This is a genomic window from Novosphingobium sp., from assembly GCF_019748365.1.
Classification (GTDB): Bacteria; Pseudomonadota; Alphaproteobacteria; order Sphingomonadales; family Sphingomonadaceae; genus Novosphingobium.
In genome coordinates this window covers 1-113,095 of record NZ_JAIEPN010000035.1, presented here as the reverse complement: position 1 = coordinate 113,095, position 113,095 = coordinate 1, and the positions used below count along the sequence as shown (strand labels likewise).

Here is a 113,095-nt window from a genome sequence, read left to right as displayed (position 1 = left end):
GATCGGCAAGAACTGCGATCTCTACTTCCAGATGCTGCTGACGTGCGGACGCATCGGCGTGGTGATGGTGCCGATCGGGTGGCGGCTCGCCCCCGGCGAAATGGCCTATATCCTTGAGGATACGCGGGCCAAGCTGGTGTTCGCGGGCGCGGGGTTCGAGGCCGTGTCGCACGACCTCGCCGCCGCCGCGCCGCAGAAGCCCGCTGTGATCGAGGAGGGCGAGGCCCGCGCCGCGATTCCCACGTTCCCGGCCGACCCGCTTGTCGCCGCCGAACCGGAAGCGGCCTTCCTCCAGCTCTACACCTCCGGCACGACCGGCAGGCCCAAGGGTGCCGTCCTGTGCCAGCGCAATTTCATGGGCCTGCGTGCGCCGGCACTCGATGCCGGGCTGCCCTGGGCGGAATGGACGGAAGATGATGCCATTCTGGTATGCATGCCCTGCGCCCATATTGGCGGGACGGGCCTTGGCACCATGGCCTTCTGCGGCGGTGCGCGCGCGATCATCCAGGCCGAATTCACTGCCGAGGGCGCACTGACGGCGATCGGGCAGGGGATCACCCGCTTCTTCATCGTGCCCGCGGCGCTGCAGATGCTGATCCAGCATCCGCTCGCCAAATCGACCGATTTTTCCAAGCTGCGCTACGTGCTCTATGGCGCCGCCCCGATCCCGCTCGAACTGCTGCGCGAGGCGGTCACCACGATTCCCAATGCCGATTTCATGCAGATGTACGGGATGACCGAGACGACCGGCACCATCGCGGTGCTGCCGCCGTGGGATCACGATCTGGCGGGCAACGAGCGGATGCGCTCAGCGGGCAAGGCCTGCCCGGGGGTGGAAATCCGCATATGTGATGCCGCCGGAAATGAGGTGCCGCGCCGCACCGTCGGCGAGATCCAGATCCGCTCCCCCGCCAACATGCTGCATTACTGGCAGCTGCCCGAAGCGACCGCGAAGACGATGACCGCCGATGGCTGGATCTGCACCGGCGATGCCGCCTACATGGACGAGGACGGCTATGTCTTCATTCAGGACCGCATCAAGGACATGATCATTTCGGGCGGCGAGAACGTCTATCCTGCCGAGGTCGAAAGCGCGATCTATGGCCATCCGCAGGTTGCCGAAGTCGCGGTGATCGGCGTGCCCGATGCACGCTGGGGTGAGGCGGTCAAGGCTTGCGTCGTCCCGCGCGAGGGCTGCGAGGTGGACGAGGCCAGCGTCATCGCCTGGGCGCGCGAGCGGATCGCCGGGTTCAAGGTGCCCAAGTCGGTCGATGTGATCCCGGCGCTGCCGCGCAATCCTTCGGGCAAGATCCTGCGACGCAATCTGCGCGAGCCTTACTGGGAAGGCATGGACCGGCAGGTGAACTAGAGCTAGGCGGCCGGCGACCGCTCGCCGGCGCGGCTGCCGCGCACCTGCTCGCGCCAGGCGATGATCAGGCCTGCCGCGATGATCGCCGGGGCGCCGATCCATGTCTGCGCCCCGGGCACATGGGCGAAGAACAGCCAGCCCCACAGCGTCGCCCAGCCGAACTGCGAGTAATCCATCACGATCACGCTGGAAACACTGCCGTAGCGCAGGGCCGCCGTCATCAGCAGTTGGGCGGCAAGGCCGGTCGCGCCGATGCCGAGCAGCATGGCCCAGCCTGCAAGATCATGGTGCGGCACACCGATGCGCAGGAACACCAGAGCAAAGGCAGGTGTACAAAACGCCGAGAACCAGAACACCACGCTCACCGGCTCCTCTGTGCGGCCAAGATCGCGCAGCTGGATCGAGATGAGCGCGACCATGAAAGCCGCACCGATGCCGGTGGCAAGGCCAAGGAGCGGAATATGCGCGCGGTCCGGCCCCGCGATGATGACCACGCCGGCAAGGCCGAGGATGACTGCCGTCCAGCGCCACGGACCGACTTTCTCGCCCAGCAGCAAGACCGCAAGCAGCACCGCAAAAATGGGTGAGGTGAAGCCGAGTACGGTTGCTTCGGCCAGCGGAATGATCTGGACGACACCCAGCGTGAGGAACATGCCCAACCCGCCAATCAGCGCGCGGCGGGCGTGGATCCAGGGGCGTCTGGTAGCAAGGCGGCTGAGCTGACCGCGTGCTGCGAGCCAGCCGAACAGCGCAAGGCCGGGGAGGAGCTGGCGCCAGAACAGCGTTTCCGGCAGCCAGATTCCGTGTTCGCCGGTGAGCTTGACCAGCAGCAACATGACCGAGATGACCGCCATCGCCAGCAGGCGCAGGGCAAGCGCATAGATCGGACGTTGTGTGGGCGGCATGGCCCCGCCCATAAGGCAGGGGCCACGCGGATCAAGCAATTAGGTTAGAGGCAGGCTTCCAGATAGGCCTGGTCGAAGCCGAACATGCGCGCCTTTTCGAGCGTGTAGGGGCGCAGGCCCGAGGGGCGGAATTCGCCGATGATCTTGCCGTCCTCGTTCTCGTCGAGATACTCGAACTTGAACAGCTCCTGCGTCACGATCACATCGCCCTCCATCCCGATCACCTCGGTGATGTTGGTGGTGCGGCGCGAACCGTCGCGCAGGCGCTTCACCTGCACGATGAGGTCCACCGATTCCGCGATCTGGCGGCTGATGGCTTCCTTGGGGATCTTGATGTCGCCCATCAGGATCATGTTTTCCATACGGCCAAGGCATTCGCGCGGGCTGTTGGCGTGAAGCGTACACATCGAACCATCGTGACCGGTGTTCATGGCCGCCAGCAGGTCGAAGCACTCCGCGCCGCGAATTTCGCCCAGAATGATGCGGTCAGGACGCATACGCAGGGCGTTCTTCACAAGGTCGCCGATGGTGATCGCGCCCTGGCCTTCAAGGTTCGGCGGACGCGTTTCGAGCGGCAGCCAGTGCGGCTGCTGCAGGCGAAGTTCGGCGGCGTCTTCGATCGTCAGCACGCGCTCGCCCGGATCGATCATCTTCGAAAGGGCGTTGAGCATGGTCGTCTTACCCGAACCCGTACCGCCCGAGATGACGATGTTCATGCGGCAGGCGCCCGCGATCTTGAGCGCGGTGCACATCTTGTCCGACATCGAACCGAAATCGCGCAGCATGTCGAGCGTGATCGGCTTCTCGGAAAACTTACGAATCGAGATGGCGGTGCCGCGCAGGCTCAGCGGCGGCACGATGACGTTGACGCGGCTGCCGTCCTTGAGGCGGGCGTCGGCGAGCGGCGTGGTCTGGTCGACGCGGCGGCCGACCTGGTTCACGATGCGCTGGGCGATCTGGAACAAGTGGCTTTCATCGCGGAACCGGATCGGCGCAATGACCAGACGGCCCTTCTTTTCGATGTAGGTCTGCTCGGGGCCGTTGACCATGATATCGGAGATTTCAGGGTCGTTGAGCAGTTCCTCGAGCGGACCGAAACCGAGCAGTTCGTCGATCAGCACCTTTTCCAGCGCGAACTGTTCGCGCCGGTTGAGCGTGACCTTCAATTCGGCCAGCACTTCCATGATGATCGGGCGGAATTCCTCGGAAAGCTCTTCCTTGGTCAGCGTCGCCGCCGCTTCGGGATCGACGCGTTCGAGCAGGCGCGGGAGCACCTGTTCCTTGATCTTGTGAACTGAGGCTTCGAAGCCTTCCGCCTGATAGTTGGGTTCGTTGACCCCGTTGATGCGGTCGGCCAGACGCGTCATCGCATCCGACTTGTCCTTCGCGCCGTTATCAGCAGCATCCATGTTCGGCAGCGGTGGAAACTGTTCGCCCCCCATCGGCACCGGGATGGGTGCAGCCGAACCCTCGCCCGCTTTCATCGGACGTGCCACGCCGAACGACGGGCGCATGGCAGTGCTGCCCCCGCTGACTCCGGACTTGCGGCCAAATGCGCTCATGCAGATTTCCCTGTTCTCGTCACGGAAGGATTGCACCAGCAATGGTCAGCACGATCTTCCGATGCGTGGTGAATACCGCCGAAACCTTCAGGATTTCCTAAACACATCCCGATTTCGCACAGAGGCTGTTTCTGTCGTATCGGGGGATTGCCCATTCCGGCGCCCAATCGGCCGGAGAACCGGGCCTGGCCGGGTCCGCCACGGGAAGTTCAGGCCGTCCTCCCCGTTCCCGTAACGGCACAATCGCGCGTTGCTTCGGGATGAATCGTCTCACCCGGTGCCTTGTGCAAGCGGCCCGAGCTGGCTTGATCAGCGAATGGCGCTCAGCTTCCGACGAGGTGGTATTGCGCGCCGAGCGGCAGCCAGCCGAGCCAGCGCTCCAGCGGGCGCAGCACGGCGAGCGCCGGGGGGAAGAACAGGCAGAACTTGCTGCCCGTCCGCACAAAGCCGCCGGCCACCAGCCGCCGCCGCATCTCGCGCGCGCCGATCAGCACCGCATCCCGGTCGAATTCGCAGCGCGCGACGGCAAGCCGGGTGAGGGGGTTGAGCGGGTTGTGCTCGAACAGCACGAACATGCCATCGGGCCTCAGCACGCGGCGCAGTTCAGCCAGCAGCGCAACATGGTGCTCGGCCGGAATATGATGGAACACGCAGGCGGTGAAGATGCAGTCGAGGCTGGCGTCCGGCAGCGGAATCTTGAGCCCGTCATAGGCCAGGGTGCGCACATTCGGGATTGCCTGCGCGTCGACGAGATCGAGGCTGGCGCGCGAGACATCGAGTGCGATGATTTCCGCCTCGGGAAACGCTGCCTGCATGGGCACGAGCGCGTTGCCGATCCCGGCGCCGAAATCCATGATGGTCCGCGGGCTGCGGCCCTTCTCGCGCCAGAGCTGCTGGACGTATTCGATCTTGTAGCTGGCGAAATAATCCAGCGCGTCCTCCGAAACGCCCGTCGAATGGGCGTGCTGCGCGCGGTAATCTTGCGCGACCCGGTCGAACTCGGCGTCGGCCTGCAGCGGCATGGTTTCACCCATGAACTCGCTCCCTGATGCTATCGTGAAGCTGGTGCACCGCATGGCCGCGCGCGCCGCGCGACCCGTGCACTTCGTCGATGATATAGAGCGGGCGGCGCTTGGCTTCCATGTACATGCGGCCGAGATATTCGCCCATGATGCCGAGGATCATCAGCTGGGTGGAGCCAAGCACGAGGATGATCGCCAGCGTCGAGGTCCAGCCGCTGATCGCATGGCCGGTGATCCACGCGCCCAGCACGTAGGCCAGCATCAGCATCGCGCCGAGCCCGGCGCAGACACCCATCCACGAGGCGATCCGCAAGGGGGCGACCGAGAAGCTGGTGATCGCGTCGATCGCGAAGGAAATCATCTTGTGCAGCGGATACTTGGTCTCACCCGCAAAGCGCGCATCGCGGTCATAGGGCAGGGCGACCTGCTTGAAGCCGACCCAGCTGACCATGCCGCGCACGAAGCGGTAGCGCTCGGGCATGGCTTGCAGTACATTGAGCACACGGCGCGTCATCAGGCGGAAATCGCCCGTATCGCGGGGGATATCGACATCGACCATGCGGTCGAGCATGCGGTAGAATGCCGCGGCGGTGACGCGCTTGAACGCCGTCTCACCATCACGCTTGCGGCGCTGGCCGTAGACAACATCGTTGCCAGCGCGGATCAGTTCGAGCATCGGGCCGATCAGTTCGGGCGGATCCTGCAGGTCTGCGTCGAGAATGAAGATGAGTTCGCCCGCCGCCTGTGCGAGACCGGCTGTCAGCGCGAGCTGGTGCCCGTGGTTGCGCGCGAGATTGACGCAAAGCACGCGCGGATCGGCATCCGACAGCGCAACCATGCCCGCCCAGGTCGCATCGCGCGAGCCATCGTTGACAAGGACGATCTCGAAATCCTGCGCGAAGATGGGTTCGATCGCGGCCACCAGCCGCCGGTGCAGTTCCCGCAGCCCCTCGGCCTCGTTGTAGCAGGGCACGACAACGGAAAGCGCAGGGACCAGCGCAGGGGGAGGGGCTGACCCATGCAGCGCGGCCGCGGTATCCCGCCCGGGCTGATCCACCATCAATCTGTCTCCTGCAATGCGCCAGAGCTTACGCAAAGCTTGGTAAACAAGCTGTAAAGAAGCCTTAACGACCCTTTGATGCAACCCCATGGCACCGATTGTGGAACATGACCAGTATGGAGGGTTGCAGAAGGGCCTGACTCCCGCAATGAGGCGGGATGACGGAGGGGCCCTTGCGCAATCAGACAAGAGACGGACTGCTGCTGGCTCTGGGCGGGTTTGCGCTGCTTTCCACCGGCGATACGCTGGTCAAGTCGATGGCAGGGCTCTGGCCGGGTCCGGCCATTGCTGCGCTGCGCTACATCATCGGTACCATCGGCCTTGGCACGATCCTGCTCTGGCGCGAAGGCTGGGCGGGCTTTCGCATGGAGCGCCTTGGCTGGCATGCGGTGCGGGGGTTCGGCGTCGCGATTTCGGCGATATCGTTCTTCACTGCCGTGCAGATCATGCCGATTGCCGAGGCAACGGCAATCTCGTTTACGAGCCCGATGATGACAGCGCTGCTTGCCTCCGTGCTGATCGGCGAGCCGATGCGGCGTGAAACATGGGTCGCAAGCCTTGTGGCGTTTGCTGGCGTGCTTATCGTGCTAAGGCCCAATTTCGCGGTAATCGGGGTGGCCGCCATGCTGCCGGTCATTGCTGCGATAGGCATGTCGCTTCTGATTATTGGCAATCGCGCGGTGCTGGGGCGGGGTTCGGCGCTGTCGATGCAAGTGAATGTCGCGATTTTCGCCACGCTGTTCCTGCTCGGGTTCACGCTGATCGGCCATGTCAGCGGTTTTGCCGCCCTGCATGTCGGCACTCCGCCGTGGAGTGTGGTTGGAAAAAGCGCGATGATCGCGGTGACGGGCAGCACAGCTCATGCGTTGATGTACATGGCAACTTCGCGCGCTGGCGCTGCGACAGTGGCGCCGATGACCTATTTTCAGCTGATCATGGCCGGCTTTTATGGCTGGTTGCTGTTCCGCGAAACGCCTGATGCTACGGCCTTGCTGGGGGCGGCGATCATTGTCGGTGCCGGGTTCTATCTGTGGCGCGCGGGGCGGATCACCGACGAGCCGCAAGGCACCGAATAGCAATGCCTGAAGCCTGCTGGCTCTGCGACAGGCCGCTCGGGCGCAAGGTGGAATGGCACCATCCCGTGCCCAAGAGCCGGGGCGGGCGCGAGACGGTGGCGGTTCATCCGATCTGTCACCGCACGCTGCATGCGCAGTTCAGCAATGGCGAGCTGGCGCGGATCGGCGCCGATGTGGCGGCCTTGCGGGCGGATCCGGTGATTGCGAAGTTCGTTGGCTGGATCGCGAGCAAACCGCCCGACTTCCACGCACCGACAGCGCGGCGGCGTTAGAGCAGGTCGAGCAGCGGCTTGAGGCTGTCGAGCAGCACCGCCGGCCGGTCGCGCTCGGGCAGTTCGGCGCCTTTGGTCATGACGCCCGTCGCCATGCCCACTGACAGCGCGCCAACTGCGTTTGCCATGCGCATTTCGAGCGCCGGGTCATCGCCCACCACGACCATCTGCTTCGCCGCGCTGCGGGGCAGCCCCATCAGCAGCCGCGCCGTATCGAACGCGACGCGCGAGGGTTTGCCGAGAATGCGCGGACGCTTGCCGGTCATCGCCGTCAGCATGGCATTGATCGGATAGCTTGCGCCAATCGCGCGTCCAGCGGCGGTGGCGAAGAACGGGACGTTGCTGGCGGTGAGCAGCCTGGCGCCCTTCCACAAGGAATCGCAGGCGGCTTCCAGCGCCGGAAAATCGAACTCGCGGAACCAGCCGGTGTAGACCGCCTCGACGCCCTCTGCCGCCACGTCCGGTCCCACCACATCGAGCCCCGCATCATCGAGCGGCGCGCGGCAGCCCGCATTGCCCAGCACGCGCACTTTGCCCACGCCGGTGCGCTTGAGCCAGTCGGCGGTCGATGAGGAGGGCGTCAGCATCTGCCCGTCCTCAACCGCAAACCCAGCCTTGCGCAGCGACGCCGCATAAGCCGCGGGCGGCTTGGCCGTGCCATTGGTGAAGACGACATAGGGCGTGCCGCGCGCCTTCAGCGCGTCCAGCAGCCCGATGGCATGTGGGAGGGCATTGTGGCCTCCGCTCTGCGCATCGCCCAGGGCAATCGTGCCGTCCATGTCGAAGATGTAGCCGGCGGCGTCCTTCAGCCGTGCGGCATGCTCGGGGGAAATCGTCACAGGCTGGCTCCGGCGTGAAGGGCAAGGCGGAACGCACCGCGCTCGATGACAAGGTCGCGCGCGATTGGCTTTGCCGCCAGCTGGCGCAATAGCGCGATTACCGGCGCGGCCTCGGGCGTGTAGGTGGCGCGCGATGGCCCGGCGGCCAGCATCGCATCGACCTGCTCGGGCGGCATGACCGCGCGCAGCAGGAATTCCTCGTCGGGCATGGCATGGCCGAACTGGCGCCTGAGATCGCCGAGCGCGGGGAAAGTGGGCTCGTTCTCCAGTTCGCGCGCGCGGGGCCGGTCCATGATCGCCCCCAGCACGCCCTTGTCGATGGGCGAAGTCGGCTTGCCGAACTTGCCGAGGCAGTAGCGGATCACCTGATCGGAGACTTGCGCATAACGGCGATCCCCGATCACATTGAATAGCGCCTGGCTCATGACCATCTGCGGGAAGGGCGTGACCATAATCGGATAGCCGAGCTCGGCGCGGACCTGCTCGGTCTCGGCGATGACAGCGGGCAAGCGGTCGGAGAGGCCAAGTTCGGCAAGCTGGCGCGCGGTTGTCGTCATCACGCCGCCGGCGATCTGGTGGCGCAGGAAGCTTGCATCGAAGTTCTGCGGCTGTCCGAACGGCAGGTTTTCCGCAAGCGCCAGCCGGTTCCAGTAGGATGTCAGCTTCGCCAGCGCCGCGCGGTCGATCTCGACGGTATGGCCCGCTTCTTCGAGATTGGCGAGCATGCGGTTGGCCTCGGGCAGCGAAGACCCATCACCCGCCGCGCCGATGCCGACATGGATTGCCGAAATGCCCAGCCTCGCCGCCTCGAGGCTGGAGAGCATGCCCTGACCAATCGTGGTGTGGGCGTGGATCTCGAGCGGACGATTGCCGATCACAGCCTTCACCGCCGGCACCAGCGTACGCACCCGGTCGAGCGAGAGGAGGCCCGAGGGGTCCTTGATGTAGAAAAGGTCGATATCGGGGCTCTCGCCGACGGCGCGGGCGAAATCGGCATAGAACTGGTCGGTGTGGAACTCGGAGAGGGTGAAGGTGAGGGCGCACATCACTTCGGCGCTGCCTTCTTCCTTCACCAGGCGCGCCGCCTCGATCACCGCGGGCACTTCATGCATCGGATCGAGCAGCACGAAACGACCGACGCCGTTCACCTGAAGCGCGCGGTAGACGAGCCGCATGAACTCCGGGTCCGCCTGCTGCCAGGCGATGAAGCGCAGGCCGGTGGTGATGAACTGTAGCGGCGTGGTGGGCATCGCCGATGCCATGCGCCGCAGCCGTTCCCACGGATTGTTGCGGAAGTAGCGGACCGCGACGGCCATGTGGCTCGACGAGGTAAAGTCAATGGCGCGAAAGCCGCAGGCCTCGGTGAGCGCGGCGGCCTGCAGCATATGCGCAGTGTTGAGCCCGGTGGCGCCCCACAGGCTCTGGTTGCCATCGCGCATGGTCACGTCGACCAGCTTTAGCGTTGTCATGATGCGAGCCCCGTCAGGAAACCGGTGTCAACTCCGCCTGCGGCAAAGCGCGGATCGGCAGCGATGCGGGCGTGGAGCCCGGCGGTGGTCGGCACGCCTTCTATCCGGATGCTGGCAAGCGCCGACTGGAGGCGTGCGACGGCTTCCTCGCGGGTCGCGCCGTGGACAATCAGCTTGCCGAGCAGTGAATCGTAGAAAGGCGGGACTTCGCCGCCCGCCGCGATGTGAGTATCGACGCGAATGCCGCGGCCTGCGGGCCAGGCCGCGCGGGCCACGCGGCCGGGCGCGGGGCAGAAATCGGCGTCCGGGTCTTCGGCATTGATGCGCACTTCGATGGCATGGCCGACCGGGCGGACCATGGCCTGCGTGAGGGTAAGAGATTTGCCCGCCGCAACGAGCAATTGCTGCTCGACCAGATCGACCCCGGTAATTGCCTCGGTCACAGGATGCTCGACCTGAATGCGCGCATTGAGCTCGAGGAAGTAGAACGAGAAGTCGGTCGCATCGACAAGGAACTCGGCCGTTCCCGCACCGCGATAGCCGATATGCTGCGCGAGGCGGACCGCAGCATTCTCGATTCCCGCGCGAGCCTCTGCCGGCATGGCCGGGGCAGGGGCCTCCTCGACCAGCTTCTGGAACCTGCGCTGGATCGAGCAATCACGCGTGCCGAGGTGGATGGCGGCCTTGCCATCGCCGAGGAGCTGCACTTCGACATGCCGCCCCTTGGCGACGAAGCGCTCGACATAGACGGCGCTGTTGCCAAAGGCAGCCTGCGCCTCGGCCTGCGCCATATCGAGCACGGTATCGAGGTCCTCGGCGCGGTCGACCCGGCGCATGCCTTTGCCGCCGCCGCCTGCGACAGCTTTCAGCAGCAGCGGATAACCGATCTCGGCGGCGCGGGCATGGACCGCCCCGCGCGTTGCAGCTTCGCCGCCGGGGAGGACCGGCAAGCCCGCCTCAAGCGCCAGCGCGCGCGCGGCAAGCTTGTCACCCATGCCTTCGAGCGTCTTGATATCAGGGCCGACAAAGCGGATCCCCGCATCCGCCACAGCCCGTGCGAAGGCAGCATTTTCGGAAAGGAAGCCGTAGCCCGGATGCACCGCGTCGCACTTGGCCGAAACCATCGCCGCGACGACCTTGTCGATGTCGAGGTAGCTCTGCGAGGATGGCCCGGGGCCGAGCAGCACGGTCTCGTCGGCCATCAGCGCGGGTAGCGAGGCGGCATCGGCGCTGGAAACACCCAGCACGGTGGTGATCCCCATCGCCTTGGCCGTGCGGATCACTCGCAGCGCGATCTCGCCGCGATTGGCAATGAACAGTCGGCGGATCATGGTTCTGGCCTTTGCGCTCAGGCCAGCCGGATCAGGGGCTGGCCCTTGGCGACCATCGTCGCATTGGGCACGATCACTTCGGCTACCGTGCCGGCGCGCCCGGCGTGCACCGGGTTCATCAGCTTCATCGTCTCGACAATGCCGACGACCGTTTCCGGCCCGACTGCATCGCCCACCGCGACGAACGGCGGGGCACCGGGCTGCGGCGCGTGATAGAAGGTGCCGGGAAGTGGCGCAGCAATCGTATCGGGATCGGCCGCGTGCTCGGCCTCGGCGACTGCCGCTTCAGGACCGCTCCCCGCCCACTGCCATTCCTGAGTCAGGCCCGCTTCGGCCCCGTCGCCTCGTGCGAGCCGCAGGCGGAACCGCCTCGTCGAAAGGTCCAGCTCGCGATAGGGCGAGGCCTCGATGATCGCCGCGATTTCGGCGATATCCTCCGCGGTAAGGGGTAGGTCCTCGTTCATGCTCGGCCCTCATGCCCATTGGCCAGCATCTCGCGCGCGGCGGCGATGATCGCGTCGGAGAAGGCGGTCTCGTTGAAGTGGGCGTCGATTGCGGTCACCGGCACTTCTGCGGGCATCACGGCCCGCAGATACTCGGCAAAGGGCGGCGGCACGCTCGGGTCCATCAGGTGGCCGGCCGGGCTGTCGTGGTTGGAAAAGCCGTGGAGCGGGGTGAACACGCGCACCGGCCCCTTGGCGTCGCGCACATTGGCAGCGAGGTGATCGGCGAGCTTCTTGAGGTCCTCGAAGGTCGTGCGCACTGCGGTCAACTGCGGGTTGTGCTCGTGATACCGCCGTCCGGGGAACTGCACGCGCGCGACGTCGATCGGCCCGCCAATAATGAAGTCCGCATTGCCCGGCGCGAGGATCGTCGGAATGCCCTTGAGCAGCGCCGCGCGGCCCCGGTCCGGCCCGGTATCGGCGAGGCCGCCGAAGATGTGGTCAATGATCTCGGTCTGCGAAAGATCGAGCACCAGCGCGACATCCTTGCCTGCCGCAAGGCCATCGAGCGTCGGCCCGCCCGCGCCCGAGGAGTGGAACACCATGACCTCGCAGCCATCGTTTTCCAGCGCCTCGCGGATGCGCTTGACGCTCGCCTCGGTGGTGCCGAGCGTGGTGATCAGCACCAGCGGCCTTTCCGCCGCCGCCTTGGGATCATAGCCCCTGGCCATGCCGGCGACGGCGTTGGCGGCATTGCGGAACACATCGCGGCTGATCGAATTGAGCCCGGAAATGTCGGTCACCGCGTTCATCATCGCGATGTCCTGCACGCCCATATAGGGCTTGGTGAAACCGGAGGCCATCGTCGAGACGATCATGCGCGGCAGGCCATAAGGGAAGCTCTGCATGAGCGCGCCGGCGAGCGCCGAGCCCATCGAGCCGCCGACGGCGAGAATGCCGGAGATCGGATCCTTGGCGTTCCATGCGTGCGCCGCAGCGATCGAACCGCGGATCATCGCGTCCTGGCACTTGCCTTCATGGCCCAGCGCGCGGACGTCCTCGATGGTCATGCCGGCTGCTGCCGCCACGTCCTCGGGCGAAATCTCGGCCCCGCCGACGGTGCGACGTACGCTCGGATCGAGATGCACGACGCGCACGCCTGCCGCTTCCAGCACGGTGCGGACAAAGCGCGATTCCTCTTCCTTGGTATCCTGCGTCACGATGAGCATGACGCTCGGCAGCGATGTGTCGGCCATGGCTATCCCTTGTCTCCCTGCCCCAAGAGTGCGTCATCGCGGTTGACTTTGCACCACGGTATGCGAAGTGCGCGTTGCATATGGTGAAACACGCTGACGGAGCCGGTGGGCACCCGGCAGCGCAGAAAGCACCGGGAAGAGGCGATGCTGGAACGCAAGGTAAAGACAGTGCGCGCGCTTGAACGCGGGCTCGATGTGCTGATCGAAGTGCAGGCGCGCCGCGCTGCCAGCCTGCACGAACTCCATCAGGCGCTGAGGCTTCCCAAGGCGACTTTGCTGCGCATGCTGCTCACGCTCGGGCGTAAGGGGCTTATCTGGCAGCGGCTTGCCGATGGAGCCTATCTCCCGCATCTGGGCCCTGCGGCCCGCGGCACCGGCAACGCGGTCGAGCACATCGCCGAAATCGCCTCGCCCTACATGAAAGCGCTTTCCACCAAGGTGGCGTGGCCTTCGGTGCTGGGCGTCCCGCGCCTTGATCACATGGAGATTCTCGAGACCAACAGCCCGCTGTTCCGGCTCGATTCCGCCATTCTTGGTCCTGTCGGAGTGAAGCTTTCCTATATCCACACAGCCACCGGCCGTGCCTACCTCGCTGCCTGTGACGAGCAGGAGCGCGAGGCGATCATCGCACGGCTACGCCCCAAGGATGCCGCAGCGGGCAGCGAGGAAGACTTGCGCGCGATCCTCAAGGAAACCCGCGAACGCGGCTATGCCTTGCGCGAGCCGATGCACCCCTGGCCGGATCGTTCGAAGCAGCTTGTGCTGCGCGACGGGCGGCGCTCTATGGCGGTTGCGATCACGGCCAATGGCGCGCCGATTGCCACGATCAACCTGACCTGGCCGGCCAAGCGCGGGACGGATGAGGCGGTGATGCACCGCCATCTCGATGCGCTGCACCAGACAGCGCTGGCGATCGGACAGGCGGTTGCTGCGCAATCGGTCCATGCACCGATTGCGGGAAATGCCGCATGATCAGTCTTTTGCGCATCGCAGCCTGCAGCAATTGCACTATGTGAAATCAGTTTGTCTTGCTGATTAAATTGACAGCCGCCTGTGCGACTATCGCGCTCAGAACACGAGGGAGGCAAAAAGCATGCGGCAGTGGGTGATCCGGGCGGGCGCGACGTCGCTGGGCGACATGGCTCTGCGTGATGTGCCCGAGCCGCAGGCAGGCCCCGGTGAAGTTCTGGTGCGGGTGCGCGCCTGCTCGCTAAACTACCGCGACCAGATCATCCCGCTGGGCCTTTATATGGGCGGCGCCGTTGCAGTGGATACGGTCCCCTTGTCCGATGGCGCGGGTGAAGTCGTTGCAGTCGGGGCAGGGGTGACCTCGGTAAAGCCGGGCGACCGCGTCGCCGGAACTTTCTTCCAGAACTGGCTCGATGGCCCGCCGAACCCGGGCGCTGGCCCGGCACTCGGGGCGCCGCCTGCGACCGGCATGCTGCAGGACCTTGTCGTTCTGCCCGAACACGGCGTCGTGCCGCTGGCGGCAAGCCTCTCGTTCGAGGAAGCGGCCTGCCTGCCCTGCGCGGGTGTCACCGCATGGAACGCGTTGATGGAAGGGCCGCACCCGGTCCGTGCGGGCGAAAGTGTGCTGGTGCTCGGCACCGGCGGCGTTTCGCTGCTTGCGTTGCAGATCGCCAAGGCGGCCGGCGCGCAAGTGATTGCGACAAGCTCGTCCGATGAAAAGCTCGTCCGCGCCGCCGCGCTCGGCGCGGACAAGACGATCAACTACCGCGAAGTGCCGGCCTGGGGCACCGCTGCGGCTGATCTTTCCGGCGGCGGCGTTGACCATGTCGTCGAAGTCGGCGGTGCTGGCACGCTCAAGCAAAGCATCACCGCGGTCGGTTTCGGCGGCGAGATCGCGCTGATCGGCGTGCTGACCCGCGAGGGCGATACCAATCCCCATCCCCTGATGTTCAAGGGCGGCAGCATCCGCGGCATCTTCGTCGGCTCGCGCGGCATGGCGAGCCGGCTCAATGCCTTCATCGATACGCACGCCATCAAGCCGGTGATCGACCGCTCGTTCGGTATCGAACAGGCGCTGGAGGCCTATCGCTACCAGTCGTCCAGCGCGCTGTTCGGCAAGGTGGTGATTACGCTCTGACATTGGGGCCGAAAGGCCCGAACCATAATGGCCCAGCCGGACAAACGGCGGGCGCGAGGGAAGGGGTGGAGTGGGAATGGTGCAGGCTCTGGGCTTTGGACAGCGCATCGGGGGCGTGGTGCAGACCGCGTTCGTGGTGGCTGACATCCATGCCGCAATCACCCACTTCCAGCGCGACTGCGGGGCAGGGCCTTTCTTCCTGCTCGAGCACTTCCTGGGTGAGGGACAGGTCTATCGCGGCGCGCCGTCGCAGGCCGATGTCGCGATCGCGATGGGTTTTGCCGGGCACATGCAGATCGAACTGATCCAGCCGCTTGATGATCACCCGTCCGTCTACCGCGAAACCATCGAGGCGCGCGGCTACGGTTTCCACCACTTCGGCATTGCCTTCACCGATGTCGATGCGGCGCTTGCCGATTACCTTGATCGCGGCCACACCCTTGCTTTTCGCGCGCCGGTGCCCACCGGCGGCTCGGTCGCCTATCTCAAAAGCGCCGATCCCGCCGCGCCCGGTTTCCTTGAACTGATCCCCGCGACCGAGGGCATGAACACGCTGTTCACCGCGCAGTGGCAGGCCGCGCAGGATTGGGACGGCGAGACCGCGCCCGTGAGGCCGTTCCTGTGAGCGGCGCCCCGCACACGTCCAGCGTGGACGCCTCACAGCGCGCCAGCGGCGGCTATCAGGCTTGGGTTGTCGGGCTGCTCAGCCTAAACTTCGGGATCCTGTTCTTCGACCGCAACGCGCTCAATTTCCTCATGCCCTTTGTGCAGCCCGATCTGCAGCTCAGCAACACGCAGGTGGGCATGTTCAGCTCGGCGCTTTCGCTCACCTGGGCGCTGTCCGGCCTTGCGGTGGGGCGCATTTCGGACAAGCTCGGCTCGCGCAAACCCGTGGTCGTGGTCGCGACCATCGCGTTCTGCCTGTGCTCCTTCGCCTCGGGCCTTGCCTCCTCGTTCTTCATGCTGCTCGGTGCGCGCCTGCTGATGGGCGCGGCGGAGGGCGGTGTGATGCCGGTCAGCCATTCGATGATCGTCAGCGAAGTCGCACCCGAGCGGCGCGGCATGGCGATGGGCGTGGCGCAGAACCTCGGTTCGAACCTGCTCGGTTCTGGGCTTGCGCCGATTCTGCTGGTCCCGGTTGCTGCGGCTTATGGCTGGCGCGAGGGGTTCTATCTCGCCGCCGCGCCCGGCCTCCTCACCGCGCTGCTGATCTGGTTTACCTTGCGCGAACCGCCCGCCGAAGCGCACCATCTCGCGTTTGGCGAGAAGCCGACAGTACCGCTTTCCGAAGCCTTCCGCCACCGCAATGTCGTGCTCTGCGCGGTGATCTCGGTGCTGCTCGTCTCTTACCTTGTCGTCTGCTGGGCCTTCATGCCGCTCTATCTCACCAAGGAGCGCGGCTTCGCGCCCGAGACAATGGGCTGGCTGATGGCGACTCTCGGCCTTTCGGCGGGCCTCGGCAGCTTTGTCGTCCCGGCCATTTCCGATGCCATCGGGCGCCGCCCGGTGATGATCGGCTTCTCCTTTCTCGGCGTGATCCTGCCGCTCGGCGGGCTCTACTTCACCGGCTCGACCTGGGTGCTGGCGGCGATCTTCTTCTTCGGGTGGGGCCTCAATGGCCTGTTCCCGATGTTCATGGCGACGATCCCTTCGGAATCGGTCGTTCCGCGTCTCACCGCTACGCTCACCGGTGTGGTCATGGGCACCGGCGAGGTGCTGGGCGGCGTGCTCAGCCCCTTCCTTGCCGGGGCGCTGGCCGATGTCTACGGCCTCTCCGCTGCGCTGTGGCTCATGTTCGCGCTGTGCATTCTTGCCGGGTTCTGCGCGCTCGGCCTTGTCGAATCCGCCCCGCGCGTTGTCGCCCGCCGCGCGCCTCTTCCCGCCTGACCCTCACTGCCAAGGATGTGCCCGCCATGACCGCAGTGCAAAAGTTCGCCACCGATGGCATCTCACCGCCCGAACGTCTCGCGTTCTGGAACGCGCTGGTCGACAGCGTCTACAGCGGCACTTATGTGAAAAGCGCCAGCGAGGATTTCACCGGCGAGATGTGGACCTGGCAGGTCGGCGATCTGGCGATGATCCGCCCGCGCTCGACCGCCTCGTTCGTCGGCCGCGATCCGCGCTATACAGCGGACGAGCGGCTGATCCTTCATTTGCAATGCCGCGGCTCGAGCGTGCACCGCCAGAGCGGCACCGAAACCACGCTTGGTGCGGGCGATTTCATCATCGCTTCCCCGCACGAAGCCTATGCCATGGACCTTGCCGCGCACGAATTGCTGGTGGTCGAGTTTCCCCGCGCGCCCTTGGCCGAGCGGTTTCCCGGCCTTGATGATGCCTTGCGCATGCGGATGAGCGGTGCGACGCCGGGTGCACGCGTCTTCCACGATTTCCTGCTCTCGCTCTGGCGGCAGAGCCAGCAGGGGTTTGTCGATCCCGACTGGCAGGATGGGGTGAGCCAGGTGTTCTACGATCTCATTGCGCTCGCGATGCGCGGGGCGGCAAAGCCCGATGCCGCTTCGCCCGCCGCCGACAGTGCGCTGCGCCGCCGCGTTCTCGGGATCGTCGAGGCGCAGCTTGCCGATCCGGCGCTGCGCACGCTCAGCCTCGCGGCTGCCTGCGGCGCATCGGTGCGCACGATACAGAATCTGTTTGCCGGCATGGGTACGACACCCAGCGGCTATATTCTGGAGCGCCGGCTTGCCCGCGCTGCCGAGCGCCTTGGTGCAGCACCGGAGGCGAGCATAACCGAGGTGGCCTTCGAACTCGGCTTCAACGACAGCGCCTACTTTGCGCGGGCGTTTCGCCAGCGTTTTGGCGTTTCACCCCGTGAATGGCGACGGAATCAGGGCTGATTGCGCTTCAGTCCTGATGTGCCTGCGCTCCAGTCCAAGCCCATCGGTCCGAAGCCGAGTATGAATTCGAATGCGCATGTCCGACCGCCAGGGGGCGAAGCGGGCAGTGACATTTGGATAGGGAGAGCAACATGAGACTCGCATCGGTATCGCTTGCCGTGCTTGCGGCCACACTGGCCTCGCCGGCGCTGGCACAATCCGCACCGCAGGCCCAGGCTGAAGCCGCGCCCGAAGGCGGCATCGCCGAAATCGTCGTCACCGCGCAGAAGCGCTCGGAAAACGTCCAGGACGTGCCGATCTCGATCTCGGCCTTCACGGCGAGCGCGCTGCAGGAGCGTGCGGTGACCAGCGTCGCTTCGCTGTCGAACATCGCGCCCAACGTCACGCTTGATGCCGGCACGCCGTTCTCGGGCTCGTCGTCGGTGCTCTCGGCCTACATTCGCGGCATCGGCGCCAACGACTTTGCCTTCAACATCGATCCGGGCGTCGGCATCTATCTCGACGGCGTCTACCTCGCCCGCTCGGTCGGCGCGAACCAGGAACTGCCTGACGTGGAGCGCGTCGAGGTTCTCAAGGGTCCGCAGGGCACTCTCTTTGGCCGCAACACCATCGGCGGCGCGATCTCGATCGTCACCCATGATCCGGGCAACGAATTCCGCTTCCGCGGTGATGTGATGACCGGTAGCTACAAGCTGTTCTCGGCGCGCGGCACGGTTGATATGCCGCTGACGGACAGCCTGTCGTCCTCGCTCGCCTTCTCGGTCAAGACTCGTGACGGCTACCTCCACCGCCTGCCATTCCCGGGTGCGGAGAACTTTGCCTCTGATCCGATCACCAGGTTCAAGGCTGCCAGCTACAACAATATCGGGCTTGGCACCGAAGGTGGCGACAACAACTGGAACTTGCGCGGCAAGATCCGCTTCAACAACGGCGGCGCATTCCGCGCGGTGCTTTCGGGCGACTATTCGCGGGTCGATACCTCGCAGATCGCCAACAAGGTCATCTCGGTCTTCGCGCCGGTCTTTGCCGCGACTTACAACTGCGCGATTGCGGGCGTGATCGCAGCACCGGGTGACACGACCACTTGCGGAGGTGGTCCTCCCTCCTTCGCGCTGTTCGGCAATCGCGGTGGTCTTAACGGAATCAACGATTTGCCGTCGATCTTCGGCGTGAATGCCGATGCCGATCCGACCAACAACCGCCTGCCCTATGACAGCCGGTTCGTGACGAACAACATCGACACCAGCTACGCCAACGGCAACAACTACTCCAAGCTGAAGTCCGGCGGCGGCGCGCTGACGATGGAGTACGACATCGGCAATGCCACGGTGAAGTCGATCACCGCTTACCGCGAGCTCCACTGGAACACCGGTATGGACCTCGACAACTCGCCGCTGAACTTCCTCCACACCAGCTTCACCATGAACCAGAAGCAGTTCAGCCAGGAACTGCAGGTGGCCGGCAGCGCGCTGGAGAAGAAGCTCAATTACGTGTTCGGCGCCTACTACTTCACGGAATCGGGCGATCTGCACGATTACGTGACGTTCGCGGAAGGCCTGCTCCAGATCGACGGCCCGAACGACCTCAAGACGAAGAACTTCGCGTTCTACGGCCAGGTCGACTACAAGTTCACCGAGAAGTTCGGCATCACGCTGGGCGGCCGCTATACGCATGAAGACAAGGACTTCGAAGGCTTTCAGTCCGATCGCAACGGCCTGACCTACAAGATCCTCAACTTCCTCGGCGTTCCGGGCTGCGAGAACATCTCCACGATCTCGGCCGCGTGCCAGGCCGCTGGCGGGTTCCCCAATCCCGGTCAGCCGCTGCGCTATTACATCGCCGGAACGCAGAACAAGAAGTTCAACAACTTTGCACCCAAGGTCGGGCTCCAGTACCACCCGACCGACGACGTGATGGTCTATGGTAGCTGGTCGAAGGGCTACAAGACCGGTGGCTGGACCACCCGTCTGTCGAACCCGCTGCCGTTTGCTCCGGGCTTCGGGCCGGAAGAGGCGTCGACCTGGGAAATCGGCGTGAAGTCCGAACTGCTTGACCGGCACCTGCAGATCAACGCGGCGGCCTTCACCACCGACTATACCGGCATCCAGCTGAACTCGCAGAAGGGCATCTCGCCCACTGTGCAGAACACCGGTAATGCCCGCATCCGCGGCTTCGAGGTCGAAGTCGTGGCGGCGCCCGCGAAGGGCCTGACCTTCACCGGTTCGGTCGGCTACACCGATGCGAAGTACACCGTGATCTGCGGCGAGGGCGGCAATTTCCCGGCGTTCTGCGAAGGCAACAACTCGTTCGTCGCACCGACCCCGATCCAGGCCGGTGTGTTCAAGGGCGCTGCGCTGCCCAAGACGCCGAAGTTCAAGTGGAACTTCAGCCCGCGTTATGAGGCGGACCTTGGCAACCACGGCAGCCTGGTGTTCCTGGGTGACGTGACTCTCACCAGCAGCTTGTGGAACGACACCGAGCGGACATTCCTGCTGCAGCGTCCTCAGACCACCGTTGTCAATGCGAGCGTGACCTACCGTGATCCCAGCAACCACTGGGAGCTGACTGTGGGCGGCACCAACCTCACCAACGAGCGCTACCTGACCACCGGTCAGGCCCAGCTCGCCGGCGGCCAGATTTACGGCACCTACAGCCGTCCGGCCGAATGGTACGCAAGGCTCGGCGTGAAGTTCTAAAGGCCAAAATCGAGGAGGCGGGCGCTGCGAGGCGTCCGCCCCACTCACCTGAGGAGAGACAGACGTGCCTGAAACCGCGCATTCCGAATTCTGGAAAGGCATCAAGCCGGTCGAGAAGGTGTTCCGGGAGGGCGGTCTTCCCGAAGTCTACATGTCCAAGATTGCGGAAGGCGACGAACGCTACTGGGTGCCGATCAGCGAGACGGTGAGCTCCAAGCCCGTCTGGATCAGCCCGACCAAGAACATGTGGGCCGATGTGCTCATGTCGAAGTCGGCGGGCCTGGTGAACCGCCACTACCACCCGCATCCGATCTGGGCCTACACGATCAGCGGCAAGTGGGCCTATCTCGAGCACGAATGGACCGCGACCGCTGGCGACTTCATCTACGAAACGCCGGGCGAGAGCCACACGCTCGTCTGCTACGAACACGAAGACCCGATGAAGGTGTTCTTCGTTGTCTCCGGCCCGCTCATGTGGCTGGACGATGATGGCAACACCACCGGGCATTTCGATGTGTTTGACTACATCAAGAATGCGCGCGAGCATTACGACCGGGTCGGCATCGGCGCCGATTACGTCGATACGCTGATCCGCTGAAAGGAGCGCTTCTCATGAACGCGATGACTGCACCGCCTTCGAGCAAGAAGGAAATCGTCGATGTCGGTTTTGCCCACCGCGACCTCGTCGCGCGGCTGAGCCCGGGCGGTCGCTATATCGACGCCCAGACCGACGTCGACAGCCCCTGGGTGCCCTTCGGCGACAACGCGGCGATCAAGCACCTCGCCTTCGATGTACGGCAGGGCATCTTCTCCAACATCCTGTGGGTCAAGAGCCCCGGCACGATCGGCACGCACCTCCATCGCGGCACGATCGTAATGGTCTGCCTCGAAGGCAGCGTGCGCTATCTCGAATACGACTGGGTTGCATCGCCTGGCGGGCTGATCCTCGAAGTGCCTGGCGAAAGCCACACCCTCGTCACCGAGCACCCCGAAGGCGTGAAGCTGTTCGGGTGGATGCAGGGCCCGATCGAGTTCTTCGACGAGAACGGCAAGTACGTCGATACCTCGGACGTCTGGTGGTTCATCAACCACTACGAGACCTATTGCCGGGAAAACGACATTCCCATCAATCCCAAGCTCTATCTCTGAGAGGTCAGGCACAATGGCCACAATGACCGCGCCGCCTTCAGGCGCCTACAAGATCGTCGACGTTCCCGAGCTTTACGGCGCCCTGATCAAGTCCAAGGGCGTCGAAGGCACTTACGTCGGCGCTTCGGAAGCCGAGAGCCCGTGGGTGCCCTTCGGCGACAACGCCGCGATCCGGCACCTGGCGTTCGACGTGCGCGACAACGTCTACGTCAACATCCTGTGGATCAAGGGCCCGGGTGTCATCGGCACGCACAAGCACCGCGGGCGGGTCTGGGCGATCGGGCTCGAAGGCTCGTTCCGCTATCTGGAGTACGACTGGGTCTGCAAGCCGGGCGAGTTCATCACCGAAACGCCGGGCACCGCCCACACGCTTGTCACCGATGATCCAAACGGGATGAAGGCGCTGTTCCACATGCAGGGCGCCAACGAGTTCTTCGACGAGCACGGCAACCACGTCGAAACGCTCGATGTCTGGTGGTTCATGAACCACTACGAGACCTATTGCAGGGAGCACAACATCCCGATCAACAAGCAGCTCTATCTCTGAGGAGGGGCCGGCATGAACGCTGCTGGGGTCCCCAAACTCGGTCCTGAGCCACAGGGCACGTACTTGCGCAACACGTGGTATGTTGCAGGCTGGGCCTCAGATCTGGGCGAAGCTCCGCAGCAGCGGGTTTTCCTTGAGGAACCCGTCGCGCTGTTCCGCGACGGGGAGGGCAAGGCCAATGCCGTCACCGGGCGCTGCCCGCATCGCTGGGCGCCGCTGGGGAAGGGCAAGGTGGTGGAAGGCGCGCTCATGTGCCCCTACCACGGCCTGCGCTTCGACGGCACCGGGGCATGCGTCCACAACCCGCATCCCGGCGGCCAGCTCCCGGAAAACCGGCTGCACGTCTATCCGCTTGTCGAACGCCATGCCTTGCTGTGGATATGGATGGGCGATGCCGCACAGGCCGATCCCGCGCTGATCCCCGATTTCAGCTGGCTGTCTGATCCCAAGTGGGAAGCCGTGCGCGGCGCGACCGTCGCCGAGGGGCACTACGAGCTCTACAGCGACAATATCCTCGATCTCAGCCACGCCAACTTCGTCCACCCTGCACTGGTTGCCGCCGCCTTCACCGAGGGCGAGCGAAAGTTCTGGCAGGACGGCGAAACGGTGCACTCGGAATACATCCGCCTCGACGACACTCTCTCCGACGGCATCGGCGGGATGCTCGGGCGGGTCGGGGTGAAGCAGGATTTCTATGGCTGGGTCGTCTGGCACGCCCCCGCCGTGCTCTATTTCGACTTCCGTGCCGGGCCTCCGGGAACCTCGCGCGAGGATTGCACTTTGCTGCCCTCGCTCCACGCCTTCACGCCGGAAACGCCGGACACCACCCACTACTTCTGGGCCACCGCACGCGATTTCGCGCTGGGCGATGCGGAGTTCAGCGCCGGCATGCGCGGCGCGCTCGAATTCGCGTTCGAGCAGGAAGACATGCCGCTCATCCGCGACAGCCACCGCCTGATGCGCGGCGCTGACTTCTGGGAGCTGCGGCCCGTCATCCTGAACGGCGACGGCGGCGGCGTGCGCGCGCGCCGCATGCTGCAACGCCTGATTGATCGAGAACGACAACCGCAAGCCGCTGAATAAGGCCGCTGCGGAAGGAGAGGACAACAACGACAATGGCAATTCTGGACCGCTTTGACATCAAGGGCCGCAGTGCTCTGGTCACCGGCGCGGCCTCGGGCATCGGCCTCGCCTATGCCGAGGCGATGGCGGAAGCCGGGGCTGCCGTCACGCTTACCGATATCGACGGCGAAGGCGCCGAAAGGGAAGCCGCCCGTCTGCGCGAGGCGGGGCATGAAGCCCGCGCCGGCCGCCTTGATGTCTCCGATTTCGATGCCGTCGCCGCCGCATTCGACGCCCACGCCAAGGCCTATGGCGGGCTCGACATCGCCTTCGCGAATGCCGGCATCGATACCGGGGCGGGCTTCTGGAACCCGGGCGGCCACCGCAATCCCGATGGCCAGGTCGATACCTACGACCCGAAGCGCTGGGACAAGTCGATTTCGGTCAATCTCTCGGGCGTGTTCTACACCGTGAGCAACGCCGTGCGCGTGATGAAGCAGCCCGGCCGCGCCAATGGCCGCAGCGGCGGCTCGATCATCTGCACCGCTTCCAACGCAGGCCTCGTCACAGAACCCATCGTCGGCCTGCCCTACATGCCGGCCAAGGCGGGCGTGCTACACATGGTCCGCGCGCTTGGGCTCGAACTCGCCGAGTTCCGCATCCGCATCAATGCCATCGCGCCCGGGCCCTTCGTTACCAATATCGGCGGCGGATGGCTCAAGAAGGACCCTGTCGCGCGCAAGGCGTGGGATGCCATCGTGCCGCTCGGCGCGGTGGCGGAGACGGACCAACTCAAACCGCTGGCCTTGCTGCTGGCGTCGGATGCTTCCGATTACATGACCGGAAGCCATGTCGTGATCGATGGAGGCATGATGCTGGGGAAATTCCAATGAAGCGGGCCGCTCTTCTAGCCGCGGGCCTCGCGCTCGCCGGAACCGCGCAGGCGGCGCAGAAGCTGGGCGAAGTGCAGGCGCAGCGCAGCCCGGAACAGGTCTATTCGGCCGTCTGCGGCTATTGCCACGGCAAGAATGTCGGCCCGGTGATCCGCGGGCGCGCCCTTCCTGCCGAGGCGGTCGAGTATCAGGTCCGCCATGGCCTCAATGCGATGCCCGCCTTCCGTCCGACCGAAATCACCCCCGCCGAGCTGAAGGCGCTCGCTGTCTGGGTCCAGAACAGCGCTGCCGATCCCAAGGAGCATGGCCAATGACCGTCAGTCTCGACCGACGCTCGCTTCTCGGCGCAGGCGCCGCTTCGGCCGCCGCTGTGGGCCTCGGCACCGGTGCAAAGGCGAAGGCCGTCCTCGCGCCCGGCGTGAAGAAGGCCGACTTCAAGGGCGCCGTCGCCGCCATGCGCAAGGTCGTCGGCGATGAATGGGTCTTCGCCGATCCTGAAGCGGTTGCGCCGTGGAAGAAGTCCTACACGCCCGATCCTTACGGCAAGCACGTGCCCGTCGGCGCGGTCTGCCCCGAGAACGTCGAGCAGGTGCAGGCCATCGTGAAGATCGCCAACCAGTTCCGCCAGCCGATCTGGCCGGTCTCCACCGGCAAGAACATGGGCTATGGCCAGACGACCACCGCGATGCCGGGGCAGATGATCCTCGACCTCAAGCGCATGAACCGCATCATCTCGGTCGATCCCGAGCTCTGCACCGCGCTGGTCGAGCCCGGCGTCACCTACCGCCAGCTCAAGGACTATCTGGTCGAAAACAACCTGCCGCTGTGGATCGACGTACCCACCGTGGGCCCGGTGGTCGGCCCGGTCGGCAATACGCTCGATCGCGGTGTCGGCTATACGCCCTATGGCGAGCACTTTATGGTCCAGTGCGGCATGGAAGTCGTCCTTGCGGATGGCGAGATCCTGCGCACCGGCATGGGCTCGACGCGCAATCCGTCCGCCTGGCAGGCGTTCAAGTGGGGCTACGGGCCTTATCTCGATGGCCTGTTCACCCAGTCGAACTTCGGCGTGGTCACCAAGATGGGCATGTGGCTGATGCCCGCGCCGCCGGTCTACAAGCCCTTCGTCATCCGCCACAGGAAGATGGAGGACGTCGCCCGGATCGTCGAGGCGATGCGTCCGCTGCGCATTGCCAACATTGTCCCCAATGTCGTCCTGATGATGGGCGGTGCCTATCAGCTCGCCATGTTCAAGCGCCGCGGCGAGGTGTGGGACGGCGCAGGCCCGATCACGGATGAAGCAGTCTCCAAGGCAGCCACAGCCAACAACCTCGGCATGTGGAACACCTATATCGCGCTCTACGGCACGGAAGGGATGATCGCCGAAAGCGAGAAGATCATCCGCGCCGCCTTCGCCGCCATCGACGGAGAAGTCCTCACCGAAGCCGAAATGGGCGACAACCCGTGGTTCCACCACCACGCAACCCTCATGCAGGGCGGCCTCAATCTGGACGAGATCGGCCTCGCGCGCTGGCGCGGAAATGGCGGCGGCCTTGCATGGTTCGCCCCCGTCGCGCCCGCCAAGGGCAGCGAGACGCAAGGGCAGGTCGAGCTCGCCAAGCAGATCCTGGGCAAGCACGGGTTCGACTACACCGCCGCTTTCGCCATCGGCAGCCGCGAACTCCACCACATCATCGCGCTGCTCTACGACAAGTCCGATCCGGCGGAGGAAAAGCGCGCTGACGATTGTTACCGCGAACTCGTCACCGGCTTCGGTGAACGGGGCTGGGCCAGCTACCGCACCGGCGTCCACGCGATGGACCTTGTTGCGCAGCAATTCGGCGCCGTGAACCGCGCGTTCAACGCAAAGCTCAAGGACGCGCTCGACCCCAACCATATCCTCGCCCCCGGCAAATCAGGAATTGCATGATGATCAGGAAAACCCTTCTGGCGCTTGCCGCCGCGCTTCTCGCCACCACCGCCCACGCGCAGGAAAAGCCACTCACCGTCGAAACCTTGCGCACCAGCGGCGGCTCGCTGTTCGCCAATATCGCGCTGATCAAGGGCGAGAAGGACGCGGTCCTTGTCGACGCGCCGTTCACCCGCGCCGATGCTCACCGCGTCGTCGCCATGGTGCTCGATAGCGGCAAGCGCCTCACGACCATCTTCGTGACGCACGATCATCCCGATCATTTCTTCGCGATGGAAGTGCTGCAGGATGCGTTTCCCGATGCGAAAATCGTCGCGCACCCGGTGGTCGCTGCCGACATCTGGCGCTCGCTCCCGTTCAAGGTGAAGCGCTGGTATCCGGTGCTCGGCGTCAATTCGCCACGCCATCCCACCGCGCCCGCCGCGATGGAAGGCGACACGATCATGCTCGAGGGCAAGGAGCTCAAGGTCCTCGGCCCGGTGCAGGGCGACCATGTCCATGCCACCGCGCTCTGGGCACCCTCGATCAAGGCGCTCTTCCCCGGCGATCTCGTCTACAACCAGATGTTCCTGTGGATGGGCGAGCACGATGCTGCGGCCATCGCCGCGTGGGGCAAGGCGAATGACGGCTTTATCGCGCTGAAGCCCGAGATCGTCGTTGCGGGGCACAACAAGCCGGGCCTGCCCGACGATGCCTCCGGCCTCGAATTCACCCGGCGCTACATTGCCGAGTGGCCCAAGCTGGTGGCCGCCTCGAAGAACAGTGCCGAGCTCAGCGACAAGGTGAAGAAGGCCTTTCCGGACGCGGTCGACGTGCTCGGCGATTTCCTCCTCGGCAATTCCTCGCGCGTCGCCAAGGGGGAGCAGGCCGCATGGACCGAATGACTTTTGCGGATAAGGCCGTCCTCGTCACCGGCGGCGCCACCGGCATCGGCCGCGCAGCCTGTGTGGCGTTTGCTGGGGCGGGCGCGAAAGTGATCATCGGCGATATTGACCCACGCGCCGAAGAAACAGTCGCGATCATCAAGCAGGCTGGCGGGGAGGCTTCCTTCCAGCACGCCAACGTCACCGATGCCGCGGCAATGGACGCGCTCGTCGCAGCCTGCATCCAGCGCTACGGCCGGATGGACGCCGCCTTCAACAACGCCGGCGTCCTTCCGCCGCAGCGCCCCATCCATGAAGTGACGCCCGAGGAAATGAACCTCGCGATCGACGTCGACTTCAAGGGCGTGTTCTTCGCGATGCAGGCGGAAATCCGCCATTTCCTCAAAGTAGGCGGCGGGGCTATCGTCAACACCGCGTCCGTCGGTGCGCTGATCGCGGACCCCAACATGAGCGTCTACTGCGCGATGAAGCACGCCGTTTCCGGCCTCACCAAGGCGGCGGCAGTCGAGTATGCGCAGCAAAACATCCGCGTGAATGCCATCGCACCGGGCTTCGTGGTCACGCCCATGACGCAGCACTGGGCGGACGATCCGAATTTCCGTGCCGCCTTCTTCGCCGGCAATGTCAGCGGCCGCGCTGCGCAGCCCGAAGAGATTGCGGGCACCGTGCTGCACCTCTGCTCCGAAGCGGCCAGCTTCATCAATGGCGCCACCATCGCCATCGATGGCGGCCAGACAGCGCACTGAGGAGCAAAGTCCATGCGCGCCGCCGTCATGCAGGGCCTGCACAAGCCGCTCGCGGTTGAAACCGTGCCTGACCCGGTGCCCGGCGCGGGCGAAGTGGTGATACAGGTCGGCCGCTGCGGCATTTGCGGCTCGGACCTCCACATGACCGAGGACCCGGCTTACGGCCAGGGCGCGGGCTCGATCCTGGGGCACGAGTTTGCGGGCGAAGTCATCGAGCTTGGCAAGGGCGTCGAGGGCCTCGCCAAGGGCGATCTCGTCGCTGTCAGCCCGCTCAAGAGCTGCGGCGCCTGCCCGGCCTGCCTCGCCGGCAATGTCTCGTGGTGCGACAAGTTCGGGCTGCAAGGCGGCGGCTATGCCGAATATGCGCTCACGCATCCGAACCAATGCGTGAAGCTGCCGAAATCCGCCAGCCTCGCCGATGGCGCGATCATCGAACCGCTCGCGGTCGCGCTCCACGGTGTGGCGATGGCCGGCATGCGCATCGGCGACAAGGTGCTGATCCTCGGCGCGGGGCCGATCGGCCTTGCCACCGCCTTCTGGGCCCGCCGCATGGGGGCAGGGCGCGTTGTCGTGCAGGATGTCGCCACCTGGCAGCAGGACCGCGCGCTTGCTATGGGCGCGCATGATTTCATTGCGGACCGCACCGATCCCGTCGGCGCCTCCGAACGCGCCTTGGGCGGAAAAGCCGACATTGTATTCGAATGCGTGGGTGTCCCCGGCCTCATTGCACAAGGCGTCGAGCAGGTCCGCGCACGCGGCACTATTGTGCTGCTGGGCCTGTGCACCATGCCCGATACCTTCAACAGCTTCGCCATGCTCTCGAAGGAAGTGCGCCTCGTCACCTCGGCTTTCTTCACCACGCACGAGTACCAGGCCGCACTCGATGCGCTGGACCGGGGTGCAGCCGAACCGCGCCTCCTCGTCACCGAAACCATCCCGCTTGGCAGCACACCCACCGTGTTCGAAGCGCTCCGCCGCCGCACCGAGCAGTGCAAGGTGCTGATCGCGCCGGGCACCTGAGCAAGAGACAAAAGGAGAGGCCGATGAACATCGCGACGACCCTGCCGAGCAACGCCATCGAACGCGCGGTATTCGAATGCATGAACCCCACCGAGGCGCTGTATGGCGCCACGACGAACCCGCTGCACAAGGCGATCCTGCTCAACTTCTGGCGCCACGTGCACCTCGAAGGCGCGGGTCTCTATGACGATATCACCGCCAGCGACATGATGGTCGATCATCCGGTCTACCGGGTCACATGGGGCGCCAACCCTGCGGTGATCGAGGGCAAGGAAGGCGTGAAAGGCTTCTACAACAGCGTCGGGCAGGCCGTGCTCTGGCACTCCGACGACCGCCTCGCAGTGAACGACTGGGGGATCTGCGACGAGATCACCTTCCACCAGCTCGCCAAGGGCGCAGACCTTGCCGCCATGGGCTATGACGCGCCCAAGGCCGATGCGCTCTACCACGTCTCGAGCCGTCAGGCCTTTGTCTGGCCCTATGACGACAAGGCCCGCCTTGCCGGCGAACATCTCTACGAGGATCCGACCAGCGTGCGGATTGAGGAAGTTCCGGCGGATGAGGCGACGACGCCGGCCGCCATTCAGGCCATCCACAAGGCCAAGCTCACCGAACTCGAAGCCCGCTTCGGGCCGCGCTACTGGGTCTGGCAGGGCTGAGGGGAGGGCCATGCGCAGTTTCCACGAGAAGCGGGTCTTCGTCACCGGCGGCGCCAGCGGCATCGGGCTCGGCATCGTCAAGGCGCTGGCGAAACGCGGCGCCTTTGTCGTCATCGCCGACCTGAGGCCCGACCACATCGACCGCGCGCTCGTGGAAATCCGCGAGGCCGGTTTTGCCAGCAGCGTCGCCGCCCTCACGCTCGACGTGACCGACCGCGCCGCGTTCGCCGCCGTCGCGGAGCGCATGGATATCGAACTCGGCGGGATCGACATTCTCGTCAACAACGCCGGCGTCGGTGTCGAAGGACCGGTGCTCGAGGCAGGCTATTCCGATTGGGATTACGGGCTCGGCGTCAATCTCGGCGGCGTGATCAACGGCCTCCAGAGCTTCCTCCCGCGCATGATCGCGCACGGGCGCGGCGGGCATGTCGTCAACGTCTCCTCGCTGGCCGCAGCCGTGCGGATGCCGGCCAATTTCGCGATCTATGCGGCGGGCAAGGCCGCGGTGCTGAACTTGTCGGAAAACATGCGCGAGGAACTGGCGGGGAATGGCATCGGCATGTCCGTTCTGTGCCCCGCCTTCGTGCGCTCCAACATCCACGAAGCCGCGCTAAACCGCCCCGCCCATTTGCGCGAAGGCAGCGGTTTCCGGCAGAGCGAGGCGACATTGCTGGAGCGCCCGCCGGGCAACGACTGGATGGATCCCGAAACGGTGGGTGAGATTGTCACCGAAGGCATTCTCGCAAACCGGCTCTACATAGTCACCCACGGCGAATTCCGCGAGAAGATGCGCGAGCGCAATGATGCCTTGATGGACGCCGTGCCCGAGGCGGCCTTCCAGTATTAGGCCTGCTCTTCGCGCACGCGCAGCATGGCGAGCGCGGCGGCGGCCATGACAACGGCGCCCACCAGCATCGTCCACTTGGGCTCGGTCGGGAAGAAGCTGCGGATCACCCCGCCCATGATCGTCGCGACCATCAGCTGCGGCACGACAATGAAGATGTTGAACACGCCGATGTAGATGCCGAACTTGTGTGGCGGCAGCACGCGGGTCAGGATCACGTAGGGCATCGCGAGGATCGAGGCCCAGGCCACGCCGACAAGGACCATCGGCAGCAGCAGCAGCCACGGGTCGCGCAGCACAAGCAGCATCAGGAGGCCGCCGCCGCCGCCAAGCAGGCACAGCGCATGCGTGCGCGCATTGCCGATGCGCTTTGCCAGCACGGGGAGAAGGAACGCGGCGAGCGCTGCGACACCATTGTAGAACGCGAACATCACGCCGACCCAGTCCGCGCCCGCATTATAGGCCGCGCCGGTGGTGTCGTTCGCTCCGAAGGCGTACTTGGTGACGACCGGGGTCGCGTAGATCCACAGGATGAACAGTCCGGTCCAGGTGAAGAACTGCGCCACCGCCAGTTGCCGCATCTGCGCAGGCATCTGTGCAAGGTCGCTCATGATCTCCGCCAGCGCGCCCTTGGCTTTTGTCGCGCGCAGCACGATCTGCGCCGTGCCGAAGGCGACCAGCCCGCCGCCAAGCACATAGAGCTGCTTGTCGAGATCCAGCTCGCGCACAATCGTAAGCAGACCCGCGCCGATCAGCAGCCACATCGGCCCGCGCGGCGAATAGACCAGCGCCTGCCCAGGCTGCGCAGTGTGGACATGTTCGCCGTTGAACGCTGCCATTTCCTCGGGACTGTATTCGCGCACGCTGAAGGCGGTCCACGCCACCGCCAGCACCATCGCGGCAGCGCCGATGATGAAGCTGAGCCGCACGGAATCGGGGATGACGCCTTCAGGCGCCGTGTTCGCAATGCCGAAGTGCGTGAAAACCGCCGGCAGCAGGCTGCCGATCACCGCGCCCGCGCCGATGAACCAGGTCTGCAGCGCAAAACCTTGCGCGCGCTGGTCATCGGGCGTCATGTCGCCCACGAAGGCGCGGAACGGCTCCATCGCGATATTGAGCGAGGCATCGAGCAGCCACAGGAATGCGGCGGCCAGCAGCAGCACGCCCGCCTGCGGCAGGCCCAGTAGTGCCAGTGCCGAAAGCACCGCGCCCGCCACGAAGTAGGGCCGCCGCCGCCCGAACCGGCCCCAGGTGCGGTCCGAATAATGCCCGATCAGCGGCTGCACGATCAGCCCCGTCACCGGTCCGGCGATCCACAGGAAGGCAAGTTCGTCGACGCTGCTGCCGAGCGACTGGAAAATGCGGCTGATGTTGGCGTTCTGCAGCCCGAAGGCGAGCTGTATGCCGAAGAAGCCGAAGCTCACGTTCCACAGCCCCCAGAAGGTCTGTTGCGGTTTCTGGCGAGTGGTCACGCGGTTCGGCTCCCCCGATGCGCCCGGATTACCGGGGCATCTGCTTTGTTATCTCTGCCTTGTCCCTAGGCGAGCATGACCCTCTGGGCAGCAATGCATACGAATGTCATCCATATGCCTGCATTGATATGCAGCGCAGGATTATCCGCCGGTGCTGCCGCGCACGACGAGGCGGGTGGGCAGGAAGGGCGAGGGCGGCGGCTTGTCCTCGACTTGCGCCATGACCGTCTCGACCAGCGCCACACCGGCGTGGCGCATGTCCTGCATCACGGTGGTGAGCGGGGGCGACGTGAGGCTCGCCGCCGGAATATCGTCGAAACCGACCACCGCGACATCGCCGGGAACGCTGAGCCCTGCCTCGGCCAGCGCGCGCATCGCGCCGATGGCGATCAGGTCGCTGGCGGCAAAGACTGCATCGAACGGCTTGCCACTGGCGAGCAGCTTGCGCGCGGCCTGGTAGCCCAGTTCCTCCGAGGAAATGGCCGGTACGACAAGGTCCGGATCATGCGTCAGCCCCGCCGTTTCCACCGCGCGCAAAAGGCCTTCATAGCGGTTCTTGAACTCGGGATAATGGCTGTCCGCCTGCCCCAGAAACGCGATTTTCCGCCGCCCGCGCGCCAGCAGATGCTCACCCGCGAGCCGCCCCGCACCGAAATTGTCGGATCCGACCGTAGCGCCAATGGTGTCGGGCTCCACCGCGCCCCAGCGCACGAAATGCGCGCCGCTGCGCACCAATTGGCGCAGCCGGCTTTCGTAGAGCGTGTAATCGCCGTAGCCGAGCAGGATCAGCCCATCGGCCCGGTGGCTATCCTGATACCGCTTGTGCCAGTCATCATCGAGCCGCTGGAACGAAATGAGCAGATCAAGCCCTCGCGCCGCGCAGTGCCGCGTGATCGAGCCGAGCATTGCCAGAAAGAAGGGATTGATGCCGGATTCGTCAGGGGTCGGATCCTCAAAAAACAGCAGCGCCAGCGTGTTCGAGCGCTGCGAGCGCAGCGAGGATGCGTTCTTGTCGACCGTATAGCCCAGCTGCCTAGCAATCGCCTCGATCTTCTGCCGCGTGGCGAGGCTGACCGACTTGCTGCCGCGCAGCGCCCGGCTCACCGTCGGCTGCGAAACCCCCGCCAGATAGGCGATGTCGAAACTGGTCGGCTTGTTGGAAGGCCTGCGGCCCATCGCGTGCAACCTCCTCCACGCCGCCGCGGTTTTCCCCGCATGGTCGGCAGGTTGGTAGCTTACGCATGGAAATGCATGGATGCAATTGCCCCCTAGGACTCAGTGCCTTCGGCGAGTCCGGCAGGTCTGAAGCGTGGCGATTTGGCCTCATGGAGTGCGCTAACCCCGCGGAATCCCGATGGTATACGTATGCCATATTCGTGTCCGAGCAGGCCGGTTCTACCCAACACCTCGTACTGAATGCGAAAAAATCGCGTTCCGACAACGTAGAGGCCACGATCTGGCCGCATGGGGGAGATCTGATTTCCATGGCTAAGCACACCCTTTTTACGCTCGGCAGTTCGGCCATCGCGCTGACCGCTGCCGCTCTTGCTGCCGCGCCTGCTTTTGCGCAGACGACCGCCTCGCCGGCGCCTGAGGCCGACGCCAACGCCAACGCGATGGTCGATGAGACTCCGATGGTCGTCACTGGCTACCGCGGCTCGCTCAACGCTGCGGCCTCGATCAAGCGCGTCGCGCCGACCATCGTCGAGGCGCTTTCGTCCGAAGACATCGGCAAGCTGCCCGACGTGTCGATCGCGGACTCGCTGGCCCGTCTGCCCGGCGTCACCTCGCAGCGCCTCGAAGGCCGCGACCAGCGCCTCTCGATCCGCGGCCTTGGTCCCGACTTCGGCACCACCCTGCTGAACGGCCGCGAGCAGGTCACCGTCGGTGACAACCGCGGCGTCGAATACGACCAGTATCCGGCCGAATTCTTCAAGAACGTCGTTGTCTACAAGGCCCCGACGCCGTCACTGGTTGCCGCCGGTATCGCCGGCACGGTCGACCTGCGCATGCTTCGTCCGCTCTCGCAGAAGGACCGCATCGTCGCACTGCAGCTGCGCGGCCAGCTCAACGGGCAGAACAAGCTGAACCCCGACGGCACCCGCTATGGCTACCGCGCCACTGCGGCATACGTGGACAAGTTTGCCAACGACACCTTCGGCATCGCGATCGGTCTTTCGGCAACAAGCGCGCCGACCCAGATCGAGCGCTACAATGCCTGGGGCTTCCCGCGACAGAACCAGACCGGCGCGCAGATCCCGGTCCGGACCAGCGACAGCGATCTCATCCTCGGCGGTGCCAAGCCCTACGTGCAGTCGAACAAGCTGGAGCGTTACGGCGCGATCGTCACGCTGGAATATCAACCGAGCGACAACTTCCATTCGACGCTCGATGTGCTCTATTCGAAGTTCAAGGAAACCCAGCTCCTGCGCGGCATCGAGTTCCCGCTGGCGTGGGGTGACGGCGGCACCGTCGCGACCAATCTCCAGGCCAGCAACGGCCTTGTGACCAGCGCGACTTTCTCGGGCGTTCATGCCGTCCAGCGCAACGACCGCAACTTCCGCGATGCCGACAACTTCTCGGTGGGCTGGAACAACCAGATCAAGCTCAGCGACAAGATAAATCTCAACCTCGATGCGGCGTACAGCCTGGCCAAGCGCACCGACGATCTTCTCGAGACCTACACCGGCACCGGCTACGGCCTGAGCGGTGCAAGTGACACGGTCAACGTCTCGGCCAACCCGAACGGCACGTTCCGCATCGTGCCGACCTTGAACTATGCAGACAGCACACTGTTCGGCCTGACCGACCCGCGTGGCTGGGGCTACAACGGCACCCGCGCCGTCGTGCAGGCGGGCTTCCTCAACCGTCCGAAGTTCAAGGACGACCTCATCTCGCTGCGCGCCGACCTCGATGGTTCGATCGAAGGAGCTGGTCCGATCGCCGGTTGGCAGGTCGGCGGCAACTTCAGCCGCCGCAAGAAGGTCTCGGCATTCACCTCGTTCTTCCTGTGCCCCGATGGCGCCGGCAGCAACTGTTCGGTGGATAGCGGCACCCCGCAGTTCGCGCCGATCCCGCGGGAAGCCATCATCGGTACCGTGCCGCTTGCTTACCTCGGCGTGCCACAGATGCTGGCGCTCAACCCGCTCTATCTCGTCAACAATTCGCTGGCGTCGGTCTTCGACAACCGTCCGGAATCGCTGGTCCGTGACAACACCATTACCGAGAAGGTCTGGACCGCCTATGGCATGATTAAGCTGGACGGTGATGTCGGCGGAAAGAAGCTGACCGGGTCGGTCGGTGTTCAGGCCGTCTATACCGACCAGAGCTCGCGGGGCTCGATCTCGCGCTTCGACTCGGCTACCGGAAATGTGCTTGTGGTTCCGGCCGTTGGCGGCGCCAAGTTCTGGCGGGTGCTGCCCAGCGCGAACTTTGCGCTCGAGGTGGCCGATGCCACCTACGTCAAGCTGGCGGGGTCGCTCAGCATGGTCCGCCCGCGCCTTGATCAGGAGCGCGTGAACCAGGAACTGTCCTTCAACTTCCAGAACATCACGGCGAACGATCCGCTGCGGCCGTTCTTCCAGTCGCGGGGTGGCAACGCGGAGCTGCGTCCCTACCGCTCGGCCAACGTTGACCTGTCGATCGAGCACTATTTCCCCAAGGGCGGGTACGTTTCGGTCGCGGGCTACTACAAGCGCTTGACCGACTTCGTGAATCCGCAGCGGAACCTGCCGTTCGACTTTGCCATCGTCGCGGCTGCGCTGCCACCGGAGATCCGCAACCAGCTGGCCACCACGCAGGGTGTCGTCTCGCAGCCGCTGAACGACGGCAGGGGCTCGCTGAAGGGTGCTGAAATCACGGTCTCGCTGCCCTTCTCGTTGCTCACGCCCTCGCTTGACGGCTTCGGCTTCTACGGCAGCGGCTCGTACACCGACAGCACGATCCGGTTGGGCGATAACAGTGGCCCGATCACGCTGCCGGGCTTGTCGGACTGGGTTGGCAACGCCTCGCTCTACTATGAAAAGCATGGCGTCCAGCTGCGCGCTTCGTATCGCTATCGTGCGAAGTTCCTGGCGGAAGTCGCGGGTCTGTCGGCCAACCCGACCTACCGCACTGCGAAGGCTGAGGGCATTCTCGATGCACAGGTCGGTTATGAGTTCCAGCCCGGTACGAAGCTCGACGGTCTGGCCATCCTGTTCCAGGCGCGCAACCTCACCGATCGCCCGTTCATCACTTTCCAGAACGACGATCCGCGTCAGGTGATCGACTATCAGCGCTATGGCCGCGAATACTACGTGAGCGTCAGCTACAAGTTCTAATACCTATGCGGGGTTCGGGCGGATGGCTTGCTGCAAGTCCATCCGCCCGGTACCCTCCGCCGATGCCTGAAACCAACAAGACACCTTGGCTGGTTGCCCGCACTTCGGTCAGCCGCGCCCGCCGCGCCGCGTCTGCCTTCGCGGCGGACTGCCAAGCGGTGGCGAGATTCACCATCCGGACCGCCCCATCATTCGGACCACAGGGAGCCTGCGATGAGCAGCACTGAGACCAGCGGCAGCGCGAGTGACCCCGGTCCGGTGCGCATCGTCGTGGCTGGCGGCGGCACGGCCGGGTGGATGGTAGCGGCAGCCTTCGGGCACTTCCTTGATACCGGCTTCACCGTCACGCTAGTCGAATCCGAAGAGATCGGCACAGTCGGCGTTGGCGAAGCAACGATCCCCCAGATCCGCATGTTCAACCAGGCGCTCGGCCTCGATGAAGATGCCTTTATCCGCGCGACGCAGGCGACCTTCAAGCTGGCGATCGAGTTCGTTGGCTGGGGCGCACCGGGCGAGCGCTACATGCACGCCTTCGGCGATGTCGGCCGCGATCTCGGGCTTTGCGCCTTCCATCACTACTGGTCGCGCGGCCGCCGTCTCGGCATTGCCGGCCCGCATGGCGATTATGCCATCAACGAAGTCGCCGCGCGCGCGGGGCGCATGCATCGCGGGGGGCCGCTTACCAGCCGCAATGTCCCCGAAATGCCGCATGCCTTCCACTTCGATGCGGGGCTCTATGCCGCTTTCCTGCGCCAGTTCGCGGAAAGCCGGGGTGTCACGCGCCGCGAAGGCAGGATCGGCGAGGTCCGGCAGGATCCGCTCAACGGCGACATCACATCGCTTGTCCTCGCCTCTGGTGAAGAGATTTCCGGCGACCTCTTCATCGATTGCACCGGTTTCCGCGGCCTCCTCATCGGCGGCACCATGGGCGCGGGTTATGTCGACTGGACCAACTGGCTGCCCTGCGACCGCGCGCTGGCGGTGCCGAGCGGGCGGGTGGAAGACTTCACGCCTTATACCCGCGCCACCGCGCACGCGGCAGGTTGGCAATGGCGCATTCCGCTGCAGCATCGCACCGGCAACGGCCGCGTCTATTGCAGCGCTTTCACCTCGGACGACGAGGCGGCGGAGAGCCTGCTCGCGCATCTCGATGCGCCCGCGCTGGCCGATCCACGCCCCATCCGCTTCACCACCGGACGCCGCACCGAGGCGTGGCGCGGAAACGTGATCGCGGTCGGCCTTTCCAGCGGCTTCCTCGAACCGCTGGAATCGACCAGCATTCACCTCATCCAGTCGGCCATCTCGCGCATCCTCAAGTTCCTCCCCGGCAAGGACCAGACGCAGGTCGCGCGCGACGAGTACAACCGTCAGTTCACGTTCGAGATGGAGCGCATCCGCGATTTCATCGTGCTGCACTACCACGTGAACCAGCGGCCCGAACCGTTCTGGCAGGCGTGCCGCGAAATGCCGCTGCCCGACAGCCTCGCCGAGCGGATCGAGCTGTTCCGCGCCAATGGCCACATCTTCCGCCATGGCGACGAGCTGTTCGGCGAAGTGGGCTGGTTCCAGGTTATGGCCGGGCAGGGCATCGTGCCCGAACGCAGCCATGCGCTGGCAGACACGATCGACGAGGCCGACCTCACGTCCTACCTCGAAACGCTGAACGCGCTCTATACCCGCGAGGTTGCGCGCTATCCCGGTCACGCCGATTTCATCGCGCGCCACTGCGCCGCGCCGTCGCTCAACCTGGGCGCTGCTGCATGAAGCGCTCGGCCCGCCTTGCCGCGCTGGCTGCGCTGGCACTGGCGAGTGCGCCGGCCCGCGCCGAGGTGCCGATCGAGGCCATTCGCGCGCGTCCGGCAGCGGGCGAGGTGATCTATTTTCTGCTGCCCGACCGGTTCGAGAACGGCGATACCGCCAATGATCGCGGGGGCCTCAAGGGCGATCGGCTCAAGACCGGCTTCGACCCCGCCACCAAGAGCTTTTACCACGGCGGCGATCTCAAGGGGCTGCTCCAGCGGCTCGATTACATCAAGGGCCTCGGCGCGACCGCGGTCTGGGTCGGCCCGGTGTTCCAGAACAAGCCGGTGCAAGGCGGCCCCGGGCTGGAGAGCGCGGGCTACCACGGCTACTGGATCACCGATTTCACCCGCGTCGATCCGCACTTCGGCTCCAATGCCGATTTCAAGGCGCTGGTCGATGCCGCCCATGCGCGCGGGCTCAAGGTCTACATGGACATCATTGCCAACCACACGGCGGACGTGATCCAGTACCGGGAGCAGGGCGGTCCGGTCCCCTATGCCTATCGCTCCCGCGCGGACTACCCTTATGCGCGCAAGGGCGGCACGGGCGGTCCGGCGATCAATCCCGGTTTTGCCGGCGATGAGGACTCCTCGCCCGCCAACTTCGCCAAGCTCACCGATCCCACGTTCGCTTACACGCCCTTCGTCCCCGCTGGCGAAGAGCGCGTGAAAGTACCCGCTTGGCTCAACGATCCCGCGTTCTACCACAACCGCGGCAACACCACCTTTACCGGCGAAAGCAGCCGTTTCGGTGATTTCGTCGGTCTGGATGACCTGTTCACCGAACACCCGCGCGTGCGCGAGGGCATGATCGCTATCTACAAGCAATGGATCGAGGATTTCGGCATCGACGGCTACCGGATCGACACGGCGCGCCATGTCGATCCCGGCTTCTGGCAGGCGTTCATTCCGCCTATGCTTGAAGCCGCCAAAGCCAGGGGCATCCCGAACTTCACGATCTTCGGCGAAGTCGCGCGGGAAGAGCCGAGCAACGGTTTCATTGCGCAGTACACCCGGCGCGATGGCTATCCGGCGGTGCTCGATTTCGCGTTCCAAGCCTCGGTCCGCGCGGTGCTGGGGCAGGGCAAGGGCACCAGCATGCTGGCTGACCTGTTCGACGGCGACGTGCTCTACGAAGGCGGCGAGCAGGCCGCGCTGGCCATGCCGACGTTCCTCGGCAATCACGACATGGGCCGCTTCTCCTCGCTGATCCGCCATGATCGCCCCGGCATCGGCCAGGCTGAACTTGAGGCGCGCGTCCGGCTCGCCCATGTCATGCTGCTCACCTTGCGCGGCTCGCCGGTGATCTACTACGGCGACGAGCAGGGCTTCGTCGGCGATGGCAACGATACCGACGCGCGCGAGGACATGTTCCCCTCGCAAACGCCGAGCTACCTCGACAATCCCGTTCTCGAAGCGACCCGCCCGGCTGCTGCGGATCACTTCGATCCCGCGCACCCCTTCTACCGGCTGATCCGTGATCTTGCGGCCCTGCGCGCCGCGCATCCCGCGCTGGCACGCGGACGGCAGGTGGTGCGCGGCTATGCCGAAACGCCCGGTCTGTTCAGCGTCTCGCGCTTCGATCCGGAAACCGGCGCCGAGTATCTCATCGCTTTCAACACCTCCGATGCGCCGATCCATGCTGCAAGCCTGGTCGGTGCCTCGGCGGAAAAGCTTGAAACGCTGTTCGGCGCCTGCCCCGCGCGCATTGCCGCACCGGGCAGCGTCATGCTCGATCTCCCCGCGTTCGGCAGCGCGGTGTGCCGCCTTCTCCCTTCCTCCCCAGGGACCCAGACGACCCGATGACCAAAGCGACCGCCAAGGCCCACCCCGTACCCGCCGCCCAGGAACTCCCGTGGTGGCGCGGTGCGGCCATCTACCAGATCTATCCGCGCAGCTTCTGCGATGCGAACGGCGACGGGATCGGCGATCTGCCGGGGATCACCGCGCGGCTCGATCATGTCGCCGCGCTGGGTGTCGATGCGATCTGGGTTTCGCCCTTCTTCACTTCGCCGATGCGCGATTTCGGCTATGACGTGGCGGATTACTGCGATGTCGATCCGATCTTCGGCACGCTGGCAGACTTCGACAGGATGGTCGCCCGCGCGCATGAGCTCGGCCTCAAGGTAACGATCGATCAGGTCTATGCCCATACCTCGGACCAGCATCCGTGGTTCGAGGAAAGCCGCCAGAGCCGCGACAACCCGCGCGCCGACTGGTACGTCTGGGCCGATCCGCAGGAGGATGGCTCGCCGCCCAGCAACTGGCAGTCGGTCTTCGGCGGCCCGGCGTGGACGTGGGATGCGCGTCGCTGCCAGTATTACCTTCACAATTTCCTCAGCAGCCAGCCGCAGATCAACGCGCACAACCCGGCAGTGCAGGAAGCGCTGCTGGGCGTGATGCAGTTCTGGCTCGACCGCGGCGTCGACGGTTTCCGCATCGATGCGCTCAATTTCCTGATGCACGACCCGGGCCTGCGCAACAATCCGCCCGCGCCCTATGATGGCCGCCGCCGCACCCGGCCGTTCGACTACCAGCTCAAGATCTACAACCAGTCTCACCCCGGCATCGTGGGCTTCATCGAGCGGCTGCGCAGCCTGTGCGACCGCTACGGCGCGGTGTTCACGCTCGCCGAAGTCGGTGGCGATCTCGCCGAGACCGAGATGCAGGAATTCACTGCCGGGGATGACCGCCTCAACAGCGCCTACGGCTTCGACTTCCTCTATGCCGACCGCCTGACGCCTCAGCTCGTGGCAGATACGCAGGCCAAATGGCCCGATACGCCGGGCAAGGGCTGGCCAAGCTGGGCCTTCGAGAACCACGACGCCCCCCGCGCGCTCTCGCGTTGGTGCGCACCGCAGGATGTCGAGGCCTTCGGGCGGATGAAGGCCATGCTGCTTGCCGCGCTGCGCGGTAACATCATCATTTATCAAGGCGAGGAACTCGGCCTGACGCAGGTCGATATTCCCTTCGAGCAGATTCAGGATCCCGAGGCGATCGCCAACTGGCCCCTCACTCTCTCGCGCGATGGCGCGCGCACCCCGCTGCCATGGCAGGCACAAGACGAGCAGGGCGGCTTCACCACCGGCCAGCCGTGGCTGCCGCTGGGGGATGACAACCACACCCGCGCGGTCGACCGGCAAGAGGCCGATCCCGCCTCACTGCTGCATCTGACGCGCGCGCTGCTCGCGCTGCGCAAGGCAAGCCCCGCGCTGCGCACCGGCGATTTCACTCTGCTGCATGCGGCAGGAAACGTGCTCGCGTTCCGTCGCACCGCCGGAGCTTCGCGCGTGCTCGGTGTGTTCAACATGGGGCACCACGCCGCGCCGTGGCCTGCCGCCGCATCGCCTACGGGCCGTGTTCTCAGCGCCGTAAATGGCGCCGCCCCCGGCACCCTGCCGCCATTCGGCGCCCTGCTGATCGAGGAATGACCAGACCGATGTTCCATCTGACCCGCAAGGCCGCGCTTGCGGCACTGGCCGCTGCCACGCTGCTCCCGCTCACCGCAGAGGCGCAGAACGCGCCGCAGAAGGCCGTTGTCACCGCCGCCTCGCCCGATGGCAGCCTCGTCCTCACCGTCACCACCGACAGCGCAGATCGTCCGGTCTACTCGCTCTCGCGCAAGGGCAAGTTGCTGATAGGCGCCTCCAAGCTCGGCTTCACGCTGACCGACGGGCTCAATCTGGTGCGCGGCTTCCGCATCACCGGTTCCGAAACCGCGAGCGCCGACAGCACCTGGGAACAGCCCTGGGGCGAGCGGCGCTTCGTGCGCGATCATCACAACGAAGTGCTCGTCCGCTTCGAGCAGAACGCGGACTATGCTGGCCGCCGCATGAACGTGCGCTTCCGCCTGTTCGATAACGGCTTTGGCTTCCGCTACGAGCTGCCCGAACAACCCGGCATCAAGACGCTGAAGATCGGCGACGAATGGACCGAGTTCGATGTCGCGCAGCCGGGCACCGCGTTCTGGGTCGCGGGGCTCGAGTGGAACCGCGAGGAGCAGATCTACCAGCGCACGCCGATCGATGCCGTCGCCACCGCGCAGACCCCGATCACCATGCGCCTCGATGATGGCACGCACCTCGCGTTCCACGAAGCCGCGCTGGTCGATTATGCGGCGATGTACTTCAAGCGCGCCGAAGGCCGGCTGTTCCGCTCGACGCTCGCGCCTTCCTCGCGCGGCGCCGCGGTGATCCGCGATCTGCCGTTCAACACCCCCTGGCGCACGATCCGCATTGCCGACAACGCAGCGGGCCTTGTCGAGAACGACCTCGAACTCAATCTCAACGAGCCCAACAAGATCGGCGATGTCAGCTGGTTCAAGCCGATGAAGTACATCGGCATCTGGTGGGGCATGATCCGCGGCGACTGGACATGGGCGGAAGGTCCGCGCCACGGCGCCACGACCGCGCGCGCGAAGCAGTACATCGATTTCGCCGCGAAGAACGGCTTTGGCGGGCTGCTCGTCGAAGGCTGGGACAAGGGCTGGAACGGTGACTGGTTCGGCCACGGGCAGGACTTCAGCTTCACCGAAGCGGTGCCCGATTTCGACCTCAAGGCGGTCGCCGCTTATGCCGCGAAGAACAAGGTCCAGCTGATCGGCCACAACGAGACCGGCGGGAATATCGCCAACTACGAAGCCCAGCTCGAACCGGCGATGAAGCTCTACCAGTCGCTCGGCATGCATTCGGTCAAGACCGGCTACGTGGCGGATGCGGGCGGGATCATTGCCCCCGGCGACAAGCCCGGCGAAGTGCGCATGGAATGGCACGAAGGCCAGCGTACCGTGCAGCACCACCTGAAGGTCGTCGAAACCGCCGCGAAGTATCAGGTCGCCATTGATGCGCACGAACCGGTCAAGGATACGGGCCTTCGCCGCACATACCCCAACTGGATCGACCGCGAAGGCGCGCGCGGCATGGAATACAATGCCTGGGGCGAGTTCGCCAACGGGCCGGACCACGAGCCCACGCTGGTCTATACCCGCATGCTTTCGGGGCCGATGGACTTCACCCCCGGCATGCTCAGCCTCGAAGGCGCAAACCACGTGCCGCTCGCCTCGACGCTCGCCAAGCAGCTCGGCCTCTACCTCGCGATCTACTCGCCGATCCAGATGGCCTCGGACTTCATCGAGAGCCTCGCCGCGCATCCGAAGGAGCTGGAATTCATCCGCGCCGTCCCCGCCGACTGGTCGGAAAGCCATCTGATCGCGGGCGAAGTAGGCGATTACGCGATCTTCGCGCGCAAGGACCGCAACAGTGAGGACTGGTATGTCGGCGGCGTCAACGATGCCACCGCGCGTGATCTCACGCTTGCGATGGACTTCCTCGATGCGGGCAAGACTTATACCGCGACGATCTGGAAGGACGGGGAAGGGGCGACTTACGCAACCGATGCCCGCCACAGGATCGCCTATGCGACGATGACGGTGAAGAAGGGCGACAAGCTTCCGCTATGGCTCGCCCCCGGCGGCGGTGCGGCGATCCGGCTCCATCGGGGCAAGTGACCGTGCGGCGCTTCCTCCTCCTGCTTGCCGCGCTGCTCCTGCCTGGGCTCGCGGCGGCGCAAGAGGATACCGGGCGGCGCATCGAGTATACCGAAGTGCAGGCGGCGGGCCTCCCGCCCCAGCGCCTCACCATCTGGCTGCCGCCGGGCTATGACGCGTCCGCCAAGCGCTATCCCGTCCTCTACATGCACGACGGGCACAATCTGTTCGACCTGAAGAACAGCAATTTCAACAAGATCTGGGCCGCCGACAAGGCGATGCTCAAGGTCATGGCGCAGGGGATCGAGCCCCGCATCATCGTCGGCATCTGGGCCCCTGGCAAGGACCGCTTCCGCCAGTATCTCCCGCGACCGGCCTATGATGCGGCGCCGCCCGCGCTCAAGGCGAAGATGGACGAGATCGCGGGCGGCCCTGTGATCTCGGACGCTTATCTCGCCTGGCTGGCAGGGCCGCTCAAGAGCTGGGTCGATGCCTCCTTCCGCACGCGCCCGGGCCGTGATGATACCGCCATCGCCGGCTCCAGCATGGGCGGCCTGATGAGCTGCTACGCCATCACCGCGCGCCCGGATGTCTATGGGCAGGCCGCCTGCGCCAGCTCGCACTGGCCGGCCATCGGCCCCGATACGGTGAAGGGCTACAATCCCGATACGCTCGCGGTGTGGACCGGCTTCTTCGACCGCACGCTCGGTGCGCCTGCAGGTCGGCGCATCTGGATGGACCACGGCACCGCCACGCTCGATGCCTTCTACGCGCCGTATCAGGAACCGATCGACGCCGAGTTCGTCAGGCTGGGCTGGCGGCGCGGCAGCGATTTCGAGAGCCGCGTCTACCCGGGCGCCGAGCACGAGGAAAACGCCTGGGCCGCGCGCCTGCCGGAGATCTTCGCCTGGCTCTTTCGGCGCTGACGCTTGTCCATTCCAACTTGCATACTTATGCGTGCTGAAGCCCAAGGCATTCGGGTCTAGGGAGCCTTCGGGCGCTTTCGTGAAGCAGCCCGGATGAGGAGTTTGCCATAGATGGCCGCCACCAGCTGTTCCGCCCTGCTCCTGTTTGGCGCGACCGGTGATCTGTCGCGGCGCATGCTGCTGCCCTCGCTCTATGCGCTGCACGAAGACGGCCTGATCGATCCCACCTTGCGCATCGTCGGCACCGCGCGCTCGGTCCATGATGACGCCGAGTTCCGCGAGATGGCGCGCGCGGCGCTGCTGGAGTTCCTGCCCGCCGACCGCCGCGACGATACGCGGCTGGCCAGCTTCCTCGAGCGGCTCGAATACCAGACGCTCGATGCCTCGAAGCCCGAAGGCTTTGCCGGGCTTGCCGAGAAGCTCGGCGATACCTCGTGCGGCCTCTCGATCTTCCTTTCGACCGCGCCCGCGCTGTTCGAGCCGACCATCGAGGGCCTGCGCCTCGCCGGCCTCGCCCATGAAGGCGTGCGCATCGGCCTCGAAAAGCCGCTCGGCAATGATCTCGCCTCCAGCCGCCGCATCAACGACGCGGTGGCGGCCGGTTTCAGCGAGCGGCAGATCTTCCGCATCGATCACTACCTCGGCAAGGAAACCGTCCAGAACCTCCTCGCCCTGCGCTTTGCCAACATGATGTTCGAGCCGCTGTGGAACAGCGCCGGGATCGATCACGTGCAGATCACCGTCAGCGAAACCGTGGGCCTCGAAGGCCGCAAGGGCTTCTACGACGATACCGGCGCGCTGCGCGATATGGTGCAGAACCATATGCTCCAGCTCGTCGCGCTCACCGCGATGGAGCCCCCGGTCGAGTTCGACGCCACCTCGATCCGCGACGAGAAGGTCAAGGTCCTGCGCGCGCTCCGCCCGGTCAAGGCCGAGGAAATGGTGCGCGGGCAATATGGCGCGGGTGCGGTGGGCGGCAGTGCAGTCACGGGTTATCTCGACGATCTCGGCGGCGCGTCAGACACCGAGACCTATGTCGCGATCAAGGCGCATGTCGACAACTGGCGCTGGCAGGGCGTGCCGTTCTATCTGCGACACGGCAAGCGGCTCGCCGAGCGGCGCAGCGAGATTGTCGTCCAGTTCAAGGGCGTGCCGCACAACATCTTCTCGCAGCGCGGCGGCAAGCTGGCGGCCAATCGCCTCGTCATCCGCCTCCAGCCCGAGGAATACGTCCGCCTCCAGGTCATGGCCAAGGAGCCGGGGCTCGATCGCGGCGGCGTGGTGCTGCGCGAGGTCAATCTCGATCTCTCGCTCACCACTGCCTTTGCCAAGGCGCGCCGCCGCATTGCCTATGAACGCCTGCTGCTCGATCTGATCGAGGGCGAGCAGACGCTGTTCGTCCGGCGGGACGAGGTCGAGGCGCAGTGGACCTGGGTCGATGCGATCCGCCGCGTCTGGGCCGATACCAAGCTTGAAGTGAAGCCCTATCCCGCCGGCAGCTGGGGGCCGAATGCCGGCATTGCTCTCACCGAGCGCGACGGGCGTAGCTGGCATGACTGAGGTCAGCTGGGCCGATCCCGGCGATGCCGCCGCAGTCGCCGCGCATATCGCCCGCGTGCTCGCTAATCCCGGCCCGAAGCGGCTCGCCTTCACCGGCGGTTCCACTCCTCTCAAGGTCTTCGCGCTGCTGGCGGAGCAGGAGCTCGACTGGACCGGCGCCACGATTGCGCTCACCGATGATCGCCGCGTGCCCGATGATCACCCCGCCAGCAACTTCGGCAAGCTCCATGCCGCGCTCGCCGGAACCGGCGCGGTGTTCGAGCGTCTGGAAGAGGGCGCACCGGTTCAGCCCTTCGATCTCGTCTGGCTCGGCATGGGCGAGGACGGCCATGTCGCCTCGCTGTTCCCGCACATGCACGCGCTGGTCCGCCCGGGCCCGACCGTGATCGCCACCACCCCGATCCCGCTGCCGCCCGAAGCGCCGTTCGACCGGCTGACGCTCAACAAGCGGGCGCTGAAGGCGACGAGCGAGATCATCCTTGTCGTCACCGGCGCCTCCAAGAAGGCGCTGATCGAGAAGGTCCTCGCCGGGTCCGACGCCTATCCTGTCTCCGATTTCCTGCGCGGCTACGGACCGCCTGTCACGATTTACTGGAGCGCCTGATGCCTCTCAATCCCATCGTCGCCAAGGTCACCGACCGTATCATAGCCCGCAGCGCCGCGACGCGCGCCGCTTATCTCGACCTGATCGCCCGCGCCCGCGATGCCGGGGTCAACCGCGATGTGCTGTCGTGCGGCAATCTCGCGCATGGCTTCGCCGCGGCGGGTGACGACAAGATCGCGCTGCGCACCGGCAAGAGCACCAATATCGGCGTGATCACCGCCTACAACGACATGCTCTCGGCGCATCAGCCCTATGGCCGCTACCCGGAGCAGATCAAGGTCTTCGCCCGCGAGGTCGGCGCCACTGCGCAAGTCGCCGGCGGTGTGCCCGCGATGTGCGACGGGGTGACGCAGGGCCAGGCCTCGATGGAGCTGTCCCTCTTCAGCCGCGACAATATTGCGATGGGTACCGCGGTCGGCCTCAGCCACGGCATGTACGAGGCGGCGCTGCTGCTCGGCATCTGCGACAAGATCGTGCCCGGCCTCCTCATCGGTTCGCTGCGCTTCGGCCACCTGCCTACGATCCTCGTGCCTGCTGGGCAGATGCAGACGGGCCTTGCCAACAAGGAAAAGCAGCGCATCCGCCAGCTCTATGCCGAGGGCAAGGCGACGCGCGAGGAACTGCTCGAAAGCGAGAGCGCAAGCTACCACAGCGCCGGCACCTGCACGTTCTATGGCACCGCCAATTCCAATCAGATGATGATGGAAATGATGGGCCTCCACATGCCCGGCGCCAGCTTCGTCAATCCCGGCACCAAGCTGCGGCAGGAACTGACCCGCGCCGCCGTCCACCGCGTTTCCGAAATCACGTGGGATGGCGAAGACTACCGCCCGCTGGGCCACTGCGTCGATGAAAAGGCCATCGTCAATGCGATCGTCGGCCTGCTCGCCACGGGCGGCTCGACCAACCATGTGATCCATCTTCCCGCGATCGCCCGCGCCGCCGGTGTGCAGATCGACTGGGACGATATGGACGAGCTTTCCCGCGCCGTGCCGCTGATCGCGAGCATCTACCCCAATGGCTCGGGCGATGTGAACGGTTTCGCCGAAGCGGGCGGCATGCCCTACGTGATCCGCGAGCTGATCGAGAATGGCCTCGCCCACGGCGATATCCGCACCGTTTATGGCGCGTCGCTGCTCGAAGGCGCCCAACAGCCGGTGCTCGATGGCGATACGCTGCGCTGGGATCCGGCGCCTGCCGAAACCCTCAATCCTGCGATGCTGCGACCGGTGGCCGATCCGTTCCAGCCTGAAGGTGGGCTGCGGCTCGTTCATGGCAATCTCGGCCGCGGCACGATCAAGGTCAGTGCGGTAGACCGCACCCGCTGGACCATCGAGGCACCGTGCCGCGTGTTCTCCGATCAGAACGATGTGCTCAAGGCGTTCAAGGCGGGCGAACTTGAACGCGATGTCGTCGTGGTCGTGCGCTTCCAGGGCCCGGCGGCCAATGGCATGCCCGAACTGCACAAGCTCACCCCGTCGCTCGGCGTGCTGCAGGACCGGGGTTTCCGCGTCGCGCTCGTCACTGATGGCCGCATGTCGGGCGCTTCGGGCAAGGTTCCCGCCGCGATCCATGTTTCGCCCGAGGCCAAGAAAGGCGGCGCGCTCGCGCTTCTCAAGGATGGCGATCTGGTGCGCGTCTGCGCGGAGAGCGGCGAACTCGTGGCGCTGGTGGACGAAGCCGAATGGGCCGCCCGCCAGCCCGCCGAAGCACCGGAAGAGGCGATCGGCGTCGGCCGCGAGCTTTTCGCCATGATGCGACATTTTGCCGATCCCGCCGAACGTGGCGGTTCGGCCATGCTGGCGCTGGGCGGGCTTTGAGCGCAGGATAGGCGAACCGGCACGACAAGCCGGACGCGAAGAGGGGGGACGAAGAACATGCAACTGGTCGCGGTCGATATCGGCGGAACGCACGCCCGCTTTGCACTGGCCGAAGTCGAGGCCGGGCGCGTTGTCTCGCTGGGGGAGGCGGTCACGCTCAAGACCGCCGACCACCCCAGCTTCCAGCTGGCCTGGGAAGAGTTTGCGCGCATCTCCGGCGGCACGCTGCCGCCGGCTGTGGCGATTGCCGTTGCGGGGCCGGTCGGCGGGGAGATCATCCGCTTCACCAACAACCCGTGGATTATCCGCCCCGGGCTGATCCCCGAGAAGCTGAGCGCGCCGGACTATGTCGTTGTCAACGACTTTGCCGCCGTGGCGCATGCGGTCGCGCAGGCAGACGATGCGCACTTCCTCCATCTCTGCGGCCCCGAAGTGCCGCTGCCGGAAGAAGGCACGATCAGCGTCGTCGGACCCGGCACCGGGCTGGGGGTTGCGCAGCTCTGGCGCCAGCGCGGCACTTATCATGTCCAGCCCACCGAAGGCGGCCACATCGATTACGCCCCGCTCGACAAGATCGAGGATGCCATCCTCGCCCGGCTGCGCGGGCGTCACCGCCGCGTCTCGGCAGAGCGCGTCGTGGCCGGCCCCGGAATCGTCGATATCTACGAAACGCTGGCCAGCATTGAAGGCCGCGCGATCACTTCGCTGACCGACAAGGAACTCTGGGCGCTCGGCACCAGCGGGGAAGACAGCCTTGCCGCCGCCGCCGTGGACCGCTTCTGTCTCTCGCTCGGCAGCGTGGCGGGCGATCTGGCGCTGGCCCACGGCGCGGGCGCGCTGGTCATGGCGGGCGGGCTTGGCCTGCGCATCAAGGATACGCTGGTGCGCTCGGGCTTTGCCGAACGCTTCACCTCGAAGGGCCGGTTCGAAAGCCTGATGGCGGCCATGCCGGTCAAGCTCATCACCCATCCCCAGCCGGGCCTGTTCGGGGCGGCAGCGGCCTTCGCGCAGGCGCATTCCTGATACCTGGGCTGAACCTTGGCGCTTTTGTGAGGACCGGCTGAACCCGCTTGCCAAGCAGGCAAGGCTGGCTTAGCCATGCCCTTAACCGAGCGATTAAGGGAAAGAGCGATGTCCTACGAAACGATCCGCGTCGAAATGGTCGGCAATGTCCGCCGCATCGTGCTCAACCGTCCGGAACGGCTCAACGCCTGCCCGCCCAACATGGCGGTCGAGATCGGCGATGCGCTCTATGATCTCGAAGGTGCGCGCGCGGTCGTGATCACCGGCGAAGGCCGCGCCTTCTGCTCGGGCGCGGATCTTGCCGCGACCGGCAAGCGCAGCGTGGCAGGCGGTGCTGGCAGCTACAAGGCGCTGACTGAGCATTACAACCCGATGATCGCCAAGCTCTCGCGTCTTGGCGTGCCGCTGGTCACCGCGGTCAATGGCCCTGCCGCCGGCGTCGGCTGCTCTATCGCGCTGATGGGCGATTTCGTGCTCGCGGCAAAGAGCGCCTACTTCCTGCAGGCCTTCGTCAACATCGGCCTCGTGCCCGATGGCGGCGCCAGCTGGGTTCTGCCGCGCCTGATCGGCAAGTCGCGCGCGCTGCAGATGATGATGCTGGGCGAGCGTATTGGCGCCGAGAAGGCCGAGGAATGGGGCATGATCTACAAGGCGGTCGACGACGGTGCGCTGATGGACGAAGCCATGGCGCTGGCCGAACGCCTCGCCAACGGGCCGACCGTGGCGCTCGGCGTGATGCGCCAGAACGTCGCCCGCGCGCTTGAAACCGATCTCCCCGCCGCGCTACTGATCGAAGCGGAAGGCCAGTGGAAGGCCGGCGACAGCGCCGACGCTGCCGAGGGCATCCGCGCCTTCCTCGAAAAGCGGAAAGCAGACTTCAAGGGTCAGTAATGCATCTCGAACACGATCCTGCAGCCCCAGCGGCAGATCTCATCGGCTTTGACGATTTCCTCAAGGTCGATATCCGCATGGGCACGATCGTGAGCGCCGAACCCTATCCCGAAGCGCGCAAGCCCAGCCTCAAGCTGGCGATCGACTTCGGGGCGGGGATCGGGGTCAAACGTTCGAGCGCACAGATCGCCGCGCTCTACACGCCGGAGGAGCTGATTGGCCGACAGGTCGCGGCCGTGGTCAATTTCCCGCCGCGCCAGATCGGCAAGTTCATGTCCGAAGTCCTGACGGTCGGCTTCCCGGACGAGGAAGGCCGCGTGGTCCTCTTCGCGCTGGACGGCAAGGTGCCCAACGGCGCCCGGCTGTTTTAACCCAGATGCCCGGCCAGACCATCTGGACCATCGGCTATGAACAGGCGACCGTGGCCGGGCTGATGGCCGCCCTTTCGCGCGCCGGGGTGGAAGTCCTCGCCGATGTGCGCGCACTCCCGCTCTCGCGGCGACCGGGCTTTTCCAAGACCGCGCTGGCCGGGGCCGCGCACGAAGCCGGGATCGAATATCGCCATTTCAAGGCGCTGGGCACGCCTGCCAATGGCCGCGCGGCGGCACGGCGCGGCGATCACGCGGCGCTTTCCAGCATCTATGCCGCGCAGCTCGAACTGCCCGAGGCGATTGCAGCCGGTGCGGTGCTGGCCGAGCTGGCTTCCGAGCGCAAGGTTGCTCTGCTGTGCTACGAGCGCGCCGCCGCCGAATGCCACCGCACTTTGCTGCGCGAGGCGGTCCTGCCGGGGTTTGAAGCCGTCGATCTGCTGCCGGACGATCCGTCCTAGCCGCGCGCCAATTCCCCATCGAGAAACGCGGCGACGTCCGCCAGATCGACGTCCTTGGCGAGGAATGTCTGCCCGATCCCGCGCATCAGCAGGAAGGGCAGGGTGCCCGCGTCCATCTTCTTGTCGTGGAGCATATGCGCCTTGAGCCGCGCGCCATCACACGCAAGGCCCAGCGCGCCAAGCGATGACGGCAGGCCTGCTGCGCCGATGTGCGCTGCCACCCGCTGCGCATCCTGCCCGCTCATCAGCCCGATCCGCGCCGAATAGCGCGCCGCCAGCACCATGCCGAGCGCGACCCCCTCACCGTGGAGCAGCCGGTCCGAAAAGCCCGTCTCGGCCTCCAGCGCATGGCCGAAGGTATGGCCCAGATTGAGCAGCGCGCGCACGCCCAGCGTTTCCTTTTCGTCCGCCGCCACGATCCGCGCCTTGGCCGCAACGCTCTTGGCAATCGCATGCTCGCGCGCCCTGGCACCGCCTGCAAGCAGCGCCGGGCCATGCGCCTCGCACCAGTAGAAGAATTCGGCATCGTCGATCAGGCCGTATTTCACGACTTCGGCATAGCCCGCGCGCGTCTCTCGCAGCGGAAGTGTATCGAGCGCCAGCGGATCAGCCAGCACCAGCACCGGCTGATGGAATGCGCCAACGAGGTTCTTGCCCGCCGAGGTGTTGATCGCGGTCTTCCCGCCCACGCTCGAATCGACCTGCGCCAGCAAGGTCGTCGGCATCTGGATGAAACCGCAGCCGCGCTTGACCATCGATGCGGCAAAGCCCGTCAGGTCCCCGATCACTCCGCCGCCCAGCGCGATCACGCTGTCCTTGCGTTCCACGCCCTGCTCGAGCAGCCATTCGGCGGTGCGGGCGAGGAACTCCCAGCTCTTGGTGCTCTCGCCTGCGGGCAGCACCAGCCATTCACTGGCGATGCCGGCCGCAAGCAGCGAACCCGCCACAGTTTCGCGCCATGCCGCGGCCACGCGCTCGTCGGTCACGACCGCAACCTTGCCGCCGCGAATGAACGGCCGGCAATGGGTGCCCGCCGCCGCCAGCAATCCGGCTTCGATCCGCACCTCATAAGGCGCGCCGGCGATATTGACGGGGATCACAGCCATGCGTCGATTGCCTTCAGGATGGTGAGCGCGGTGGCCTGATGGGGCTGGTTGCCGCTCTTCACATGGATCGGCGCTTCGGCATAGGCGGGGCCGCGCTCGGCCTTGAGCTTTGCCAGAATCTCGCGCGGGTTGCCGTTCTTCAGCAGCGGGCGATTGCTCTTGCGCCCAACCCGCATCACCAGCGTGTCAAGGTCGCTGTCGAGCCACACCGCAATCGCGCGCTGCAGGATCAGCGCGCGTGTTTCGGGATCGACAAAGGCGCCGCCGCCCGTCGCCAGCACCCGGCGCACCGGGGCGCCGTCCTCGCCCACCAGCCGCGCGATCACCCGGCGTTCGCCGCTGCGGAAGTAGGGCTCGCCAAACTGCGCGAAGATCTCCGGGATGGACATCTGCGCCGCCTTTTCGATTTCCTCGTCGGCGTCGCAGAACGGCACGTTCAGCATGGTGGCGAGCTTGCGCCCCACTGTTGTCTTGCCCACGCCCATCATGCCGACCAGCACGATCGGCCGATCGATGCGGGCGGCCAGCCGCTGGACCGCGGCGGCTGAGAAGGCGGGGTCGTCGTGCTCCATTGCCGCGCCGCCTATAGTTGCGCTAGGGCCGAGCGCAAGGGTTGTGCAAGAGCTGCGGCGAAGCCCCGGAAGCGGGCGAGGTCAGCGGCCGCAGGAGCGTGTTTGGTGAAAGCTCGAATTCTGGCATTGGGCGGCCTCTTGGTGGTGGTGGCGATAGTGGCATTGGCATGGATCATGGGTGATACGCAGCCGACACGCTGGATCGAGACGCCTGTCGCGGCGCCGAGCGCGCAGGCCGCTTCATGAACCTGCGCCGCATTCGCCTTGCCGCGCTGAGCTGCGCCGCCATCGGTGCGCTATCGGCGCTGGCCGTAACCGCGCAGGAATCGCTGCTTCCACCGGGTTTTGACGACAAGCCGGCCGCTCCGGTCCGCAAGCCGCAGACGCCGCCACGACCTGGCGCCATCAGCGCGCCCGCACCGGCCCGTTCGGGCACGCCCGCCGTGGTCACCGTGCAGCGCCCGGCATCCTCGCCCACACCGCAGGCTGTTGCCGTGCCGACGGTCCAGCCGGTCCCCGGCAATCCCGCGCCAGCGGCCGCCGCGCCGGCCGCAGCCGCCGATGGGCTTGCCGATATCGATCCGGCGCTCGTCGACCAGTTGATCGCCAGTGCCAAGCCGCGGGCGGACATCCCGCCCCAGGCGCAGCGCAGCCTTTCGCGCGTCGGTTTCTTCGATCAGGCCGATGGCGGCTTCCCTGCGGTCTCCAGCCACTATCTGAACGGCCCCTTCGTCGCCGGGCTGCTCAGCAGGATGGGCGGCGATCTTGTCTCGCGCTGGGGCCACATCATGCTCCGCCGTGCCCTTGCCAGCCGTCTCGATACGCCCGTCGGCATGAACGGCGCGGACTGGGCGGCGCTGCGGGCGCAGGTGCTCCTCCGCATGGGAGAGGCCGACGCAGCGCGCGCCATGGTGCAGGAAGTCGACAGCGGCTTCTATACGAAGACGCTCGAGGACGCGGCGATGGGCAGCTTCCTCGCGACGGCCGATCCGGTCGGCCTCTGCCCGATCACTGCGCTTACCGCCGCTGGTCGGCCGGGGTGGGACTGGACGCTGACCCGCGCGATCTGCACCGCGTTCACCGGCGGGGAAGGCGCGCCCGCGCTCGCCGTGCTCGATAACGCCATGCGCAAGGGCGTCGCGCCCAAGATCGATATCCTCCTCGCCCAGAAGTTCGCGGGTGCCGCCAGCCAGGGCCACCGCGCGGTGAAGATCGAGTGGGCCGGGGTGGATGGCCTCACGCCGTGGCGCACGGGCCTCGCGCTCGCCACCGGCCTCGAACCGCCCGAAGCGCTGCGCAAGCAGGCGGGCGCCGCCTATGCCGTGCTGGCGGTGCGCGCGCCGATGCTCCCGCTCACCGCGCGCGCCGAAGCGGCCGATATCGCGGCCGAGCGCGGCATTCTCTCGTCCGCCGCGATGGTCGATCTCTACAGCGAGATCCACGCGCTGGACGAGCCCGATCGCACCTGGGGCCCGCTCGCCGATACGCTGCGCAGCGCCTATCTCGCTGCCGATGTGGCGGACCGGCTCTCGGCCATCCGCAGCCTGTGGGGCGATGCCAGCGATCCGGACCGCGCCTATTCGCGCCTTGTGCTAACCGCCTATGCCACCGCGCGCATTACGCCCGATGCCAATCTCTCGGGCGATGCCAAGGCGCTGATCGCCTCGATGCTCACCGCCGGGCTTGATCGCAATGCGGCGCGCTGGGCGAGCATGGTGCCTGCGGGCAGCGAGGCCTGGGGCCTGATCGCGCTCGCCGCACCCGCCAAGTCTGCCCCGATCAGCGCCGATACGCTCGGCACCTTCCAGTCGGGCGATACCAGCACCGGCGGCCTGCGCTCGCGCTTTCTCCTTGCGGGGCTGATGGGCCTCGGCCGGGTCGATCCCGCCACCGCGCGCCGCGTCGCGGGCGATCTCAAGCTGGACCTCGCACGCCAGACGCGCTGGACACAGGCCATCGATGCCGCAGCCGCATCGGAGAATCCCGTGCTGGTCGCCCTGCTCGCCGGGTTCGGCATGCAAGGCAGCGGGTGGGACAAGATGACCCCGCTGCACCTCTACCACATCGTCGCCGCGCTGCGCCGGGCCGGGCTTGAGGGCGAGGCGCGGATGATCGCGGCGGAGGCCGTGGCGCGGGTCTGACGGGGATGGCGCCGCGGGCCACCCCTGGCGATCCCATCGCCGCCTTCCTTGCGATGCTCGCCGCCGAACGGGGCGCCGCTGCCAACACGCTCGCCGCCTATGGACGCGACCTGCGCGCCGCGCGCAAGGAAATCGGCGATCTCGTCATGGCAGACAGCACAGCCATCGCCAGCCTCGCCGAAGCCTGGCGCGATCTTGCCCCCTCCAGCCTGGCGCGGAAATCCTCGGCGCTGCGCCAGTTCTACGGCTTCCTCGCGGACGAGGGCCTGCGCAGCGACGACCCCTCCGCTGCGCTGCCACGTCCGCGCATCCGCCGCCCGCTGCCGCGCCTGCTCGGCCACGCCGATATCGCTGCGCTGTTCACGCTGGCTGAGAGCGAGGCGGAGGCGGGGGAGGGCGCCCGGATGCTGGCCCTGCTCGAACTGCTCTATGGCTCGGGCCTGCGCGCCACCGAGCTTGTCTCGCTGCCGCTGGCAGCCGTCCCGCGCGATGCGCCTTTCCTGATGATTACGGGCAAGGGCGGCCAGCAGCGAATGGTCCCGGTCAGCCAGCGCGCAAGTGCCGCACTCGCCCGCTGGCTGACGCTGCGACCAAAGGGCGGGCGCTGGGTCTTTCCCAGCCCGCGTGGCGGCCACCTCACGCGCGTGCGCCTGTTCCAGCTCTTGCGCGATCTTGCGCTCCGTGCCGGGCTCGATCCTGAAAAGGTCAGCCCTCACGTGCTGCGCCATGCCTTTGCCACGCATCTGCTGGAAGGCGGCGCGGACTTGCGTGTGCTGCAGACCCTGCTCGGCCATGCCGATATCGCGACGACACAGATCTACACCCATGTCGATGCCGCCCGGCTCGTCGCGCTGGTCAACAGCCGCCATCCCCTTGGTCCAGGAATGCAAACGGCGCCGGCGCAAAACACGGCCGCAAAGGTTGACCCGGCGGCGAGCCAGCCTTAGCGCGGCGCAAATGATTTCCTATCTCGAATTCGAAAAGCCGATCGCCGCGCTCGAGGCGCGCATCGCCGAACTGCGCGAAACGGCGCAAACGGGCGCGCTCGACATCACCTCCGAGATTCGCCGCCTCGAAGCCAAGTCGGCCGAACTGCTCGCCAGCACGTACCGCTCGCTGACGCCCTGGCAGAAGACGCAGGTCGCGCGCCATCCTTCGCGCCCGCATTTCCGCGACTATGTCAGCAAGGCCTTCACCGATTTCATGCCCTTGGGCGGTGATCGCAAGTTCGGCGAGGATCATGCCATCGTCGGCGGCTTCGCCACGCTCGAAGGCCGCGCGGTCATGCTGATCGGCCACGAGAAGGGCCACGATACCCAGAGCCGCATTCGCCACAACTTCGGCATGGGCAAGCCCGAGGGCTACCGCAAGGCGATCCGCTTGATGGAAATGGCGAGCCGCTATGGCCTGCCGGTCGTCACGCTGGTCGATACTTCGGGCGCGTTCCCGGGGATCGAGGCCGAAGAGCGCGGCCAGGCAGAAGCCATTGCGCGCAGCACCGAAGCCTGCCTCGCGCTGGGCGTGCCGATGGTCGCCGCGATCGTGGGGGAGGGCGGCTCGGGCGGCGCGGTTGCGCTCGCCAGCGCCGAGCGTGTGCTGATGTTTGAACATGCCGTCTATTCGGTGATCTCGCCGGAAGGCTGCGCCTCGATCCTCTGGCGCACCGCCGAAAAGGCCCCCGAAGCCGCCGAGGCCATGCGCATGACCGCGCAGGACCTCCTCGCGCTCGGCGTGATCGACCGCATCGTGCCGGAGCCTGTGGGCGGCGCACACCGCGACGGCACCGGGGCTGCGGTGGCGCTTGGCAAGGCGATTGCCGAGGAACTCTCCGCGCTCGCCGGCAAGCCCGCCGATACCTTGCGCGCGCTTCGCGCTGAACGGTTCCTGCGCATCGGCAATTGAATAACAGGGACAGTCCCCTTTTATCTTTTTGATCTTAAAACGTTTCACGCGCCCAAGTGATGCTTCCAAAAATGGGGACTGTCCCCATTTTCGGAGAGCGACGTTGCCTGATCCGATCATCCGGGGTCAGAAGCCTCTGGTCTTGCCGGAGCAGGCAAGGCTAGGTTAGCCTGACGTCATCGCCGGATCGGGCAAGGCTCTGGCTGGCGCAGGGGAGAGACTATGACCATTCGCCCGTTTCGCGCGTTCCTGCTGGCTGCCGGGGCTGGCGGCCTCGTGCTTGCGGGGCCTGCGGTGCCGACCACAAGCGCCGGCGCGCAAGGCACTGTCGCCACGATCAGCGCGGCCGACAAGGCGCAGGGCGCCAAGGCTCATCCGCAACTCCTCGCCGAGTTCGGCGGCGGCTTGACCGGGCCGCAGGCGACCTATGTCGAAAGCGTCGGCAAGACGATTGCGCTCCAGTCCGGGCTCGGCAATGCGCGCAGCGACTTTACCGTGACGCTGCTCAATTCGCCCGTGAACAATGCCTTCGCCATTCCGGGAGGCTATGTCTACGTCACGCGCCAGCTTGTCGCGCTGATGAACAATGAGGCAGAGCTCGCCGGCGTGCTCGGCCACGAAGTCGGCCATGTCGCCGCGCGCCATTCGCAGAAGCGGCAGAGTGCGGCGACGCGCAACACGGTGCTTGGCGTGCTCGGCTCGGTGCTGGCGGGTGCAGTGCTCGGCAATTCGGCGCTCGGCCAGCTGGGGCAGAAGATCTTCTCCACCGGCAGCCAGCTGCTCACCTTGCGTTATTCGCGCGGGCAGGAGACCGAGGCCGATTCGCTAGGTGTCACCTATCTGAAGCGCGCCGGGTACGATCCGCGTGCCATGGGCACCGTGCTGCGCAGCCTTGCGCAACAGACCGCGCTCGATGCCCAGCTCACCGGAACCGCCGACAAAGTGCCGGAATGGGCGAGCACCCACCCCGATCCCGCCTCGCGCGTCACAGCGGCGCTCGCGCTGGCCGGCCCGAACGCGCGCGGCATGACCAACCGCGATCTCTTCCTCACCCGCGTCGACGGCATAACCTATGGCGATGATCCCAAGCAGGGCGTGGTCAGTGGGCGCAAGTTCGTCCACCCGGGCTTCCGCCTGAGCTTCCAGGCTCCGCAGGGCTTCTACCTCGTCAACGGCACGCGCTCGGTTTCGATCAGCGGCCAGTCGGGGAAAGGGGAGATGTCCACGGCGCCCTATTCGGGCAATCTCGATGCCTATGTCCGCGCCGTCTTCGCCGGCCTTTCCGATCAGCAGCGCATTGCGCCCGACGATGTCCGCACGACCACGGTCAACGGCATCCCGGCGGCCTATGGCATGACTCGCGTCAACACCAGCGACGGTGCGCGCGATGTCGTCGTCTTCGCCTATGCCTGGGGGGCAGGGCAGGCATTCCACTTTACCACGATCAGTGCGGCCGGCCAGGCCAGCACCTTCGATCCGATGTTTTCGTCGATGCGGCGCATCACCATTGGCGAGGCCGGTGCCGTGCGGGCACGGCGGCTGATGGTGGTGACTGTCAAGAAAGGCGACACCGTGCAGTCGCTCGCGCGGCGCATGGCCTACGACGACCGCCCGCTCGACCGGTTTCTCGTGCTCAATTCGATGTCTGCGCAAACCGCGCTCGTGCCGGGTTCGCGGGTCAAACTGATCGTCTATTGAGGGCCTGCGCCTGATCGGGGAGGCGCCCAGAGCAACAACCGGAATCAGGCGGCAGTCTGGCCGTTACCGGCTGCTGTTTCTGTGTTTTGACCGGCGTTCCCTGCCACACATACGAAAACGGGAGCGCAGCGAACCACGCTCCCGCATTCGACCGGGCAACCGGATTGGTAGAGTCCTTAGAACGGACCCTTGCCGTCTGCGGCGTTGTTCATCTTGGTGGAAACTTGCGTAAAGGTGTTCGAAAGCGAGTTGCCCAGCGCGCCCATGGCGGTGATCGCGGCAACCGCGATCAGGGCGGCAATCAGGCCGTATTCGATGGCCGTGGCGCCTTCTTCGTCCCGAAGAAGCGTCTTGAGAAGTGTCATACGAATGGTCCTCCACATAGCGACTGGCGCCGCTGTCCTGCTCTTTCGCTCCTGCGACCCCCCGGCCACACGAAATTGCCAGTGTCAAAATATCCGGCATTCCCTGCGAAATCGTAAAGACGCATTATCTTGAATTGTTGCTGGCTTTGCTGATGTCTGCGTCGGTCCGGGTAGGCGTTTCCCGTTAGGCAGAAGGCGATCATACGCCGGAAGGCCTACTTTTTGGCCTTCACCAGGTTTGTGTCGATCGTGTTGTACATGAAATGCAGCGAGTTCACGAATGCGTTCATGCCAATGAACATCGTCATTGCAATGACGCCGATGAGCAAGCCATACTCGATGGCGGTAGCACCGGTGTCATCCACCAGTGGCTTGCGGACATAGTCCCACATCAATCGGAGTTCCCCTGTCCGCGTCTTTACTGACTATAAGGCCAGCAGGGCTAACAATAGATAAACGGACTGCCTAAGTATGGAAACGAAGCCGACGCTGCTTGTCGTCGTGGCGCTGGCGCTTCTCGACACTTCCGATCGCGTGCTGATGCAGCGCCGACCCGAGACGCGGGCCCACGGCGGGCTCTGGGAGTTTCCCGGTGGAAAGGTCGAGCCGGGGGAGGGGCCTGCAGCTGCACTCGTCCGGGAGATTTCAGAGGAGCTGTCGGTCACCATACGGGCTGCGGATATGGTCCCACTGATGTTTGCCGCCAATCCTGAAGGCGAAGGTGCGCGCCCGCTGGTGCTTCTGCTCTACACCTGCCGATGCTGGGAAGGCACGCCCGTGCCCGAGCCGGGGAGCGAGCTGCAATGGCTGAACGCCGAGGCGCTGGTGGCACTACCGATGCCGCCGCTCGATGTGCCGCTGGCCGCCGCGTTGCAGCGCCATCTAAAAAACCTGCATTAGGGGTTGCCAAGCCCGGTAGGCGGCTATAGAGGCGCGCTTCCACGCACCCGTAGCTCAGCTGGATAGAGCATCAGACTACGAATCTGAGGGTCGGACGTTCGAATCGTTCCGGGTGCGCCATTTCCCCACATCGCTGGTTGTTGCGCTTCCTTGCTGCAGCTTGGTCGTGTGCGTAACCGCGCCGGCATACCCGTCGAATAGGTATACGAAAGCCGCGCGCGGGAAGCCTTGGCCGTTGCGGATTTCAGGCACTTGGTCCTATAGCGGCGCTTGTGGCGCTCCTCTGAGACGGGGTGCTGTCATGACATCTGCCCTCCCCAGGCTGCCAGACAAGGAACCACTGCATTGGCCCAGACAGCCAAGTCGCCCGCCAAGCCGCGCGTAACCAAAGCGGCAAAGTCGCCGGCCGCTCCGGCCACCGCTCCCGAGGATGAAGCTACCTTCGCACTGCGCAGCCTCCAGCAGGCCCACGCCAACAACAAGCGCTATGACGCGAGCGACGAGGAACTGCTTCACTTCTACGAGCAGATGGTGCTGATTCGCCGCTTCGAGGAGAAGGCTGGCCAGCTTTACGGCCTCGGCCTGATCGGCGGCTTCTGCCACCTCTACATCGGCCAGGAAGCGGTTGCCGTCGGGCTGCAGTCGGCGCTCAAGGAAGGCCACGACAGCGTCATCACCGGCTACCGCGATCACGGACACATGCTGGCCTACGGCATCGATCCCAAGGTGATCATGGCCGAGCTGACCGGGCGCGGCGCGGGCATCAGCCGCGGCAAGGGCGGCTCGATGCACATGTTCTCGACCGACCACAAGTTCTACGGCGGCCACGGCATCGTCGGCGCGCAAGTGCCGCTCGGTGCCGGGCTTGCCTTCGCGCACAAGTATCGCGGCGATGGCGGCGTGTGCATGGCCTATTTCGGTGACGGCGCGGCCAACCAGGGCCAGGTCTACGAAACCTTCAACATGGCCGCCCTGTGGCAGCTGCCCATCGTCTTCGTGGTCGAGAACAACGGCTACGCCATGGGCACCGCGGTCAAGCGCGGCTCGGCTGAAACGCATTTCCATCGCCGCGGCACGGGCTTCCGCATCCCCGGCATGGACGTCAACGGCATGGACGTGCTCGAAGTGCGGGCAGCTGCCGAAGTCGCGCTTGAATATGTCCGCGCCGGCAATGGCCCGGTGCTGATGGAGCTCAACACCTATCGCTACCGCGGCCACTCGATGTCCGACCCGGCCAAGTATCGCAGCCGCGAGGAAGTGCAGGAAATGCGCGACCACCACGATCCCATCGAAGGCGCCAAGCAGGATCTGCTGCGCCGGGGCGTGAGCGAGGATGCGATCAAGGCGATCGACAAGAAGATCCGTGCAATCGTCTCCGAAGCGGCCGATTTCGCCGAAAGCTCACCCGAACCGGCACCTGCCGAACTCTATACCGACGTGCTGGTGGGGACCTACTGACATGGCGATCGATCTGAAGATGCCCGCGCTTTCCCCGACGATGGAGGAAGGCACTCTCGCCAAGTGGCTGGTCAAGCCCGGCGATACCGTGAAGTCCGGCGACATTCTCGCCGAGATCGAGACCGACAAGGCCACGATGGAATTCGAGGCGGTCGACGAAGGCGTTATCGGCGCGCTGATGGTGGCCGAAGGCACCGAAGGCGTGAAAGTCGGCACGGTGATCGCCACGATCACCGGCGATGACGAACCTGCCGCGCCCGCACCCGCGGCCGTCGCTGCCCCGGCTCCGGCTCCCGCTCCGGTCATGGCCGCACCACCACCGGCGCCCGCGCCCGTCGCCGCTCCCGCTCCTGCGCCGGTTCCCGCCGGCACCACCATGACCCCCACCACGGTCCGCGAAGCCTTGCGCGATGCGATGGCCGAGGAAATGCGCGCTGACGACCGCGTCTTCGTGATGGGCGAGGAAGTCGCCGAATATCAGGGCGCCTACAAGGTCACGCAGGGTCTGCTCGAGGAATTCGGTCCGCGCCGCGTGATCGATACGCCGATCACTGAATACGGCTTTGCCGGCATCGGCACCGGCGCGGCCATGGGCGGTCTGCGTCCGATCATCGAGTTCATGACGTTCAACTTCGCCATGCAGGCGATCGACCACATCATCAATTCGGCGGCCAAGACCAACTATATGTCGGGCGGCCAGATGCGTTGCCCGATCGTGTTCCGCGGCCCCAACGGCGCAGCCGCGCGCGTCGGCGCGCAGCACAGCCAGAACTATGCGCCGTGGTACGCCTCGGTCCCCGGCCTTATCGTCATCGCACCTTATGATGCGGCCGACGCCAAGGGCCTCCTGAAGTCCGCAATCCGCAGCGAGGACCCGGTCGTCTTCCTCGAGAACGAACTGGTCTACGGCCGAAGCTTCGATGTGCCGGCGCTCGATGATTACACCGTGCCCATCGGCAAGGCGCGCACCATGCGTGCCGGGCGCGATGTCACCATCGTCAGCTATTCGATCGGCGTCGGCCTCGCACTCGAAGCCGCTGAAAAGCTCGCCGCCGAAGGCATCGAGGCCGAAGTGCTCGATCTGCGCACCCTGCGCCCGCTCGACAAGGCCGCCGTGCTCGAAAGCCTGTCGCGCACCAACCGCATGGTCGTGGTCGAGGAAGGCTTCCCGCTCTGTTCGATCGCCTCGGAGATCATCGGCATCGCGATGGAAGAAGGCTTCGATCACCTCGATGCCCCAGTCCTGCGCGTCTGCAATGAAGACGTCCCTCTGCCCTATGCCGCCAACCTCGAGAAGCTCGCGCTGGTCGATACGGCGCGCGTGATCGCGGCGGTTAAGAAGGTCTGCTACCGCTGATCTGATGGAGTCTGCTGCAGGCGATATCGAACTCAGCCCCCCTGAACGGCTCGCGGTGCTCTATGCACCGCGCCGCTATCAGGCGCTGTGGGAGGGCTTCCTTCTGCTCGACCGGCGGCTTGCCGATGCTGCGCGTGAGGGGCGCGATCCGCTGATGATCCAGCTGCGCCTCGCCTGGTGGCGCGACCGGTTCGATCAGTCTGTCGCCGAATGGCCGTTGGGTGAGCCGTTGCTGGCCTTGCTCCGCGCATGGGATGCCGAACGCGCGGCGCTGCGCGGGTTGGTCGATGGCTGGGAAGCCCGCATCGTCGGCGAAGATGGCGGCGCAGAGCTCGGCAAGGCACGTCTCGAGGCGGTCTGCGCCCTCGCGCGCCTCAGCGGCGTGCGCCCCGGCGAGAGCATCCGCCGCGCCGCGGCCGAATGGCTGGGGCTTGAACCCGCCGAGGGTCGCACACCTATTGTTCCGGGAACCCTGCGCCCGCTGGTGATCCTGCGCGGTATGGCCTTGCGCGAAGCGGCAAGCCGTCCGGGCGGCCCCTTGCGCGATTTCCTCGCCATTCTCCGCATCGGCCTGATCGGGCGCTGAATCTCTGACCAAAATGGCAGGACTTGCCCCTGCCGCATGGGCGCCTTGCAGCTTATCCTGAGGATTGTACCCCCAGGGGAGGCCCAGCAATGAACCGAATGCTCGTGGGCGCGCTTGGCGCGCTGCTGCTCATGGCCTCGGGCCTGTTCTGGTGGCAGGGCCGCGCGGCCGTCTCGCCCCCATCGGCGCCGACCCAACTCGCGCTTGCCTCGGCGGCTGCTGCCGAGGAGGCACTGCCCGATTCCGAAGCCGGCGATGCCATCGGCCCCGGCCTCCCCGAAGCCAATGAAGCCACGCGCGAGCAGAAGCGCTTCGACCGGCTCGACAAGAACCGCGATGGCAAGATCACCCGCACCGAAATGGTCAGCCCGCGCGTCAAGGATTTCCGCAAGCTCGATGTCGACGGCAACAACCTGCTGACGTTCGATGAATGGTCCGTCGCAACAGACAACCGCTTCAAGGCCGCGGACAAGAACGGCGACGGCAGCCTGAACCGCGGGGAGTTTGCGACGACAAAGCAGAAAAAGGCGAAGAAGCCTGCTTGCAAGTGTTGAAGTGGTTCACGCGGAGACGCAGAGGAAGCAGGGAGACGCAGAGAAGGAGAGAGTGAGGCGCCGCAGGCTTTCTGCAACCCGGTTCGCCCCCCGCCATAGATTGGTGAAAGAGAGCGGCTTCGCCGCAAACGCAACCGCTGTGCGCCTCTCTACTTTCTCCGCGTCTCTGCGTGACCCCTCCTTAGCTCACCAATGGCAGCCACCCCGCCAGATCAACCTTGGCCCGCGCCGTATAGGCTTCCTTGCGCTGCTTCTTCCTGATCGAGGGATCCGGCGGCGGGAACAGGCCGAAATTCACGTTCATCGGCTGATAGGTCTCGGCCTCGGCATCCCCGGTGATATGCGCCAGCAGCGCCCCCAGCGCGGACGTGCGCGGCGGCGGCGTCCAGTCGCGGCCGGTCAGCTGCGCTGCCGTCATCAAGCCTGCCAGCAGCCCCACCGCACCGCTTTCGACATAGCCCTCGCAGCCGGTGATCTGCCCGGCAAAGCGGATATGCGGCGCCGATTTCAGCCGCAGTTGCCGGTCCAGCAGTGTCGGCGAATTGAGGAAGGTGTTGCGGTGCAGCCCGCCCAATCGCGCGAACTCGGCCTGCTCCAGCCCCGGGATCGTGCGGAACACGCGCACCTGCTCGGCATGCTTCAGCTTGGTCTGGAAGCCGACCATGTTCCACAAGGTGCCGAGCTTGTTGTCCTGCCGTAATTGCACCACGGCGTAAGGCCAGCGACCGTTCGGATGCTCGGCCGTCGCCCAGTGCGGGTTGTCGAGCCCCACTGGCTTCATCGGCCCGAAGCGCAAGGTCTCCACCCCGCGCGCGGCCATGACCTCGATCGGCATGCAGCCATCGAAGTAGGGCGTGCTGGCCTCCCATTCCTTGAACTCGGTCTTCTCGCCCGCGAGCAGCTCCTCGCGGAAGGCGAAGTACTGGTCCTTCGTCATCGGACAATTGATGTAGTCGCGCCCGTCGCCGCCCATCGCGAGGCTGGCTTCCGCCCCCTTGTCCCAGCGCGAGGCCATCCAGGCGACGTCCATGTTGATGGACTCGCGGTAGACGATGGGGGCGATGGCATCGAAGAAGGCAAGGGCATCCGCGCCCGTCGCCGCGCCGATGCTGGTGGCGAGGGCAGGGGCGGTGAGCGGACCGGTCGCGACAATCGTCAGTCCATCGGTTGGCAGCACATCGACCCGCTCGCGCACGATCTCGAGCGTCGGCTGCGCACGCAGCATGGCCTCCACTTCCGCCGAAAACACATCGCGGTCGACCGCAAGTGCCGAGCCTGCCGGAACCCGCGCCTTGGCCGCCGCCGTCATCAGCAGGCTGTCGCACTGGCGCATCTCGTAGTGCAGCAGGCCGACCGCGTTCTTCTCGTCATCGTCCGAACGAAACGAGTTGGAACACACAAGCTCCGCCAGACCATCGCTGTTGTGCGCTGCCGTGCTGTCGCCGCCTCCGCGCATTTCCGAAAGCCGCACGCGGATGCCGCGCCGCGCCAGCTGCCACGCCGCCTCGCTTCCGGCCATGCCGCCGCCGATGATGTGAACCTGATGCGTCATGCAATGCGCATTGGCATTGCGCCCCGCCCCTCGCAAGCCCTAGGGACCGCAAGGGAAGGGGAGGCCATGCCGCAGCGCGCCTTGATCGAACAACGTCCGTGGCTGCTCGCCAGCCTCGTCGCAGGGATCAGCTACTGGTTCGTCGCGGGCAGCTGGATACCCGGCCTCTACCTCATCCTGTGGAAAGGGGCGGGGGTCGGCCTGCTTGCCGTCTACGCCTGGCGCCACCACCCGGTGGCGGACGCGCACCGCATCGCGCTCGTCATGGCGCTCGGCGCGCTGGGCGACATGATACTTGAAGTGGACTTTACCTTTGGGGCGTTGGCGTTCGTGCTTGGGCACCTCATGGCCATCGCGCTCTACCGCAAGCACCAGCGTCAGGTGATGCCCACGGCGGAGCGCGCTGTAACGGCAGCCCTGTTGCTTATCATTCCCTTTCTCAGTTTCGAGCTGACGCGGCGGCCGGAAGTCGCGCTCTATGCATTTGGCCTCGGCGGCATGGCGGCTGCCGCCTTCGCCAGCGACTTCCCGCGCCGGCGGGTTGCGCTGGGTGCCGCGATGTTTGCGCTATCCGACCTGCTGATCTTCGCGCGCATGGGGCCGCTGGCAGAGAGCGCAATCCCGCACCTGCTGGTCTGGCCGCTCTACTATTTCGGCCAGTTCCTCATCACTGTCGGCGTGATCGGCGCGCTGCGGCGCAGGGGGCAGTTCTTTGCACCCTAGCTTCGTCATTCCCGCGAAGGCGGGAATCCAGAGCGGCTAGCGCTGTGCTTTCGGGCCCTGGATTCCCGCCTTCGCGGGAATGACGAGGGTTGGTGCTTTCAGGGCAGGACGACCGCCCCGTCGCTCCCGCGCGCCAGCGGCCCATGCGCCGTCACCGCGCTCAGCGGCAGTGCTGCGTAGACATGCGGGAACAGCTGCCCCCCGCGCGAAGGCTCCCACTTCACCGCATCGCCCAGCGCCGCAAGGTCCACCGCCGCGACATGAAGATCGGTCTGCCCGGCAAAGTGCTTGTTTACGGTTTCGGTAACCTGCTCTGCGGTAGACAGATGAATGTAGCCATCCGCCAGATCGATCGGCGCACCGGCAAACACGCCGTCCCGCAGCAGAATGTCCATCTGCCCGGCGGTCAGGACCTTGTAGGCGACAACCTCAAGCTGGCTCACGCTTCAGCTTCCGCTTCTGGCTCGCCCTCTTCCTCGGCCAGACGCACGGCGCTCACCACCTGTTCGCCGCCTGAGACGTTGAACAGCCGCACCCCCGCCGAGCCGCGCCCGATCACGCGCAACGATTCAAGCGGCAGGCGGATCAGCTTGGCCTGATCGGTCACCAGCATCAGCTGATCGGCCTGGCTTGCCGGGAAGCTCGCCACCACCGGGCCATTGCGGGCGATGTTGTCGATATTGGTGATGCCCTGGCCGCCGCGCCCGGTCCGGCGATACTCGTAAGCCGAAGAGAGCTTGCCATAGCCATTGGCGCAGACCGTCAGGATGAACTGTTCGCGCGCCTGCAATTCGGCCATGCGCTCGGGCGCAATCGAAGGCTCGCCCTCCTTCTCGCCCTTCCACGGCGCGAAGCGGACGTATTCCTCGCGCTCCTCCGCGCTGGTGCCGACGCGGTGGAGGATCGAGAGCGAGATCACCTCGTCATCGCCCTTCAGCGTCATGCCGCGCACGCCGGTCGAAGTGCGGCTCGTGAATTCGCGCACTTCATCGCCGGCAAAGCGGATCGCCTTGCCGCTGCGCGTCGCCAGCAGCACATCATCGGTGGGATCGAGCAGCGCGACGCCGATCAGCCGGTCCTCGTCGCCTTCCTCGAAGCGCATGGCGAACTTGCCGTTCGAGGGGATGTTGGCAAAGGCATCCATCGCGTTGCGGCGCACGTTGCCCTTGGCGGTGGCAAACACCACCGAGAGCTTGCCCCATTCCGCCTCGTCCTCGGGCAGCGGCAGCACCGTGGCAATCGTCTCGCCCGCGTCCAGTGCGGGGAGCAGATTGACCATCGGCCGCCCGCGCGTCGTCGGCCCGCCTTCGGGCAGGCGCCAGACCTTCAGGCGATAGACCTTGCCTGCAGTCGAGAAGAACAGCACCGGCGTGTGAGTCGAAGTGACGAACATCGTCGCCACCGCATCCTCTTCCTTGGTCGCCATGCCGCTGCGGCCCTTGCCGCCCCGGTTCTGCGCGCGGAAAGTCGAAAGTGGAGTGCGCTTGATGTAGCCGTCGAGGGTGATCGTGACGACCATGTCCTCGCGCTCGATCAGGTCCTCGTCCTCGATCCCGTCGGCCGGCGCGGTGATCTCGCAGCGGCGCGGGGTGGCATAGGCATCGCGCACTGCGACCAGTTCCTCGCGCATTACCGCATAGAGCTTCTCGCGGTCGGCGAGGATCGCGAGGTACTCGGCAATCGCCTTCGACAGTACTTCGAGCTCGGCGCCGATCTCGTCGCGTCCCAGCGCGGTCAGGCGGTGAAGCCTGAGGTCGAGAATCGCGCGGACCTGCGTTTCGCTGAGGCGGTAGCTGCCGCTCTCGCCTTCCAGCGCCTCGTCCTCGATCGCCTCGACCAGACGGATATAGGGCGCGATGTCACCGATCGGCCATTCGCGCGCCATCAGCGTCTCGCGCGCCAGCGCTGGGTTGGCCGAGGCGCGGATAATGCGCACAACCTCGTCGAGATTGGAGACCGCGACGACGAGCCCGAGCAGGATATGCGCCCGGTCGCGCGCCTTGTTCAGCTCGAACTTGGTGCGGCGCTGGATCACTTCCTCGCGGAACTGGACGAAGGCCTCGATGATGTCGCGCAGCGTCAGGATTTCCGGCCGCCCGCCCCGGATCGCCAGCATGTTGGCCGGGAAGTTCGATTGCGCGGGCGTGTTGCGCCAGATCTGGTTGAGCACGACTTCGGGCGTCGCATCGCGCTTGAGGTCGATGACCACGCGCACGCCTTCGCGGTTCGATTCGTCGCGGATGTCCGAGATGCCCTCGATCCGCTTGTCCTTTGCGGCTTCGGCGATCTTCTCGACCAGGCTGTTCTTGCCGACCTGATAGGGGATCGAGGTGAGCACGATCGACTTGCGCCCGTCGCCGCGCCCGCCCTTGGTATCCTCGATCTCGTGCCGCGCGCGCATCACGATCGAGCCGCGGCCTTCGTGATAGGCCTTGCGCGCGCCGCTGGCGCCGAGGATCAGCGGCGCGGTCGGGAAATCGGGGGCTGGGATGATCTGGATCAGCTCGTCGATGGTGATTGCCGGGTTCGCCATATAGGCAAGGCAGCCGTCGATCACTTCGCCGAGGTTATGCGGCGGGATATTGGTCGCCATGCCGACCGCGATGCCGCCTGCGCCGTTGACGAGGAGGTTCGGGAACCGCGCCGGCAGCACTTGCGGCTCGTTTTCCGAGCCGTCGTAGTTGGGCTGGAAATCGACCGTATCCTTGTCGATATCCGCCATCAGCGCATCGGCCACCTTGGCTAGGCGCGCTTCGGTATAGCGCATCGAGGCCGGCGGATCGGGGTCCATCGAGCCGAAGTTGCCCTGGCCGTCGATCAGCGGCAGCCGCATCGACCAGTCTTGCGTCATGCGCGCCAGCGCGTCATAGATCGCGCTGTCGCCATGCGGGTGGTACTTGCCCATGCAATCGCCGACGATACGCGCCGATTTGCGATAAGCCTTGGTCGAAGTGAATCCGTTTTCGTGGCTGGTCCACAGGATGCGGCGGTGGACGGGCTTCAGGCCGTCGCGCACATCGGGCAGCGCTCGGCTCACGATCACGCTCATCGCGTAATCGAGGTAGCTCGTCTTCATTTCATCGACGATGTCGATCCGCTGGAACTCGTGGTCCGGCAGCGGGGCGGGTGGGTCGATCAGGCCAGTATCATCGCTCACGTCGGTGGCTTTTTCATTTGCTGTCAGGGAAGCTCAAGGCACTAGGCCAAAGCCCCGGCAAACACCAGAAAACCGCCCGGATCAGCGCGGCTTTTCCACACATGCGAACGCGGATGCTGATAATACCTGAACAATGAGACGAATTGGTATTCAATCCGGGTTCACCCGGTGGGTTCCAATGCAGCAAGGCGTTGCCAAGGCGGCGATTTGCCGCCAGAGGTTCGGCGCGGACGGAGTGAAAGACATGTCCATTCTGCCGATGTTTTGGGATACGGCCCGGGGCAGGAACGATCTGGGGACCGGTCCGGTCTGCCGGAGTGGGCCAGGAGGAGACGAAGTGATGCGGGGTAATGCAATGAAATTCATGACAGCGCGGGCCGCGCTCGCTGTGGCGCTGTCAACCGGTCTTGCCGCTGGCAGCGTGCTGCTCGGTGCCGCACCGGCTATCGCGAAGGAAAAGGAAGCCCCCAAGGGCGGCACCTATTCCAAGGAATTCATCGCCGTCGCCGGCCCTGTGCAGAAGCTGGTGCAGGACGCGCAGGCCGCCAAGGCCAAGGGCACGCCCGACGCGCAGATCAAGGCCACGCTGGGCGGTGCTGCCGAGGCAGTCGCAAAGGCTGAAGCCGCGGCCAAGACCGGGCAGGACAAGCTTGCCGCCGGCCAGTTCGCGGTTCAGCTCGGCGGCTTCCTTGAAGACAACGCGATGCGCTCGCGCGGCATCAAGAACATGATCGACAGCGGCCTGCTCGAGCCGGACAAGATCCCGACCTTCAACTTCTATCTGGGCAACTTCGCCTATTCGGCGAAGGACTTCCAGGGCGCGATCGAGCCGCTGACGAAGGCTATCCAGGGCAATGTCACGGAAGACGCCGCGGCTGAAATGCTCGCTGACTCCTACACGCAGCTTGGCAAGCCCGCAGAAGGTATCGCCGCGCTCAAGACGGCCTACGATGCCCGCAAGGCAGCAGGAGGCAACGTACCCGACAACTGGTACACGCGCGCCAAGATCATCGCTTACAAGGCGAAGCTCGGGCCGCAGGCGATCGAGTGGTCGACGCTCGAAGTCGCCGCGCAGCCGACCGCGCTCAACTGGCTCGGCGCTGGCCAGCTCGCGCGCGAGTTCGGCGGCTTCGGCAAGGAAGAGTCGCTCGATCTGGGCCGTCTGTTCCTGCGCAGCGGCGCGCTCGACAACGAGAAGCAGTATGTCGCGCGTGAATTCATCGAATACGTTCAGGCTGCGGACCCGCGCCGTCTGCCTGGCGAAACGGTGAAGATCATCGAGCTCGGCCTTTCAAAGGGTGCGCTCGATGCCAGCGACGTGTTTGTCAGCGACTCGCTCGCGCAGGCGAAGGGCCGTATCGCGGCGGACAAGGCCTCGCTCGTCGGCCTCGAAAAGGACGCCCGCGCTTCTGCCGATGGCAAGCTCGCGGTCGCGACGGCCGATGCCTATCTCTCCTATGACAACCCCGCCAAGGCCGAGGAACTCTACCAGCTCGCGCTGACCAAGGGCGGCACGTTCGACATGGACCGCGCCGAGACCCGCCTCGGCATCGCCCAGCTCGATCAGGACAAGTTCGACGCGGCGAAGGCCAGCTTTGCCAAGGTCGGCGGCGTGCGCGCTCCGCTGGCCAGGCTGTGGTCGGTCCTCGCAGACCAGAAGGCCAAGCCCTGATCGGCTGAGCGCCTCAAGGCAAACGGAAAGGGCGGCCTCGCGGGGCCGCCCTTTTTGTTTCCGGCGTTGAGCTGTGCTGCTCTGGTTCCCCGCCTTCGCGGGGATGACGAAGTCTTGAGCGGTTCACCTTCTTGCGTCGTCATTCCCGCGAAGGCGGGAATACAGAGCGGCTGAGGCCGATGCTCTGCGGCTATGATCTCACTGCACCTCGCTGAACTCGCCGGTTTCTTCGTCGAGGACATGCAGCACCCCGTCCGAGATCGCGAAGAACGCGCCGCGCAGCCGCAGTTCGCCGGCGGCTTCCTTGCGGCGCACGCAAGGGAAGGTGCGCAAGTTGGCAAGGCTGACCTTCACCCCGGCCTGCTCCATCGCGCGCTCGGCCAGGCGGCCGCTGGTGCCATGGGCATGGACGACGCCGTCGCGCGCCGGGCTGAGGAGGCCGATCCAGTCGTTGATGAAGCCGCCTTCGCCGGGCTCTGTGCCTTCCAGCTCCTGCGTCAGCGCCGCGCGGCAGCCACCGCACATGCCATGGCCGAGCACGACGATCTTGCGGACTTTGAGCACCTGGACCGCAAATTCGAGCGCTGCGGAAACACCGTGGTAGCCGGGCGAGGTCTCGAACGGCGGCACCAGCGCGGCCACATTGCGCACCACGAACATCTCGCCCGGGTCGGTATCGAAGATCTGCGCGGGATCGACGCGGCTGTCCGAACAGGCGATCACCATGACCGGCGGCTCTTGTCCCTCGCGCAACTGGTGCCAGCGCTCGAGCCGCGGGGTCCAGCCATTCGTGCGGAAGCGGCGATAGCCTTCGATGAGGTGATCGAGCTCTGGTGAGAAAGGTCTGGCCATAAGGGGTCTGTTGCAGCGTACGAATGCATCTTTCAAGTCATGCTTCATGCGCCTATCTGAACCGCCATGAACGATCAGACCCCGATTGCCGCGCCGGATCGCCCGGCGCGTGCTCGCAAGCCCGATTGGATCCGGGTCAAGGCACCCACCAGCAAGGGTTATGAGGAAACGCGCGGCCTCATGCGCAGCCTCGGGCTCAACACGGTGTGCGAGGAAGCGGCCTGCCCGAACATCGGCGAGTGCTGGACGAAGAAGCACGCGACCGTCATGATCCTCGGCGATGTCTGCACCCGCGCCTGCGCCTTCTGCAACGTCAAGACCGGCATGCCGCGCAAGGTCGATGCGAGCGAGCCGGGCCATGTCGCCGAAGCTGCCGCCAAGCTTGGGCTCGAACACATCGTGGTGACTTCGGTCGATCGCGATGACTTGCCCGATGGCGGCGCGAGCCAGTTTGTGAAGGTGATCGAGGCTTTGCGCGCCGCGACGCCGAAGACCACGATCGAGATCCTGACCCCGGATTTCCGCGGCAAGATGCGCAGCGCGGTCGAGGCGATCATGGCGGCGGGGCCCGACGTCTACAACCACAACCTTGAAACCGTGCCGCGGCTCTATCCCACCATCCGCCCCGGCGCGCGCTACTACGCCTCGCTGCGCCTGCTCGAAGAGGTCAAGCACCACGATCCGCGCGTCTTCACCAAGTCGGGCGTCATGCTCGGGCTCGGCGAGGAACGGCTCGAAGTGCATCAGGTGATGGACGACATGCGTTCGGCCGGCATCGATTTCCTCACCATGGGCCAGTACCTCCAGCCCACGCCCAAGCACGCGCCGGTGATCGATTTCGTGACGCCGCAGGCCTTTGCCGCCTATGGCGCGATCGCCCGCGCCAAGGGCTTCCTGCAGGTCGCGTCGAGCCCGCTGACCCGGTCGAGCTACCACGCCGGCGAAGATTTTGCCGAAATGCGCGCCGCCCGCGAAGCCCAACTGGCGAAGGCCGCCGCGAGGGGCTGATCCCATGCCGGTGATCAACCAGCAGCGGCGGCTCGCCTGGTCGGCCGAGGAGATGTTCGATCTCGTCGCCGACGTGAAGCGCTACCCGGAGTTCCTCCCCTGGGTCGTCGCGACGCGCATCAAGTCCGACAGCGAGACGGAGATGGTAGCCGACATGATGGTCGGTTTCAGCGCCCTGCGCGAAAAGTTCACCTCGCGCGTGCTGAAGGAACGCCCGAACCGCATCGCGGTCGAGTACCTCGACGGGCCCCTGAAGCGCCTTTCGAACACCTGGGAATTCCGCGCCGAGGAAGATGGCAGCTGCGTGATCGACTTCAACGTCGATTTCACCTTCCGCAGCGCGATTCTGGAAGCGCTGGCCGGCCAGTATCTCGACCGTGCCTTCCGCAAGATGGTCGCCGCCTTCGAAACGCGCGCGGAAAAGGTCTACGGCAGCAGAAGCTCAAGCGCGACCAGCGCCGCCTGAAGCCGCACTTCGGCGCGGGTTTTCGCGGTCTCGAACACCTTGAACTCGGCATTTACGGCCTCGGGATCCTCGCCGCGCTCGGCCTTGGCAAAGACGACCGTCCCCACCGGCTTCTGCTCGCTGCCGCCATCCGGCCCAGCGATCCCGGTGATTGCCACCGCAACCTGCGCTCTCGAATGCTTGAGCGCGCCTTGCGCCATTGACCAGGCCACCGCGACCGAAACCGCGCCGAAGGTATCGATCAGATCGGTCGAGACGCCCAGCATCTCGTGCTTGGCCTCGTTCGAATAAGTCACGAAACCGCGATCGACCACGGCGGATGATCCGGCGATCTCGGTCAGCGCTGCGGCAACGAGCCCGCCAGTGCAGCTTTCCGCCACCGCCACCATGCGGCCGGCCGCCTTGTTTTCGGCAATCACCCGCGCGGCGAGGGCGGTGAGTTCAGCGGGAAGCAGGGTGTCCATCGCTCAGGCCGCCGGGCAGATCGGCAGGTCGGACTTCTTGCTGGCACCCACCGCGCCGCGCACCTTGGGCTTGTCCGCCATCACGAGAACGAAGGTCACCAGTTCCGCCGTGTTTTCCGGGGGAAGGGGTGAGAGCAGCCTTGTCGCGCGCTCGATCGCCTTGCACTGGCCGGGCTTGATCCCCCTGGTCACGACGGCGGCGACCATGCCTTCCGCAAATGGCTGCAGCGCCTCGTCCGAAAGGCTCGAGACGATATCCTTGAGCTTGTCGTCATTGCCGCCGAGCTTGACCAGCGCCGCACGCGCTTCCGGCCAGGCCGCGCTCTTGCGCGCTGCATAGCGCTGCACCAGCGAGGAACCCTGCGTCGCGAAATAGCCCTGCGGCGAGAGCTGCGGACGGCAGGTCTTCATGGTGGAATCCATCACCACCGGCAGCGCATAGGTCACAAGGCTCGTTACCTCGCGCTCGCTCAGGCAGGCCGGTTCCTGCGCCGCGGCGAGTTCCGCTGCGCCGAGCGAGGTCAGCGCCGCGCCCCAGACCAAGTTCCGTACCAGCGACATGAACCGCAACTCCTTCAGCCGCGCGCGATGACAGTGGCCACCGCCTGCGCAGCAATCCCTTCGCCGCGACCGGTGAAGCCGAGCCGCTCGGTGGTTGTCGCCTTGACGCTCACCGCGGCGATGTCAATCGCCAGAATCGCCGCGAGCCGTGCCCGCATGGCTGCCTTGTGGGGGCCAATGCGCGGAGTCTCGCAGATGATCGTGACATCGACGTTGCCAATGGCATAACCCGCCGCGGCCACCAGTGTTCCTGCATGCGCGAGGAACCGGTCCGATGCGGCACCCCGCCACTGCGGGTCCGATGGCGGGAAGTGATCGCCGATATCACCCGCCGCCACCGCGCCCAGCAGCGCATCGACCAGCGCATGGATGGCGACGTCAGCGTCGGAGTGCCCGGCAAGGCCTTTGGAATGCTCGATTTTCATGCCGCATAGCCATAGTTCTTCGCCCTCGGCAAGGCGGTGAACGTCGTAGCCCATGCCGGTGCGCACGGCGGGGAGTGTCATGCCGTCATCCTTCAGATCTTCCGCAAAAGTGACTTTCTTGAGCCGCTCGTCGCCCGGAACGAGCGCGACAGCCAGCCTTGCCGCTTCGGCAACGGCAGCGTCATCGCCTGCATCCGCTGCGCCATCCCATACCCGGTGCGCGGCAAGGATCGCATCGAAGTGGAAGGCTTGCGGGGTCTGCACGCGGTAAAGCCCGTCGCGCTCGACAAAGGCGCCGCGCAGCCCCTCCGCCCCGCGCACCACGCTGTCCACCACCGGCAGCACCGGAATGGCACCGGGCCGGGCTTCGAGCGCGGTGACCAGCGCCGCAATAACCGCCTCGGGAAGATCGGGCCGTGCCGCATCGTGGATCAGCACATGATCGGGTACATCGCCTGCAAGTGCTTCCAAGCCGGCGCGCACCGATCCCTGGCGGCTCGCCGCGCCGTGGACGAAGAGCACGCCGGGCAGTCCGGCCAGTGCCTCCTTTGCGGTATCTTCCCAGTTTGCGGGGATCACTGCCACGATCGGCGAAACCCCGGCCCTGGCGAGCGCTTCCACCGAATGCCGCACCAGCGGCTTGCCCCGCCAAAGCGCAAACTGCTTGGGCACCGTTCCACCCGCACGCAGACCTTGCCCGGCGGCGACGACAACAGCGGCAACGGAAGCGGATGCAGGCAGGCTCATGCACCGCCCCTTACAGTCCTTGCCGCAAACCGCGCAATCGACTAAGCGCATGCCTCTTTTTTAGGCAGACCCTTATGAGCGAACTTCCCGCCCCGCCCGAGCTCAAGCCGATCATGGTCGGCCCAGTGCGCATTGCGCAGCCCGTCGTGCTGGCGCCGATGACGGGTGTCTCGGATCTGCCGTTCCGCACCATGGTCCGCCGGTTCGGCTCGGGCCTCAATGTGACGGAAATGATCGCCAGTCCCGCCGCGATCCGCGAAACGCGCCAGTCGATCCAGAAAGCGGCGTGGCACCCCACGGAAGAGCCGGTCTCGATGCAGCTCATGGGCAACGAGCCCGCGCAGATGGCCGAAGCGGCCCGCATCTCGGAAGACAAGGGCGCGGCAATCATCGACATCAACATGGGCTGCCCGGTGCGCAAGATCGTCAGCGGCGATTGCGGCTCGGCGCTGATGCGCGACATCCCGCTCGCCACCGCGCTGATCGCGGCGACGGTCAAGGCGGTCAAGGTGCCGGTCACCGTCAAGATGCGCATGGGCTGGTGTCATGACAGCCTCAACGCGCCCGAGCTTGCGCGCATCGCGCAGGATCTCGGCGCGCAGATGATCACCGTCCACGGCCGCACCCGCAACCAGATGTACAAAGGCAGCGCCGACTGGGCTTTTGTGCGGAAGGTGAAGGATGCGGTTTCGATCCCGGTCATCGTCAACGGCGATATCTGCGGGATCGAGGACGCCGCCGCTGCCATCGAGCAGAGCGGAGCGGACGGCCTGATGATCGGGCGCGGCGCCTATGGCAAACCGTGGCTGCTGGGGCAGGTCATGCACTGGCTCGATACCGGCGAATATCGCCCCGAACCCACCCTTGCCGAGCAATATGCCCTGATCACAGAGCATTATCATGCAATGCTCGAGCATTATGGCACCATCACCGGCGTCAACATGGCGCGCAAGCACTTGGGGTGGTACACCAAGGGCCTGGCCGGTTCGGCGGAGTTCCGCAACCGCGTGAACTTCATCGACGATCCCAAAGTCGTGCTTGCTTCACTTGCCGAGTTCTATGGCCGCGCGATGGCTGCCCCTGCCAGCCGCGCGGCGGCATGAGCGGTCCTGCCGACTGGCGCAAGGTTGGCGATAGCGCGCGACCTGATCCCAAGCGCATCGTTGCCAGTTTGCCGCTGGCGATATTCACACTGGCGCTCGACCTCACCATCGCCGCCGCCAATCCCGCAGCCGAACAGCTGGCCGGGCAAGGCGCCCGCAGGCTGGTCGGCAAGGCAGTGGAGGATGTCTTCGCCTTCGAGGAGCCGCTCATCCTGCGCCGTCTGGCCGAGGGTGAAGCGCAGCTTCTTGCGCGCGATTCGCTTGTCCGCATTCTCGGTGCGCCCGCGCGCCGGATCGACGTCATGACCTCTCCGGTCGCCTATTTCCCTGGGTGGCAGCTTCTCGCGCTCAGCGAGGGTGTCGGGGTCGAGGCGCTTTCGGGCGACGGCGGCGGAGCCGGGGCGGGGGAGGGCACACCGCTGCGCGCGCCCGAAGTCCTCGCGCATGAGATCAAGAACCCACTGGCGGGCATTCGCGGCGCGGCGCAGCTCCTGGGCCGCAAGCTGGGCGATACCGACCGGGCGCTCACCGAACTTATTACCGGTGAAGTCGACCGCATTGCCAAGCTGGTCGACCAGATGCAGTCGCTCTCCCGCCGTGGGCGCGAGCCCGGAACCGCCTGCAATCTGCACGAAGCCGTGCGCCGCGCGCAAGCGGTGGTGGCGGCGGGGCACGGCGGATTTGTGGTCGAGGAAGAGTTCGATCCCTCGCTGCCGCCGGTCATGGCCAATCCCGATGCGCTGGTGCAGGTCTTGCTCAACCTCTTCACCAATGCGCGAGAGGCCTGCGAAACCGCGCGCGAGCCCCGCATCGCCGTGCGCACCCGCTTTGCCAGCGGCATCCAGCTCCATGCCGGCCCCGGGGGCAAGCCGCTGCGCCTGCCAATCGAGCTGCGCGTCAGCGACAATGGCCCCGGCATCGATCCGGCCCTGCGCGATCACATTTTCGATCCTTTCGTGACCGGCAAGAAGAACGGGCAGGGCCTTGGCCTCGCGCTTGTCCAGAAGCTTGTGCGCGAAATGAACGGACGCGTGACGCACGACCGCGATGATTTGCGCGGATGGACGCATTTCCGCCTGCATCTGCCCGTGGCTGGAGCCGTGAAACCATGAAGCGCCGTATTCTTCTCGTGGAGGACGACGCCTCGATTGCGCTCGTCATCACGGCGGCGCTCGAGGCCGAAGGCTATGACGTCTCCCGCTGTGCCTCGATAGCCGATCGTGACCGGCTGCTGGCGGAGCGACAGTATGGCCTGATGCTCACCGACGTGGTGCTGACCGACGGCGATGGAATGGAAACCCTCGGGCGCGTGCGCGAGACGGCCCCGCACATGCCGGTGATCATCCTTTCGGCACAGAACACGCTCGATACGGCTGTCCGCGCGAGCGATACCGGCGCCTTCGAATACTTCCCCAAGCCCTTCGATCTCGATGAACTGGTCCGCACGGTGCGGCAGGCCATCGGTTCCAGCGAGAGCGCCGGCGCCGAGGAAATCGCCGAGGACGTTGCCCCCGGCTTGCCGCTGGTGGGCCGCAGCCTCGCCATGCAGACGGTCTACCGCATGATCACGCGCGTGCTGCGCAACGATTTGACCGTCCTCATCCTTGGCGAATCCGGCACGGGCAAGGAACTGGTGGCCGAGGCGATCCATCAGCTCGGCAAGCGCAATGCCGGGCCCTTCATTGCCGTCAATACCGCCGCCATCCCCAGCGATCTCATTGAAAGCGAACTGTTCGGGCACGAAAAGGGCGCCTTTACCGGCGCTGTCACACGCCGCATCGGCAAGTTCGAACAAGCACGCGGCGGTACGCTGTTTCTCGACGAAATAGGCGACATGCCGCTGGATGCGCAGACCCGGCTGCTGCGTGCGCTGCAATCGGGCCGCATCCGCCGTGTCGGCGGCACCGAGGAAATCACGCTCGACTGCCGCATCGTTGCAGCCACCAACCGCGACCTTGAACCGATGATCGCGGCCGGCACCTTCCGCGAGGATCTCTATTATCGCCTCGCCGTTGTGCCGATTTCGCTGCCCCCCTTGCGCGAGCGCGCCGATGATATCGAGGCGCTGGCCCGCCACTTCCTTGTCCGTGCAGCGGGGGAGGGCCTGCCGCGCCGCCAGTTGACTGCAGCCGGCGCAGCGCTGCTTGCGCGGCAGCCTTGGCGCGGCAATGTGCGCGAGCTGCGCAATTTCGTCTATCGCCTCGCGCTGCTCGCCCGCGATGAAGTGATCGATGCCGCCACCATTGAGCCGCTGCTGGCACAGGACCGCGCTCAGCCGCATCCCGGACTCGCGGCGCCGGTGCTGGCAGCCGATTTCGCCGAGGCGCTCTCCAATTGGCTCGCTCAGGAAGAACCGGGCGAGGGCGAACTCTACAGCGCCGCGCTTGCCGCATTCGAGCGCCCGCTGTTCCTTCATGCGCTGTCTGTCACCGGCGGCAACCAGCTGCGCGCCGCGCGCCTGCTCGGCATCAACCGCAACACGCTGCGCAAGCGCCTCTCCGAGTTGTCGATCCATCCTGAAGACGCGGCCACGCGCGGCTGAGCGGACTTGAGGGTGGCTGCGGCCTCGGACTGACGTCACGCCGCGGCGATATGCCGTCCGCCGTATGTAGTCTGCTTTTCGTCGAATCGACTTGCAATCCTGCAACAGCAGTGTTGTACATTCGCAACGATGGTTCAGAACGGCAAAGGCGGCATGCGGCGCTCACCGAGGTGGTATCGCCGCCTTCTGGTGGCGATGCGTCGCGCCAACGTTTTCCTGCTGCTCGAAATGACCGCGACCATGGCGCTCGCGCTGATGGTCACCGTCACCTGGATGGCGCTGTCCTCAAGCGGTAACGCCAATCAGCTGCTGCCTTCCCGGCTGACCGCCAGCCTGCTGATCGGGACGCTTGTCCCGGCCATGGCCCTGATCGTACTGATCGGCCGCCGCCTCGCGTTGCGCCGCGCGGCGCGCAGCGTGCTTGGCAGCAGCGGACGGCTCCATGTTCGGCTTGTCTGGCTGTTCTCGCTCATTGCGGCGATTCCAACGCTGCTCGTGGTGGTTTTTGCCTCGCTCCTGTTCCAGTCGGGCGTGGAGTTCTGGTTCTCCGACAACTCGCGCGGCATGCTGGAAAACGCCAACAGCCTCGCGCGGGGTTATTACGCCGACAAGCTGCGCGATGTTGGCAATGAAAGCGTCGCGATGGCGGGCGACCTGCGCGACTATCTGGGGCAGGCGCCGATCACCAGCCAGGAATTCGCCGAGGGCTATTCGTGGCAGGTGATCAATCGCAGGCTCAACGAATCTGCGATCATCGAGAAGGGCCCGGACGGGACCCTGCGCACTGCGGCCATCGTCGATCCGGCCAGAAACGAGCAGCGCGAGCGGATCACGCCTTCGGAACTCGCACGGATCGATGGGGGTGAGCCGGTCGTCGTCACCGCATCGGCGGCGCGGATCGAAGCAGTCACCCCGGTCGACCGTACCCGCGGCATCTATCTCTACGTCGCGCGCAATTCCGATGCGCTGGCGCTCAACCAGTGGCAGCGCGCGCAGAGCGTGCTCAAGGCCTACGATTTTCTTTCCCGCCGTGCCCGCGCGCTGCAACTGCGGTTCAACATCGCGCTGCTGGTAATCAGCCTTGCGCTGGTCGGGCTGGCCGTGTGGGTCGCGCTGCGTTTTGCCGACCGGCAGGTCGCGCCGCTGATCGAGCTTGTCTCGGCGGCGCGCAATGTCGGCAGCGGCAACTTCGAGATGCGCGTCCAGCCCGGCAACGGCACCGATGAAGTCGGCCTCCTCGCGCGGGCCTTCAACCGAATGACCGCGCAGCTGGAAACGCAGACCCTGGCCCTTGTCAGCGCCAATGCCCAGCTTGAAGTGCGCCGCGCCTTTATCGAAGCGGTGCTGGAATCCATCACCGCCGGCATTGTCTCGATCGACCGCGAAGGTGCGATCCGACTGATGAACAGCTCGGCGCAGGCGCTGCTGCAGCCGGCGCGCGAACATGAGGAAGTGCCCAATCCCGTCGGCGCGCCGCTGGCCGAAATCGCGCCGCAGCTGGCCCAGTTTGTCGCCGGCGGAGAGCCCAGCGGCATTGTCCACTATGCCAAGGGCGGTGATCTGCTCACGCTTGCGGTCAAGGTCACGGCAGACCGCAACGGCCACGTGATCACCTTCGAAGACATCACCCGCCAGCTGCTCGATCAGCGCCGCGCCGCCTGGTCCGACGTTGCCCGCCGTATCGCGCACGAAATCAAGAACCCGCTGACCCCGATCCAGCTTGCGACCGAGCGGCTCAAGCGCCGCTACCGCCGCCAGATCGAGACTGATCCGGAGCTTTTCGAGGAACTCACCGCCACGATCATCCGTCAGGTCGGCGATCTGCGTCAAATGGTCGACGAGTTCTCCTCGTTTGCCCGCCTGCCCAAGCCGGTGTTCCGCGCCGAGGATGCGAGCGACCTCGTCCGGCAGGCTCTGTTCCTGCAGGAAGTGGCGCACAGCGACATCACTTTCACCTTCGAGGGCGAGGCTCAAGTACCGGTCGAGGCGGATCGCCACCAGATCGGTCAGGCCATGACCAATGTGCTCAAGAATGCCATCGAGGCGATCGAGACGCGCGCCAAGGGTGAGGATATCGCCTATCGCGGGCGGATCGCGGTGAGCCTGACGGCCGACCGCCAAGCCGTTACCGTGACGATCGCTGACAACGGCGTCGGCCTCCCGGCCGAGCGCGACCGCATCCTCGAGCCCTACATGACAACGCGCGAGAAGGGCACCGGCCTCGGCCTCGCGATCGTAAACAAGATCGTTGAGGAGCATGGCGGCGCCATGGCCTTTGCGCCCAACGAAGCGGGCGGCACTTCGGTGATCATGCGCTTTGCCCGCAATCCCATCGCGGCAGAGGCTGTCTCTGATACGCCTGCCGCCCCTGCCACGCCCGTTCCCGCCAACCGCTAGACTAGACACCCAGGACCAACCGACCAATGGCACTCGATATCCTCATCGTGGACGACGAACGCGATATCCGCGAGCTTGTCGCCGGCGTGCTCAGCGACGAAGGCTACGGCTGCCGCACGGCAGCAGACAGCACCGCCGCGCTCGCTGCAGTGGACGAGCGGCGGCCCAGCCTCGTCCTGCTCGACGTCTGGCTCCACGGCAGCCCGATGGACGGCCTCGAAGTGCTCGACGAGATCAAGAAGCGCGAGCCGGAACTGCCGGTGATCATCTTCTCCGGCCATGGCAACATCGATACCGCGGTCTCGGCGATCGGGCGCGGGGCGATGGACTTCCTTGAGAAGCCTTTCGAGGCCGAGCGCCTTCTGCTCCTCGTCGAACGCGCCACCGCCACCGAACGCCTGCGCCGAGAGAACGCGCGGCTGCGGCAGGGCCTCTCGATGGCCGATGGCTTCACCGGCAATTCCAGCGCGATCAATGCCGTGCGCGCAACCTTGAAGCGTGTGGCCAACACCGGCAGCCGCCTGCTCATTACCGGTCCGGCGGGCTCCGGCAAGGAAGTCGCCGCGCGGCTGCTCCATTCGTGGAGCCCGCGCGCCGATCACGCTTTCGTCACCGTCAATTCCGCGCGCATCACCCCTGAACGCTTCGAGCAGGAGCTGTTCGGTGAGGAAATCGACGGCAAGCTGGTTCGGGCAGGGCTGCTCGAAATGGCGGATGGGGGAACGCTGTTCCTTGATGAAGTGGCCGAGATGCCCGCTTCCAGCCAGGCCCGCATTCTGCGCGTGCTCACTGAGCAATCGTTCGTGCGCGTCGGCGGCCACCGCCAGATCCGCGTCGATGTGCGCGTCGTCTCGTCCTCTTCGCGCCCGCTCGAAAAGGAAATCGCCGAGCGCCGCTTCCGCGAGGACTTGTACTACCGGCTCAACGTGGTTCCCGTCTCGATCCCGTCGCTGATCGAGCGGCGCGAGGACATCCCCGCGCTCGCTGACCATTTCTTCTCGCGCTACGCCAACGAGCAGGGCGTGCAGCCGCCGGCGATCTCGCCCGAGGCCATTGCCGCGATGCAGAGCTATGACTGGCCAGGCAATGTCCGCCAGCTGCGCAATGTGGTCGAGCGCACGATCATTCTCGCCCCGCGCGAGCGGCTGACTCGCATCGATGCCGACATGCTCCCGTCTGAAATCGTGACCACGCGCCTCGGCGGCGATTCGAGTACGTCAGCGCTGATGGGCGTGCCCCTTCGCGAAGCGCGCGAGAACTTCGAGCGTGAGTATCTCAAGGTCCAGATCCGCCGGTTCTCCGGGAATATCTCGAAAACTGCGAGCTTCATCGGCATGGAACGCTCGGCACTGCACCGCAAGCTCAAGCTCCTCGGGATGGCCGAGCGCCGTGAGGACGAAGAGCTCGATTGAGCCGCCGCTCATAAGGTCAGCAACGGCTCAACCCATTTTGCCCCTGTACGAAGCAGCAATCCCGACATAGGATTGTGGCTGCTGACCGGCTGTGGCGCCGCGCAAACCTTTGTCGAGATTCGGTTCAGACCGAGCTTCGAAGGGAGTGAGTGCGGGCCCTGCCAGATTGTGCCTTGTCGCCGCAGAGCGTTCGGGCACCAAAAAAACGAAAGGAAATACCATCATGACCGGCAGAACCCTATCCGCGCGTCCGCGCACCAAGGTTGAACCGACCCCGGCTCCCGAAGCCGCTGCCCCCGCGGTGGCGCTTGTTGCAGGGAAGGGCCAGAACCTTCAGGATGTCTTCCTCAACTTTCTGAGAAAGAACAAGATTCCCGTCACGATGTTCCTCGTGAAGGGTGTCAAGCTGCAGGGCATCGTGACCTGGTTCGACAACTTCTCCATTCTCCTGCGCCGCGATGGGCAGTCGCAGCTGGTCTATAAGCACGCCATCTCGACCATCATGCCCGGGCAGCAGCTCGCTGCGGCGCATTTCGCCCCCGGCAATGACGATTCCTCGAAGAAGCGCCTGCTGCAGGACGTGTTCCTCTCCAGCGTGCGCGATGCCGGGGTGCAGGTGACGATGTTCCTGGTGAACGGCGTCATGCTTCAGGGCCGGGTTGCGGCGTACGATCTGTTCTGCATGCTGCTCGAACGCGAGGGCTATGTGCAGCTCGCCTACAAGCACGCTGTCTCGACGATCCAGCCGGCCGGCCATGTCGACCTCTCTGGCGAGTGGGACGGCGAATCATCCTGAACCTTGAAACAGGCCGAACCGCATGAGCGGTTTTGAATTCGGCCGGGAAACCGAGCTTGTCGGGGAAGTGACACGCGGCGCCCGCGCCGTCGTTGTCCTTCCCGACTTGCGCCAGAAGGGCGGGCTCGATGCCGAGTCCCGTCTGGAAGAAGGGCAGGGGCTCGCCCGCGCGATCGGCATCGATGTCGTCGATGCCTTCGCGCTGCCGATCCGTGCCGTGCGGCCTGCCACGCTGTTTGGTGAAGGACAGGTCCAGAAGATCGCCGTCGCGATTGCCCAGTCGGATGCCGAACTCGTCATCATCGATGGCGCGCTTTCGGCGATCCAGCAGCGCAATCTCGAGGACAAGCTCGAACGCAAGGTTATCGACCGCACCGGGCTGATTCTCGAAATCTTCGGCGAGCGTGCCGCCACGGCGGAGGGTCGCCTCCAGGTCGAACTCGCCCACCTCGATTATCAGGCCGGCCGCCTCGTGCGCAGCTGGACTCACCTTGAACGCCAGCGCGGCGGCTTCGGCTTCCTCGGCGGTCCCGGCGAAACCCAGATCGAGGCTGACCGCCGCCTGATCCGTGGCCGCATGGCCCGCATCCGCCGCGAGCTCGAGCAAGTCCGCCGCACACGCACGCTCCACCGCGAACGCCGCCAGCGCGCGCCGTGGCCGGTCATTGCGCTTGTCGGCTATACCAACGCCGGCAAGTCCACTCTGTTCAATCGCATGACCGGAGCCGATGTCATGGCCGAGGACCTGCTCTTCGCCACGCTCGACCCCACGATGCGCGCCATCCGCCTGCCGGGGCTCGACAAGGCGATCCTGTCCGACACGGTCGGCTTCATTTCCGAGCTTCCCACGCAGCTCGTGGCCGCCTTCCGTGCCACGCTGGAGGAAGTGACCGCGGCTGACGTCATCGTGCACGTGCGCGATATCGCCAATCCCGCAACCTCGGCGCAGAAACTCGAAGTCGAGGAAATCCTCGCCGATCTCGGCGTGATCGGGGAGGAGGGCGCCTCGGTTCCGATCATCGAAGCGTGGAACAAGTGGGATCTGCTCACTGATGAAGACAGCGCCATGCGCCGCGATCTTATCACGGCGGGCGTGCCCGACCGGCAGGTCGTGCCGATCTCGGCACAGACGGGCGAGGGCGTCGACAAGCTCGTTGCGCTGCTGAGCGAGATGCTCACCGGCGGCGCACAAGTGCTTGAATTGTCAGTGCCAATGGCGGACGGACAGAAGCTCGCATGGCTCCACGCGCACGGCGAAGTCATGTCCGAAATGCAGATCGAGGATGAAAACGGCGCCCCGATGCAGCGCCTGACCGTGCGGCTTACACCGCGCGAACTGGGGCGTTTCGTCCAGCTTTGAGCGGTCAGCCTTCGGCAGCCTTGACCTGCTGCCACAGCGCTTCCTGTTCCTCCAGCGAAAGCGAAGGGAAAGCAGATCCCGCCAGCGCTTCCATCCCGCGGAACCGCCGCTCGAACTTGGCATTGCCGTGGCGGAGTGCATCTTCCGGTGCGATGCCATATCGGCGCACCAGATTGACCGCCGCGAAAAGCAGGTCGCCCGCTTCGTCGAGCCGCTCGGCTTCGCTTCCGGCATCCGCCAGTTCGTCCAGTTCTTCGATCACCTTTGCGCGCGGGCCTGCGGTGTCCGGCCAGTCGAAGCCAACGCGTGCCGCGCGCTTCTGCAGTTTCTCCGCCCGCATCAAGGCCGGCAGAGCGAGTGCCACGCCATCAAGCGCACTCGTCGCGCCCTTGGCCGCGCGCTCGGCGGCCTTCTGGGCCTCCCAGCGGACTTCACGCGATTGGCCCTGATTGGCCGCATCGCCGAAGATGTGGGGGTGCCGCTCGGTCATCTTGTCCGAAATGGCGTGAGCGACGGCATCGAAGTCGAACGCGCCCAGTTCTTCGGCCATGCGGCTATGGAACACGACCTGAAGCAGCAGATCGCCGAGTTCCTCGCGCAGCGCGGAGAGATCATCGCGCTCGATCGCATCGGCCACTTCGTACGCTTCTTCGATCGTGTAAGGCGCGATCGTCCGAAAGCTTTGCGCAACGTCCCATTCGCAGCCCGTCTCGGGATCGCGCAGCCGCGCCATGATTCCCAGAAGCCTTGCAATTCCGGGAGCCGTGGCTGTTTCCGTAGCGGGGGAGACCTCGGGAGTGACGCTCATAAGGACCGATCCTTGAGTTTGATAATATTTATTATGTTAAATGGAGCCAAAGCCACTCATTGCCGAAACCCAGCAAACGCCAGTGCTGCGGCAAGGATGATCACCACCCAGGCCCCTGCCATCATCATGCCCGACGAAAGCTTGAGGCCGCGCAGCCGCCCGTTGGCAAGGACAAGCACCAGCGCCGCCACGATCCCGATCAGCGCGACGAACTTGTCCGGCGTCACAGTTCGATTTCCATCCCGTCATAGCCGGGTTCGACATGCCCCGGCGTCTCGTCGCACAGCGTCCGGTAATCCATGCTCTTGTCGAGATGCGTCAGCACCGCGCGCTCCGCCCGGCAGGCCTCGATCAGTTCAAGCGACATCGCAAGATGCGCATGGGTCGGATGCGGCTGCCGCCGCAGGGCATCGACCACCAGCACATCGACCCGATCAAACAGCGCCACCATCTCGCCGGTAATCGCACTGAAGTCCGTCGCGTAACCGATTGACTTACCGCCCTGATCGAAGCGGAACGCGGTGGTCTGCGCGGGGCCATGCGGCATCTGGCAATGAGTCACGCCGATTCCAGCCACCATGCGGACGCGATCGAGATTGTCGAGGTTGCAGATCGTCGGATAGCCAAATTGCCCGGCGAAGACATAGCCGAAACGCTGCCGCAACCGGCGAACCGTCTCATCTGCCGCATAGCCAGGTATCGGCGCGCCACGGCCCATGCGCAAAGGCCGCAGATCATCGATTCCATGCGTGTGGTCGGCATGGTCGTGCGTCCAGACCACGCCGTCGATCCGCGCAATGCCCGTCGCGAGCAGCTGGTGGCGCAAGTCCGTCGGCGTATCGACAAGGACCCGTCCGCCATCGGCGCCTTCCACCACAATCGCCACCCGCGTGCGCCGGTTGCGCGGCTCCTCCGGGTCGCAATCGCCCCAGTCGTTGCCGATGCGCGGCACCCCGGTCGAAGTGCCGGAGCCCAGTACGACAAGCTTCATGCCGGCGCCTTGGTGAACAGGCGAAAGAAATTTGCTCCGGTCTGGTCCGCAAGTGCTTCAGGCGAGGTTCCCCGCAGCGCCGCCACGAAGGCGCAAGTATCGGCAACAAAGCCCGGCTCGCAGACCTTGCCCCGATGCGGCACCGGCGCAAGGAACGGCGCGTCGGTCTCGACCAGCAGCCGCTCATCGGGAACTTCGGCAACAAAGGCCTGCAAGTTCTTGGCGTTCTTGAAGGTCACGATCCCCGAGATCGAAATGGTCAGGCCCAGATCAAGCACCGCGCGGCCAAACTCTGCGCTGGCCGTGAAGCAATGGATCAGCGCGGGAAACACGCCCTTCGCCATTTCCTCGGTGAGGATCCGCAGCGTGTCGTCTTCGGCATCGCGGGTGTGAATGACGATCGGCAGGCCGGTTTCGCGGGCAACACCGATGTGCACCCGGAACAGGTCCTGCTGCACCTGCCGGTCCGAATGATCGTAGTAGTAATCAAGCCCAGTTTCGCCGATGGCGATCACCTTGGGATCGGCCGTTGCCGCGAGCAGCGCCTCGGCCCCCAGATCGGCATGGGCATCGGCCTCGTGCGGATGGATGCCGATGCTCGCCCACACATCGCTCTCGCGCTGCGCTGTCGCCAGCACGGCATCCCATTCGCTCTGCCGTGTCGAGATATTGAGGAAGCCCTGCACGCCGCGCGCCCGCGCGCGCGCCAGCACGTCGGCCTGTGTTTCGATCAGACCCTTGTAGTTGAGGTGGCAGTGCGAATCGATCAGCATCAGGCGGCGTCTTCCTCCGGCAGCTCCAGCCTTGGGAACGCCGGGCTCGGTGCCGCGAGCCGCTCGCCGGTGGCGACGCGCGCGAGGAACCAGTCGGCCTGCGTCAGCGCGGTGATCCCGCGCTCGCCCGCCGGAATTCCCAGCTGATCCAGCACCTTGTCCGCCGCTGTAGGCACGACCGGGTGGATCGCGATGGTGAGATCGCGGATCGCCATGAACAGCGTCATCAGCACGGCGCGCATGCGTTCGGGATCGCTCTTGCGCAGCGCCCAGGGCGCCTGCTCGTCGACATACTGGTTGCATGCAAACACCGCGCGCATCCACGCGTCGATCCCGGCCGAGAAATTGAGCGCAGCAAACTCGCGCGGCAGGTCGTCGTGGCAAGCCTCGAACACCGTGGCAAGCAGCCGGTCATCTGCCTCGGCACTCGCGAACTTGGCAATTTCGCCGTCCATGTTCTTGAAAATCATGGAAAGCGTGCGCTGCACCAGATTGCCGTAGCTGTTCGCCAATTCGGCGTTGCAGCGTGTCACGATGGCTTCGGGCGAATAGGAACCGTCCTGGCCGAACACCACGTCGCGCATCAGGAAATAACGCAGGGTGTCGACCCCGAATGTCTCGGCCAGCGCCAGCGGATCGGTCACGTTGCCGAGCGACTTCGACTCCTTCTGCCCGCGGTTCAGAAGGAAGCCATGGCCGAAGACCTGCTTTGGCACCGGCAGGCCGGCACTCATCAGGAAGGCTGGCCAATAGATCGTGTGGAAGCGCACGATGTCCTTACCGATCAGGTGCAGGTCAGCTGGCCAATACTCAGCATAATCCCCTGTTTCATCGGGAAAACCAAGGCCGGTGATATAGTTCGTCAGCGCATCGACCCACACGTACATCACGTGGTTGTCACTGCCTGGAACCTTGACGCCCCAGTCAAAGCTTGTGCGCGAAACCGAGAGATCGCGCAGGCCCTGCGAAACGAACGCGATCATCTCGTTGCGGCGGCTGTCGGGCTGAATGAACTGCGGATTGTCGCGGAACAGCGCGAGCAGTGGCTCCTGATACTTCGAGAGGCGGAAGAACCAGCTTTCCTCGACGGTCCATTCGACCGGAGTACCTTGCGGAGAGAGCTTCTCCCCCCCTTCCCCGTCGATCAGTTCGCTGGCGTCATAGTAGGCCTCGTCACGCACCGAGTACCAGCCCTCGTAACGGTCGAGATAGAGGTCGCCGTTCGCCTCCATCCGCCGCCACAATTCCTGCGTTGCTGCATGGTGGCGCGGTTCGGTGGTGCGGATGAAGACGTCATAATCGACATTCAGGGCATCAGCCATCGCAATGAAATGGCTCGTCATTTCATCCGCCAGTTGAGCCGGGGTCACGCCCAGCTCGCGCGCCTTCTGCGCCATCTTGAGCCCGTGCTCGTCGGTCCCGGTCTGGAAGCGCACATCGCGCCCCATCGCCTTGTGGAAGCGCGCAATCACGTCGGCGGCGATCGCCTCATAGGCGTGGCCGATATGCGGCTTCCCGTTGGGATAGCTGATGGCGGTCGTGATGTAATAGGGCTCGCCCATGGGCTGCGACTGTCCTTGGCTTTGGGAAGGCCGGCGGGGTCGGAATCCGTCAGGCCGCGTTCTCCCTAGTGCGCGCCACCGATGCCAGCAAGCCGCCGATTTCCAGAAGCAGCAGTGCAGGCTCGAAGTTGTAAGTGGGCGCCTGCGCGGCCAGCGTTGCCAGCGCGGCATGCGCCTCGACAATCCGCAGCCGCGCCGCATCGTCGCAGCGCGCCAAGGCGGCCACGAGTACGCGCCGGGCTGCCTCGATCGCGGCCAGCAAGCGCTCGCGATCCGGGCGCTGGCCAAGCGCGGCCGAAAGCTCTCCCCGCAGCGCAAGATCGGGATCGCCTTCGGTCGCGAGCCGGGTCATGATCTTCCACGCCGCGCCCAGTTCCATCTCGGCAAAGGCCAGCGCCGCCCCCGGTGCGCCGCTTCCGGCTGAAATGGCCGCCTCCAGCGCCGCGCCGCCCAGTTCCGGTGCGGCCTGAGTCAGCGCCCGCGCCATATCGTCCGGCTCCAGCGGTTGAAACCGCAGCACCGTGCAGCGCGATCGGACAGTGGGCAGAAGCCGCCCGATCTGGTGCGTCACCAGCAGGAAGAAGGTGCCAACAGGCGGCTCCTCCAGGCTTTTGAGCAGCGCGTTGACCGCCCCCTTCTCGAGATCGTCCGCCGCATCGATGATGACCGCTCGCCGCGTGCCCAGCGTGGGCCGGGTGACGAGGCGCCGCTGCACGCCGCGGATCTGGTCCACGCTGATGTTGCGCTTGCGAGTGTAAGCCTTGCCATCGTCACGCTTCCTGGCCTCGTCATCGTTGCTCGGCAGCGGTTCAAGTACGTGAATGTCGGGGTGCATCTCCGGCGCGGGCTGTGGCACGCCCGGTTCGGCGACGAGCTCCGCAGCTGCCGCCCGGGCAAAGCTGGCTTTCCCCAGCCCTTCTCGGCCCGCAAGAATCCAGCCATGATGCATGCGCTGCCCGGCCTGAGCCGCGCGCCAGACGGCCCAGGCCTCGTCGTGACCGATCAGGCGCACAGGCTGTCCACCGCCGCCAGCACACGCACATGCACGGCCTCTGGCGCGCCATTCGCCGCGATCACCGCAAACCGCTCGGGCTCCGCCTCGGCAAAGCGCCGGAAAGCGGCGGCGACCCGTGCATGATAGTCCGCGGCCCGCCCGCCGATCCGATCGAGCGCACCGGCATCGCGCTTTTCCACGCGCCTCGCCGCTTCAGCAGGATCGAGCGTCAGCAGCACCGTGCAGTCGGGCAGGAGCCCTGCGCTGCCGATCCGGTGCAGCGTCAGAATGTCCGCGTCTTCCAGCCCGCTGCCGCCGCCCTGATAGGCGCGGCTGCTGTCGAGGTACCGGTCGCACACCACCCAGGCACCGCGCGCCAGAGCCGGGCGGATCAGCCTTTCGACATGGTCTGCACGGGCGGCCGCGAAGAGCAGCGCTTCGGCGCGCGCGCCCCAGCCAAGGCCATCCTTGGCCAGCCCGTCCTTGTCGAGCAGCATCGCGCGGATCGCCTCGGCACCCGGGGTTCCGCCCGGCTCGCGTGTGGTGACGACTTCAAGCCCGCGCGCGCGCATGGCTTCGGCGAGCAGCCGGCTCTGGGTCGACTTGCCGACCCCCTCCCCGCCTTCGAAGACGACGAACTTTCCCGGCATATGGCCGCTCATTGCCCCAGCATCGCCAGCAGGCCATTACGCAGCCGCGCCAGTGCACCGGCTTCGGGCACCGCCTCCGCCGCCACCAGCGGCAACCGGGTCTCCCCATCGCCCGGTACCCGCACGACGAGGCTGGCGACTTCGTCGCCTTTCGCGATCGGCGCTCGCAGCGGCCCCTTGTAGCGCAAGCTGAGCGCATACCGGGCCTGTGCCCCGCGCGGCAATGTCAGCGCGAGCGGGTGCGGCGCCATCAGGCCGACACTGCGAGCCTCGCCGCCCTGCACTTTCGCCATGCCGATCCTGGCCCCTTGCGCGAAGAGCGGATGCTCCTCGAACGCGGCAAAGCCCCATTCGATGAAATCGCGCGATTCCCTCGCGCGCACCTTGCCGTTGTCGTAGCCGCCGACGACCATCATCAGCCGCCGCCCATTCCGGATCGCCGAGCCGACGAGGCCATAACCCGCCTCGTTGGTAAAGCCCGTCTTGACCCCGTCCGCGCCTTCGACATGGCCGTAAAGCGGGTTATGGTTGGGTTGCTCGATCCCGCGGAACGACATCCGCTCGTGCCCATAGAACCGGGCGTAGAGATCGGGGTGGCGCGTGATCAGCGCCGTGCTCAGCTTCGCCAGATCGGCTGCGGAGACATAGGTCTCTCCCTCGTCCATCCAGCCATTGGCGGTGTTGTAGTGCGTGTCCTTCAGCCCCAGCTTCCTGGCCTCGGCATTCATCATCTCGGTCCACGCGCCGACACTGCCGGCCGCACCTTCCGCGAGAACCACGCAGCCGTCATTGGCCGAAACCGTGACAATGCCCTCCAGCAGTTCGGCAACCGAGGTTTCACTGCCATCGGCGAGGAACATCGTGCTACCCACCCGGTGCCACTGCCTGAAGGCCTCGTGGCTCATCGTGAAGCGCTGATCGAGCTTAAGCTTGCCCGCCTTGATCAGCTCGAAGGCGACATAGCTGGTCATGATCTTGGTGAGCGAAGCTGGCACGAAGCGTCGGTGCGACTGGCGCTCGAACAGCACGCGCCCGCCATTGACGTCGATCAGCAGGGCAATCGGCGCGGAAATCTGAGGCATGGCGAGCGCAGCCTGCGGTGCCGGTTCCACCACCGGGGCCGCTGCGCGCACCGGCAAGGCAGCGAGCGCGGCGATCAGAACTGCGGTCAGGGTCCTCGATTGCAAGTGCGGGTCCTCAGCTTCTGCAGGACCGCAGCGGACGGGACTAGTCGCGCACGATCCGGGCACCCGCATAGCCCGCAGCGCGCGCCTTCGCCAGTCCGCGCTCCGCCTCATCCACGGCGGAAAACGGCCCGCTGCGCACGCGCCAGAGCGATCCGGCTTGCACCAGCGATCCGCCCGCCTTGCGTGCGGCGGCCTCGGCATTGGCGCGCTGCGAGAACGCGCCGATCTGCACGAAGAACCTGCCCGCGGCCACAGCCGGGCGCTTCGGCGCCTCTACCGGCGCGGCCGGCTTGGGAGCAGCAACAACTGCCTCTGGCTTGGAAGCAGGCTTGGGCACCGGCTTCGGGGCAGGCTTTTCCGGGGTTGCGGGGGCTTGGACCACGGGCTTGACCGGCGCCGCAGGCTTGCTCGGCGCCACAGGCTTGGTCGGCGCCGCCGGGTTTGGCGTGCCAGACCCGGCTACTTGCGCGGGGTGGATCGTCACCGGCAGTTCGCCCACCGGCGGCTCGAGGCCCAGCTTGCGCCGCAGCGCGGCGAGCAGGCCCTGCGGGGTATCCATGCGGGGCGGTACCGCCTGTCCTGAGCGCAGAAGCGCCCGCTCGGGCTCGGGCGGATTGACCCGCCGCACCCGCACCGGCGCCGAGGCATCGCCGGGCAGGCCCAGCTGCGCCCATGCCATTGGTGACAGCGCCAGCAGGCCATCGCCGCTCATCGGTCCGCGGCGGTCGATCCGCACGAGGATCGTCCGCCCGCTCGCCAGCGAGGTTACTTCAACATAGCTGGGGACCGGCAGCGTCCGGTGCGCGCCATTGATCCGCGCCGCTGCAGCTTCGTCTGCCCCCATCGGCACAGCCTTGCCCACGGCATCATAATTCAACGCATCCGACGGCGTGTAGGTCACGCCATCGATTACGAAGGGATCGCCGAGCGTTACCGGATAGTCGCCCGCCGGCCCCATGACATCGGGCGCCGCCGCTTTGCGCTCACGCGCCGCAGCGCTGCTGGTAAAGCCTGCGCCCAGCGCGAGCACCATGGCCAGCGCAAGCACGCCACTGTTCCTGTTAACGGGCAATTTCATCAGCCAGAAGTCCCACCGAGAGGGCGTAGAGATTCGAGCAGTTGTAATCGAGGATGACCCTATAATTTCCGGTTAGCAGATAGGCTGTCTGGCCGGGACCATCAGGTTCCAGCAGGCTCGCGAGCGTATCATCCGCCAGAGTGGGGGCTCGCGGCATGACGCCAAGCGCCTTCCATTCGCCCACAGTCTTCCACCGCGAATGCCGCGCAAAGACCTGCGGGCAGCGCGGGCTGGCCAGTGCCGTGCCGAGCGCCGGGCGATCGAGCGGCAAGGTCACGTCCGCCGCCACGCCCCACGGCTCCCCTGTCCGCCATCCGGCGTCACGGAAGTAGTTGGCGATCGAGGCCAGCGTATCGGGTTTGCTCGCCCAGATATCGGCAAACCCGTCACCATCGCCGTCACGGGCGACGCGCAGATAGACCGATGGCAGGAACTGCGGGTTGCCGAAAGCACCGGCCCAGCTGCCGACCAGCTTGGCGCGAGGCACCCCGCGATCGACCATCTTGAGTAGCGCGATGAATTCCTCGGCGAACAGCGCCCGCCGCCGTCCTTCATAGGCGAGCGTCGCCAGCGAGCGCGCCAGATCGAAATCGCCGGTGTAGGAGCCGTAGTTGGTTTCATGCCCCCAGATCGCCAGCACGATCTTGGCCGGGACGCCATAGCGCTGCTCGATCCCCGCGAGAGTCTCGGCCGAGGCGAGATACTGGCGCCGCCCTCCGGATATCCGCGCGGCATCGACATGTGCGCGGCGATACCCGGCAAAGGCCGGGATCGAGGAGGATGTGCCGGGCTGCGCACGGTCCAGCGCGATAACCCTGGGGTTCTCGGTAAGGCCGGCCATCACCGAGGCGATCGTCTCCTCGCGCACACCCTCGGCCCGCGCCTTGGCGGCGAGGTACTGGAGGTAGCCCTGAAAGCCTGCCGCCGCTTCATCGCCCTGCGCTCCGGCAGGCCCGGCCAGAAGCGAGAGCACCAGCGCAGCAAGCGCTGCCCGGATGAGGCCAAGCGTCTTGGGCGCACGGAAACAGTGGGGAACCTTCATCGCAGCGCGACAGTCGCACAGCGCGGCGGCGCTGGGAATCCCTCAATCGATGAAACGCGTGGGAAGCACCGCGAGCACTACGCGCGCAAAACCACTTTGCGAGCCATCATTGGCCCGCTATCGGCTCTCACGCGCGCTGGCGCTGCGGACAGGTGGCCGAGTGGTTTAAGGCAGCGGTCTTGAAAACCGCCGTGGGTGGAAGCTCACCGTGGGTTCGAATCCCACCCTGTCCGCCAATAATGCTTCCGTACAGAACCGAGAATGTCCAGACGGCCTCAGAAATCCAGCTTTCTCGCATCTTGCTCCTCTGCATAACTCCTCATGTGTTCCATCCGGACTCGCCTGTGTGTGGGTCTGGAAAGCCAAGCTCCGTGGGAGCGTTCAATGCAATCACGTGCACAAACTTGATGTGACTTGGTCGGACCTTCTACGGGAAGGGTCTGCCTTAGCAACGCCCGCGACCGCGAGGCGTGTTCGCCAGAGGGTTGTTGCGGTGCTCGATTGGGTATGTGCGAATGGTCTGGAGAAACAGAGGCTTGCTTGGTTTGGTCCCGGCTAGGTGTTCTGATGAACTGAATGTCAGAGTTTCGCATCGGCGCTTTTGGGTAGGCTGTAGGCGAATGTCTCATGCCAGTCCGGTTCCCTCATTTTCGTCAGAAGCCACTGCGCGGCGCGCCCCGGGGTGCGGCTGCGATCATGGATGACGGACACATCGATGGCGCCGAGCAGGACGTTCGCATCGCTCAAGGCAAGCTTGAACAGACGTCCCGCGGCGATGTGTTCGCGGACCAGATAGTGAGGCATGAAGCCCCATCCGAACCCGCCCAGCAGAAAGTCGAGACGCCGTCCGATATCGACGAAGCGCCATACAGTGGGGCTTACCACGTTGAAGTTCGGACCGGTCGATTCCAGCGGATCGGTCAGGACGAGTTGCACATGCTCGGCGAGATCCTCCGGCTCGAGCGGCGCCGCTTTGCCGGCTAAGGGATGCCCTTTCGCCGCGACCGGCACCATGTCGATAGAGCCAATCCGGAACGCTTGTACCGTTACTGGCGCGAAAGGGTTCAGGGCACAGATGCCGATGATGGCTGAACCTGACACGATGCGCCGTTCCGCAGCGCCGATCCCCTCGGTGTAGAGCGTGACCGCAATATCCGGGAAGGCTTGCCTCAATCCGGCCAGGAGATCGATCACCGCAGGCGTGGGCACGAAGGGATCGATGGCGATGGTCAGCTGCGGCTCGAGCCCGGCCGCCATCGCGCCAGCCATGCGTTCATAGGTATCGACCTGGGCAAGCACGCGCCGTGCCTGCTCGACCAGCACGCGGCCCTCTGCGGTCAGTTCAGGACGGCGACTGGAACGGTCAAACAGGGTAACGCCGTTTGCCTCCTCGAGATTGCGGACCGCGTGGCTGATGGCGGATTGCACCCGGCCAAGCCGGCGGCCGGCTGCCGAAAAGGACCCTTCATCGACAATGCTGGCGAGAATGCGCAGCTGATCGAGCGTAAGTTGGGTCAGCAAAACCATCTCCATAATCGATATTATTGATCGAAATTATATCAATTCTTGTCATGTCCAAGCGGCTCTATGTCAACCTGAAGAGCGCAGTCCGGGTTGCTGCGGTCAATCGGGAGAGATGTCGATGTTTGCAGTGACAGGTGCGACGGGGCAGTTGGGGCAGCAGGTGATCGCTCGGCTAGTCGAGAACGTTCCGCCCGAACAGATCGTGGCGATTGTGCGAGATCCCGCCAAGGCAGCGAGCTTGCTGCCTGCAGGGGTTATCATCCGGCAGGCAGCCTACGACGAGCCTGCGCAGCTTTCCGCCGCGCTGCAGGGCGTGACACGGCTGCTGCTGATTTCTTCGAGCGAGATCGGCCAGCGCGTGGCGCAGCACGGCAATGTGATTTCCGCAGCGGCTACGGCAGGCGTCGGGTTTCTGATCTACACCAGCCTGCTGCACGCAGATGGCAGCACGATCGGCCTTGCTGGCGAGCACCGGGCAACCGAAGCGCTGATTGCGCAATCGGGTCTGCCCCATGCGATCCTTCGCAATGGCTGGTACCTCGAAAACTACCTCGCCGGCGCAGGCCCGGCGCTGCAGCACGGCGCAATGATCGGCAGCGGCGGCGAAGGCCGCATTTCGGCGGCAACCCGCGATGATTATGCCGAAGCCGCCGCACGGCTCCTGAGCAATCCGCCGGCAGCGGGCAGCGTGCTGGAACTGGCTGGCGACGAAGCCTTCACCGAGGCGGAGTTTGCCGCTGCGCTGGCTGCAGCGGCAGGCAAGCCGGTTCACTACATGCCGCTGGACGAAGCTGCCCATGCCGGGGCGCTGCAAGGCGCGGGGCTGCCGCCGCCGGTTGCAGCGATGATCGCCAACAGCAGCGCAGCGGTAGCAGGCGGCGCGCTGTTCGATGACAGCCGCACTCTGAGCCAAGTGCTGGGCAGGCCCACCGCATCATGGCGCACGGTTGTCACCACTGCCTTCGCCGCCTGAAGCGATCCCTGAACCAGCGCCTGCCCGCGTGCAGGGAAAGACAATTGGAGATACCGATGTCCGCATTTCCGCAGACGCCGCATTTCACCGGCTTGAATCGACCACTGACCGAAGAATACGACCTCGATGATCTCGTCGTCGAGGGCACTATTCCCGCCGAGGTGGAAGGCACGTTCTTCCGCGCGGTGCCCAACCCCACATTTGCGCCGTTCATCGAGGACCCGGCCATTGCCTTGTCGCCCGACGGCATGGTCGCGGCGATCCGGTTTCGCAGCGGCAAAGTGAGCGCAGCGATCCGCTATGTCGATACACCGCGTCACCTCGCGGAAAAGGCTGCGGGCCGGGCGCTGTTCGGCAAGTACCGCAATCCCTATACCGACCAGCCCGAAGTGGCGGGGTATGACCGTGCGACAGTGAACACCACGCCGGTGTTCCATGGCGGTCGCCTGCTGATGACCAAGGAAGACAGCCTCGCCTATCAGGTCGATCCCGAAACGCTGGCAACGGTGGGCCGGTTCGATTTTGGCGGCAGGTTGAAATCCCAGACCTTCACGGCCCATACCCGGATCGACGGGAAGACGGGCGAAATGTTCTTCTTCGGTTATGAAGCGCAGGGGCTGGCCACGCGGGCGGTTTCGTATGGTTATGCCGACAAGGCGGGCAATCTCGTGCGCGAGCAGATGTTCGAGGCGCCTTATGCCGCGATGATGCACGATTTCACCGTGACCGAGAACTACGCGCTGTTCCCGGTCTACCCGACCAAGACCGATCTGGCGCGGCTCAAAGCGGGCGGCGATCACTGGATTCACGACCAGGAGGAGCACAGCTGGCTGGGCGTGATGCCGCGCTATGGCGATGTGAGCGAGATGAAGTGGTTCAAGGGCCCCAAGGGGGTCTATTCGTTCCACATGTTCGGCGCGTTCGAGGACGCTGACGGCAACCTTCACATGGATCAGTGCATCGGCAACTCGGCCCTCTTCTACTTCATCCGCGAGGCTTCGGGCATCTTCATGCACGACCGCGAAGTGGGTCATCGGGTCGAGCGCTGGACAGTGCGGTGGGAAGGCGCTGCTGAAGTGCAGACCACAGTAGCGGGGCCTCCGGGCGATTTCCCGGTCATTCCGGCGGCGCAACAGGGCTATGCCTATGATCACGCCTGGATGCTGACCTTCAATCCGCAGCGCGCGGTCCCGCCGGTGGTCGGCGGCGTAGGGAATGCCCTCTTCGATACGCTGCTCCGGATCGATTTCACCGGCAAGCCGCCGCAGGCCTTCACGCTGCCTCCCAATGGAGGCTTCAACGAACCTGTGCATGTGCCATCGCGCGAGCCGGGGCATGAGGGCTGGTTGCTGGCCGTGGCCGATTTCGAGCTTTCGCCGGATTCGTCGGAGCATGCCTGCCTGATCTTCAACGCCGGCGATCTGGCGGCAGGCCCAGTTGCCAAGGTCATCCTACCGCGCCGCCAGCGCCCGCAGATCCATGGCTGCTGGGTGAGCGCCGAGAAGCTGGCCACTGCAAAATGAACCCTGGGAGGACAGCATGACTACCACGACGACTACCGCCAGTGCGCGCACGAGCACCCGCGCCAACATTTCGCTGTGGGGCGCGCAACTCGCGCTGGCCGGGGTCTATGGCCTTGCCGGCTTCATGAAGCTGACACAGCCGATCGAGGCGCTGACGCAGATGATGGGTTGGCCGGGCTCAGCGCCGCTTCTGGCGCGGTTCATCGGTGCCGCAGAGCTCGCCGGAACCCTGGGTCTGATCCTGCCGATGCTGACCGGGATCAAGCCCCGCCTTACCGTGCTGGCCGCTGCAGGCCTTGCGACCATCCAGGTTCTGGCAATCCCCTTCCACCTCTATCGCGGCGAATTCGGCATCCTGCCGATCAACCTCGCGCTGCTGCTGCTCGCCGTTCTGGTCTATCGCGGCCGCCGTAACCTCTGACAGCGCGCGCGGAGGCGGCAGCGACAAGGTGGGCTTTGGTCCGATTTCCAAGACCCACCACCGAGTCTGGAAGGTGACTAGGATTGGTCATCTTTGGCCAACAGAAAGCTCTTCTGGAAAATTCGGCACTGCGATCGGTGGTTCAAAGGAAGCAGCGGCCTATTCACCGGCCTCTTTGCGTAACCGAGCAGAAATCAATCGCCTGATGATCGCCGGCCCCTTGTCCTGGGGGATGAAGCCGTAGTCGCGATCTGCCGCGGTCTGATCCAGGATGCGTTGCTGCCCCTCGATCATGGTGCGATCCTCTTCGAAGGCGGCCTGTGCCACTCTGAAGAACGCATCACTTTCCGCCTGCTCGGCGTGCGCGCGCGGTACCCCGGTCGCAAAATGATACCGGCTCCGTCCAGGTCCAATAGGCGTAATCGCCTGCTGCTCGACACGCACCCAAAGGGGGGGCTGGGTGGGACGGCCATTTCCGCACTGCTCCGCGGTTCCTGGCATGTACCCCTCAGAACGCATCAGAAAGATGCCCGGAAGCAGATAGCGGTAGCTGTTGAAATTTTCGAACTGCAGTCCCCCCACTTGGTCGATTTGCACTGGTGGAAGCCAGCGTTCGACAAGTATCCCGTCCGGCAAGGTGCGGACCGTTGGAAACGTCTTGGACCAGGCGTTGCCCGTCGCCGCACCAAGTGTGGTCTCGTGCACGTAGTCGACATGGGAAAGATCGCTGAGATTGTCATTGATCAGCTGATAATCGGCGTTGTAATCAAGCGATCCGCATTGCAGTGCGAAGTCCTCGGCTCCGTCGCCCCAGGCATCGGGTGCAAGGCCCGGGTCGGCCAGCGCCGGGTCACCCGGCCAGACCCATATCCAACCATCCTTCTCGCACGTCGGGAGAACGCGGACGTTCAGTGCGGGATAGTCCTGGTCGGATGGCGGAACATGCGTGCATTTGCCAGAGCCATCAAAGCGCAGGCCATGGTACATGCAGCGGATCTGGTCGCCTTCCACCCGGCCGAGCGAGAGCGGAGCAAAACGATGCGGGCAGCGGTCCTCCATCGCCTGAATTGCGCCTTCGGCGTTGCGCCACAGCACGATGGGCTCCCCAATGACGTTGCGCGCCACGGGCTTTTCCGGGGTGACCTCGCTTGACCAAGCTGCGACATACCAGATCTTTGATATATAGCTCATTCGGTCAATCCTTCCCTGATTAGCGCATAACTCATTGCGTCTCGGGCGTAGGCTTCGGCCTACAGACGGATCTCATCCCTGAAACCCTGGAGATCTCTGAACTTGAACAGGAAACCCTGACCTAATCGCCCGGCCCGCTCATGAAGTCGGTGCTGGATGTACGGGGTTTGGCAAGGTCACGCAGATATTCACTGCGCTCGGTGGCAAGAATGCGGGAGAAGCGCGGATGCGTCGAAATGACGAACTCATCGGCAGCAATCTTGTCGAGGATTCTGCGCGCAGCTTCGTCCGCCGGCATTCCGACGCTCTTCATCGCGCCTTGCAACATCTGGCGGTGCGCCTCTTCGGCTTCATTCGCCACGGCGATATCGGCGAAGATGCGGCTTTCCACGATGCCGGGGACCACCACCGAGACCTTGATCGGCCAATGGTACTCTTCCATTTCCAGGTAAAGGCACTCGCTGAGCGAGAGAACCGCGTGCTTGGTGGCGAAGTAAGGCCCGTTGTTGGGGGCCATGGAGAACGCAGCGAGCGAGGCAACGTTGCTGACATAGCCACCCTCGGGCCGGGCCGCCATGCGCGGAACGAAGGCGCGCACCCCGTTGATCACCCCGCGCAGGTTCACGTTGATCACGCGGTCCCATACCTCGTCCGGGGTATCGCAGATCGAACCCATCACCGTGAGCCCGGCACAGTTCACCAGCAAGCGCACGTGCCCGTAAGCCTCAAACGCTGCATCGGCGAGCGCGCGCACGGAAGCCGGGTCTGACACGTCGGTTTGCACGAAGAGCGCTTGTCCGCCCTTGGCACGAATGGCACCGGCGACCCGCTCTCCGCGATCGGGCGAGAGTTCTGCCACGACCACGGGCATCCCGAGAGCGCCCGTACGCATGGCGAGTGCTTCACCAATACCGCTCCCCGCCCCGGTGATTACGGCGGCGCCGCCGACAAAGGCCTGGGTGGGTGTCATGCGATTTCTCCCGGAGTGCTGCGTGTCATTTTCTAAGTGCCTCAAGCACTAGTCGGGCTACCTGCCTTGAAATGTCCTTATCTCTGATGACATCCCTGTTCGGCCCTGCATGCCATTTGCCTTGATCGAGTGAAGACGATGCCGCGATAAGCCGGTGGTATCGTCCGGCTGTGCGGACACGACCGCTCAGCCTTCGAATGCAGGGAGATTGGACAATGATGCCGGACGTGACCTCCATCCATGGAGCGTGTGATCCGCGCTATGCCAGCGTGCGCGAGCTCTTCGCCGAGCGGATCGCCAGTGGCGAAGACTTCGGCGGCTCACTGTGCGTGATCGAGGACGGGCAGACCGTGGTCGATCTCTGGGGCGGGCGCGCCAATCCCGAGGGCACGGCAGCATGGCAGGCCGATACGATCGTGAACTGCTGGTCGATCACCAAGACGATGTCGGCTCTGTGCGCCTTGCTGCTGATCGATCGCGGCCAGATCGACCCGGATGCCCCCGTCGCCCGGTACTGGCCGGCCTTTGCCGCTGGCGGCAAGGAGGGCGTGCTCGTTCGCCACATCCTTTCCCATGCCTCTGGGCTTCCGGGTTGGGATGGGCCGATCGACATGCTCGATATCTGCAACACACCGGCCTCGACCGAACGTCTTGCCGCGCAAGCTCCCTGGTGGGAGCCGGGCACGGCATCCGGCTACCATCTCCTGAGCTATGGCCATCTGATCGGCGGGATCGTCCGCGCGGTGACCGGAAAATCGCTGTCCGCCTTCTTCCGCGACGAACTGGCGGGGCCGCTGAGTGCCGATTTCCATATCGGGCTCCTGCCCCGGCACCATAACCGCGTTGCCGATATCATCCCCAGTGCGCCGCCGCCGATGCCGCCCGAAGGATCAATCGCCCTGCGCGCCTTCATGTCGCCCATCCCCATGGCGCACATCGTCAACTCGCTCGCGTGGCGCTGCGCCGAAGTGGGCGGCGCAAACGGGCACGGCAACGCGCGCGCAATCGCCCGCGTCCAGTCCATCCTCTCGCACAACGGCACGGTCGACGGGCAAGTCTTCCTGAAGCCTGAAACCATCGCCCGGGCCCTGACCGAGGAGCAGAACGGCATCGACCTCGTCATCGGTCAGCCGATTGCCTTTGGCCTGGGATATGGGCTTGGCGAAGCGGGGCATGTCCCCTTCATCCCGAAGCGCAAGATCGGCTTCTGGTCCGGCGCAGGCGGCGCGCTGGTCATCAACGATACCGAGCGCCGCACCACCTTCGCCTATGCCATGAACCGCATGGAAGATGGCGCCATGATCGGCAACGCAAACTCCATCGCCTACTACTCTGCCTTTGAAGCAGCCCAGTCAGCCCTGCACGCCGCCTGATCCCGGCCGCCTGATACCGATTGCCTCAAAGATCCCGAAAGAGACGAGCCATGAACGACACGATCCATCTTGACGCCGATGCAGTGCTGCGCCGCTTTGCCGAGGAGCGCGAGAAGCGGCTTCGTCCCGAAGGCTTCGGGCAATACCTTCGCCTGACCGAGGACATGGACCGCGATCCGTGGACGGTGCGGCAGGAGCGCCCCCCCGTTGCCGACCACGTCACGTTCACCTTCGTCGGCGGGGGATGGGCGGGCCTGCTGACCGGCGCAGAGCTGGCAAAGCGCGGCATTCACGATGTGCGCATCATCGACCGCGCCGGCGATTTCGGCGGCGTCTGGTATTGGAACCGTTACCCCGGCGTGATGTGCGACAGCCCTGCGGCCCTCTATCTGCCGCTGCTCGAAGAAACCGGCCACATGCCCAGCATGAAATACGCCTTTCAGCCGGAAATCCTCGAGCACTGCCAGCGCATCGGCCGTCACTTCGGGCTCTATGACAAGGCGCTGTTCCACACCTCGGTCGAGCGCGCCGAATGGGATGAGGCGGCACGCTTGTGGCGGATCACCACAGATCGGGGCGATTCCTTCACGTCGACCTATCTGAGCCTCGGCCTCGGGTTCTTCTCAACACCCAAGCTGCCCGGCATCCCCGGGATCGAAACCTTCAAGGGCAAGGCGTTCCACGCGGCCCGCTGGGATTATGCGTACACCGGCGGAAGCCCGGCCGACCCGCGGCTGGACAGGCTGACCGACAAGCGCGTTGCCGTGATCGGTACCGGCGCGACGGCGATCCAGTGCATCGGCCCGGTATCGGAGACCGCCAAAGAGCTCTATGTGTTCCAGCGCACCCCATCGGCTGTCTCGCCGCGCGGCAACGGACCGGTCGATGAGGCCTGGTTCCGGTCTATCGCGACCCCCGGTTGGCAGAAGCGCTACAACGACGCCTATGTGCGCGACTGGACCGGACTGTGGGGCCAGCCCTTCTCTCTCGAACCGTCGCTCGACCCGCTGGACGACGATTTCGCGAAGTTCGCTGCACGCTTGCGGTCGGTGATCCTCTCGGTGCCAGCCGAGATCCGCAATCCCGTGACGGTCAAGGCCGCGCTGGACAAAGCCTCCGTCGAAATCGTGTCGGAAGTGCACGAGTACATTCGCGGGATGGTGTCCGATCCCGACACGGCCGAAAAGCTGTTGCCGTGGTACCGGCCTCTCTGCAAGCGACCAACCTTCAACGATGACTATCTCCACGCCTACAACCGGCCCGGTACCCGGCTGGTCGATACCGATGGCAAGGGCGTCGAGGCCATTACCGAGACCGCGGTTATCGCCAACGGAACCGAGTATCCGGTCGACTGCATCATCTATGCCTCGGGATTCGAGTTTGCCAAGGACCCGCTTCGGGCGCTCAAGTTCGAGGTGCTCGGCGTAGGCGGTGTCGATCTGCGCTCGCGCTGGGCACAAGGCGTGCGCAGTCTCCATGGCCTGCACACACGCGGCTTCCCCAACATGTTCACGGTCCAGCTCGCCCAGGGGGCTGACTTTGCCGCCAATGTGCCGACCGGCTGGCAGGATGCCGGCGAGACGATCGCGCTGATCGTGGACCACATGCGCCAGCAGGGCCTGTCCCGCGTCGAAGTGGAGGAAGCCGACGAACTGGCCTGGAGCCAGCAGATTGCCGCCACGCCGCCGATGCCCGACACGCGCGACTGCACGCCCGGATTGCTGACCTTCGAAGGCGGCACCGACCCGCGCATTGCCTTGCTGTCCGGCGTTCCCGAAGGTCCGCGCGGGTTCTTCGCGATGATGGCCGGATGGAAATGGTCCGGCGACTTTGCGGGGCTCGAGTTCCAGCAATAGCAGCAACCTTTAACGGTTGCCGGCCATCTTCTGGGGCGATAGGTTCAAGGCCATTCATCGGTTTTGCGGATATGACGCGAAATGGCCATCAGATCCAAGAACCTGAACCTCATTCCGATCTTGCAAGCACTTTTGCAGGAGGAAAGCGTCGTGCGCGCGGCAGACAAGGTGGGCCTGTCACAACCGGCCATGAGTGGCGCGCTGGCGCGGTTGCGCGATCTGATGGCCGATCCCATTCTGGTCAGGGTGGGGCGTACCATGCGCCTCACCCCGCGTGCGGAGCGGATGCGCGGCAAGCTTGAGGAAGTCTGTGCGCAGATCGAATTGCTGTTCGAGCCGGAGATATTCGATCCGGCCAGCGCGACAAGGGTCTTCTACATCGCGGCACCGGACTATCTGGCCTATATCATCAGTCAGGCCCTCATGCCCTTCCTTGCCGAACATGCGCCGGGGATCAGGGTTGTCTTCACCGAAGTCCAGTTCGACCTTGATAGGGAGATGCGCGAGGGCAATGTCGATCTGGCGGTCTGCGCCAATTTCGGGCACTGGCCCGAACTCAGCCACGAGTTTCTGTTCAAGGACCGTATCGTCGTCGCCGTGGCAAACCAGCATCCGCTGGCCTCGCGCGCTTCTGCGACGACTGCGGACATCTTCCAGTACCCCAGCATTTCCTATTTCTACGACACCGCCCACATCCAGTTGCGCGAAGCCGAGTTCCATCCCACCGGACTGACCTCGCTCGATCACTCCACGTCCATCATCGCTAGCGACCAGTTCACCTCGGTGCTGGCAACGCTGCGCCCCCCGACAGTCTCCCGCTGCAATGCGGCCTTGGTGGAGCGACTGATCGCGGTACTACCGCTGACCATGCTGGAAATCGAAGACGAGATGACCGAGTTCGACACGGTCATGTTCTGGCCGGCGCAGACGGAAGGGTCGCTGGAGCACGAGTGGCTCAGGACCGCCATCCGGCAGTGTCTCACAAGGCCCCGGGAGACGGCCTGACCGGACACGGGAGCGCCGTGACCTGCGCCTGCATCAGCAAATGATCCGCCCCATCATTTCCTGCGAGCAGGACAAGCTGTACCTCTCATAGGCGCGCCTGCGGTAGGTCAGCACGGTCGTCGTACTGATGCTTAGATCAAGCGAGATAGCCTCGGACGTCATGCCGACCAGTGTTCTGGCACAGACTTGCCGCTCGCGCTGACTGAGCAGCGGGAACGCGCGGCCTAGGCGCTTCTCGACCCTGACAGGCAGCGGCAGGTGGCTTTCGTCGCCCAGCAACTGGACATGCTTGCGCAGCAGAGGAAGCGTCATCTCGGCGAGCGATGTCAGCCCCTCGAACGTCATGTTCGACGAATCCCTGCGGCGATAGAAATTGATCGCGTAGGCGCGGCCCTCGCGCGACCAGGCGCAGCATATCTTCTCGGTCAGACCCGGATGCTCGAAGCACTTGTGCCGATACCCGGAATGCTTGACTTCCGTGGCCGCAAAGCGCGCCGAGCGCAGGCCGCTCGACTTCCCGCGTGCCATCGACAAGGCCGGGTCCATCTCGAAGAAATTGGCAGCATAGGCTGCCGCGCGCTCCTTGGATGAGCCGGCCCGGCCCGACGAGGCAATCATGAACGGCTTTTCGCCTTCGTCGAACCAGTAAGCGAAGATCTCGGCGGCACCGCCTGCCTCGTCAGCAGCATCGAGGAGGATATCACCAAATGCACCTGTGCCGGTGGCATCAACCAGTTGCTCGTAGAGCGCAGATCGCACTGCCAAGATCGCTCTCCCCTGTCCTGTCCGGCATTTTTGCCGTCATGCATGCCCATCTCGCAACAACGATACTAGGCTCGGAATGGGAGGGTAGCTGCTGATACGGTGAGATCACCCCCCAGCAATGGGGGGTATAGTGCCGTGCGGAATGGGGCGGAAAACCCAGCAGCAATGTATCGCACGATCCTAACGCCCCGGTTCCATTTGGCGTGTCGTTTGAACTGACGACACGGTTGAAGGGATGCATTGGGCTAGACACGCGGCGGATTTGGCAGATCTGCTGCCGTTGATCGATGCTGGGGATACACAAGCGATGAGCGACAATTCCGCCGGGCATGCCCACTGGCGCACTCTCTACACCGGCCAACCCTGTGCCTCGGCAGAAACGCCCGAGCGCTCGATGCTGGACCTGTTCCGCAGCGCAGCCCGCCTTGCCCCGTCGAAACCGGCGGTACTCTACTTTGACGGCGCGCTGTCCTACGCAGAGCTCGACCACTTGAGCGATGCGCTCGCCCACCGTCTGGCAGCTCTGGGCTTTACGGCCGGGGACCGTCTCGGGCTCTACATGCAGAACATTCCGCAGTTTCTCATTGGCATTCTGGCTGCCTGGAAATGCGGCGGCATCGCAGTGCCCCTCAGCCCCTTGAACCGCGCCCATGAGCTTGGCCGCATCCTCCCCGACTGCCGCCCGGCAGTCCTTCTTTCGCAGGACGACCTGGCCGAGCATCTTGCAGCCGCGATTGCGGTGATCCCCGGCTATAGCCCCGCAGTGCTGACCACGTCCGCCTTGCGGTTGCAGGCCCGGTGTGACGAGCGGGTCCTGCCGAAATCGGCCACGGCCCATGCAGCGGCCGACATGTTCGACTTTCTCGCTCAGGGCACACCGGCCGCGCCAAGCAGCGCCAGCCCCGCGCCGCAGGCTCCGGCCTTCATCGTCTATACCTCGGGCACGACCGGCGAGCCCAAGGGCGCGATCATCACGCATGACAATGCGGCCTGGAACGCCGAAACGGTCCGGCACTGGTTCTCGCTTGCGCATGGGGATGGACCGGTTTTCGGCATGGCGCCGCTGTTCCACATCACGGGACTGATCGGCGGGATCGGACTTTCCTGGCAGCTGGCCGAACCGCTGATCCTCACCTATCGCTTCCGCCCGGACGTGGTGCTCGATGCTCTGCTCGAACACCGGCCCGGTTTCGTCGTCGGCGCCATCACCGCCTACATGGCGCTGATGAACAGCCCCGGCTCGACTCCGGACCATTATGCATCGTTCAAAGCGATGGTTTCGGGCGGCGCCGCGACGCCGCCTGCAGTGCTGGAAGCGTTCCGCGTTCACAGCGGGCACACCCTCCACAACGGCTACGGTCTGACGGAAACCGCGGCGGGTGTGACCACGGTACCCCACGGCGTGGCAGCACCGGTCGATCCCGCAAGCGGTGCACTCTCCGTCGGCGTGCCGGTCTACGATGCAGGCGCATGGATAGCGGACGACGATGGCCGCGCGCTGGCGCCTGGCGAGATCGGTGAGATCGTCCTCACCGGACGCAGCGTTTCACCCGGCTACTGGAACAAGCCGGAAGCCACCGCAGAGGCGATGAAAGCCGATGGCTTCCGGACCGGCGATGTCGGGTTCATGGATAGCGAGGGATGGGTCTATGTCGTCGATCGCAAGAAGGACATGATCAACGCGTCGGGCTTCAAGATCTGGCCGCGCGAAGTCGAAGATGCGCTCTATACGCACCCCGCCATTCGCGAAGCCGCCATCGTCGGCGTGCCTGATCCCTATCGCGGAGAAACGGTGCGTGCTGTCGTCAGTCTCAAGGCTGGGGAAGCGCTTGAACCGGACGCGCTCATTGCCTGGTGCCGTGCCCGGATGGCAGCCTACAAGCTGCCGTCCGAGGTCGTGTTGATGGACGACTTACCGAAGAATCCGGCCGGCAAGATCCTGCGTCGCGAATTGCGGGATTGAGGCTCCGTGCAGGGCGCTGCGTTCAGCATCCTGCGCCTGCACCCACGGTCCATGTTGCTCAGAAGATGTTGGCCAGACTGACTTCGACCGCCGTCGCCCCGCCATCTGCCGCGAGCACCGCGCCGGTGATGAAGGAGGCCTCATGGGAGGCCAGAAAGGCGATGATCCCGGCAATCTCTTCCGGCTGCGCGATCCGGCCCAGCGGCAGTGGCTTCGTCAGCCGCGACTGAACTTCTTCGGATGACAGGCCGGTTATCCCGGCAAAGGCCCCAAACATGCGTTCGGTGAGTTTCGAATGGCACAGGCCCGGCGCGATCGCGTTGCAGCGGATGCCGTGGGGGCCGTTGTCGATCGCGATCGAGCGGTTCAAACCCAGCAGGCCGGCCTTGGCGGTGGCGTAGGCCGCGTTCTGGGCCGAGCCGACAAGCCCGCCGATCGACGAGAGCAGCACAATCGCCCCGCCGCCGCCGGACTCGCGCATCAGCGGAAGCGCCGCACGCGCTGCCAGCAAGGCTCCATCCAGATTGATCGAGAGCACCTTGCGCCAGGCGTCGAAATCAACGTGCTCTGCGCCGCCGACGGTTTCGAAACCGGCCGCCGTCACCAGCACGTCGAGCCGTCCATACGCGCTCTTTGCAAGGGCAACTGCCTGTTCCAGCGTCGCCCCTTCGGCAGCGTCACCCACGATCACTTCCGCCTTGGTTTCCTCGCGCACTGTATCAAGACCGACCGGATCGAGATCGACGAGAACCAGCTGCGCTCCCTCGGCGAACAGGCGCCTCGCCGTCGCCGCCCCGATCCCGGATGCGGCTCCGGTCACGAGGGCAACCTTGCCTGCAAAGCGCTGCGTGGTGAGTTCGATGGTCATGCTGTTTCTCCTGCGGCTACTTGGCGATTCCGCTTCCAGCGAAGGTGATAATGGCAGTCCCGCCGCAGAAGGCGTCGCATGGCATCATGGACAGTCTCCTGATGTCAGTGCGCTTTCGTTGCGCAAACCTTATCCCGGATAGTCTTGCCGCCCTCAGCTGCTTGTCCTTAGACATGATGACATTCACCCGCACATTCAACGCGCGGTAATGCCGCCATCGACCATGTAGGTCGCGCCGGTGATACCCCCGGTGCCGAGCAGGAACACGACCGTCTCAGCCACTTCCTCTGCCGTCACCAGGCGGCGCAACGGATGGCTGGCGGCGATCTGGTCCCAGATCGCCGGATCGGGAATGCCGGCCAGGGTCATGGGCGTCTTCACGAAACTCGGGCAGACGGCGTTGCAGCGGATGCCATGCGCGCCATAGTCGAGCGCGCAGGATTTGGTCAGCCCGATCACCCCGTGCTTGGACGCGATGTAGGCTGGCAGCGCTTCCTCGGCAGCCACCCCGGCGACCGAGGCCATGTTGACGATGGCGCCGCCGCCGCGGGCGATGAGGTGCGGCAATTGCGCTTTCAGGCTGTTGAACACGCCGGTCAGGTTGATGCTGATCGTGCGGTCCCAGTTCTCGGTCGTGCACGCGGTAATCGGACTGAATTGCCCCCCAACGCCTGCGTTGTTCACGGCGCCATCAAGCCCGCCAAAGTCGGCCACGACAGCCTCGCAAACCCGCTCCATATCCGCGCTCTGAGCGACATCGGCCACATAGGACCGGCTGCCCGGGACACTTGCAGTGGTTCTGGCCGCCGCCTCTCCATTGGCATCGACGATCGCGACGCGCGCGCCAGCCTGCGCCAGCCTTTGCACGATGGCCTCCCCCAGCCCCATCGCGCCACCTGTCACGAGGATCACTTTGTCCTTCAGCATCAAACATGCTCCCTGTCGAAATTGAATGTCGTCTCCGGCTCAGCCCAGCGCCGAAATGGCCGCAAGATGGTCTGCTCCGCGCCGCGCCCGGCCCGCATGGAGCTTCGCCCTGCCCGCAAGGTCGCCGAGCAGAAATCCGCCCAATGCGCGGAGGCGGTCCAGGACGGGCCCTGCGCCGCCCGCCGCCGCGATCCGCGCCGCGCCCCAAGCCTGTGCGGCGCAAATACTGAGGTCGAGCAAGGCTGATGCACCAGCCTCCGCCTCGCGGGGCTGATCCTCCAGCGCCATCAGATGCGCCGCCGTCTCGTCTAGCAGGCTGAACACCGTGCGGGCTTCGGCAGCCAGATGGTCCTGTCCGGCCGCAGCCAGCGCCGCAGCGTCTGCTTCCCCCTGACGCAGAAATGCGTCGAGTCCGGCCCGCCGATCCTTCCACAAGCGGCGATGAAGGAGGTCCAGCGCCTGCATGCCGGAAGTACCCTCGAAGATGGTCAGGACCCGCGCATCTCGCAAGATCTGTTCGGTGGGCCAATCGACCGTGTAGCCAGCCCCGCCCAGCACCTGAATGGCCGTGCTGGCCGTGTTGAACGCCAGCTCTCCGCCCAGGGTCTTCACGATCGGAAGCAGCCACTGCGCAATGGCTGCACTTTCAGCGCGCCGCGCGGGGTCGCTCTCCACCCGGGCAAGATCGGCTTCGACCGCTGCGGCGTAGATGACCGCACGGCCTGCTTCGACTTCGGCCTGCGCACCCAGCACCATGCGCTGGACGTCGGCATGTTCGATGATCGGCACGGGGTTTGGCCCCCTGCCGCCCTGCAGGCGTTCTCGGGCATAGGACAAAGCGACGTCGGCGGCGCCGCTCGCCATGCCAAGACCCATGCCGCCCACGGCCATGCGCATGTTGGCGATCATCACGAACATCTGCGCCAGACCGCGGCCTTCCTCGCCGAGCATCCAGCCCCGGGCGCCTTCAAAGCCCATCGCGCAGGTTGGCGAAAGGTGCAGGCCAAGCTTGTGTTCGAGATTGCGCACGAACACACCATTGCGCTCGCCGTCGATCCGATCGGGCACAAGAAACAGCGAAAGTCCGCGCGACCCTTCGGTGCGGGCAAGCAGGCAGTGCCCGATACGCCCCGTCAGATCGTGATCGCCGAACGAGATCCACTGCTTCTCGCCGGTGATCGACCAGGTCCCATCATCCTGAGGCTTTGCCAATGTTCGCATACGGCCCGCGTCCGAGCCTGCACCCACTTCGGAAATGCAGATCGTCGCCCCCCATTCGCCGGACATCAGCTTCGGCAGCCATTCGGCCTTGATGGCGTCGCTGGCCCACGCATCGATCAGCCGGGCCGCTGATCGGATCGGCACGGGCAGCATGCCGAAAGCGCAGCAATGGCGATCGAACACTTCCTGCGCGGCCACGGCGACGACCAGCGGCAGGCCTTGGCCGCCGTGCTCGCTGGGCATATCCAGCGTCATCCACCCGCCCTGCGCAAAGTCCTGCCAGACCTGACGGTAAAGCGCGCTTGTTACGACCTCGCCGTCCACAACCCTCGGGGGCGCGCACTCACTGGTCGCGTTCAGCGCCTCCAGCCTGTCCGCCGCTTGCGCTGCGGCGGCTTCCAGAACGGCGTCGACCGTTTCCGCACTCGCCTCGGCAAACGAAGGCACCAGCTCACGTAGACGAACCAGCCCCGCCAGCAGATCGATCTGTGCAGCGAGCGGAGCTGTGCCGATCCGGGGAACGGAAGCCCGGCTCATGCAGGATCGGCGACGTGCAACACGAGCTTGCCCGGAGCCTTGCCGGTAAACATCGTCGGCAAGAGTTCGGGAGCCTTCTCGAAGCCCTCGTGGCGGTTCTCTTCGACGTGGATGCGGCCTTCCTGCACCCATTGCCCCAGCTGCATGGCAGCAGCCGGTATCTCATCCGCATAGAAGAACAGGAGAATGCCCTGCACGGTGAGCTGGTGCGTGCAGATGCGCATGTAGTTGGTGGGGCCCTGCACCTTTACGTCGGTGTAGCCCTGAGACATCGCGCCGCAGATCAGGATTCGGCCCTTGGGTGCCATGTGCAGGAACAGCGTATCGAGCATGTCGCCGCCGACGTTGTCGAAATAGGCATCCACACCGCCCGGGACGAGCTCGGCCAAACGTGCGCCGACATCTTCGTTTTGGTAATCAATCGCTGCGTCGCATCCGGCATGTTCTACGATCCAGCGACACTTGTCGGGGCCACCAGCGATCCCGATGACCCGGGCTCCCAGCAGTTTGGCGATCTGGCAGGCCAATGAGCCCGTCGCCCCTGTCGCCGCCGAGATCACCACTGTATCGCCTGCCTTGACTTTCAGCCCGTCGGTCACGCCAAAATAAGCGGTGAGCCCGCCGACCCCGAAAACGCCGAGATTCCAGGACAAGGGATAGGGGGCGTCTGGCAGATGGCGCAGCGGCATCGGCCCGTCGGCGCGCATCACGGCATAGTCCTGCCAGGCCATGAACCCTTCGACGATCTGGCCGGGCTGGTAGGCCGGATTTTGCGAGGCAACTACTTGGCCGATCCCCCCGCAACGCATCGGTTCGCCGGGCATGATGGGATCCATGTAGCCGCCATCGTCGGTCAACCAGATACGCTGGCTGGCATCGTATCCGAAGAACAGCGTGCGCACGAGCACGTCACCATCCGTGAGTTCCGGCAAGGTACCTACGACCAGATCGAAATCGTCGGGCCGGACATCGCCTTGCGGGCGGCGGTTGAGAATCCACTGGCGGTTGGGCGTGTCGGGAGAGAGCGTCATGGGAAATTGTCCTCAACGGGGTTTCAGATCTTGTGGCCGACGGCAGACCGGTAGCGTGCGCTCCGGTCTGATTTCGCGGGGCTGCTCCATAGCGTTTGGCGCACAGGTCGGCGAAAGGGCGTTATCCCGACCCCGGCGGAATGGATTTCAGGGACCATCGCAACGCCTCCAATTCGCACAGCACGGCGCCCCCAGCTTGCGGGGTGCGCCTGCTCCTCTCCCGGATCGCCATCTTGCAAATCCGGTGGACGAGATGCGCGCGCAGCCGTCGGAGTGCTCCCCCCCATGTCGAGGGGGGAGGCCGTGCAGGTTGATTGCGACGTGGACTTCGCCCAAGCCACCTCGTCTTGGTAAGGAGCCATGATGGACAAGGGTGCGGATTCGGGCGTGAGAGGGCCACCGAAAGAGGCGGAACGAACAATCATGCGCAGCTTGGCAGACCAGTCTTCGTCACTGAAGACCCTCCCGCCACGCTCGCCACCAAGCTTTCTGGTGCGCGGACACCTCTCGCTCGAGCGGATGCTGGTTGCCGGCATGCACGTGATCGAGATCTGCGCGCCACATGGCTTCGGAAAGACCAGCCAGTTGGCACAGTGGTACCGGGAGGCACTTGTATCTGGTCGCCAGGCCATGTGGCTTTCCATCGATGCGCGCGATGATGCCGCGAAAGTCGTCACCTGCCTCGCCGATGCTGCCGCACGGCTGAGCCGCAGAGACGCTTTCTCGCCTGCCTTCCTCGCGTGGGTTGCAAGCTGCGCCGATCCGCAGCAGGCGATTACGGCCTGGCTCGCGGAAACAGCCCAGATGCCGGGAGAAACGATCCTCCTCCTGGACGATGCAGATCAGGCCTCATCGCAAGCTAGACCGGCCATCGAATACCTGATCGCAAACGCACCAGCTAACCTGCGCATTGCGGTCAGCTTGCGGCCCAACGGGACCTTCGCCGATTCCGGCCTTCTTTCCAGCATCCCGATGATGCGGATCACGGCTCGTGAACTGCGCCTTGGTGAAGAGGAAACCGTCCGCCTGGTCCGGCAGATTGCAGAAATCGGGATGCAGGGCGAGGATCTCGATCAGTTCGCCATAGAACTGCACCGTCATGCCGCCGGTTGGCCGCTTGGCGTGCGCCTCGGCATCGCAGCCCGGTTGCGCAGTCCGGATGGTGCTTCCGATGCCCGCAATATGGCCGTGTCAACACCGGGATAAAAACGGGCCAGGCACCGGTTTAAAAAGGGGCCAGTTGGGTTGAATAAAAAGCCCCA

The 113,095-nt window shown here is 65.3% G+C and carries 103 protein-coding genes and 2 tRNA genes (1 of these 105 cut by a window edge); 65 read left to right on the top strand and 40 right to left on the bottom strand.

Features of this window, described 5'->3' with window-relative positions; translation table 11 throughout:
* A protein-coding gene (locus K5Q19_RS05360; RefSeq protein WP_292941966.1) for a long-chain-fatty-acid--CoA ligase crosses the window boundary here: on the top strand, positions 1–1,369 show its 3' portion. 188 nt of this gene lie to the left of the window's left edge; 1,369 of the gene's 1,557 nt are visible here — the last part of the coding sequence; the start codon falls outside the window, past its left edge; its stop codon occupies positions 1,367–1,369.
* Positions 1,370–1,371: 2 nt separating this feature from the next.
* On the opposite strand, the gene K5Q19_RS05355 is transcribed toward K5Q19_RS05360, so the two are convergent.
* The 4 genes from K5Q19_RS05355 to K5Q19_RS05340 form a co-directional block, all read right to left on the bottom strand.
* Positions 1,372–2,274 carry a DMT family transporter gene (locus K5Q19_RS05355; RefSeq protein WP_292941964.1) on the bottom strand — a complete coding sequence of 301 codons (903 nt, stop codon included), beginning with the start codon at positions 2,272–2,274 and terminating at the stop codon, positions 1,372–1,374.
* Positions 2,275–2,318: 44 nt separating this feature from the next.
* The gene (locus tag K5Q19_RS05350) at positions 2,319–3,836 is read right to left on the bottom strand and encodes a CpaF family protein (RefSeq protein ID WP_292941962.1); all 1,518 of its coding nucleotides are present in this window, start codon (positions 3,834–3,836) and stop codon (positions 2,319–2,321) included.
* A 323-nt stretch (positions 3,837–4,159) separates the two neighbouring features.
* Positions 4,160–4,870 carry a class I SAM-dependent methyltransferase gene (locus K5Q19_RS05345; RefSeq protein ID WP_292941960.1) on the bottom strand — a complete coding sequence of 237 codons (711 nt, stop codon included), beginning with the start codon at positions 4,868–4,870 and terminating at the stop codon, positions 4,160–4,162.
* Positions 4,863–5,918, bottom strand: coding sequence for a glycosyltransferase family 2 protein (locus K5Q19_RS05340; protein WP_292941958.1), 1,056 nt, complete (start codon positions 5,916–5,918; stop codon positions 4,863–4,865). Before K5Q19_RS05340 ends, K5Q19_RS05345 begins: the two co-directional genes overlap by 8 nt.
* 173 nt (positions 5,919–6,091) lie before the next feature.
* Between K5Q19_RS05340 and K5Q19_RS05335 the strand changes: the two genes are divergently transcribed.
* Positions 6,092–6,994: a DMT family transporter gene (locus K5Q19_RS05335; protein WP_292941956.1), complete on the top strand. Its 903-nt coding sequence runs from the start codon at positions 6,092–6,094 to the stop codon at positions 6,992–6,994.
* A 2-nt stretch (positions 6,995–6,996) separates the two neighbouring features.
* Positions 6,997–7,266: an HNH endonuclease gene (locus K5Q19_RS05330; RefSeq protein ID WP_292941954.1), complete on the top strand. Its 270-nt coding sequence runs from the start codon at positions 6,997–6,999 to the stop codon at positions 7,264–7,266.
* Here K5Q19_RS05330 and K5Q19_RS05325 read toward each other — a convergent pair.
* Genes K5Q19_RS05325 through K5Q19_RS05305 form a run of 5 tightly spaced genes read right to left on the bottom strand, consistent with a single transcriptional unit; the run spans position 7,263 to position 12,604 of the window.
* Positions 7,263–8,105 carry an HAD hydrolase-like protein gene (locus K5Q19_RS05325; protein ID WP_292941952.1) on the bottom strand — a complete coding sequence of 281 codons (843 nt, stop codon included), beginning with the start codon at positions 8,103–8,105 and terminating at the stop codon, positions 7,263–7,265. The two genes, K5Q19_RS05330 and K5Q19_RS05325, sit on opposite strands and share 4 nt — an antisense overlap.
* Complete coding sequence (locus K5Q19_RS05320; RefSeq protein WP_292941950.1) at positions 8,102–9,574, bottom strand: biotin carboxyl carrier protein; 1,473 nt, start codon at positions 9,572–9,574, stop codon at positions 8,102–8,104. Before K5Q19_RS05320 ends, K5Q19_RS05325 begins: the two co-directional genes overlap by 4 nt.
* The gene (locus K5Q19_RS05315) at positions 9,571–10,905 is read right to left on the bottom strand and encodes a biotin carboxylase N-terminal domain-containing protein (protein WP_292941948.1); all 1,335 of its coding nucleotides are present in this window, start codon (positions 10,903–10,905) and stop codon (positions 9,571–9,573) included. Before K5Q19_RS05315 ends, K5Q19_RS05320 begins: the two co-directional genes overlap by 4 nt.
* A 17-nt stretch (positions 10,906–10,922) precedes the next feature.
* Complete coding sequence (locus K5Q19_RS05310; protein WP_292941946.1) at positions 10,923–11,369, bottom strand: biotin/lipoyl-containing protein; 447 nt, start codon at positions 11,367–11,369, stop codon at positions 10,923–10,925.
* Positions 11,366–12,604, bottom strand: coding sequence for a Tm-1-like ATP-binding domain-containing protein (locus tag K5Q19_RS05305; protein ID WP_292941944.1), 1,239 nt, complete (start codon positions 12,602–12,604; stop codon positions 11,366–11,368). The genes K5Q19_RS05310 and K5Q19_RS05305 overlap by 4 nt, the downstream gene beginning before the upstream one ends.
* 144 nt (positions 12,605–12,748) lie before the next feature.
* On the opposite strand from K5Q19_RS05305, the gene K5Q19_RS05300 reads away from it, so the two are divergent.
* The 18 genes from K5Q19_RS05300 to K5Q19_RS05215 all read left to right on the top strand — a co-directional run bounded on the left by K5Q19_RS05300 (position 12,749) and on the right by K5Q19_RS05215 (position 29,996).
* Positions 12,749–13,576 (top strand): IclR family transcriptional regulator C-terminal domain-containing protein, encoded by an 828-nt coding sequence (locus tag K5Q19_RS05300; RefSeq protein ID WP_292941942.1) that lies wholly within the window; start codon positions 12,749–12,751, stop codon positions 13,574–13,576.
* A gap of 121 nt (positions 13,577–13,697) precedes the next feature.
* Positions 13,698–14,711, top strand: a complete 1,014-nt coding sequence (locus K5Q19_RS05295; RefSeq protein ID WP_292941940.1) for an NAD(P)-dependent alcohol dehydrogenase — start codon at positions 13,698–13,700, stop codon at positions 14,709–14,711.
* 76 nt (positions 14,712–14,787) lie between these two features.
* Positions 14,788–15,336, top strand: coding sequence for a VOC family protein (locus K5Q19_RS05290; RefSeq protein ID WP_292941938.1), 549 nt, complete (start codon positions 14,788–14,790; stop codon positions 15,334–15,336).
* A 23-nt stretch (positions 15,337–15,359) separates the two neighbouring features.
* Positions 15,360–16,598 carry an MFS transporter gene (locus tag K5Q19_RS05285; protein ID WP_292941936.1) on the top strand — a complete coding sequence of 413 codons (1,239 nt, stop codon included), beginning with the start codon at positions 15,360–15,362 and terminating at the stop codon, positions 16,596–16,598.
* A gap of 26 nt (positions 16,599–16,624) precedes the next feature.
* A complete protein-coding gene (locus K5Q19_RS05280) occupies positions 16,625–17,563 on the top strand; it encodes a helix-turn-helix domain-containing protein (protein ID WP_292941934.1) in 939 nt (312 codons plus the stop codon).
* 131 nt (positions 17,564–17,694) lie between these two features.
* A complete protein-coding gene (locus tag K5Q19_RS05275; RefSeq protein ID WP_292941932.1) occupies positions 17,695–20,259 on the top strand; it encodes a TonB-dependent receptor in 2,565 nt (854 codons plus the stop codon).
* Positions 20,260–20,323: 64 nt separating this feature from the next.
* Positions 20,324–20,857, top strand: coding sequence for a 2,4'-dihydroxyacetophenone dioxygenase family protein (locus K5Q19_RS05270; RefSeq protein WP_292941930.1), 534 nt, complete (start codon positions 20,324–20,326; stop codon positions 20,855–20,857).
* A 14-nt stretch (positions 20,858–20,871) separates the two neighbouring features.
* Positions 20,872–21,408, top strand: coding sequence for a 2,4'-dihydroxyacetophenone dioxygenase family protein (locus K5Q19_RS05265; protein ID WP_292941928.1), 537 nt, complete (start codon positions 20,872–20,874; stop codon positions 21,406–21,408).
* A 13-nt stretch (positions 21,409–21,421) separates the two neighbouring features.
* Positions 21,422–21,955 (top strand): 2,4'-dihydroxyacetophenone dioxygenase family protein, encoded by a 534-nt coding sequence (locus K5Q19_RS05260; protein ID WP_292941926.1) that lies wholly within the window; start codon positions 21,422–21,424, stop codon positions 21,953–21,955.
* Between the two features lie 12 nt (positions 21,956–21,967).
* Complete coding sequence (locus K5Q19_RS05255) at positions 21,968–23,038, top strand: aromatic ring-hydroxylating dioxygenase subunit alpha (RefSeq protein WP_292941924.1); 1,071 nt, start codon at positions 21,968–21,970, stop codon at positions 23,036–23,038.
* A 32-nt stretch (positions 23,039–23,070) separates the two neighbouring features.
* Positions 23,071–23,910, top strand: coding sequence for an SDR family oxidoreductase (locus tag K5Q19_RS05250; RefSeq protein WP_292941922.1), 840 nt, complete (start codon positions 23,071–23,073; stop codon positions 23,908–23,910).
* Entirely contained in the window at positions 23,907–24,224 is a 318-nt protein-coding gene (locus tag K5Q19_RS05245; RefSeq protein ID WP_292941920.1) for a cytochrome c, read from the top strand. The genes K5Q19_RS05250 and K5Q19_RS05245 overlap by 4 nt, the downstream gene beginning before the upstream one ends.
* Positions 24,221–25,840, top strand: coding sequence for an FAD-binding oxidoreductase (locus K5Q19_RS05240; protein ID WP_292941918.1), 1,620 nt, complete (start codon positions 24,221–24,223; stop codon positions 25,838–25,840). Before K5Q19_RS05245 ends, K5Q19_RS05240 begins: the two co-directional genes overlap by 4 nt.
* Positions 25,840–26,724, top strand: coding sequence for an MBL fold metallo-hydrolase (locus K5Q19_RS05235; RefSeq protein WP_292941916.1), 885 nt, complete (start codon positions 25,840–25,842; stop codon positions 26,722–26,724). Before K5Q19_RS05240 ends, K5Q19_RS05235 begins: the two co-directional genes overlap by 1 nt.
* Positions 26,712–27,470 carry a glucose 1-dehydrogenase gene (locus K5Q19_RS05230; RefSeq protein WP_292941914.1) on the top strand — a complete coding sequence of 253 codons (759 nt, stop codon included), beginning with the start codon at positions 26,712–26,714 and terminating at the stop codon, positions 27,468–27,470. Before K5Q19_RS05235 ends, K5Q19_RS05230 begins: the two co-directional genes overlap by 13 nt.
* A 12-nt stretch (positions 27,471–27,482) precedes the next feature.
* Complete coding sequence (locus K5Q19_RS05225) at positions 27,483–28,490, top strand: alcohol dehydrogenase catalytic domain-containing protein (RefSeq protein WP_292941912.1); 1,008 nt, start codon at positions 27,483–27,485, stop codon at positions 28,488–28,490.
* A 23-nt stretch (positions 28,491–28,513) separates the two neighbouring features.
* Positions 28,514–29,149, top strand: a complete 636-nt coding sequence (locus K5Q19_RS05220) for a hypothetical protein (protein ID WP_292941910.1) — start codon at positions 28,514–28,516, stop codon at positions 29,147–29,149.
* Between the two features lie 10 nt (positions 29,150–29,159).
* Entirely contained in the window at positions 29,160–29,996 is an 837-nt protein-coding gene (locus tag K5Q19_RS05215) for an SDR family NAD(P)-dependent oxidoreductase (RefSeq protein ID WP_292941908.1), read from the top strand.
* Here the strand turns inward: K5Q19_RS05215 and K5Q19_RS05210 are convergent.
* A complete protein-coding gene (locus K5Q19_RS05210) occupies positions 29,993–31,465 on the bottom strand; it encodes an MFS transporter (protein ID WP_292941906.1) in 1,473 nt (490 codons plus the stop codon). The two genes, K5Q19_RS05215 and K5Q19_RS05210, sit on opposite strands and share 4 nt — an antisense overlap.
* Positions 31,466–31,606: 141 nt before the next feature.
* Entirely contained in the window at positions 31,607–32,641 is a 1,035-nt protein-coding gene (locus K5Q19_RS05205; RefSeq protein ID WP_292941904.1) for a LacI family DNA-binding transcriptional regulator, read from the bottom strand.
* A 308-nt stretch (positions 32,642–32,949) separates the two neighbouring features.
* Here K5Q19_RS05205 and K5Q19_RS05200 point away from each other — a divergent pair, with 308 nt between their 5' ends.
* The 13 genes from K5Q19_RS05200 (at position 32,950) to K5Q19_RS05140 (ending at position 50,724) form a co-directional block, all read left to right on the top strand.
* Entirely contained in the window at positions 32,950–35,784 is a 2,835-nt protein-coding gene (locus K5Q19_RS05200; protein WP_292941902.1) for a TonB-dependent receptor, read from the top strand.
* Between the two features lie 213 nt (positions 35,785–35,997).
* Positions 35,998–37,548 carry a tryptophan halogenase family protein gene (locus K5Q19_RS05195; protein WP_292941900.1) on the top strand — a complete coding sequence of 517 codons (1,551 nt, stop codon included), beginning with the start codon at positions 35,998–36,000 and terminating at the stop codon, positions 37,546–37,548.
* Positions 37,545–39,392 carry an alpha-amylase family glycosyl hydrolase gene (locus K5Q19_RS05190; RefSeq protein WP_292941898.1) on the top strand — a complete coding sequence of 616 codons (1,848 nt, stop codon included), beginning with the start codon at positions 37,545–37,547 and terminating at the stop codon, positions 39,390–39,392. The genes K5Q19_RS05195 and K5Q19_RS05190 overlap by 4 nt, the downstream gene beginning before the upstream one ends.
* Entirely contained in the window at positions 39,389–41,017 is a 1,629-nt protein-coding gene (locus K5Q19_RS05185) for an alpha-glucosidase (RefSeq protein ID WP_292941896.1), read from the top strand. Before K5Q19_RS05190 ends, K5Q19_RS05185 begins: the two co-directional genes overlap by 4 nt.
* An 8-nt stretch (positions 41,018–41,025) precedes the next feature.
* Positions 41,026–43,092, top strand: a complete 2,067-nt coding sequence (locus K5Q19_RS05180; RefSeq protein WP_292941894.1) for a glycoside hydrolase family 97 protein — start codon at positions 41,026–41,028, stop codon at positions 43,090–43,092.
* Between the two features lie 2 nt (positions 43,093–43,094).
* The gene (locus K5Q19_RS05175; protein ID WP_292941892.1) at positions 43,095–43,997 is read left to right on the top strand and encodes an alpha/beta hydrolase-fold protein; all 903 of its coding nucleotides are present in this window, start codon (positions 43,095–43,097) and stop codon (positions 43,995–43,997) included.
* A gap of 111 nt (positions 43,998–44,108) precedes the next feature.
* The gene (gene zwf / locus K5Q19_RS05170; protein ID WP_292941890.1) at positions 44,109–45,557 is read left to right on the top strand and encodes a glucose-6-phosphate dehydrogenase; all 1,449 of its coding nucleotides are present in this window, start codon (positions 44,109–44,111) and stop codon (positions 45,555–45,557) included.
* Positions 45,550–46,161, top strand: a complete 612-nt coding sequence (locus K5Q19_RS05165) for a 6-phosphogluconolactonase (RefSeq protein ID WP_292941888.1) — start codon at positions 45,550–45,552, stop codon at positions 46,159–46,161. Before zwf ends, K5Q19_RS05165 begins: the two co-directional genes overlap by 8 nt.
* Positions 46,161–47,981 carry a phosphogluconate dehydratase gene (gene edd / locus K5Q19_RS05160; protein ID WP_292941886.1) on the top strand — a complete coding sequence of 607 codons (1,821 nt, stop codon included), beginning with the start codon at positions 46,161–46,163 and terminating at the stop codon, positions 47,979–47,981. The genes K5Q19_RS05165 and edd overlap by 1 nt, the downstream gene beginning before the upstream one ends.
* Positions 47,982–48,038: 57 nt before the next feature.
* Complete coding sequence (locus K5Q19_RS05155) at positions 48,039–49,004, top strand: glucokinase (RefSeq protein WP_292941884.1); 966 nt, start codon at positions 48,039–48,041, stop codon at positions 49,002–49,004.
* A gap of 108 nt (positions 49,005–49,112) precedes the next feature.
* The gene (locus K5Q19_RS05150) at positions 49,113–49,895 is read left to right on the top strand and encodes an enoyl-CoA hydratase-related protein (protein ID WP_292941882.1); all 783 of its coding nucleotides are present in this window, start codon (positions 49,113–49,115) and stop codon (positions 49,893–49,895) included.
* The gene (locus tag K5Q19_RS05145; RefSeq protein WP_292941880.1) at positions 49,895–50,266 is read left to right on the top strand and encodes a tRNA-binding protein; all 372 of its coding nucleotides are present in this window, start codon (positions 49,895–49,897) and stop codon (positions 50,264–50,266) included. The genes K5Q19_RS05150 and K5Q19_RS05145 overlap by 1 nt, the downstream gene beginning before the upstream one ends.
* Before the next feature lie 5 nt (positions 50,267–50,271).
* On the top strand, positions 50,272–50,724 hold the full coding sequence (locus K5Q19_RS05140) for a DUF488 domain-containing protein (RefSeq protein WP_292941878.1): 453 nt from the start codon (positions 50,272–50,274) through the stop codon (positions 50,722–50,724).
* On the opposite strand, the gene aroB is transcribed toward K5Q19_RS05140, so the two are convergent.
* Together aroB and K5Q19_RS05130 are read right to left on the bottom strand one after the other, a co-directional pair.
* Positions 50,721–51,830: a 3-dehydroquinate synthase gene (gene aroB / locus K5Q19_RS05135; protein ID WP_292941876.1), complete on the bottom strand. Its 1,110-nt coding sequence runs from the start codon at positions 51,828–51,830 to the stop codon at positions 50,721–50,723. The genes K5Q19_RS05140 and aroB overlap by 4 nt on opposite strands.
* Positions 51,821–52,402 carry a shikimate kinase gene (locus K5Q19_RS05130; protein ID WP_292941874.1) on the bottom strand — a complete coding sequence of 194 codons (582 nt, stop codon included), beginning with the start codon at positions 52,400–52,402 and terminating at the stop codon, positions 51,821–51,823. Before K5Q19_RS05130 ends, aroB begins: the two co-directional genes overlap by 10 nt.
* Positions 52,403–52,507: 105 nt before the next feature.
* On the opposite strand from K5Q19_RS05130, the gene K5Q19_RS05125 reads away from it, so the two are divergent.
* From K5Q19_RS05125 to K5Q19_RS05105, 5 genes are all read left to right on the top strand, one after another.
* Positions 52,508–52,648: a hypothetical protein gene (locus K5Q19_RS05125; protein WP_292941872.1), complete on the top strand. Its 141-nt coding sequence runs from the start codon at positions 52,508–52,510 to the stop codon at positions 52,646–52,648.
* On the top strand, positions 52,645–54,543 hold the full coding sequence (locus K5Q19_RS05120; RefSeq protein WP_292941870.1) for a hypothetical protein: 1,899 nt from the start codon (positions 52,645–52,647) through the stop codon (positions 54,541–54,543). The genes K5Q19_RS05125 and K5Q19_RS05120 overlap by 4 nt, the downstream gene beginning before the upstream one ends.
* Positions 54,544–54,548: 5 nt before the next feature.
* Positions 54,549–55,490, top strand: a complete 942-nt coding sequence (locus K5Q19_RS05115; RefSeq protein ID WP_292941868.1) for a tyrosine recombinase — start codon at positions 54,549–54,551, stop codon at positions 55,488–55,490.
* Between the two features lie 10 nt (positions 55,491–55,500).
* Complete coding sequence (locus K5Q19_RS05110) at positions 55,501–56,445, top strand: acetyl-CoA carboxylase carboxyltransferase subunit alpha (protein ID WP_292941866.1); 945 nt, start codon at positions 55,501–55,503, stop codon at positions 56,443–56,445.
* Positions 56,446–56,667: 222 nt separating this feature from the next.
* A complete protein-coding gene (locus K5Q19_RS05105) occupies positions 56,668–58,143 on the top strand; it encodes a M48 family metalloprotease (RefSeq protein ID WP_292941864.1) in 1,476 nt (491 codons plus the stop codon).
* A 176-nt stretch (positions 58,144–58,319) separates the two neighbouring features.
* On the opposite strand, the gene K5Q19_RS05100 is transcribed toward K5Q19_RS05105, so the two are convergent.
* Both K5Q19_RS05100 and K5Q19_RS05095 read right to left on the bottom strand, forming a co-directional pair.
* Entirely contained in the window at positions 58,320–58,508 is a 189-nt protein-coding gene (locus K5Q19_RS05100) for a Flp family type IVb pilin (protein WP_292941862.1), read from the bottom strand.
* Between the two features lie 215 nt (positions 58,509–58,723).
* Positions 58,724–58,900: a Flp family type IVb pilin gene (locus K5Q19_RS05095; protein WP_292941860.1), complete on the bottom strand. Its 177-nt coding sequence runs from the start codon at positions 58,898–58,900 to the stop codon at positions 58,724–58,726.
* Between the two features lie 79 nt (positions 58,901–58,979).
* On the opposite strand from K5Q19_RS05095, the gene K5Q19_RS05090 reads away from it, so the two are divergent.
* The 6 genes from K5Q19_RS05090 (at position 58,980) to K5Q19_RS05065 (ending at position 63,363) form a co-directional block, all read left to right on the top strand.
* Positions 58,980–59,408 (top strand): (deoxy)nucleoside triphosphate pyrophosphohydrolase, encoded by a 429-nt coding sequence (locus K5Q19_RS05090; RefSeq protein WP_292941858.1) that lies wholly within the window; start codon positions 58,980–58,982, stop codon positions 59,406–59,408.
* Between the two features lie 43 nt (positions 59,409–59,451).
* Positions 59,452–59,528, top strand: a tRNA-Arg gene (locus K5Q19_RS05085).
* 225 nt (positions 59,529–59,753) lie between these two features.
* The gene (pdhA, locus tag K5Q19_RS05080) at positions 59,754–60,866 is read left to right on the top strand and encodes a pyruvate dehydrogenase (acetyl-transferring) E1 component subunit alpha (protein ID WP_292941856.1); all 1,113 of its coding nucleotides are present in this window, start codon (positions 59,754–59,756) and stop codon (positions 60,864–60,866) included.
* 1 nt (position 60,867) lies between these two features.
* On the top strand, positions 60,868–62,223 hold the full coding sequence (locus tag K5Q19_RS05075) for a pyruvate dehydrogenase complex E1 component subunit beta (RefSeq protein WP_292941854.1): 1,356 nt from the start codon (positions 60,868–60,870) through the stop codon (positions 62,221–62,223).
* A gap of 4 nt (positions 62,224–62,227) precedes the next feature.
* Positions 62,228–62,809: a hypothetical protein gene (locus K5Q19_RS05070; RefSeq protein ID WP_292941852.1), complete on the top strand. Its 582-nt coding sequence runs from the start codon at positions 62,228–62,230 to the stop codon at positions 62,807–62,809.
* An 89-nt stretch (positions 62,810–62,898) separates the two neighbouring features.
* Entirely contained in the window at positions 62,899–63,363 is a 465-nt protein-coding gene (locus K5Q19_RS05065) for a hypothetical protein (RefSeq protein WP_292941850.1), read from the top strand.
* Positions 63,364–63,544: 181 nt separating this feature from the next.
* On the opposite strand, the gene trmFO is transcribed toward K5Q19_RS05065, so the two are convergent.
* A complete protein-coding gene (gene trmFO / locus K5Q19_RS05060) occupies positions 63,545–64,915 on the bottom strand; it encodes a methylenetetrahydrofolate--tRNA-(uracil(54)-C(5))-methyltransferase (FADH(2)-oxidizing) TrmFO (RefSeq protein WP_292941848.1) in 1,371 nt (456 codons plus the stop codon).
* 66 nt (positions 64,916–64,981) lie between these two features.
* Here trmFO and K5Q19_RS05055 point away from each other — a divergent pair, with 66 nt between their 5' ends.
* The gene (locus K5Q19_RS05055) at positions 64,982–65,638 is read left to right on the top strand and encodes a lysoplasmalogenase (RefSeq protein ID WP_292941846.1); all 657 of its coding nucleotides are present in this window, start codon (positions 64,982–64,984) and stop codon (positions 65,636–65,638) included.
* Between the two features lie 98 nt (positions 65,639–65,736).
* Here K5Q19_RS05055 and K5Q19_RS05050 read toward each other — a convergent pair whose 3' ends face one another.
* The gene (locus tag K5Q19_RS05050) at positions 65,737–66,081 is read right to left on the bottom strand and encodes a DUF952 domain-containing protein (protein WP_292941844.1); all 345 of its coding nucleotides are present in this window, start codon (positions 66,079–66,081) and stop codon (positions 65,737–65,739) included.
* Positions 66,078–68,795 (bottom strand): DNA gyrase subunit A, encoded by a 2,718-nt coding sequence (gene gyrA, locus K5Q19_RS05045; RefSeq protein WP_292941842.1) that lies wholly within the window; start codon positions 68,793–68,795, stop codon positions 66,078–66,080. Before gyrA ends, K5Q19_RS05050 begins: the two co-directional genes overlap by 4 nt.
* Positions 68,796–69,150: 355 nt before the next feature.
* Here gyrA and K5Q19_RS05040 point away from each other — a divergent pair, with 355 nt between their 5' ends.
* On the top strand, positions 69,151–70,467 hold the full coding sequence (locus K5Q19_RS05040; RefSeq protein WP_292941840.1) for a hypothetical protein: 1,317 nt from the start codon (positions 69,151–69,153) through the stop codon (positions 70,465–70,467).
* 198 nt (positions 70,468–70,665) lie between these two features.
* Here the strand turns inward: K5Q19_RS05040 and K5Q19_RS05035 are convergent, their stop codons facing one another.
* The gene (locus K5Q19_RS05035; protein ID WP_292941838.1) at positions 70,666–71,319 is read right to left on the bottom strand and encodes a carbonic anhydrase; all 654 of its coding nucleotides are present in this window, start codon (positions 71,317–71,319) and stop codon (positions 70,666–70,668) included.
* 66 nt (positions 71,320–71,385) lie between these two features.
* Between K5Q19_RS05035 and lipA the strand changes: the two genes are divergently transcribed.
* Together lipA and K5Q19_RS05025 are read left to right on the top strand one after the other, a co-directional pair.
* Positions 71,386–72,327, top strand: coding sequence for a lipoyl synthase (gene lipA / locus K5Q19_RS05030; RefSeq protein WP_292941836.1), 942 nt, complete (start codon positions 71,386–71,388; stop codon positions 72,325–72,327).
* A 4-nt stretch (positions 72,328–72,331) separates the two neighbouring features.
* Positions 72,332–72,793, top strand: coding sequence for a type II toxin-antitoxin system RatA family toxin (locus tag K5Q19_RS05025; protein ID WP_292941834.1), 462 nt, complete (start codon positions 72,332–72,334; stop codon positions 72,791–72,793).
* On the opposite strand, the gene K5Q19_RS05020 is transcribed toward K5Q19_RS05025, so the two are convergent.
* Genes K5Q19_RS05020 through K5Q19_RS05010 form a run of 3 tightly spaced genes read right to left on the bottom strand, consistent with a single transcriptional unit; the run spans position 72,754 to position 74,990 of the window.
* The gene (locus K5Q19_RS05020; protein WP_292941832.1) at positions 72,754–73,257 is read right to left on the bottom strand and encodes a CinA family protein; all 504 of its coding nucleotides are present in this window, start codon (positions 73,255–73,257) and stop codon (positions 72,754–72,756) included. The two genes, K5Q19_RS05025 and K5Q19_RS05020, sit on opposite strands and share 40 nt — an antisense overlap.
* A 3-nt stretch (positions 73,258–73,260) precedes the next feature.
* Entirely contained in the window at positions 73,261–73,818 is a 558-nt protein-coding gene (locus K5Q19_RS05015) for a hypothetical protein (protein WP_292941830.1), read from the bottom strand.
* Between the two features lie 14 nt (positions 73,819–73,832).
* On the bottom strand, positions 73,833–74,990 hold the full coding sequence (locus K5Q19_RS05010) for a bifunctional 2-C-methyl-D-erythritol 4-phosphate cytidylyltransferase/2-C-methyl-D-erythritol 2,4-cyclodiphosphate synthase (protein WP_292941828.1): 1,158 nt from the start codon (positions 74,988–74,990) through the stop codon (positions 73,833–73,835).
* A gap of 74 nt (positions 74,991–75,064) precedes the next feature.
* On the opposite strand from K5Q19_RS05010, the gene dusB reads away from it, so the two are divergent.
* The 7 genes from dusB to hflX all read left to right on the top strand — a co-directional run bounded on the left by dusB (position 75,065) and on the right by hflX (position 84,600).
* Positions 75,065–76,093 (top strand): tRNA dihydrouridine synthase DusB, encoded by a 1,029-nt coding sequence (gene dusB, locus K5Q19_RS05005; protein ID WP_292941826.1) that lies wholly within the window; start codon positions 75,065–75,067, stop codon positions 76,091–76,093.
* A complete protein-coding gene (locus K5Q19_RS05000; protein ID WP_292941824.1) occupies positions 76,090–77,205 on the top strand; it encodes an ATP-binding protein in 1,116 nt (371 codons plus the stop codon). The genes dusB and K5Q19_RS05000 overlap by 4 nt, the downstream gene beginning before the upstream one ends.
* Positions 77,202–78,635 (top strand): sigma-54 dependent transcriptional regulator, encoded by a 1,434-nt coding sequence (locus K5Q19_RS04995; protein ID WP_292941822.1) that lies wholly within the window; start codon positions 77,202–77,204, stop codon positions 78,633–78,635. The genes K5Q19_RS05000 and K5Q19_RS04995 overlap by 4 nt, the downstream gene beginning before the upstream one ends.
* A gap of 153 nt (positions 78,636–78,788) precedes the next feature.
* Complete coding sequence (locus K5Q19_RS04990) at positions 78,789–81,032, top strand: ATP-binding protein (RefSeq protein WP_292941820.1); 2,244 nt, start codon at positions 78,789–78,791, stop codon at positions 81,030–81,032.
* Between the two features lie 26 nt (positions 81,033–81,058).
* The gene (locus K5Q19_RS04985) at positions 81,059–82,444 is read left to right on the top strand and encodes a sigma-54 dependent transcriptional regulator (protein ID WP_292941818.1); all 1,386 of its coding nucleotides are present in this window, start codon (positions 81,059–81,061) and stop codon (positions 82,442–82,444) included.
* 223 nt (positions 82,445–82,667) lie between these two features.
* Positions 82,668–83,240: an RNA chaperone Hfq gene (gene hfq / locus K5Q19_RS04980; protein WP_292941816.1), complete on the top strand. Its 573-nt coding sequence runs from the start codon at positions 82,668–82,670 to the stop codon at positions 83,238–83,240.
* Positions 83,241–83,262: 22 nt separating this feature from the next.
* Positions 83,263–84,600: a GTPase HflX gene (gene hflX, locus K5Q19_RS04975; RefSeq protein ID WP_292941814.1), complete on the top strand. Its 1,338-nt coding sequence runs from the start codon at positions 83,263–83,265 to the stop codon at positions 84,598–84,600.
* A gap of 4 nt (positions 84,601–84,604) precedes the next feature.
* On the opposite strand, the gene mazG is transcribed toward hflX, so the two are convergent.
* From mazG to K5Q19_RS04925, 10 genes are read right to left on the bottom strand one after another with little or no spacing between them, the layout of a single operon-like run.
* The gene (gene mazG, locus K5Q19_RS04970) at positions 84,605–85,408 is read right to left on the bottom strand and encodes a nucleoside triphosphate pyrophosphohydrolase (RefSeq protein ID WP_292941812.1); all 804 of its coding nucleotides are present in this window, start codon (positions 85,406–85,408) and stop codon (positions 84,605–84,607) included.
* Between the two features lie 56 nt (positions 85,409–85,464).
* Entirely contained in the window at positions 85,465–85,635 is a 171-nt protein-coding gene (locus K5Q19_RS04965; protein ID WP_292941810.1) for a hypothetical protein, read from the bottom strand.
* A complete protein-coding gene (locus tag K5Q19_RS04960; protein ID WP_292941808.1) occupies positions 85,632–86,399 on the bottom strand; it encodes an MBL fold metallo-hydrolase in 768 nt (255 codons plus the stop codon). The genes K5Q19_RS04965 and K5Q19_RS04960 overlap by 4 nt, the downstream gene beginning before the upstream one ends.
* On the bottom strand, positions 86,396–87,172 hold the full coding sequence (locus tag K5Q19_RS04955; RefSeq protein ID WP_292941806.1) for a TatD family hydrolase: 777 nt from the start codon (positions 87,170–87,172) through the stop codon (positions 86,396–86,398). The genes K5Q19_RS04960 and K5Q19_RS04955 overlap by 4 nt, the downstream gene beginning before the upstream one ends.
* On the bottom strand, positions 87,172–88,734 hold the full coding sequence (gene metG, locus K5Q19_RS04950; RefSeq protein ID WP_292941804.1) for a methionine--tRNA ligase: 1,563 nt from the start codon (positions 88,732–88,734) through the stop codon (positions 87,172–87,174). The genes K5Q19_RS04955 and metG overlap by 1 nt, the downstream gene beginning before the upstream one ends.
* Before the next feature lie 49 nt (positions 88,735–88,783).
* Positions 88,784–89,740, bottom strand: a complete 957-nt coding sequence (locus K5Q19_RS04945; protein WP_292941992.1) for a DNA polymerase III subunit delta' — start codon at positions 89,738–89,740, stop codon at positions 88,784–88,786.
* Positions 89,737–90,378: a dTMP kinase gene (tmk, locus tag K5Q19_RS04940; protein WP_292941802.1), complete on the bottom strand. Its 642-nt coding sequence runs from the start codon at positions 90,376–90,378 to the stop codon at positions 89,737–89,739. The genes K5Q19_RS04945 and tmk overlap by 4 nt, the downstream gene beginning before the upstream one ends.
* Before the next feature lie 8 nt (positions 90,379–90,386).
* Positions 90,387–91,565 (bottom strand): D-alanyl-D-alanine carboxypeptidase family protein, encoded by a 1,179-nt coding sequence (locus K5Q19_RS04935; RefSeq protein ID WP_292941800.1) that lies wholly within the window; start codon positions 91,563–91,565, stop codon positions 90,387–90,389.
* Positions 91,566–91,605: 40 nt separating this feature from the next.
* Positions 91,606–92,643: an SPOR domain-containing protein gene (locus K5Q19_RS04930; RefSeq protein WP_292941798.1), complete on the bottom strand. Its 1,038-nt coding sequence runs from the start codon at positions 92,641–92,643 to the stop codon at positions 91,606–91,608.
* On the bottom strand, positions 92,627–93,685 hold the full coding sequence (locus tag K5Q19_RS04925) for a lytic murein transglycosylase (RefSeq protein ID WP_292941796.1): 1,059 nt from the start codon (positions 93,683–93,685) through the stop codon (positions 92,627–92,629). The genes K5Q19_RS04930 and K5Q19_RS04925 overlap by 17 nt, the downstream gene beginning before the upstream one ends.
* 146 nt (positions 93,686–93,831) lie before the next feature.
* Here K5Q19_RS04925 and K5Q19_RS04920 point away from each other — a divergent pair.
* Positions 93,832–93,921, top strand: a tRNA-Ser gene (locus K5Q19_RS04920).
* Positions 93,922–94,264: 343 nt separating this feature from the next.
* Here the strand turns inward: K5Q19_RS04920 and K5Q19_RS04915 are convergent.
* Positions 94,265–95,206, bottom strand: a complete 942-nt coding sequence (locus K5Q19_RS04915) for a LysR family transcriptional regulator (RefSeq protein WP_292941794.1) — start codon at positions 95,204–95,206, stop codon at positions 94,265–94,267.
* 121 nt (positions 95,207–95,327) lie between these two features.
* Between K5Q19_RS04915 and K5Q19_RS04910 the strand changes: the two genes are divergently transcribed.
* Genes K5Q19_RS04910 through K5Q19_RS04900 form a run of 3 tightly spaced genes read left to right on the top strand, consistent with a single transcriptional unit; the run spans position 95,328 to position 98,126 of the window.
* Entirely contained in the window at positions 95,328–96,182 is an 855-nt protein-coding gene (locus K5Q19_RS04910; protein ID WP_292941792.1) for an NAD(P)H-binding protein, read from the top strand.
* 56 nt (positions 96,183–96,238) lie between these two features.
* Entirely contained in the window at positions 96,239–97,705 is a 1,467-nt protein-coding gene (locus K5Q19_RS04905) for a carotenoid oxygenase family protein (RefSeq protein WP_292941790.1), read from the top strand.
* 16 nt (positions 97,706–97,721) lie between these two features.
* Complete coding sequence (locus tag K5Q19_RS04900) at positions 97,722–98,126, top strand: DoxX family protein (protein ID WP_292941788.1); 405 nt, start codon at positions 97,722–97,724, stop codon at positions 98,124–98,126.
* 159 nt (positions 98,127–98,285) lie between these two features.
* On the opposite strand, the gene K5Q19_RS04895 is transcribed toward K5Q19_RS04900, so the two are convergent.
* Positions 98,286–99,317, bottom strand: a complete 1,032-nt coding sequence (locus tag K5Q19_RS04895) for an aromatic ring-hydroxylating dioxygenase subunit alpha (RefSeq protein ID WP_292941786.1) — start codon at positions 99,315–99,317, stop codon at positions 98,286–98,288.
* A gap of 121 nt (positions 99,318–99,438) precedes the next feature.
* Positions 99,439–100,287: an SDR family NAD(P)-dependent oxidoreductase gene (locus K5Q19_RS04890; RefSeq protein ID WP_292941784.1), complete on the bottom strand. Its 849-nt coding sequence runs from the start codon at positions 100,285–100,287 to the stop codon at positions 99,439–99,441.
* Between the two features lie 227 nt (positions 100,288–100,514).
* Between K5Q19_RS04890 and K5Q19_RS04885 the strand changes: the two genes are divergently transcribed.
* The 3 genes from K5Q19_RS04885 (at position 100,515) to K5Q19_RS04875 (ending at position 104,521) form a co-directional block, all read left to right on the top strand.
* Positions 100,515–101,660, top strand: a complete 1,146-nt coding sequence (locus K5Q19_RS04885; protein WP_292941782.1) for a serine hydrolase domain-containing protein — start codon at positions 100,515–100,517, stop codon at positions 101,658–101,660.
* A 50-nt stretch (positions 101,661–101,710) separates the two neighbouring features.
* Positions 101,711–103,516 (top strand): NAD(P)/FAD-dependent oxidoreductase, encoded by a 1,806-nt coding sequence (locus K5Q19_RS04880; RefSeq protein WP_292941780.1) that lies wholly within the window; start codon positions 101,711–101,713, stop codon positions 103,514–103,516.
* An 81-nt stretch (positions 103,517–103,597) separates the two neighbouring features.
* Positions 103,598–104,521, top strand: coding sequence for a LysR substrate-binding domain-containing protein (locus K5Q19_RS04875; protein WP_292941778.1), 924 nt, complete (start codon positions 103,598–103,600; stop codon positions 104,519–104,521).
* Positions 104,522–104,554: 33 nt separating this feature from the next.
* On the opposite strand, the gene K5Q19_RS04870 is transcribed toward K5Q19_RS04875, so the two are convergent.
* Positions 104,555–105,280: a LuxR C-terminal-related transcriptional regulator gene (locus K5Q19_RS04870; RefSeq protein ID WP_292941990.1), complete on the bottom strand. Its 726-nt coding sequence runs from the start codon at positions 105,278–105,280 to the stop codon at positions 104,555–104,557.
* Positions 105,281–105,593: 313 nt separating this feature from the next.
* Here K5Q19_RS04870 and K5Q19_RS04865 point away from each other — a divergent pair, with 313 nt between their 5' ends.
* Positions 105,594–107,249 (top strand): AMP-binding protein, encoded by a 1,656-nt coding sequence (locus tag K5Q19_RS04865; protein ID WP_292941776.1) that lies wholly within the window; start codon positions 105,594–105,596, stop codon positions 107,247–107,249.
* A gap of 58 nt (positions 107,250–107,307) precedes the next feature.
* Here K5Q19_RS04865 and K5Q19_RS04860 read toward each other — a convergent pair whose 3' ends face one another.
* The 4 genes from K5Q19_RS04860 to K5Q19_RS04845 all read right to left on the bottom strand — a co-directional run bounded on the left by K5Q19_RS04860 (position 107,308) and on the right by K5Q19_RS04845 (position 111,833).
* Positions 107,308–108,117, bottom strand: a complete 810-nt coding sequence (locus K5Q19_RS04860) for an SDR family NAD(P)-dependent oxidoreductase (RefSeq protein WP_292941774.1) — start codon at positions 108,115–108,117, stop codon at positions 107,308–107,310.
* Positions 108,118–108,312: 195 nt separating this feature from the next.
* Entirely contained in the window at positions 108,313–109,044 is a 732-nt protein-coding gene (locus K5Q19_RS04855; protein ID WP_292941772.1) for an SDR family oxidoreductase, read from the bottom strand.
* A gap of 39 nt (positions 109,045–109,083) precedes the next feature.
* Positions 109,084–110,802, bottom strand: a complete 1,719-nt coding sequence (locus tag K5Q19_RS04850; RefSeq protein ID WP_292941770.1) for an acyl-CoA dehydrogenase family protein — start codon at positions 110,800–110,802, stop codon at positions 109,084–109,086.
* On the bottom strand, positions 110,799–111,833 hold the full coding sequence (locus K5Q19_RS04845) for an NADP-dependent oxidoreductase (protein ID WP_292941768.1): 1,035 nt from the start codon (positions 111,831–111,833) through the stop codon (positions 110,799–110,801). The genes K5Q19_RS04850 and K5Q19_RS04845 overlap by 4 nt, the downstream gene beginning before the upstream one ends.
* Before the next feature lie 363 nt (positions 111,834–112,196).
* On the opposite strand from K5Q19_RS04845, the gene K5Q19_RS04840 reads away from it, so the two are divergent.
* A complete protein-coding gene (locus K5Q19_RS04840) occupies positions 112,197–113,039 on the top strand; it encodes a hypothetical protein (RefSeq protein ID WP_292941766.1) in 843 nt (280 codons plus the stop codon).
* Positions 113,040–113,095 lie beyond the last annotated feature (56 nt).

What these genes read in the sequence shown, in the direction of transcription:
- K5Q19_RS04845 (WP_292941768.1), bottom strand. Translation starts at nt 111,833, where the DNA reads ATGACGCTCTCTCCCGACACGCCCAACCGCCAGTGGATTCTCAACCGC.
- K5Q19_RS05320 (WP_292941950.1), bottom strand. Translation starts at nt 9,574, where the DNA reads ATGACAACGCTAAAGCTGGTCGACGTGACCATGCGCGATGGCAACCAG.
- K5Q19_RS05250 (WP_292941922.1), top strand. Translation starts at nt 23,071, where the DNA reads ATGGCAATTCTGGACCGCTTTGACATCAAGGGCCGCAGTGCTCTGGTC.
- hfq (WP_292941816.1), top strand. Translation starts at nt 82,668, where the DNA reads ATGACCGGCAGAACCCTATCCGCGCGTCCGCGCACCAAGGTTGAACCG.
- zwf (WP_292941890.1), top strand. Translation starts at nt 44,109, where the DNA reads ATGGCCGCCACCAGCTGTTCCGCCCTGCTCCTGTTTGGCGCGACCGGT.
- K5Q19_RS05350 (WP_292941962.1), bottom strand. Translation starts at nt 3,836, where the DNA reads ATGAGCGCATTTGGCCGCAAGTCCGGAGTCAGCGGGGGCAGCACTGCC.
- K5Q19_RS05290 (WP_292941938.1), top strand. Translation starts at nt 14,788, where the DNA reads ATGGTGCAGGCTCTGGGCTTTGGACAGCGCATCGGGGGCGTGGTGCAG.
- K5Q19_RS05215 (WP_292941908.1), top strand. Translation starts at nt 29,160, where the DNA reads ATGCGCAGTTTCCACGAGAAGCGGGTCTTCGTCACCGGCGGCGCCAGC.
- K5Q19_RS05240 (WP_292941918.1), top strand. Translation starts at nt 24,221, where the DNA reads ATGACCGTCAGTCTCGACCGACGCTCGCTTCTCGGCGCAGGCGCCGCT.
- K5Q19_RS05275 (WP_292941932.1), top strand. Translation starts at nt 17,695, where the DNA reads ATGAGACTCGCATCGGTATCGCTTGCCGTGCTTGCGGCCACACTGGCC.
- K5Q19_RS05260 (WP_292941926.1), top strand. Translation starts at nt 21,422, where the DNA reads ATGGCCACAATGACCGCGCCGCCTTCAGGCGCCTACAAGATCGTCGAC.
- K5Q19_RS05315 (WP_292941948.1), bottom strand. Translation starts at nt 10,905, where the DNA reads ATGATCCGCCGACTGTTCATTGCCAATCGCGGCGAGATCGCGCTGCGA.
- K5Q19_RS05025 (WP_292941834.1), top strand. Translation starts at nt 72,332, where the DNA reads ATGCCGGTGATCAACCAGCAGCGGCGGCTCGCCTGGTCGGCCGAGGAG.
- K5Q19_RS04865 (WP_292941776.1), top strand. Translation starts at nt 105,594, where the DNA reads ATGAGCGACAATTCCGCCGGGCATGCCCACTGGCGCACTCTCTACACC.
- K5Q19_RS05295 (WP_292941940.1), top strand. Translation starts at nt 13,698, where the DNA reads ATGCGGCAGTGGGTGATCCGGGCGGGCGCGACGTCGCTGGGCGACATG.
- edd (WP_292941886.1), top strand. Translation starts at nt 46,161, where the DNA reads ATGCCTCTCAATCCCATCGTCGCCAAGGTCACCGACCGTATCATAGCC.
- K5Q19_RS05155 (WP_292941884.1), top strand. Translation starts at nt 48,039, where the DNA reads ATGCAACTGGTCGCGGTCGATATCGGCGGAACGCACGCCCGCTTTGCA.
- K5Q19_RS05165 (WP_292941888.1), top strand. Translation starts at nt 45,550, where the DNA reads ATGACTGAGGTCAGCTGGGCCGATCCCGGCGATGCCGCCGCAGTCGCC.
- K5Q19_RS04875 (WP_292941778.1), top strand. Translation starts at nt 103,598, where the DNA reads ATGGCCATCAGATCCAAGAACCTGAACCTCATTCCGATCTTGCAAGCA.
- K5Q19_RS05190 (WP_292941898.1), top strand. Translation starts at nt 37,545, where the DNA reads ATGAAGCGCTCGGCCCGCCTTGCCGCGCTGGCTGCGCTGGCACTGGCG.
- K5Q19_RS05330 (WP_292941954.1), top strand. Translation starts at nt 6,997, where the DNA reads ATGCCTGAAGCCTGCTGGCTCTGCGACAGGCCGCTCGGGCGCAAGGTG.
- K5Q19_RS05305 (WP_292941944.1), bottom strand. Translation starts at nt 12,604, where the DNA reads ATGGCCGACACATCGCTGCCGAGCGTCATGCTCATCGTGACGCAGGAT.
- K5Q19_RS04910 (WP_292941792.1), top strand. Translation starts at nt 95,328, where the DNA reads ATGTTTGCAGTGACAGGTGCGACGGGGCAGTTGGGGCAGCAGGTGATC.
- K5Q19_RS05235 (WP_292941916.1), top strand. Translation starts at nt 25,840, where the DNA reads ATGATCAGGAAAACCCTTCTGGCGCTTGCCGCCGCGCTTCTCGCCACC.
- aroB (WP_292941876.1), bottom strand. Translation starts at nt 51,830, where the DNA reads ATGGCTGTGATCCCCGTCAATATCGCCGGCGCGCCTTATGAGGTGCGG.
- K5Q19_RS05000 (WP_292941824.1), top strand. Translation starts at nt 76,090, where the DNA reads ATGAGCGGTCCTGCCGACTGGCGCAAGGTTGGCGATAGCGCGCGACCT.
- mazG (WP_292941812.1), bottom strand. Translation starts at nt 85,408, where the DNA reads ATGAGCGTCACTCCCGAGGTCTCCCCCGCTACGGAAACAGCCACGGCT.
- K5Q19_RS04905 (WP_292941790.1), top strand. Translation starts at nt 96,239, where the DNA reads ATGTCCGCATTTCCGCAGACGCCGCATTTCACCGGCTTGAATCGACCA.
- K5Q19_RS04930 (WP_292941798.1), bottom strand. Translation starts at nt 92,643, where the DNA reads ATGAAATTGCCCGTTAACAGGAACAGTGGCGTGCTTGCGCTGGCCATG.
- lipA (WP_292941836.1), top strand. Translation starts at nt 71,386, where the DNA reads ATGAACGATCAGACCCCGATTGCCGCGCCGGATCGCCCGGCGCGTGCT.
- K5Q19_RS04985 (WP_292941818.1), top strand. Translation starts at nt 81,059, where the DNA reads ATGGCACTCGATATCCTCATCGTGGACGACGAACGCGATATCCGCGAG.
- K5Q19_RS05180 (WP_292941894.1), top strand. Translation starts at nt 41,026, where the DNA reads ATGTTCCATCTGACCCGCAAGGCCGCGCTTGCGGCACTGGCCGCTGCC.
- K5Q19_RS05110 (WP_292941866.1), top strand. Translation starts at nt 55,501, where the DNA reads ATGATTTCCTATCTCGAATTCGAAAAGCCGATCGCCGCGCTCGAGGCG.
- K5Q19_RS05100 (WP_292941862.1), bottom strand. Translation starts at nt 58,508, where the DNA reads ATGACACTTCTCAAGACGCTTCTTCGGGACGAAGAAGGCGCCACGGCC.
- K5Q19_RS04895 (WP_292941786.1), bottom strand. Translation starts at nt 99,317, where the DNA reads ATGAGCTATATATCAAAGATCTGGTATGTCGCAGCTTGGTCAAGCGAG.
- K5Q19_RS05280 (WP_292941934.1), top strand. Translation starts at nt 16,625, where the DNA reads ATGACCGCAGTGCAAAAGTTCGCCACCGATGGCATCTCACCGCCCGAA.
- K5Q19_RS05070 (WP_292941852.1), top strand. Translation starts at nt 62,228, where the DNA reads ATGGAGTCTGCTGCAGGCGATATCGAACTCAGCCCCCCTGAACGGCTC.
- K5Q19_RS05150 (WP_292941882.1), top strand. Translation starts at nt 49,113, where the DNA reads ATGTCCTACGAAACGATCCGCGTCGAAATGGTCGGCAATGTCCGCCGC.
- K5Q19_RS04860 (WP_292941774.1), bottom strand. Translation starts at nt 108,117, where the DNA reads ATGACCATCGAACTCACCACGCAGCGCTTTGCAGGCAAGGTTGCCCTC.
- trmFO (WP_292941848.1), bottom strand. Translation starts at nt 64,915, where the DNA reads ATGACGCATCAGGTTCACATCATCGGCGGCGGCATGGCCGGAAGCGAG.
- tmk (WP_292941802.1), bottom strand. Translation starts at nt 90,378, where the DNA reads ATGCCGGGAAAGTTCGTCGTCTTCGAAGGCGGGGAGGGGGTCGGCAAG.
- K5Q19_RS05195 (WP_292941900.1), top strand. Translation starts at nt 35,998, where the DNA reads ATGAGCAGCACTGAGACCAGCGGCAGCGCGAGTGACCCCGGTCCGGTG.
- dusB (WP_292941826.1), top strand. Translation starts at nt 75,065, where the DNA reads ATGAGCGAACTTCCCGCCCCGCCCGAGCTCAAGCCGATCATGGTCGGC.
- metG (WP_292941804.1), bottom strand. Translation starts at nt 88,734, where the DNA reads ATGGGCGAGCCCTATTACATCACGACCGCCATCAGCTATCCCAACGGG.
- K5Q19_RS05185 (WP_292941896.1), top strand. Translation starts at nt 39,389, where the DNA reads ATGACCAAAGCGACCGCCAAGGCCCACCCCGTACCCGCCGCCCAGGAA.
- K5Q19_RS04850 (WP_292941770.1), bottom strand. Translation starts at nt 110,802, where the DNA reads ATGAGCCGGGCTTCCGTTCCCCGGATCGGCACAGCTCCGCTCGCTGCA.
- K5Q19_RS05220 (WP_292941910.1), top strand. Translation starts at nt 28,514, where the DNA reads ATGAACATCGCGACGACCCTGCCGAGCAACGCCATCGAACGCGCGGTA.
- K5Q19_RS04995 (WP_292941822.1), top strand. Translation starts at nt 77,202, where the DNA reads ATGAAGCGCCGTATTCTTCTCGTGGAGGACGACGCCTCGATTGCGCTC.
- K5Q19_RS05105 (WP_292941864.1), top strand. Translation starts at nt 56,668, where the DNA reads ATGACCATTCGCCCGTTTCGCGCGTTCCTGCTGGCTGCCGGGGCTGGC.
- K5Q19_RS05145 (WP_292941880.1), top strand. Translation starts at nt 49,895, where the DNA reads ATGCATCTCGAACACGATCCTGCAGCCCCAGCGGCAGATCTCATCGGC.
- K5Q19_RS05015 (WP_292941830.1), bottom strand. Translation starts at nt 73,818, where the DNA reads ATGTCGCTGGTACGGAACTTGGTCTGGGGCGCGGCGCTGACCTCGCTC.
- K5Q19_RS05035 (WP_292941838.1), bottom strand. Translation starts at nt 71,319, where the DNA reads ATGGCCAGACCTTTCTCACCAGAGCTCGATCACCTCATCGAAGGCTAT.
- K5Q19_RS05230 (WP_292941914.1), top strand. Translation starts at nt 26,712, where the DNA reads ATGGACCGAATGACTTTTGCGGATAAGGCCGTCCTCGTCACCGGCGGC.
- K5Q19_RS05095 (WP_292941860.1), bottom strand. Translation starts at nt 58,900, where the DNA reads ATGTGGGACTATGTCCGCAAGCCACTGGTGGATGACACCGGTGCTACC.
- K5Q19_RS05200 (WP_292941902.1), top strand. Translation starts at nt 32,950, where the DNA reads ATGGCTAAGCACACCCTTTTTACGCTCGGCAGTTCGGCCATCGCGCTG.
- K5Q19_RS05225 (WP_292941912.1), top strand. Translation starts at nt 27,483, where the DNA reads ATGCGCGCCGCCGTCATGCAGGGCCTGCACAAGCCGCTCGCGGTTGAA.
- K5Q19_RS05120 (WP_292941870.1), top strand. Translation starts at nt 52,645, where the DNA reads ATGAACCTGCGCCGCATTCGCCTTGCCGCGCTGAGCTGCGCCGCCATC.
- K5Q19_RS05075 (WP_292941854.1), top strand. Translation starts at nt 60,868, where the DNA reads ATGGCGATCGATCTGAAGATGCCCGCGCTTTCCCCGACGATGGAGGAA.
- K5Q19_RS04890 (WP_292941784.1), bottom strand. Translation starts at nt 100,287, where the DNA reads ATGACACCCACCCAGGCCTTTGTCGGCGGCGCCGCCGTAATCACCGGG.
- K5Q19_RS04925 (WP_292941796.1), bottom strand. Translation starts at nt 93,685, where the DNA reads ATGAAGGTTCCCCACTGTTTCCGTGCGCCCAAGACGCTTGGCCTCATC.
- hflX (WP_292941814.1), top strand. Translation starts at nt 83,263, where the DNA reads ATGAGCGGTTTTGAATTCGGCCGGGAAACCGAGCTTGTCGGGGAAGTG.
- K5Q19_RS05300 (WP_292941942.1), top strand. Translation starts at nt 12,749, where the DNA reads ATGCTGGAACGCAAGGTAAAGACAGTGCGCGCGCTTGAACGCGGGCTC.
- K5Q19_RS04990 (WP_292941820.1), top strand. Translation starts at nt 78,789, where the DNA reads ATGCGGCGCTCACCGAGGTGGTATCGCCGCCTTCTGGTGGCGATGCGT.
- K5Q19_RS05140 (WP_292941878.1), top strand. Translation starts at nt 50,272, where the DNA reads ATGCCCGGCCAGACCATCTGGACCATCGGCTATGAACAGGCGACCGTG.
- K5Q19_RS05355 (WP_292941964.1), bottom strand. Translation starts at nt 2,274, where the DNA reads ATGCCGCCCACACAACGTCCGATCTATGCGCTTGCCCTGCGCCTGCTG.
- K5Q19_RS05065 (WP_292941850.1), top strand. Translation starts at nt 62,899, where the DNA reads ATGAACCGAATGCTCGTGGGCGCGCTTGGCGCGCTGCTGCTCATGGCC.
- K5Q19_RS04955 (WP_292941806.1), bottom strand. Translation starts at nt 87,172, where the DNA reads ATGCTGATCGATTCGCACTGCCACCTCAACTACAAGGGTCTGATCGAA.
- K5Q19_RS05115 (WP_292941868.1), top strand. Translation starts at nt 54,549, where the DNA reads ATGGCGCCGCGGGCCACCCCTGGCGATCCCATCGCCGCCTTCCTTGCG.
- K5Q19_RS05265 (WP_292941928.1), top strand. Translation starts at nt 20,872, where the DNA reads ATGAACGCGATGACTGCACCGCCTTCGAGCAAGAAGGAAATCGTCGAT.
- K5Q19_RS04855 (WP_292941772.1), bottom strand. Translation starts at nt 109,044, where the DNA reads ATGCTGAAGGACAAAGTGATCCTCGTGACAGGTGGCGCGATGGGGCTG.
- K5Q19_RS04880 (WP_292941780.1), top strand. Translation starts at nt 101,711, where the DNA reads ATGAACGACACGATCCATCTTGACGCCGATGCAGTGCTGCGCCGCTTT.
- K5Q19_RS05245 (WP_292941920.1), top strand. Translation starts at nt 23,907, where the DNA reads ATGAAGCGGGCCGCTCTTCTAGCCGCGGGCCTCGCGCTCGCCGGAACC.
- K5Q19_RS05310 (WP_292941946.1), bottom strand. Translation starts at nt 11,369, where the DNA reads ATGAACGAGGACCTACCCCTTACCGCGGAGGATATCGCCGAAATCGCG.
- K5Q19_RS05340 (WP_292941958.1), bottom strand. Translation starts at nt 5,918, where the DNA reads ATGGTGGATCAGCCCGGGCGGGATACCGCGGCCGCGCTGCATGGGTCA.
- K5Q19_RS05090 (WP_292941858.1), top strand. Translation starts at nt 58,980, where the DNA reads ATGGAAACGAAGCCGACGCTGCTTGTCGTCGTGGCGCTGGCGCTTCTC.
- K5Q19_RS04840 (WP_292941766.1), top strand. Translation starts at nt 112,197, where the DNA reads ATGGACAAGGGTGCGGATTCGGGCGTGAGAGGGCCACCGAAAGAGGCG.
- K5Q19_RS05345 (WP_292941960.1), bottom strand. Translation starts at nt 4,870, where the DNA reads ATGGGTGAAACCATGCCGCTGCAGGCCGACGCCGAGTTCGACCGGGTC.
- K5Q19_RS05205 (WP_292941904.1), bottom strand. Translation starts at nt 32,641, where the DNA reads ATGGGCCGCAGGCCTTCCAACAAGCCGACCAGTTTCGACATCGCCTAT.
- K5Q19_RS05040 (WP_292941840.1), top strand. Translation starts at nt 69,151, where the DNA reads ATGAAATTCATGACAGCGCGGGCCGCGCTCGCTGTGGCGCTGTCAACC.
- K5Q19_RS04960 (WP_292941808.1), bottom strand. Translation starts at nt 86,399, where the DNA reads ATGAAGCTTGTCGTACTGGGCTCCGGCACTTCGACCGGGGTGCCGCGC.
- K5Q19_RS05055 (WP_292941846.1), top strand. Translation starts at nt 64,982, where the DNA reads ATGCCGCAGCGCGCCTTGATCGAACAACGTCCGTGGCTGCTCGCCAGC.
- K5Q19_RS05255 (WP_292941924.1), top strand. Translation starts at nt 21,968, where the DNA reads ATGAACGCTGCTGGGGTCCCCAAACTCGGTCCTGAGCCACAGGGCACG.
- K5Q19_RS04900 (WP_292941788.1), top strand. Translation starts at nt 97,722, where the DNA reads ATGACTACCACGACGACTACCGCCAGTGCGCGCACGAGCACCCGCGCC.
- K5Q19_RS05130 (WP_292941874.1), bottom strand. Translation starts at nt 52,402, where the DNA reads ATGGAGCACGACGACCCCGCCTTCTCAGCCGCCGCGGTCCAGCGGCTG.
- K5Q19_RS05020 (WP_292941832.1), bottom strand. Translation starts at nt 73,257, where the DNA reads ATGGACACCCTGCTTCCCGCTGAACTCACCGCCCTCGCCGCGCGGGTG.
- K5Q19_RS05010 (WP_292941828.1), bottom strand. Translation starts at nt 74,990, where the DNA reads ATGAGCCTGCCTGCATCCGCTTCCGTTGCCGCTGTTGTCGTCGCCGCC.